This is a genomic window from Microbacterium sp. NPDC064978 (genome assembly GCF_044543605.1).
GTDB lineage: Bacteria > Actinomycetota > Actinomycetes > Actinomycetales > Microbacteriaceae > Microbacterium > Microbacterium meiriae.
Genome location: NZ_JBITWF010000002.1, coordinates 54,775 through 166,366, shown reverse-complemented (window position 1 = coordinate 166,366; position 111,592 = coordinate 54,775). Strand labels below are relative to the sequence as shown.

105 protein-coding genes and 5 tRNA genes (1 of these 110 cut by a window edge) are annotated in these 111,592 nt (G+C 70.3%); 64 read left to right on the top strand and 46 right to left on the bottom strand.

Annotated features, from left to right (window positions below; genetic code table 11):
* The first annotated feature begins 16 nt into the window (after nt 1-16).
* From ACIGJI_RS07770 to ACIGJI_RS07725, 10 genes are all read left to right on the top strand, one after another.
* The gene (locus ACIGJI_RS07770) at nt 17-349 is read left to right on the top strand and encodes a hypothetical protein (protein WP_187663168.1); all 333 of its coding nucleotides are present in this window, start codon (nt 17-19) and stop codon (nt 347-349) included.
* On the top strand, nt 346-1,917 hold the full coding sequence (locus ACIGJI_RS07765; RefSeq protein WP_363444812.1) for a hypothetical protein: 1,572 nt from the start codon (nt 346-348) through the stop codon (nt 1,915-1,917). The genes ACIGJI_RS07770 and ACIGJI_RS07765 overlap by 4 nt, the downstream gene beginning before the upstream one ends.
* Nucleotides 1,914-2,372, top strand: coding sequence for a hypothetical protein (locus tag ACIGJI_RS07760; protein WP_232089166.1), 459 nt, complete (start codon nt 1,914-1,916; stop codon nt 2,370-2,372). The genes ACIGJI_RS07765 and ACIGJI_RS07760 overlap by 4 nt, the downstream gene beginning before the upstream one ends.
* Before the next feature lie 64 nt (nt 2,373-2,436).
* The gene (locus ACIGJI_RS07755) at nt 2,437-3,801 is read left to right on the top strand and encodes a hypothetical protein (protein WP_363444810.1); all 1,365 of its coding nucleotides are present in this window, start codon (nt 2,437-2,439) and stop codon (nt 3,799-3,801) included.
* A gap of 50 nt (nt 3,802-3,851) precedes the next feature.
* A complete protein-coding gene (locus ACIGJI_RS07750; RefSeq protein ID WP_363444808.1) occupies nt 3,852-5,039 on the top strand; it encodes an FHA domain-containing protein in 1,188 nt (395 codons plus the stop codon).
* Nucleotides 5,036-9,013, top strand: coding sequence for a type VII secretion protein EccCa (eccCa, locus tag ACIGJI_RS07745; protein ID WP_366244173.1), 3,978 nt, complete (start codon nt 5,036-5,038; stop codon nt 9,011-9,013). Before ACIGJI_RS07750 ends, eccCa begins: the two co-directional genes overlap by 4 nt.
* A gap of 19 nt (nt 9,014-9,032) precedes the next feature.
* Nucleotides 9,033-9,335, top strand: a complete 303-nt coding sequence (locus ACIGJI_RS07740) for an SAV_915 family protein (protein ID WP_363444804.1) — start codon at nt 9,033-9,035, stop codon at nt 9,333-9,335.
* On the top strand, nt 9,332-9,628 hold the full coding sequence (locus tag ACIGJI_RS07735; protein WP_062635420.1) for a hypothetical protein: 297 nt from the start codon (nt 9,332-9,334) through the stop codon (nt 9,626-9,628). Before ACIGJI_RS07740 ends, ACIGJI_RS07735 begins: the two co-directional genes overlap by 4 nt.
* Nucleotides 9,628-10,839, top strand: a complete 1,212-nt coding sequence (locus tag ACIGJI_RS07730) for a hypothetical protein (protein ID WP_187663174.1) — start codon at nt 9,628-9,630, stop codon at nt 10,837-10,839. The genes ACIGJI_RS07735 and ACIGJI_RS07730 overlap by 1 nt, the downstream gene beginning before the upstream one ends.
* A complete protein-coding gene (locus ACIGJI_RS07725; RefSeq protein ID WP_259952731.1) occupies nt 10,836-11,597 on the top strand; it encodes a hypothetical protein in 762 nt (253 codons plus the stop codon). The genes ACIGJI_RS07730 and ACIGJI_RS07725 overlap by 4 nt, the downstream gene beginning before the upstream one ends.
* A gap of 9 nt (nt 11,598-11,606) precedes the next feature.
* On the opposite strand, the gene ACIGJI_RS07720 is transcribed toward ACIGJI_RS07725, so the two are convergent.
* The gene (locus ACIGJI_RS07720; protein WP_363444802.1) at nt 11,607-12,083 is read right to left on the bottom strand and encodes a dehydrogenase; all 477 of its coding nucleotides are present in this window, start codon (nt 12,081-12,083) and stop codon (nt 11,607-11,609) included.
* A 53-nt stretch (nt 12,084-12,136) separates the two neighbouring features.
* Nucleotides 12,137-13,126 (bottom strand): malate dehydrogenase, encoded by a 990-nt coding sequence (locus ACIGJI_RS07715; protein ID WP_363444800.1) that lies wholly within the window; start codon nt 13,124-13,126, stop codon nt 12,137-12,139.
* Nucleotides 13,127-13,177: 51 nt separating this feature from the next.
* Here ACIGJI_RS07715 and ACIGJI_RS07710 point away from each other — a divergent pair, with 51 nt between their 5' ends.
* Together ACIGJI_RS07710 and pip are read left to right on the top strand one after the other, a co-directional pair.
* Entirely contained in the window at nt 13,178-14,059 is an 882-nt protein-coding gene (locus ACIGJI_RS07710; RefSeq protein WP_363444798.1) for a neutral zinc metallopeptidase, read from the top strand.
* Between the two features lie 70 nt (nt 14,060-14,129).
* Nucleotides 14,130-15,101 (top strand): prolyl aminopeptidase, encoded by a 972-nt coding sequence (gene pip, locus ACIGJI_RS07705; RefSeq protein WP_363444796.1) that lies wholly within the window; start codon nt 14,130-14,132, stop codon nt 15,099-15,101.
* 9 nt (nt 15,102-15,110) lie between these two features.
* Here pip and ACIGJI_RS07700 read toward each other — a convergent pair whose 3' ends face one another.
* From ACIGJI_RS07700 to ACIGJI_RS07680, 5 genes are all read right to left on the bottom strand, one after another.
* On the bottom strand, nt 15,111-16,874 hold the full coding sequence (locus ACIGJI_RS07700; RefSeq protein ID WP_363444794.1) for an aldehyde dehydrogenase family protein: 1,764 nt from the start codon (nt 16,872-16,874) through the stop codon (nt 15,111-15,113).
* Between the two features lie 67 nt (nt 16,875-16,941).
* Nucleotides 16,942-17,205 (bottom strand): glutaredoxin domain-containing protein, encoded by a 264-nt coding sequence (locus ACIGJI_RS07695; RefSeq protein ID WP_071327714.1) that lies wholly within the window; start codon nt 17,203-17,205, stop codon nt 16,942-16,944.
* Between the two features lie 9 nt (nt 17,206-17,214).
* The gene (locus ACIGJI_RS07690; protein WP_363444792.1) at nt 17,215-18,120 is read right to left on the bottom strand and encodes an alpha/beta hydrolase; all 906 of its coding nucleotides are present in this window, start codon (nt 18,118-18,120) and stop codon (nt 17,215-17,217) included.
* Nucleotides 18,117-19,094 (bottom strand): cation transporter, encoded by a 978-nt coding sequence (locus ACIGJI_RS07685; protein WP_363444790.1) that lies wholly within the window; start codon nt 19,092-19,094, stop codon nt 18,117-18,119. Before ACIGJI_RS07685 ends, ACIGJI_RS07690 begins: the two co-directional genes overlap by 4 nt.
* Entirely contained in the window at nt 19,091-19,591 is a 501-nt protein-coding gene (locus tag ACIGJI_RS07680) for a hypothetical protein (protein ID WP_363444788.1), read from the bottom strand. Before ACIGJI_RS07680 ends, ACIGJI_RS07685 begins: the two co-directional genes overlap by 4 nt.
* A 107-nt stretch (nt 19,592-19,698) precedes the next feature.
* On the opposite strand from ACIGJI_RS07680, the gene ACIGJI_RS07675 reads away from it, so the two are divergent.
* Nucleotides 19,699-20,091 carry an SIP domain-containing protein gene (locus ACIGJI_RS07675; RefSeq protein WP_363444786.1) on the top strand — a complete coding sequence of 131 codons (393 nt, stop codon included), beginning with the start codon at nt 19,699-19,701 and terminating at the stop codon, nt 20,089-20,091.
* Nucleotides 20,092-20,103: 12 nt separating this feature from the next.
* On the opposite strand, the gene ACIGJI_RS07670 is transcribed toward ACIGJI_RS07675, so the two are convergent.
* A complete protein-coding gene (locus ACIGJI_RS07670; RefSeq protein ID WP_187663183.1) occupies nt 20,104-20,559 on the bottom strand; it encodes an adenylyltransferase/cytidyltransferase family protein in 456 nt (151 codons plus the stop codon).
* A 166-nt stretch (nt 20,560-20,725) separates the two neighbouring features.
* Between ACIGJI_RS07670 and ACIGJI_RS07665 the strand changes: the two genes are divergently transcribed.
* Nucleotides 20,726-21,904: a glycosyltransferase gene (locus ACIGJI_RS07665; protein WP_363444784.1), complete on the top strand. Its 1,179-nt coding sequence runs from the start codon at nt 20,726-20,728 to the stop codon at nt 21,902-21,904.
* Here ACIGJI_RS07665 and ACIGJI_RS07660 read toward each other — a convergent pair.
* From ACIGJI_RS07660 to rfbA, 3 genes are read right to left on the bottom strand one after another with little or no spacing between them, the layout of a single operon-like run.
* Nucleotides 21,901-23,319, bottom strand: a complete 1,419-nt coding sequence (locus ACIGJI_RS07660) for a bifunctional dTDP-4-dehydrorhamnose 3,5-epimerase family protein/NAD(P)-dependent oxidoreductase (protein ID WP_363444782.1) — start codon at nt 23,317-23,319, stop codon at nt 21,901-21,903. The genes ACIGJI_RS07665 and ACIGJI_RS07660 overlap by 4 nt on opposite strands.
* The gene (gene rfbB, locus ACIGJI_RS07655; protein ID WP_187663185.1) at nt 23,319-24,317 is read right to left on the bottom strand and encodes a dTDP-glucose 4,6-dehydratase; all 999 of its coding nucleotides are present in this window, start codon (nt 24,315-24,317) and stop codon (nt 23,319-23,321) included. Before rfbB ends, ACIGJI_RS07660 begins: the two co-directional genes overlap by 1 nt.
* A complete protein-coding gene (gene rfbA / locus ACIGJI_RS07650; RefSeq protein WP_187663186.1) occupies nt 24,314-25,186 on the bottom strand; it encodes a glucose-1-phosphate thymidylyltransferase RfbA in 873 nt (290 codons plus the stop codon). Before rfbA ends, rfbB begins: the two co-directional genes overlap by 4 nt.
* 152 nt (nt 25,187-25,338) lie before the next feature.
* On the opposite strand from rfbA, the gene ACIGJI_RS07645 reads away from it, so the two are divergent.
* Nucleotides 25,339-26,358 carry a glycosyltransferase family 4 protein gene (locus ACIGJI_RS07645; RefSeq protein ID WP_363444780.1) on the top strand — a complete coding sequence of 340 codons (1,020 nt, stop codon included), beginning with the start codon at nt 25,339-25,341 and terminating at the stop codon, nt 26,356-26,358.
* Between the two features lie 9 nt (nt 26,359-26,367).
* On the opposite strand, the gene ACIGJI_RS07640 is transcribed toward ACIGJI_RS07645, so the two are convergent.
* A complete protein-coding gene (locus ACIGJI_RS07640; RefSeq protein WP_363444778.1) occupies nt 26,368-27,708 on the bottom strand; it encodes a hypothetical protein in 1,341 nt (446 codons plus the stop codon).
* Between the two features lie 43 nt (nt 27,709-27,751).
* Nucleotides 27,752-29,749 (bottom strand): glycosyltransferase, encoded by a 1,998-nt coding sequence (locus tag ACIGJI_RS07635; protein WP_232089169.1) that lies wholly within the window; start codon nt 29,747-29,749, stop codon nt 27,752-27,754.
* A 187-nt stretch (nt 29,750-29,936) separates the two neighbouring features.
* Here ACIGJI_RS07635 and ACIGJI_RS07630 point away from each other — a divergent pair, with 187 nt between their 5' ends.
* From ACIGJI_RS07630 to ACIGJI_RS07590, 9 genes are all read left to right on the top strand, one after another.
* Complete coding sequence (locus tag ACIGJI_RS07630) at nt 29,937-30,890, top strand: glycosyltransferase family 2 protein (RefSeq protein WP_363444776.1); 954 nt, start codon at nt 29,937-29,939, stop codon at nt 30,888-30,890.
* Nucleotides 30,881-31,600: a CDP-alcohol phosphatidyltransferase family protein gene (locus ACIGJI_RS07625; protein WP_363444774.1), complete on the top strand. Its 720-nt coding sequence runs from the start codon at nt 30,881-30,883 to the stop codon at nt 31,598-31,600. Before ACIGJI_RS07630 ends, ACIGJI_RS07625 begins: the two co-directional genes overlap by 10 nt.
* On the top strand, nt 31,597-32,214 hold the full coding sequence (locus ACIGJI_RS07620) for a hypothetical protein (RefSeq protein ID WP_363444772.1): 618 nt from the start codon (nt 31,597-31,599) through the stop codon (nt 32,212-32,214). Before ACIGJI_RS07625 ends, ACIGJI_RS07620 begins: the two co-directional genes overlap by 4 nt.
* Before the next feature lie 196 nt (nt 32,215-32,410).
* A complete protein-coding gene (locus ACIGJI_RS07615; protein ID WP_187663191.1) occupies nt 32,411-32,944 on the top strand; it encodes a DUF4352 domain-containing protein in 534 nt (177 codons plus the stop codon).
* A gap of 75 nt (nt 32,945-33,019) precedes the next feature.
* Nucleotides 33,020-37,747: a PKD domain-containing protein gene (locus ACIGJI_RS07610; RefSeq protein ID WP_363444770.1), complete on the top strand. Its 4,728-nt coding sequence runs from the start codon at nt 33,020-33,022 to the stop codon at nt 37,745-37,747.
* Nucleotides 37,748-37,758: 11 nt separating this feature from the next.
* Nucleotides 37,759-39,066 (top strand): hypothetical protein, encoded by a 1,308-nt coding sequence (locus tag ACIGJI_RS07605; RefSeq protein WP_187663192.1) that lies wholly within the window; start codon nt 37,759-37,761, stop codon nt 39,064-39,066.
* A gap of 55 nt (nt 39,067-39,121) precedes the next feature.
* A complete protein-coding gene (locus ACIGJI_RS07600) occupies nt 39,122-40,474 on the top strand; it encodes a polysaccharide biosynthesis tyrosine autokinase (protein WP_187663193.1) in 1,353 nt (450 codons plus the stop codon).
* 184 nt (nt 40,475-40,658) lie between these two features.
* On the top strand, nt 40,659-43,283 hold the full coding sequence (locus ACIGJI_RS07595) for a right-handed parallel beta-helix repeat-containing protein (RefSeq protein WP_232089171.1): 2,625 nt from the start codon (nt 40,659-40,661) through the stop codon (nt 43,281-43,283).
* Nucleotides 43,284-43,293: 10 nt separating this feature from the next.
* A complete protein-coding gene (locus tag ACIGJI_RS07590; protein ID WP_363444767.1) occupies nt 43,294-44,604 on the top strand; it encodes a hypothetical protein in 1,311 nt (436 codons plus the stop codon).
* Nucleotides 44,605-44,649: 45 nt separating this feature from the next.
* Here the strand turns inward: ACIGJI_RS07590 and ACIGJI_RS07585 are convergent, their stop codons facing one another.
* Genes ACIGJI_RS07585 through ACIGJI_RS07575 form a run of 3 tightly spaced genes read right to left on the bottom strand, consistent with a single transcriptional unit; the run spans nt 44,650 to nt 48,507 of the window.
* Nucleotides 44,650-45,786 carry a glycosyltransferase gene (locus tag ACIGJI_RS07585; protein ID WP_363444765.1) on the bottom strand — a complete coding sequence of 379 codons (1,137 nt, stop codon included), beginning with the start codon at nt 45,784-45,786 and terminating at the stop codon, nt 44,650-44,652.
* A complete protein-coding gene (locus tag ACIGJI_RS07580) occupies nt 45,783-46,976 on the bottom strand; it encodes a DUF1972 domain-containing protein (RefSeq protein WP_280564739.1) in 1,194 nt (397 codons plus the stop codon). Before ACIGJI_RS07580 ends, ACIGJI_RS07585 begins: the two co-directional genes overlap by 4 nt.
* 4 nt (nt 46,977-46,980) lie before the next feature.
* A complete protein-coding gene (locus ACIGJI_RS07575) occupies nt 46,981-48,507 on the bottom strand; it encodes a sugar transferase (protein ID WP_363444764.1) in 1,527 nt (508 codons plus the stop codon).
* Nucleotides 48,508-48,820: 313 nt separating this feature from the next.
* Here ACIGJI_RS07575 and ACIGJI_RS07570 point away from each other — a divergent pair, with 313 nt between their 5' ends.
* Complete coding sequence (locus tag ACIGJI_RS07570) at nt 48,821-50,104, top strand: low temperature requirement protein A (RefSeq protein WP_396667022.1); 1,284 nt, start codon at nt 48,821-48,823, stop codon at nt 50,102-50,104.
* On the opposite strand, the gene ACIGJI_RS07565 is transcribed toward ACIGJI_RS07570, so the two are convergent.
* Nucleotides 50,022-50,636, bottom strand: a complete 615-nt coding sequence (locus ACIGJI_RS07565) for a TetR/AcrR family transcriptional regulator (RefSeq protein ID WP_187663198.1) — start codon at nt 50,634-50,636, stop codon at nt 50,022-50,024. The two genes, ACIGJI_RS07570 and ACIGJI_RS07565, sit on opposite strands and share 83 nt — an antisense overlap.
* Nucleotides 50,637-51,003: 367 nt before the next feature.
* Here ACIGJI_RS07565 and ACIGJI_RS07560 point away from each other — a divergent pair, with 367 nt between their 5' ends.
* The 3 genes from ACIGJI_RS07560 (at nt 51,004) to ACIGJI_RS07550 (ending at nt 53,653) form a co-directional block, all read left to right on the top strand.
* A complete protein-coding gene (locus ACIGJI_RS07560; RefSeq protein WP_280564743.1) occupies nt 51,004-51,960 on the top strand; it encodes an intradiol ring-cleavage dioxygenase in 957 nt (318 codons plus the stop codon).
* Between the two features lie 195 nt (nt 51,961-52,155).
* Nucleotides 52,156-52,434: a hypothetical protein gene (locus ACIGJI_RS07555; protein ID WP_187663200.1), complete on the top strand. Its 279-nt coding sequence runs from the start codon at nt 52,156-52,158 to the stop codon at nt 52,432-52,434.
* A gap of 106 nt (nt 52,435-52,540) precedes the next feature.
* Nucleotides 52,541-53,653: a fatty acid desaturase family protein gene (locus ACIGJI_RS07550; protein WP_396667024.1), complete on the top strand. Its 1,113-nt coding sequence runs from the start codon at nt 52,541-52,543 to the stop codon at nt 53,651-53,653.
* 64 nt (nt 53,654-53,717) lie between these two features.
* Here the strand turns inward: ACIGJI_RS07550 and ACIGJI_RS07545 are convergent, their stop codons facing one another.
* From ACIGJI_RS07545 to ACIGJI_RS07535, 3 genes are all read right to left on the bottom strand, one after another.
* Complete coding sequence (locus tag ACIGJI_RS07545; protein ID WP_363444762.1) at nt 53,718-55,115, bottom strand: cell division initiation protein; 1,398 nt, start codon at nt 55,113-55,115, stop codon at nt 53,718-53,720.
* A gap of 108 nt (nt 55,116-55,223) precedes the next feature.
* Entirely contained in the window at nt 55,224-55,841 is a 618-nt protein-coding gene (locus ACIGJI_RS07540; RefSeq protein ID WP_363444760.1) for a hypothetical protein, read from the bottom strand.
* 36 nt (nt 55,842-55,877) lie between these two features.
* A complete protein-coding gene (locus ACIGJI_RS07535) occupies nt 55,878-56,183 on the bottom strand; it encodes a hypothetical protein (RefSeq protein WP_280564750.1) in 306 nt (101 codons plus the stop codon).
* Nucleotides 56,184-56,349: 166 nt separating this feature from the next.
* On the opposite strand from ACIGJI_RS07535, the gene ACIGJI_RS07530 reads away from it, so the two are divergent.
* Nucleotides 56,350-57,675: a VCBS repeat domain-containing M23 family metallopeptidase gene (locus ACIGJI_RS07530; protein ID WP_363444758.1), complete on the top strand. Its 1,326-nt coding sequence runs from the start codon at nt 56,350-56,352 to the stop codon at nt 57,673-57,675.
* 43 nt (nt 57,676-57,718) lie between these two features.
* Complete coding sequence (locus tag ACIGJI_RS07525) at nt 57,719-58,564, top strand: transposase (RefSeq protein WP_363444756.1); 846 nt, start codon at nt 57,719-57,721, stop codon at nt 58,562-58,564.
* Nucleotides 58,565-58,567: 3 nt separating this feature from the next.
* Here ACIGJI_RS07525 and ACIGJI_RS07520 read toward each other — a convergent pair whose 3' ends face one another.
* Nucleotides 58,568-59,005 carry a hypothetical protein gene (locus tag ACIGJI_RS07520; RefSeq protein WP_363444754.1) on the bottom strand — a complete coding sequence of 146 codons (438 nt, stop codon included), beginning with the start codon at nt 59,003-59,005 and terminating at the stop codon, nt 58,568-58,570.
* Between the two features lie 107 nt (nt 59,006-59,112).
* Here ACIGJI_RS07520 and ACIGJI_RS07515 point away from each other — a divergent pair, with 107 nt between their 5' ends.
* The 4 genes from ACIGJI_RS07515 to ACIGJI_RS07500 all read left to right on the top strand — a co-directional run bounded on the left by ACIGJI_RS07515 (nt 59,113) and on the right by ACIGJI_RS07500 (nt 62,185).
* Nucleotides 59,113-59,856 (top strand): phosphotransferase, encoded by a 744-nt coding sequence (locus ACIGJI_RS07515; RefSeq protein ID WP_363444752.1) that lies wholly within the window; start codon nt 59,113-59,115, stop codon nt 59,854-59,856.
* A gap of 35 nt (nt 59,857-59,891) precedes the next feature.
* Complete coding sequence (locus ACIGJI_RS07510; RefSeq protein ID WP_363444750.1) at nt 59,892-60,947, top strand: alpha/beta hydrolase; 1,056 nt, start codon at nt 59,892-59,894, stop codon at nt 60,945-60,947.
* 117 nt (nt 60,948-61,064) lie between these two features.
* A complete protein-coding gene (locus tag ACIGJI_RS07505) occupies nt 61,065-61,646 on the top strand; it encodes a hypothetical protein (RefSeq protein ID WP_363444748.1) in 582 nt (193 codons plus the stop codon).
* Nucleotides 61,646-62,185 (top strand): RNA polymerase sigma factor, encoded by a 540-nt coding sequence (locus ACIGJI_RS07500; RefSeq protein ID WP_363444746.1) that lies wholly within the window; start codon nt 61,646-61,648, stop codon nt 62,183-62,185. The genes ACIGJI_RS07505 and ACIGJI_RS07500 overlap by 1 nt, the downstream gene beginning before the upstream one ends.
* A 62-nt stretch (nt 62,186-62,247) precedes the next feature.
* Here the strand turns inward: ACIGJI_RS07500 and ACIGJI_RS07495 are convergent, their stop codons facing one another.
* The 5 genes from ACIGJI_RS07495 to ACIGJI_RS07475 form a co-directional block, all read right to left on the bottom strand.
* On the bottom strand, nt 62,248-62,577 hold the full coding sequence (locus ACIGJI_RS07495) for a hypothetical protein (protein ID WP_363444744.1): 330 nt from the start codon (nt 62,575-62,577) through the stop codon (nt 62,248-62,250).
* A 53-nt stretch (nt 62,578-62,630) separates the two neighbouring features.
* Entirely contained in the window at nt 62,631-62,819 is a 189-nt protein-coding gene (locus ACIGJI_RS07490; RefSeq protein ID WP_363444742.1) for a hypothetical protein, read from the bottom strand.
* A gap of 208 nt (nt 62,820-63,027) precedes the next feature.
* On the bottom strand, nt 63,028-63,600 hold the full coding sequence (locus ACIGJI_RS07485) for a PIN domain-containing protein (RefSeq protein WP_363444740.1): 573 nt from the start codon (nt 63,598-63,600) through the stop codon (nt 63,028-63,030).
* A gap of 2 nt (nt 63,601-63,602) precedes the next feature.
* Nucleotides 63,603-64,109: an excisionase family DNA-binding protein gene (locus ACIGJI_RS07480; RefSeq protein ID WP_363444738.1), complete on the bottom strand. Its 507-nt coding sequence runs from the start codon at nt 64,107-64,109 to the stop codon at nt 63,603-63,605.
* A gap of 117 nt (nt 64,110-64,226) precedes the next feature.
* On the bottom strand, nt 64,227-64,904 hold the full coding sequence (locus tag ACIGJI_RS07475) for a DUF4839 domain-containing protein (RefSeq protein ID WP_363444736.1): 678 nt from the start codon (nt 64,902-64,904) through the stop codon (nt 64,227-64,229).
* A gap of 238 nt (nt 64,905-65,142) precedes the next feature.
* On the opposite strand from ACIGJI_RS07475, the gene ACIGJI_RS07470 reads away from it, so the two are divergent.
* Nucleotides 65,143-65,823, top strand: coding sequence for an SHOCT domain-containing protein (locus ACIGJI_RS07470; RefSeq protein ID WP_363444734.1), 681 nt, complete (start codon nt 65,143-65,145; stop codon nt 65,821-65,823).
* Between the two features lie 293 nt (nt 65,824-66,116).
* On the opposite strand, the gene ACIGJI_RS07465 is transcribed toward ACIGJI_RS07470, so the two are convergent.
* The 4 genes from ACIGJI_RS07465 to ACIGJI_RS07450 all read right to left on the bottom strand — a co-directional run bounded on the left by ACIGJI_RS07465 (nt 66,117) and on the right by ACIGJI_RS07450 (nt 66,837).
* On the bottom strand, nt 66,117-66,434 hold the full coding sequence (locus tag ACIGJI_RS07465) for a GIY-YIG nuclease family protein (protein ID WP_363444732.1): 318 nt from the start codon (nt 66,432-66,434) through the stop codon (nt 66,117-66,119).
* An 84-nt stretch (nt 66,435-66,518) separates the two neighbouring features.
* A tRNA-Phe gene (locus tag ACIGJI_RS07460) sits at nt 66,519-66,591 on the bottom strand.
* A 68-nt stretch (nt 66,592-66,659) separates the two neighbouring features.
* Nucleotides 66,660-66,733 (bottom strand) — tRNA-Asp (locus tag ACIGJI_RS07455).
* 31 nt (nt 66,734-66,764) lie between these two features.
* A tRNA-Glu gene (locus tag ACIGJI_RS07450) sits at nt 66,765-66,837 on the bottom strand.
* Nucleotides 66,838-67,048: 211 nt separating this feature from the next.
* Between ACIGJI_RS07450 and ACIGJI_RS07445 the strand changes: the two genes are divergently transcribed.
* Entirely contained in the window at nt 67,049-68,398 is a 1,350-nt protein-coding gene (locus tag ACIGJI_RS07445; protein WP_315638139.1) for a peptidoglycan DD-metalloendopeptidase family protein, read from the top strand.
* A 148-nt stretch (nt 68,399-68,546) separates the two neighbouring features.
* On the opposite strand, the gene ACIGJI_RS07440 is transcribed toward ACIGJI_RS07445, so the two are convergent.
* Nucleotides 68,547-69,038 (bottom strand): inorganic diphosphatase, encoded by a 492-nt coding sequence (locus ACIGJI_RS07440; RefSeq protein ID WP_017204665.1) that lies wholly within the window; start codon nt 69,036-69,038, stop codon nt 68,547-68,549.
* 101 nt (nt 69,039-69,139) lie between these two features.
* On the opposite strand from ACIGJI_RS07440, the gene tilS reads away from it, so the two are divergent.
* Nucleotides 69,140-70,132 carry a tRNA lysidine(34) synthetase TilS gene (gene tilS, locus ACIGJI_RS07435; RefSeq protein WP_363444730.1) on the top strand — a complete coding sequence of 331 codons (993 nt, stop codon included), beginning with the start codon at nt 69,140-69,142 and terminating at the stop codon, nt 70,130-70,132.
* A gap of 26 nt (nt 70,133-70,158) precedes the next feature.
* Here tilS and ACIGJI_RS07430 read toward each other — a convergent pair whose 3' ends face one another.
* Nucleotides 70,159-70,749, bottom strand: coding sequence for a DUF937 domain-containing protein (locus tag ACIGJI_RS07430; protein ID WP_363444728.1), 591 nt, complete (start codon nt 70,747-70,749; stop codon nt 70,159-70,161).
* Between the two features lie 121 nt (nt 70,750-70,870).
* Between ACIGJI_RS07430 and hpt the strand changes: the two genes are divergently transcribed.
* The 10 genes from hpt to ACIGJI_RS07380 all read left to right on the top strand — a co-directional run bounded on the left by hpt (nt 70,871) and on the right by ACIGJI_RS07380 (nt 79,749).
* Nucleotides 70,871-71,422 (top strand): hypoxanthine phosphoribosyltransferase, encoded by a 552-nt coding sequence (hpt, locus tag ACIGJI_RS07425; protein ID WP_187663213.1) that lies wholly within the window; start codon nt 70,871-70,873, stop codon nt 71,420-71,422.
* A gap of 202 nt (nt 71,423-71,624) precedes the next feature.
* Nucleotides 71,625-73,625, top strand: a complete 2,001-nt coding sequence (gene ftsH / locus ACIGJI_RS07420) for an ATP-dependent zinc metalloprotease FtsH (RefSeq protein WP_187663214.1) — start codon at nt 71,625-71,627, stop codon at nt 73,623-73,625.
* Nucleotide 73,626: 1 nt separating this feature from the next.
* Nucleotides 73,627-74,238 (top strand): GTP cyclohydrolase I, encoded by a 612-nt coding sequence (gene folE, locus ACIGJI_RS07415; protein ID WP_187663215.1) that lies wholly within the window; start codon nt 73,627-73,629, stop codon nt 74,236-74,238.
* Nucleotides 74,235-75,044 carry a dihydropteroate synthase gene (gene folP / locus ACIGJI_RS07410; protein ID WP_259953601.1) on the top strand — a complete coding sequence of 270 codons (810 nt, stop codon included), beginning with the start codon at nt 74,235-74,237 and terminating at the stop codon, nt 75,042-75,044. The genes folE and folP overlap by 4 nt, the downstream gene beginning before the upstream one ends.
* Before the next feature lie 34 nt (nt 75,045-75,078).
* Nucleotides 75,079-75,474, top strand: a complete 396-nt coding sequence (gene folB / locus ACIGJI_RS07405) for a dihydroneopterin aldolase (RefSeq protein WP_259953603.1) — start codon at nt 75,079-75,081, stop codon at nt 75,472-75,474.
* Nucleotides 75,471-76,007 carry a 2-amino-4-hydroxy-6-hydroxymethyldihydropteridine diphosphokinase gene (gene folK / locus ACIGJI_RS07400; RefSeq protein WP_363444725.1) on the top strand — a complete coding sequence of 179 codons (537 nt, stop codon included), beginning with the start codon at nt 75,471-75,473 and terminating at the stop codon, nt 76,005-76,007. Before folB ends, folK begins: the two co-directional genes overlap by 4 nt.
* Entirely contained in the window at nt 76,004-76,486 is a 483-nt protein-coding gene (locus tag ACIGJI_RS07395; protein ID WP_259953606.1) for a DUF3180 domain-containing protein, read from the top strand. Before folK ends, ACIGJI_RS07395 begins: the two co-directional genes overlap by 4 nt.
* On the top strand, nt 76,437-77,018 hold the full coding sequence (locus tag ACIGJI_RS07390) for a PH domain-containing protein (protein WP_187663220.1): 582 nt from the start codon (nt 76,437-76,439) through the stop codon (nt 77,016-77,018). The genes ACIGJI_RS07395 and ACIGJI_RS07390 overlap by 50 nt, the downstream gene beginning before the upstream one ends.
* The gene (locus tag ACIGJI_RS07385; protein WP_363444722.1) at nt 77,015-79,054 is read left to right on the top strand and encodes a PH domain-containing protein; all 2,040 of its coding nucleotides are present in this window, start codon (nt 77,015-77,017) and stop codon (nt 79,052-79,054) included. Before ACIGJI_RS07390 ends, ACIGJI_RS07385 begins: the two co-directional genes overlap by 4 nt.
* 2 nt (nt 79,055-79,056) lie before the next feature.
* Complete coding sequence (locus ACIGJI_RS07380; protein WP_259953614.1) at nt 79,057-79,749, top strand: DUF2520 domain-containing protein; 693 nt, start codon at nt 79,057-79,059, stop codon at nt 79,747-79,749.
* Nucleotides 79,750-79,775: 26 nt separating this feature from the next.
* On the opposite strand, the gene ACIGJI_RS07375 is transcribed toward ACIGJI_RS07380, so the two are convergent.
* Nucleotides 79,776-81,626 (bottom strand): DUF2207 family protein, encoded by a 1,851-nt coding sequence (locus ACIGJI_RS07375; protein ID WP_363444720.1) that lies wholly within the window; start codon nt 81,624-81,626, stop codon nt 79,776-79,778.
* A gap of 121 nt (nt 81,627-81,747) precedes the next feature.
* Here ACIGJI_RS07375 and lysS point away from each other — a divergent pair, with 121 nt between their 5' ends.
* Nucleotides 81,748-83,280 (top strand): lysine--tRNA ligase, encoded by a 1,533-nt coding sequence (gene lysS / locus ACIGJI_RS07370; protein ID WP_187663223.1) that lies wholly within the window; start codon nt 81,748-81,750, stop codon nt 83,278-83,280.
* Nucleotides 83,281-83,291: 11 nt separating this feature from the next.
* Here lysS and ACIGJI_RS07365 read toward each other — a convergent pair whose 3' ends face one another.
* Nucleotides 83,292-84,407, bottom strand: a complete 1,116-nt coding sequence (locus ACIGJI_RS07365; protein ID WP_363444718.1) for a DUF4192 family protein — start codon at nt 84,405-84,407, stop codon at nt 83,292-83,294.
* Nucleotides 84,408-84,519: 112 nt separating this feature from the next.
* Between ACIGJI_RS07365 and ACIGJI_RS07360 the strand changes: the two genes are divergently transcribed.
* From ACIGJI_RS07360 to ACIGJI_RS07350, 3 genes are all read left to right on the top strand, one after another.
* The gene (locus ACIGJI_RS07360; RefSeq protein WP_167627854.1) at nt 84,520-84,693 is read left to right on the top strand and encodes a hypothetical protein; all 174 of its coding nucleotides are present in this window, start codon (nt 84,520-84,522) and stop codon (nt 84,691-84,693) included.
* Between the two features lie 86 nt (nt 84,694-84,779).
* Nucleotides 84,780-86,240, top strand: coding sequence for a cardiolipin synthase (gene cls / locus ACIGJI_RS07355; protein ID WP_363444716.1), 1,461 nt, complete (start codon nt 84,780-84,782; stop codon nt 86,238-86,240).
* A gap of 57 nt (nt 86,241-86,297) precedes the next feature.
* Nucleotides 86,298-87,044 (top strand): hypothetical protein, encoded by a 747-nt coding sequence (locus ACIGJI_RS07350; protein ID WP_363444714.1) that lies wholly within the window; start codon nt 86,298-86,300, stop codon nt 87,042-87,044.
* A 15-nt stretch (nt 87,045-87,059) separates the two neighbouring features.
* On the opposite strand, the gene ACIGJI_RS07345 is transcribed toward ACIGJI_RS07350, so the two are convergent.
* Nucleotides 87,060-88,058 (bottom strand): diacylglycerol kinase family protein, encoded by a 999-nt coding sequence (locus ACIGJI_RS07345; protein ID WP_363444712.1) that lies wholly within the window; start codon nt 88,056-88,058, stop codon nt 87,060-87,062.
* 57 nt (nt 88,059-88,115) lie between these two features.
* Between ACIGJI_RS07345 and serS the strand changes: the two genes are divergently transcribed.
* The 4 genes from serS to ACIGJI_RS07325 all read left to right on the top strand — a co-directional run bounded on the left by serS (nt 88,116) and on the right by ACIGJI_RS07325 (nt 91,673).
* The gene (gene serS / locus ACIGJI_RS07340; RefSeq protein WP_363444710.1) at nt 88,116-89,420 is read left to right on the top strand and encodes a serine--tRNA ligase; all 1,305 of its coding nucleotides are present in this window, start codon (nt 88,116-88,118) and stop codon (nt 89,418-89,420) included.
* Nucleotides 89,417-90,238, top strand: coding sequence for an HAD family hydrolase (locus tag ACIGJI_RS07335; RefSeq protein ID WP_187663229.1), 822 nt, complete (start codon nt 89,417-89,419; stop codon nt 90,236-90,238). Before serS ends, ACIGJI_RS07335 begins: the two co-directional genes overlap by 4 nt.
* Before the next feature lie 42 nt (nt 90,239-90,280).
* Nucleotides 90,281-90,365: transfer RNA gene (locus ACIGJI_RS07330), tRNA-Ser, on the top strand.
* A gap of 48 nt (nt 90,366-90,413) precedes the next feature.
* Nucleotides 90,414-91,673, top strand: coding sequence for an LCP family protein (locus tag ACIGJI_RS07325; RefSeq protein WP_187663230.1), 1,260 nt, complete (start codon nt 90,414-90,416; stop codon nt 91,671-91,673).
* A gap of 7 nt (nt 91,674-91,680) precedes the next feature.
* Here the strand turns inward: ACIGJI_RS07325 and ACIGJI_RS07320 are convergent, their stop codons facing one another.
* Genes ACIGJI_RS07320 through ACIGJI_RS07280 form a run of 9 tightly spaced genes read right to left on the bottom strand, consistent with a single transcriptional unit; the run spans nt 91,681 to nt 102,319 of the window.
* A complete protein-coding gene (locus tag ACIGJI_RS07320) occupies nt 91,681-93,123 on the bottom strand; it encodes a rhamnulokinase family protein (protein WP_363444707.1) in 1,443 nt (480 codons plus the stop codon).
* A complete protein-coding gene (locus ACIGJI_RS07315; RefSeq protein ID WP_363444705.1) occupies nt 93,120-95,156 on the bottom strand; it encodes a bifunctional aldolase/short-chain dehydrogenase in 2,037 nt (678 codons plus the stop codon). Before ACIGJI_RS07315 ends, ACIGJI_RS07320 begins: the two co-directional genes overlap by 4 nt.
* 47 nt (nt 95,157-95,203) lie before the next feature.
* The gene (locus tag ACIGJI_RS07310; protein ID WP_363444702.1) at nt 95,204-96,052 is read right to left on the bottom strand and encodes an alpha/beta hydrolase fold domain-containing protein; all 849 of its coding nucleotides are present in this window, start codon (nt 96,050-96,052) and stop codon (nt 95,204-95,206) included.
* 4 nt (nt 96,053-96,056) lie between these two features.
* A complete protein-coding gene (gene rhaI, locus ACIGJI_RS07305; protein WP_187663234.1) occupies nt 96,057-97,223 on the bottom strand; it encodes an L-rhamnose isomerase in 1,167 nt (388 codons plus the stop codon).
* Nucleotides 97,220-97,600, bottom strand: coding sequence for an L-rhamnose mutarotase (locus ACIGJI_RS07300; protein ID WP_101847416.1), 381 nt, complete (start codon nt 97,598-97,600; stop codon nt 97,220-97,222). Before ACIGJI_RS07300 ends, rhaI begins: the two co-directional genes overlap by 4 nt.
* Before the next feature lie 57 nt (nt 97,601-97,657).
* Complete coding sequence (gene rhaS / locus ACIGJI_RS07295) at nt 97,658-98,689, bottom strand: rhamnose ABC transporter substrate-binding protein (RefSeq protein ID WP_187663236.1); 1,032 nt, start codon at nt 98,687-98,689, stop codon at nt 97,658-97,660.
* Entirely contained in the window at nt 98,686-99,789 is a 1,104-nt protein-coding gene (locus ACIGJI_RS07290; RefSeq protein ID WP_363444697.1) for an ABC transporter permease, read from the bottom strand. Before ACIGJI_RS07290 ends, rhaS begins: the two co-directional genes overlap by 4 nt.
* Nucleotides 99,786-100,805, bottom strand: a complete 1,020-nt coding sequence (locus tag ACIGJI_RS07285; protein WP_363444694.1) for an ABC transporter permease — start codon at nt 100,803-100,805, stop codon at nt 99,786-99,788. The genes ACIGJI_RS07290 and ACIGJI_RS07285 overlap by 4 nt, the downstream gene beginning before the upstream one ends.
* Nucleotides 100,802-102,319, bottom strand: a complete 1,518-nt coding sequence (locus ACIGJI_RS07280; protein WP_363444691.1) for a sugar ABC transporter ATP-binding protein — start codon at nt 102,317-102,319, stop codon at nt 100,802-100,804. Before ACIGJI_RS07280 ends, ACIGJI_RS07285 begins: the two co-directional genes overlap by 4 nt.
* A 148-nt stretch (nt 102,320-102,467) precedes the next feature.
* Between ACIGJI_RS07280 and ACIGJI_RS07275 the strand changes: the two genes are divergently transcribed.
* Nucleotides 102,468-103,472 (top strand): LacI family DNA-binding transcriptional regulator, encoded by a 1,005-nt coding sequence (locus ACIGJI_RS07275; RefSeq protein WP_363444688.1) that lies wholly within the window; start codon nt 102,468-102,470, stop codon nt 103,470-103,472.
* A 6-nt stretch (nt 103,473-103,478) separates the two neighbouring features.
* Here the strand turns inward: ACIGJI_RS07275 and ACIGJI_RS07270 are convergent, their stop codons facing one another.
* Nucleotides 103,479-104,186, bottom strand: a complete 708-nt coding sequence (locus tag ACIGJI_RS07270) for a potassium channel family protein (protein WP_315637191.1) — start codon at nt 104,184-104,186, stop codon at nt 103,479-103,481.
* Between the two features lie 162 nt (nt 104,187-104,348).
* Between ACIGJI_RS07270 and ACIGJI_RS07265 the strand changes: the two genes are divergently transcribed.
* Nucleotides 104,349-104,437: transfer RNA gene (locus tag ACIGJI_RS07265), tRNA-Ser, on the top strand.
* A 73-nt stretch (nt 104,438-104,510) separates the two neighbouring features.
* On the opposite strand, the gene ACIGJI_RS07260 is transcribed toward ACIGJI_RS07265, so the two are convergent.
* Complete coding sequence (locus tag ACIGJI_RS07260; protein WP_363444684.1) at nt 104,511-104,996, bottom strand: MarR family winged helix-turn-helix transcriptional regulator; 486 nt, start codon at nt 104,994-104,996, stop codon at nt 104,511-104,513.
* A gap of 116 nt (nt 104,997-105,112) precedes the next feature.
* Between ACIGJI_RS07260 and ACIGJI_RS07255 the strand changes: the two genes are divergently transcribed.
* The 7 genes from ACIGJI_RS07255 to ACIGJI_RS07225 form a co-directional block, all read left to right on the top strand.
* Nucleotides 105,113-105,904: an SDR family oxidoreductase gene (locus ACIGJI_RS07255; RefSeq protein WP_363444681.1), complete on the top strand. Its 792-nt coding sequence runs from the start codon at nt 105,113-105,115 to the stop codon at nt 105,902-105,904.
* A 50-nt stretch (nt 105,905-105,954) separates the two neighbouring features.
* Nucleotides 105,955-107,574 carry a sodium-dependent transporter gene (locus ACIGJI_RS07250; protein WP_280569294.1) on the top strand — a complete coding sequence of 540 codons (1,620 nt, stop codon included), beginning with the start codon at nt 105,955-105,957 and terminating at the stop codon, nt 107,572-107,574.
* A complete protein-coding gene (locus tag ACIGJI_RS07245) occupies nt 107,571-107,705 on the top strand; it encodes a methionine/alanine import family NSS transporter small subunit (protein ID WP_187663244.1) in 135 nt (44 codons plus the stop codon). The genes ACIGJI_RS07250 and ACIGJI_RS07245 overlap by 4 nt, the downstream gene beginning before the upstream one ends.
* A gap of 83 nt (nt 107,706-107,788) precedes the next feature.
* Nucleotides 107,789-108,652, top strand: coding sequence for an AraC family transcriptional regulator (locus ACIGJI_RS07240; RefSeq protein WP_363444678.1), 864 nt, complete (start codon nt 107,789-107,791; stop codon nt 108,650-108,652).
* A gap of 88 nt (nt 108,653-108,740) precedes the next feature.
* Nucleotides 108,741-109,376 carry a GyrI-like domain-containing protein gene (locus ACIGJI_RS07235; RefSeq protein WP_363444675.1) on the top strand — a complete coding sequence of 212 codons (636 nt, stop codon included), beginning with the start codon at nt 108,741-108,743 and terminating at the stop codon, nt 109,374-109,376.
* Nucleotides 109,377-109,446: 70 nt separating this feature from the next.
* A complete protein-coding gene (locus ACIGJI_RS07230; RefSeq protein WP_363444672.1) occupies nt 109,447-110,250 on the top strand; it encodes a DUF1206 domain-containing protein in 804 nt (267 codons plus the stop codon).
* Nucleotides 110,251-110,393: 143 nt separating this feature from the next.
* On the top strand, nt 110,394-111,592 hold the 5' portion of the coding sequence (locus tag ACIGJI_RS07225) for a SufS family cysteine desulfurase (protein WP_363444669.1). The gene runs 109 nt beyond the window's last position; 1,199 of the gene's 1,308 nt are visible here — the first part of the coding sequence; it begins with the start codon at nt 110,394-110,396; its stop codon lies beyond the right edge, outside the window.

Below are 111,592 nucleotides of genomic sequence, written 5' to 3'. Positions count from 1 at the left end.
TGTCGGGAGGATGGAAATGACCACGGGAGCGGCGAACCAGCAGATCGTCGTCGACGCGGATCTGCTGCAGGCTCATGTGCGGGCGCTCTCGGATGCCGCGGACATCCTGCGCGGCGCCGCGGCGAACGCGGCCGGCGGCGTGGGCGGAGAGGCGTTCGGGGCCCTGTGCACCCCCCTGCTCGGCCCGGCGGTGTCGGCACTCGCAGAGGCATCCCGGTCGACGCTCGCGACGGCGAGCGCGCTCTCGGCACTGACGTCTGCGGCTCTCGCAGCCACTGTCGGACAGTTCCGCGAGGTGGAGGAGACCGCCGTGACGACGTTCCGCGCGATCGAAGGACAGGCCCTGTGACCGCGGTCGCCGCGATCAGCGGCCAGGTGCGATCCGGGTCCTGGGCAGCGGGCGCTGCGGGCTACACGTCGGCGCAGGCCGATTGTGCGAGCATCCCCGGCATCGCCGGTCTGCTGATCCAGTACATCCAGCCCCTCCGCGAGTGGTTCGACGATCTGCTCGGCGACCCGGGCACCGTCGGCGCCTTCGCGGCGCGCTGGGAGGACGCGGAGCGCGCGCTCGGCAGGACGCACGCGATGCTCAGCGACGCTGATCGTCGGCTGGTCGACCTGGACGGCCGCACGGTCAGGGCGTTGCGCGAGCGCTTCTCCGATGTGCTCTCCGTGAGCGAGGACGGCGTGCAGTGGACGGGCGCGACTGCGAGCGCCGTGCGTGCGGTCTCGCACATCATCGAGTCCACCCGCGTGCTGATCTGCGACTTCCTCGGCCGTCTCAGCCGATTCGCCGAGGACCTCTTCGGATGGTCGGTGAACCCGCTGTCGAAGCTCAAGGACCTCGAGCGGTTCGCGAACTCCGCCGCGGAGTTCGTCACGGTCGGCGGCGCGCTCGTGAAGAACCTCATCAGCGCCGTCGTCTCACTCGCGGAGCTGCTGTACAAGCTCGTCCCGCTGGTCGGCGACGCGCTGCAGCGGCTCCGCGGAGTGATCGCCGACATGATGCCCGTGCTCGGGGGGCTGTTCGGCGGCCCGCTCGGAGTCCTCGGCGGCAATGTGCTGGACGACTTCCTCGACACGGACGTGAACGTGCGGGAGATCGACCCGGATGACCTGAGCGGGAGGGCGCTCCTCGCGTGGATCGAGGCGCACGAAGTCAGCAACCTGCGCTCCCTCTCGGATCTCGTCGCGGTGAACACGACGACGGACGCCATGGGCGGTCAGGACGCGACGGTCATCGACATCAAGCAGGTGCGGGCGGCGGACGGTTCGACCCACTGGGTGGTGTCGCTGCCCTCGACGCAGCCGTGGGAGTTCGACGGGCCGCACGGTGCGATGAACGACCGCGACAGCAACCTGGCTCTCATGATGGACAACCCGGTCTTCCGTGGACAGTATGAGCGCGCGGTCCTGCAGGCGATGAAGGAAGCGGGGATTCCCGCCGGCGCTGATGTCGTCCTGACCGGTTTCAGCCAGGGAGGCATCATGGCGGCCAACCTCGCTGCCGACCCGACCTTCCCTTACAAGCCGCTCGCGGTGGTGACGAACGGTTCACCCGTCGACAACTTCGCGGTGCCGCCGCACGTCCCCGTCTATGCGTTCCAACACGCATCGGACGTCGTGCCGATGACCGATGGAAGCGCGGTGGCGGTGCCCGGACTACCCGGGCTGGCCCCCATCGACGTCCCGCACACGCCGATCACGGTTCTGCCGCCGAACATGCATCAGATCACGCTCCCCGACCCGCCAGGAAAGCACCTTTTCGATGCGCACGACAATGATGCGTACGCGGAATCCGTCGCCGCGTGGGAACGACACTATCGGTCTGAGAACGATGGCGAAGACCCCTGGGATCTCGCCGGACTCGGGGGGCAGGTCATCGACCACCAGGTGTATTCGGGGGTGGAGCATTGAGGCGTCATCGCGCTCTTGCTGCCGCCGCGCTTCTCGCAGGGGCGGTCTCTTCCCTTACCGGTTGCTCGCTCGTAGCTGGCGATCTGGCGGACGACGAGGTCGAGGAGATCCCGGCGGCGCTGTTGGCCTCCGATGTCGGAGTCACCGAGGCGTTTGCAGAGAAGGCGACGAGCGGACTCTCCTTCGAGCTGTCGGTCGGCGTCTATCTCGATGATGCGGAGTTCACCGAGTCGGACCTCGCGTCGGTTCTTCAGATCATCATCGATGAGAACGATCTGCCGACCGATGACATCGAGCTTGCGGTCCGTGACGTCGACGGTGCGGCCATCGACCTCGAATCGATGATGGAGCGGCTGGTCCCGGGAGTCGTCGACACGTCTGTGTATGGGCACGTCACGCTCACGACCGACGGCGCACGCGAGATCATCGACGCCGTCGGAGCGGGGGCATCGTGATCCCCCGAAGTGCCTGCGGCGGCGCCGCGCGGCGAGAGCCTCGCGCAGTGGATAGGGTGCAGGTGTGTCAGTCGAGATCGTAGAGCGGCGTCGGATCGTCCTCCAGAGCGAAGATCATCGCATCGACCTCTCCCTGCCGCTCGACGAGACGCTGGAGGACGCCCTCACCCTGAGCGGGATCCCCGACGCGGACCGGTTCGTCACGATCGGCCCCGGGGGATACGAGATCCCCGGCGACACCGAGTGCGAAGACCTCGTCGACGGTGGCCTCTATGCGTTGATCGACCGCACGGCTCTGGCTCCGCAGGCGCGCCCGGCGGAGAAGGCGACGGACCAGACGCGCGCCGACCACGGCGCACGGTGGTGGCTGCTGGCCGTGAGCGGGATGCTGCTCGTCGCGGTCTTCGCCCAGGGCGCCGTCGATCCGCTGATCCGGCTTCTCGTCGCCCTCCTCGTCGCGGCCGGTGCGATCGGTGGCGCTGTCGCGTGGGCGCGACGAGACTCCGCGGCGGGAGTGCGCGGCATCCTCGGGGTGCTCGCGCCGGTGCTGCTGTCGTTCGCAGCCGGCGTTCTCCTCATCCCGGCCGGGCTGGAGGACGCGTCGCACCTGTCGACCGCCGCCGGGTTCCTCGCGGCGGGTGTCACCACCGCGATCATCGCCGTGACGGCCAGGGCTCGCCCGATGCGCGCCGCGGCCGGGACGGCGACGGTGCTGCTCGTGGGCCTCGCCGCCGTCTGGGGCCTGGCCCTGCTCCTGCGGTGGGGGGAGGCGGAGGCCGCCGCCGTCTCGCTCGGCCTCGTTCCGCTGGGCCTGCGTGCCCTCCCGAGCAGCCTCGTCAACCTGCCCGAAGGCTACTTCATCGACTACAAGCACTTCATGACCAGCCGGTGGACCGTGCGCGGAGCCATCCCCGAGTCGGTCGGGCTGCTGCGTCCGGAGCGCATCACCGCCGTGGTCGACGATTCCTCCGCGCGCCTCATCGCGGGCACCGCCGTGCTGAGCATCGTGGCCGCGGCGATGGCTCCTGTCGCGTTCCTGCGGCCCTGGCCCGATGACGCGTTCGTGGTATCCGGCGGCATCGCTCTCCTCTGCTGCCTCGCGCTCGCCCTGCTGCTCACGCCGCGGCACACCACCTCGCGCCTCCTCCGGTGGTTCCCCCGTGCCGCGGCCGCCGTGGTCTGCCACGTCGCCGGCATCCAGGTCGCGGCGGCCCTCGGGAGCGGCTTCCACCTGCTCGGAGCGGCCCTGCTGTTCCTCGTCGGGTTGGCGGCGGTGGCCGTCGTCATCCCGGTGTCCAAGGGCGCGAAGTCGCTGGTGTGGTCGCGGGTCGGAGACGCGTTCGAGTGGCTCGCCGTCGCGCTCGCCCTACCGTCGGCCCTGCTCTACGCGAATGCGCTCTCCCTGGTTCGTGGAATGATGGCCGGATGAGCGGGAACGGCCCATCACAGTCCTGGCCGAGCGGGGGTCCGATCCCGCCGATGGCGCCCGGCGGAGACCGTCCAGGGGAGATCCCCGCGCTGCCGCCCGCCCTGATCGCGGCGCCCCCGGGCGTCGACGGCACGCCGCTCCGCCAGACGCCCGCACCGCCCACGCCGATCGCCTCGTCGCGACGCACCGTCCCTCGGCCGGCCGAGGGACTCGGCCCCGCCTTCCGCGGAGCCCCGGCGGGCACGATCCAGCGGATCGCGGCCTTCACGCTCGACGCGGCCGCCGTGTTCCTCGCGTCCGCCGTCGTCCTCGTGCTGACCCAGAGCGTGCTGCTCGCGGGCCTCACCGTCTTCGAGCTCGCCCTGTTCCTCTGGGTGCTGGAGGCGCGGACCGGCCTCACCCTCGGCAACGCCGTGCTGCGCCTGCGCAGTGCCCGCGCCGACCGGCCGTGGTCGCCGGGGATCGGGCGCCAGTTCGTCCGCGGCATCATCACCGGTGCCGGCTTCCTCGTGGCCGTCGGCAGCTGGGTCGTCGTCGCCTCCAGCGCCTGGGATCGCGGCGGCAGACGGCAGTCCTGGGCCGACCGCGTGGCCGGCACCGTCGTGGTCGCCGTGCCCGCCAAGGCGGCCGTCGAGGCTCCGCCGACTCCCGCCGCGGTGGAGGCCGCTCCGCTCGCTCCGCCGCAGGTCGTGCCGCTGGTGGCGTCGCCGTCTGTCGTGGACGAGGATTCCCAGCCCACCGACGCCCGCGCGGCCTCCCGCCGCACCGAGGCTCCGGAACCGGCGGCACCCGGATCGGACCGGCCGCTCTTCACCGTCGCCCCGGCGCCCGGGTCGCAGGCGGGTGCCGAGGCCCCGGCCCCTGCCCCCGAGACCGGGGCGCTGCTGCTCATCTTCGACACGGGTCAGCGGGTGCAGCTCGCCCTCCCCGTGGCCGCGAACCTCGGGCGCGGCCCCGTCGCCAGCGCCCACGACGACCGCCTCATCGTCGTCACCGACCCCGACGCGTCGGTCTCGAAGACCCATCTGCGCATCGAGCACTCCCGCGGCCGCACCTGGGTCACCGACTTCGGTTCCACGAACGGCTCCGACGTCCGCAGCGACGACGGCCAGACGACCGAGCTGGTCGCGGGCGAGCGCGTGCTCCTCGACGACGCCGACCGTGTCCGCATGGGCAACCGCAGCTTCACCATCAGCCTTCTGCTGGGCACCGATAGCAGCGCCGGAGAGAGAGCATGACAGGACCCCGTCTCGCCCCGCCCCGTGTCCCCTCCGGGAGGCTCCCGGTCCAGGCCCCGCCGGAGCTGCAGCCGAACGACGGCGGCATCGGGATCCTCGGGTCGCTGCTGCCCATGCTCGGCAGCGTCGGCGCGATCGTCATGGTCACCATGTCGAACCAGTCCGTCACGGGTCTGCTCACCGGTGGCATGTTCCTGCTGTCCTCGCTCGGCTTCGTCGCCGTCAACGGCTGGCGGCAGCGCTCCCAGCGGCAGGCGGCCACGCTCGGTGCCCGCCGCGAGTATCTGGCGTACCTGACCGAGTTGCGGCAGACCGTCCGCGTCGCCGCCCGACAGCAGCGCCGCTCCGCGAACTGGCACCTGCCCGCCCCGTCGACCCTGCCGTACCTCGCGGAGGAGCGCACCCGCGTCTGGGAGCGCGGCGTCAACGACCCCGACTTCCTGTCGGTCCGCGTGGGCGTCACCGATCAGCCGCTGTGCGTCACGCTCGAAGCCCCGGAGCTCCCGCCACTGGCGCAGCTCGACCCCGTCGCCGCCTCGGCCGCGCACCGCTTCATGCTGACGCACGAGGTTCAGAAGAACCTCCCGCTCGGCGTCACCCTCCGCGACTACGCCCGCATCGAGATCACCGGCGACGAGGACGAGACCCGCGCGCTGGCGAGAGCCATGCTGCGGCATGCGGCCACCATGCACGACCCCGACGTGCTGCAGATCGTCATCGCCGCGGACACCGGCGTGCTCCCGCAATGGGAGTGGGCGAAGTGGCTGCCACACACGCACTCACGCACCGTGCGGGACGGCCTCGGCGCCGCCCGCATGATCGGCTCGCAGCTGTCCGAGCTCGAGGACATGCTGCCGCCCGAGGTGCGTGAGCGCTCGCGCTTCGCCCGCGACGGCTCCGGACCGAAGACGCCGCATGTGGTCATCGTCACGGACGGCGCCACGACGTCGTTCAACGACGCCCTCGTCACCGGTGACGGCGTGCAGGGCGTGACCGTGATCGACCTCCCCGCCCGCTGGAGCGACCTCGACGACCCGAACGCCCTGCGCATCGCGTTCGAGACCGGCGGTGCGAGCACACGCGCCGAGCTCGTCAGCCTGCAGGTGCCCGCACGGCCGTTCGAGGCCGATGCGATCACCATCGTCGAGGCGGAGGCGACCGCCCGTCGGCTCATCGCCCTGTACTCGGGCGGCACCGCGATCGCCAGCAAGAAGAGCGCGACCGGCCAGGCCGAGCTCGTCGAGCTCGTCGGCCTGCCCGACGTGCGCGACCTCGACCTCGACGCCGCGTGGGCACCGCGCCTGGAGCGCGATCGGCTCCGCGTGCCGATCGGCCAGACCGAGGACGGCAGCCCGCTCATCCTCGACATCAAGGAATCGGCGCAGCAGGGTATGGGCCCGCACGGCCTCATCATCGGCGCCACCGGCTCCGGGAAGTCGGAGGTGCTCCGCACGCTGGTGCTGGCCCTCGCGATGACCCATTCGCCGGAGCAGCTCAACTTCGTGCTCGTCGACTTCAAGGGTGGTGCGACGTTCGCCGGTATGGCCGACATGCCGCACGTCTCGGCGATCATCACGAACCTCGGTGAGGAGATCTCCCTCGTCGACCGCATGCAGGACGCGCTCCAGGGCGAGATGGTGCGCCGACAGGAGCTGCTGCGGGCCACCGGCCCGTTCGCCAACGTGGCCGACTACGAGAAGGCGCGTCGCGGCGGACGCACCGATCTGGCGCCGCTGCCTGCCCTGCTCATCGTCGCCGACGAGTTCTCCGAGCTCCTGTCGGCGAAGCCGGAGTTCGTCGACACGTTCGTCAACATCGGCCGCCTCGGCCGCTCGCTGCAGGTCCACCTGCTGCTGTCCTCCCAGCGGCTCGAGGAGGGAAAGCTGCGCGGCCTCGACACGCACCTCTCGTACCGCATCGGTCTTCGGACGTTCTCGGCGGCCGAGTCCCGCACGGTCCTCGGCGTGCCGGACGCCTATCACCTGCCCACCCAGCCGGGCGCCGGCATCCTGAAGTCCGACACCGAGACGATGACGCAGTTCCGTGCCGCGTACGTGTCTGGCCCCCCGCCGCGTCGTCGCCGGCGGGCGTCGTCCGGCGGCTCCGGCCAGAGCACCGGCTCGACGGCGGTCGAGCTGTTCACCGCCGCGCCGGTGTGGCGGGCGGAGGCACCCGTCGACGAGCCGGAGGTCATGGTCGACGCCGAACCGGAGGAGAAGCGCAACACCTTCGAGATCGCGGTCGAGTCCATGAAGGGACGCGGCCCCGCGGCCCACCAGGTGTGGCTGCCGCCGCTGGTGACGCCGGCCACCCTCGACCAGCTCTTCGGCGACCTCGTCGAGGACCCGTCGCTCGGGCTCGTCTCCCCGCGCTGGCGGGGTGCGGGGGCGCTCACGGTCCCGCTCGGCATCGTCGACGTGCCGCTGGAGCAGCGCCGCGAGAACCTTGCAATCTCCCTCGGCGGCGCGGCCGGCCACATGGCGATCGTCGGCGCGCCGCTGAGCGGCAAGAGCACGCTCGCGAGGACGACGGTGGCTGCCCTGGCTCTCACCCACACGCCCCAGGAGGTGCAGTTCTTCGTCATCGACTTCGGCGGCGGCAGCTTCACCGGCCTGCAGGACTTCACGCACATCAGCGGCGTCGCGACCCGCTCCGAGCCGGACGTGGTCCGCCGTACGGTCGCCGAGGTCACCAGCCTGCTGAACGCCCGCGAGGTGTACTTCCGGCAGCACGGCATCGACTCGATCGACGCGTACCGTCAGCGCCGTTCGCAGGGTCTCACCGACGACGGCTATGGCGACATCTTCCTCATCGTCGACGGCTGGGGCACGCTGCGCGCCGAGTTCGAGATGCTGGAGCCGCAGATCCAGGCGATCGCCGCGCGGGGTCTCACCTACGGCGTCCACGTCGTGATCACGGCGGCGCGTTGGATGGAGATCCGGGCGAACATCAAGGACCTCATCGGCACCCGCATCGAGCTGCGCCTGGGCGACCCGACCGACTCCGAGGTCAACCGCAAGGCGGCGGAGAACGTCACGGCCATCCCCGGCCGCGGCCTCAACGACCGCGGCCTGCAGATGCTCACGGCGCTGCCCCGCGTCGACGGGGTGGACGACGCGTCGAGCCTCGCCGACGGGATCGACGACCTCGTGGCACGGGTCGCGGCGGCGTGGCACGGACCGGCGGGGCCCAAGCTGCGGCTGCTGCCCTCGCGCATCAGCCATGCCGATCTGCGCGCCGTGGCGGCCGCGCAGTCGCCGGACGGCACGGAGCCCCGCGAACTCCTGCTGGGCATCGATGAGGCGAACCTCGCCCCGTTCTCGATCGATCCGGTCGCCGAGCCGCTGCTGTACCTGTACGGCGACGCGGACTCCGGCAAGTCGTCGATGCTCCGCGGCGTCGTGCACGAGATCACGCGCCTGTACGGGCCGACCGAGGCGAAGATCTTCGTCGTCGACTACCGTCGTGCCCTCCTGGGCGAGATCCCGCAGGAGTACCTCGGCGCCTACCTCACGTCGCACGAGATGACGGAGGGCGGGATGAACGAGCTCGCCCAGTTCTTCCGCAGCCGCATCCCGGGACCCGACGTCACGCCCGACCAGCTCCGCAGCCGGTCGTGGTGGAAGGGCGCGGAAGGGTTCGTCCTCATCGACGACTACGATCTCGTGGCGACCTCGCAGGGCAACCCGGTCGCGGTCCTCGCGCCGCTCCTCGCGCAGGCGGCCGACCTCGGCCTCCACGTGATCCTCACCCGCCGCACCGGCGGAGCGAGCCGCGCCGCGTACGATCCCATCATCCAGCGCATGACCGACCTGGGTGCGACCGGCATCCTGCTCTCGGGCAGCCCCGAGGAGGGCCAGCTCATCGGCAAGGTGAAGGCAGTTCCCGCGATCCCCGGCCGTGCGCAGATCGTCAGCCGCGATCGGGGCCTCGTCTCCGCGCAGCTGCTGTGGGTGCCGCCGAGCTACGAGTGACAACCGAGGAGAGACCGAGATGACCTTCGAACCGACGCCGGCCGCAGTGCCGATGGTCCCACCCGTGCTGTACCTGCCCCTGAGCGTGACGTCGACGCCGGAGGAGCAGCTCGTCGAGATCCGGGAGCTGAAGGACGGGCGGCGTGCGCTGCTCGCCTACACCGCCCTGGACCGGCTGCTGGAGCTCGCCGGCGAGCGGCAGCCCTGGGTCCTGGTGCGCACCGAGGAGCTCGGTCAGATCAAGGAGGCGCAGCCCTACGACGTCGTCATCTTCGACCTCGACGTGCCCGCGTCCTACCGCCGGAACGGAGCCATCGCATGAGCCGCATCGCGATGGACCCGGAGGTGATGGCCGTCCATGCGGACATGCACGAGGAGGCGGTCGAGCTCATCGAGACGAAGCTCTCCGGCATTCCGACGGCCGTCGACGGCGGACTCGCCTCCGACACGGTCGCCGCCATCATGCAGCGGGTGGGGGAGGGCGTCGACGCCCTGTACCGGATCAACGGCACCCTGGGAGAGATCGTCCGCGCCATCGCCGACGACGCGGAGACGAACGAGCAGGACGTGATCGACCAGCTCGACCCGGTCGCGGCCATCGTCGAGGACCTCTGATGACGATCGACACGACCACATACGGCGACGCCGACCAGGTGCAGGCGGCCGCGGACTGGCTCGACCCCGACCTGAAGGACGCCGCGGACGTCTCCTCCAACGTCACGACCTTCATCCCGACCGGCGTGCGCGGGCACTGGTTCGGCGAGTCGGCGGACGACTACGTCACGATCCTCTCGCGCACGACCGACGCCGCGAAGGAGATCAAGGACCTCGCCCGTGACGCCGCCGAGAAGCTCCGGTCGTACGCCGGGCAGCTGCGGCGCATGAAGGAGGACTTCGCGACGCACCGCGACAATGCGCGGGCGGCGGGGCTTCCGGTCAACGGCATGATCATCGGCCGGCCGGTGTCCCTGATCCCGGTGTGCCCCACGTCGAGGGACGACCCCTACTGGGACGAGTGGCAGGAGCACCTCGACCGCATCGAGCTGTACAACGAGATCGCGGCCGACGTCGGCTCCTGGTGGGGCGAGCTCGAAGTCTGGATCAGCGAGAACCTCGACGGCTTCCTCGGGACCATGCCGAGCCAGTCCACGGCGGACAGGATCCTGTCCGGTCTGCGTGAGGCGAGCGGCGAGGTCCCGAAGATCTACCTCGAGGGCCAGGGCCTGGCGTGGGCGGAGACGGCGGCCGAGCTCACCTCCCACGCGGAGGATCTGCGTCTCGGAGCATCGGACTTCGTTCGCGAGCTGCGCTCCGGCAATCCCGCCGTCAAGGCCGCTGCCGAGGCCGCCAACCCCACCGGCATGCGGTGGGCGGCGGACGAGGCTGAGGATCTGGCCCGCGGACTCTCTCGCGCGAGTCGGGCGGTGCCGTTCATCGGCTGGGGCGTCGACGCCTGGAATCTGGGCTCGGCGATGTCGTCGGGCGACGACCCCTCGTCCACCGCGGTGGAGATCATCGGCGGTGCGGCGGGTGGCGCGGCTGCGGCTGCCGGTGTCGCCGCGCTCGCGGCGGCCGGTGTCGTCACGCTCCCGGTCTGGGGCACGGCGGTGGTCGTCGGCGGGGCCGCGGTGGCGGTCGGCGCCGGTGCGGTGTGGGCTTACGAGAACTGGGTCCCGCAGGACGTCCGGGAGTCGATCGACGCCGGCATGGCGGATGCGTGGGACGCCACGACGGACTTCGCGGAGGACGCCTGGGAGAACACGACCGACTTCGTGGGCGACGCCGGGCACAACATCGGCAAGGCGTGGAAGGGACTGTTCGGGTGACAGGTCAGCAGCAGTCGACCTCTCCGGAGACGATCTGGGTACCCGGTCATCCGGGGTGGGACGGGCAGCAGCGCGCGACCACGGCGCTCACGGTGTTCGGCGTCGTGTTCGCCATCGTGGTCCTGCTGTTCAGCCTGATCCTGTTCGCCGATCCGGCTCCGGCGATGAAGGCACTGGGGATCGGTGTGCTCGCGGCCGTCGCCGTCGGCGTCTGGCTGATGGTGGCCCACGCCCGCGTCTCACGGGTCCGAGTCGTCCGGCCGGTCGTCGACGGTCCGGCGATCGCGTTCGGCGGGGCCGCGGGGATCGTCTGGCCGCTGCGCGCCCTCGCGCCGGTGGGGGCCCTGCTCCTCGCGGCGTGGGCATGGAGCATCTTCACGGTGCCCGCGGACCGACTGCCGCTCCTCACCCTGCTCCTCCTCCCGGTGGTCGCGCTGATCATGACGATCGCCGGCATCCGGTCGTGGTTCCGGGCTCCCTCCGCCCATCGCCTGACGCTGCGCCCCGACGGGCTGCAGCTCCGGATCCCGCGCAACAACGTGGCCGTGGCATGGGAGGAGGTCGTCAGCGCCGGCGTGGAAGGCAACCGCGTGGTACTGCGGACGTCGACCGCTCAGCAGTCCTCGTGGGCGGCGGCCGATCTCGCCAGCGACCCGGTGCTCCTGGCCGAACTCGTCACCTTCTACGCGAACCGTCCCGACGTCCGTGCCGAGATCGGCGCGGGCACGCTCGCCCGTCTGCGGTCCGGGGACTTCTAGCGGCGCCTCTCAGCGCGCGCCGGCGGCGTCGGCGAGATGACGCGCCTCGTGGCCGAGGACCTTCACGATGATCCCGTGTTGCCGGAGCTCGGCGACCGTGCGGGCGCCCTCCTCGGCGTCGAGCCCCAGGGCCCGGATGTTCGCCACCACGACCACGTCTCCGGTCCGGAGCGTCGAGATGAGCCGCGCGAGGCGGTCGTTCCAGCTCTCCAGGATGTCCGGCGCCGGGTGACGGAAGCCCTCGATGGGCACGCCGAAACGGGTGAGGTCGGCGCGCTGCTCGACGACCGACGGCATGCCCTCACGAGCGACGACGAGGCCGACCAGGCGGGAGCCCGCGGGACGCGCGGTCCAGAAGTTGCGGTTCTGCTGCAGCTCCGTGAAGCACTTCGGGCACTTTGCTGCGTCGTGCGGGAGGTGGAGCGGGCTCGTCAGCGCATCGTCGAGAGACGGCGTCGTGCCCGCCGGGTCCATCGTGTCGCTCATCCCGTACCTCCGCCCTCTATTCTGCCCTGCCGGGGCGTCCCGCGGCGACCGGATCAGAGCAGTCCGAGGGCACGGACCGCCTCCCGCTCCTCCACGAGCTCCGCGACCGAGGCGTCGATGCGCGTGCGGGCCCAGTCGTCGATCTCCAGGCCCTCCACGATGCGCCACTCGCCGTCGACGGACTGCACGGGGAACGAGGAGACGAGCCCCTCCGGAACGCCGTACTCTCCGCGCGAGACGACGGCGGCGGAGGTCCAGTCCTCGGTCCCGCGGACCCAGTCGCGCACATGGTCGATCGTCGCGCTCGCGGCGGAGGCGACGGAGGACGACCCGCGGACCTCGATGATCTCCGCGCCGCGCTTGGCGACCCGGGGGATGAACGTCCGGTCCAGCCACGCCGGGACGTCGCCGACGATCCGCTCCAGGGCGTCCTGCACGGGCTTCCCGCCGACGGTCGCGTGCGACACGTCGGGGAACTGCGTGGCCGAGTGGTTGCCCCAGATCGGTACCCGCCGCACCGTGTGCACGGGGGCGCCGAGCGTCTGGGCGAGCTGGGCCCGTGCCCGGTTCTCGTCCAGCCGCGTGAGTGCGGTGAAGCGGTCGGCGGGCACGCCGTCGGCCGCCGCCGAGGCGATCAGGGCGTTCGTGTTCGCGGGGTTGCCCACCACGGTCACGCGGACCCCGGGATCGGCGTTCGCGGCGATGGCGGCGCCCTGGGGCCCGAAGATGCCGCCGTTCGCGGCCAGCAGGTCACCGCGTTCCATGCCCGGACCGCGGGGGCGCGCGCCCACGAGCAGCGCGAGGTCGCAGCCGTCGAAGCCGACCGCGGGGTCGTCGGTCACCTCCACGTGCTCGAGCAGGTCGAACGCGCCGTCCTGCAGCTCCAGAGCGGCGCCCTCCGCAGCGCCGAGTCCCTGCGGGATCTCCAGCAGCCGCAGTCGCACCTTCTCATCCGGACCGAGCATGTCGCCGGCGGCGATGCGGAAGAGGAGCGCGTAGCCGATCTGTCCGCCCGCGCCGGTGATGGTGATCGTGGTGGCCATGCCACGAGCCTACGTCCGTCAGGGTGTCGGCGCGCGGAGTACCCTCGACGCATGACGTTCAATCCCGACGCCGACCTCTCCCGCAACACCACGCGCCGCCGCGGACGCACGGCGGCGATCGCGGGCGGTTCCGGCGTCGGCGTGCTCGCCCTCCTCGCCCTCATCGCCGGCCCCCTGCTGGGCATCGACCTGAGTGGACTCGTCGGTGGCGCGCCCGGGGGCGGGAGCGAACCCGCCGGTGGTTCGGCCATCGAGAACTGCGACACCGGTGCCGACGCGAACGCGAACGTCGACTGCCGCATGGCGGGGGCGCAGCTCGCGCTCGACGCCTTCTGGGAGGACAACGTGGAGGGGTACCAGGCTCCGCAGCTCATCGTCGTCGACGGAGCGACCTCCACGCAGTGCGGCACCGCCTCCAACGCGGTCGGCCCGTTCTACTGCCCGCCGGAGGAGACCGTCTACATCGACCCCACGTTCTTCCAGCTCATGCAGCAGCAGTTCGGGGCCTCGGCCGGGAACCTCGCGCAGCTCTACATCGTCGGGCACGAGTGGGGCCACCACATCCAGAACATCATCGGGACGATGGAGCGGTACCCGAACAACGGGACGGGTCCCGGCAGCAACGGCGTGCGCATGGAGCTGCAGGCCGACTGCTACGCCGGCGGCTGGCTCGGCCGCGCGACCGAGCAGACCGACGCCGACGGCGATCCGTACCTCGAGAAGCCGACGGAGGAGCAGATCCGCGACGCCCTGAACGCGGCGTCGACCGTCGGCGACGATCACATCCAGGAGCAGTCCGGGCAGGTGAACCCGGAGACCTGGACCCACGGCTCCAGCGAGCAGCGTCAGCGCTGGTTCGCGGAGGGATACCAGAACGGGCTCGATGCGTGCGGGCAGGTGTTCACCCTCCCCGCCGATCAGCTCGACCCGTAGGCCCGGTGGTCCCGCCGGTATCAGATAACGTGGACACGGCAGGACCGCACGACCGGTTGGGGGACCGAACATGACGAAGACCGAAGGGCTCTATCCGCCCATCGAGCCGTACGAGACCGGAGTGCTGCTCGTCGGCGACGGGCACCGCGTGGCCTGGGAGATCAGCGGCAACCCCGAGGGCAAGCCCGTCGTGTTCCTCCACGGAGGCCCCGGCAGCGGCACCTCCCCGTGGCAGCGCAAGTTCTTCGACCCCGACGCGTACCGGATCGTCCTGCTCGATCAGCGCGGGTGCGGCCGCAGCACGCCGTCCGCCGCGGAACCGGAGGCCGATCTCCGGCACATCACCACCGCGCACCTCATCGCCGACCTCGAGCTCCTGCGCAAGAACCTCGGCATCGAAACGTGGCAGGTGTTCGGCGGTTCCTGGGGCAGCGCCCTCGCGCTCGCCTACGCCCAGGCCCACCCGGATGTCGTCTCCGAGCTGATCCTGCGCGGCATCTTCACCCTGCGTCGCGCCGAGCTCGAATGGTTCTACGAGGGCGGGGCGGCGGCGCTGTTCCCCGACCTGTGGGAGGACTTCATCGCGCCGATCCCGGTCCTGGAGCGCTCGCGGATGATCGAGGCGTATCACCGGCGGCTGTTCGATCCGGACCCGGCGGTCCACGAACCGGCGGCCCTCGCGTGGGCGGCCTGGGAGGCGGCGACCGTCACCCTGCGCCCCGACCCGGAGCAGATCGCGGCGATGGCCGATCCCCGCCGTGCCGTCGCCTTCGCACGCATCGAGAACCACTTCTTCGTGCACCGCGGCTGGTGGGCCGAGGGACAGCTGCTCGCCGGGATCGACGCCATCCGGCACATCCCGACCGTGATCGTGCAGGGCCGCCACGACGTGGTCACGCCGATGATGACGGCGTGGGACCTGCACCGGGCTTGGCCGGAAGCCGACTTCCAGGTGGTCGACGATGCGGGCCATTCCGCCGCCGAACCCGGCATCCGCGCGGCTCTCCGCGCCGCGACCGATCGGTTCCGGCCCGAGGCCTGACGCGTCCCCTCAGGCGCGGAGCGCGCGCATCAGGGTCTTCACGAGGCCGACGGCGCCGCCGTCCGCGCGATGGCGGGTGAGACCCTCGCTCACGGCCGCGCCGGTGCGGGAGGAGACGAACCACGGCGGCTTCGGGAGGATGGTCAGGCGTCCGCCGCCGTTGGCCACGGGCAGCGAGCGCGGGAACGGTCGGAAGGGGCCGCGCAGCACGGAGCGCTCGACCCGATCCAGCAGCAGGGCATTGTGGACGACGCCGATGCCGCTGCCGACGTCGTCGATGGTGCCGCCGGGAAAAGCGCCCCAGGTGAGGGTCGGGGTGATGAACCCGAAGGCGGTCCACCCGTTGATCGCGATCGAGCCGTAGTGCAGGGCGGTGAGCGCCCGCTCGAACCCGCTGCCGAGTGCCTTCTCGGTGGCCGGGTCGATGAGCAGGTTCGCGCCGAGCGTGCCCTGCAGCTTCTCGTTCGCGTGGGCGACCGCGGCGTCGAGGAACTCCTGGCCGGTGCCCGGCAGGCTCACCACGCCGAGGACCGGGGCGAAGTACTCCGTGCTCTCCAGGGCGGCGGGGTCCTCATCGCCGTCGATCTCGACGAGGAGCCGGTCCCCGAGCACGAGCGCGTCCGGGTAGTCGTCCGTGGCGGCCTGCATGCGGGAGGGGGCGCCGGGGTACCAGATGGGGCGCTCCGGAGCGGTGGCGTAGGCGTGGCGCAGCGCGGCGCGGAAGTCGTCGGCCTGGTCCCAGTCGGCGGAGAGGATGACGACCTGCCCCGCGATGCAGTTGTGGCCGCTGTTCTGCAGCCGCATGGTCGCGATGTGCTCGGCCTGATACGCGAGGTCGGCGGCCGTCCACTTCCCGGGCACGACGATGATGGGGGAGACCCCGCCGAGCTCGGCGGTGATGGGCTTCTTCAGCAGCGGGCGGTTCTCGCGGCGGCGGCGCTTCGTCGCCGCCGCGCCCTCACCGGAGGACGGCCCCCAGACGATGGTGTCGAACGTCGCCGCCGAGCCGGTGATGTGCACGTGCGCGAGGCCCGGGTGCTGGGTGAGATACGCGCCGGCCGCCGGGCCCCCGCGCACGATCCGCAGCAGTCCGGGCTCGATGAGCGGGGCGAGCGCGCGCTTGTAGACGGGGACCAGGGCGTCCTGCGTGGGGTTCACCTTCAGCAGGGCGGTGCGGTTGTGGGCGAGCAGTTCGTACAGCACGTCCAGCACGGGGATGGAGGTCACGTTCCCGGCGCCGAGCACGAGGCCCACGCCGCCGGACACCGTCGGCGTGCGCTGGGCCAGACCCGCACCCGCCCTGGCGGCGTTCGGCGTGGTCCCCGGCTCGAGCCAGACCTCGCCGGTGAATCCGGACAGCAGGAACCGGTCGATGCCGGTGAGAGGGAAGGCATGCACGCGTGCCCGGCCACCGGGCGCCCGGTCGACCCGGATGCCGTCCAGTGGATTGGCCCCGTTCGCGATCCGGGTCAGCGTGGCGATCGAGGCGTCGAGCGCCCCGAGGACGCTGTACGGACCGCTCAGCCACTCCTCGCCGCGGAGCGGATGCCGCGCGTCCAGGCCCTTGGAGGCGGCGGCGGTCGTCGCCCAGTCCTCGGCCGTCGCGGCGACGCTCGTGCGGACCTGCCGGAGCAGCGTCGCGCGCTGCGCCACGGTGAGCGCGGCCCACACCGACGTCCCTGTCTGCAGGTCGGCGACGGCGGCGTCGAGCCGCTCCGCCTCGCCTTCCCCGAGAGCGGGAACGGCAGGCGCTGTCGTGGGCGCAGAAGTCATCGGCGTCTCCTTCGAACGGGCTTTCAGCTTAGGCGTCCGCGCGGAGATCCGCCGAGTGGCGAGACGATCAGATGAGCGAGAGCTCGCGCAGCTTCGACTCCACGTCGGCGTTCGACGGCTCGACGTGGTGCGAGGCGTCGGGGTAGACGACGACGGGGATGTTCGTGCGGCCGGAGATGTCCTTCGCGATGTCGGCGGCGTCGGGGTCGGCGACCAGGTCGACGTAGGTGTACGCGACGCCGAGCTCGTCGAGCTGCTTCTTCGTGCGGATGCAGTCGCGGCACCAGTCGGCGCCGAACATCGTGATGGTGTCGGAGGCGGGGTTGGTCATGCCTCCAGCCTACGTCCGTGGGGGAGGGGCGGCTCCGAAGAAGCCCGCCAGTGCGGCGGCGAGAGGTTCTGGCGCCTCCTCCGCCATGTGGTGCCCGCTGTCGATGCCGTGGCCGCGGACATCGTCGGCCCAGTCCCGCCAGATGCGGAGAGGGTCGCCGTAGAGCTCTTCGAGATCGTCGCGTTCCGACCAGAGCACGAGCGCGGGCATCGCGAGTCGGCGCCCGGCGGCGCGATCCGCCTCCTCGTGTGCGCGGTCGATCGTGAGACCGGCGCGGTAGTCCTCGAGCATCGCCCGGATGACCGACGGCTGCCGCACCGCGTGCAGGAACTCGGCATGGTTCGCCGCGCCCATCGTCGCCGGGTCGGCCTTGGGGGCGTACCAGGCCTCCGGGTCCGCGCCGATGACGCGCTCCGGGATGTCCGGCTGGGCGAAGAAGAACCAGTGCCACCACTGCACGGCGAAGGTCGCGTCGCAGCGGCGAAGGTGCTCCGAGATCGGCAGGCAGTCCAGCAGCGCGACCTGTTCCACGGTCGCCGGGTGATCGAGGGCGAGCCGGAGCGCGACGTAGCTGCCTCGGTCGTGCCCGACAAGGCGGAAGCGCTCGTGACCGAGTCTCTCGGCGACGGCGCGGATGTCTCGGGCGACGGCACGCTTGGAATGGGCCGAGTGATCGGAGGTGGGCGCCGGGCCGCGGGAGCGTCCATAGCCGCGCAGGTCGGGGCAGATCACGGTGAAGCCGCGCTCGACGAGCAGGGGAGCCACCCGATGCCACGTCGCCGAGGTGCGGGGGTGACCGTGCAGGAGCACCACGGGCGGTCCCGAGCCACCGTGACGGACGAGGATGTCCGCCTCGGAGGTCGGGATCCGAGTGGTCGTGAAGCCGGGGAACAGCGCCTCGTCGGCGGCGCTCATCGCCCGGGGTCCGCTTCGGCGGGCAGCTCCTCGACCGGGATGATCACGACGTCCTGCACCTTCCAGTCCAAGTCGGCGATGCCCTCGGACGCGGCGGTCAGGTCGGCCGTGCGGACGCCACGATGATGCGGCACCACGAACGCCTCGATGTGGAACACCTGGCCCTGATCCCGCATGCGCACGGCAGCCTGATCCACCCAGGGGCGGCTGCGCAGGTAGGAGACGACATCGCGGGCCAGCGGATGCGGCTCCGCGCTGTCGAAGGTGCGGGCCCGCTGATCCATGAGATCGACGATCGCCGTCTTCGTGTTGCGGAAGCCGTCCCAGATGATGCCGAGCGAGATGAAGAGCGCCGCGGCGCCGTCGAGCCACCAGATTCCCGCGCCCACACCGAGCACGCCGACGATCGAGGCGACCGTCGTCTGCCAGTCCGCCTTCGCCATGTCGGCGTCGGCGTAGAGCAGCTTGTTGTGCAGGACGGGAGCGAGCTTGGCCTTGGCCGGACCGTAGAAGAACACCGGTCCGACGATCACGACGGCCATGACGGCGACCATGAGCCAACCGAGCCAGATCGTCTGCCCGAACAGCTGCACCGTGCCGATGGTCGGGTGCTCCCCCCGGAGGAGTCCGGCGACGGCCTCGACGGCGAGGTTGAGGCCGACCGCGAGGAGCGCGACACCGGCGACGAGGTGCCCGACGCCCATCACGCGGTGCAGGCCGTAGGGGTGCTTCCGGGTGGGGCGGCGCCGCACGAACACCAGGGCGAGAAGGAACGCGAACTGCGGGATCAGGGACAGCATGTCCTCGATCCACGCCGTGCGCATCGCCTGGGACTCGCCCACGACGAGCGCGATCACGGTGATCGTGATCGAGGTGTAGACGATCGTGAAGATCTCCCAGCGCACGGCTTTCCGGGTCGCCTGCTGCTGTTCGTCGGGGAGCTCGGTACGCCCGAACCGCTTCGTCTCGGTCATCGATCGACCTCACCGTCGAGGTAGGTCTCGAGGGCCGAGAGGAAGGCGTTCTCGCCCAGGGGGACGAGCATCACGAGCTCCCGATCGCCCGCGCCCTCGATCCCGGGATAGCCGCGGGTCACGCCCGCCTTGTCGATCCACGGGGTGTCCGGGGTCAGGCCGCCGGCGACGAGATCGAGGTCGCCGGTCTCCAGCATGCCCACCAGGCTCTCCTCGGTCGCGACCGTCCAGGTGACGTGGGCGTCCAGGCTCGCGGCGAAGCCGTCGACGAGGGCGACGACCGGCCCGTGGGGCCGGCCGCCGTCTGTCTCGACCAGGCCGGGGTCGGGCGAGGTGCCGACCCGCAGCTCTCCGCCCGTGACTCGGTCCAGGGTGCCGTCCGGGTCTGCGGGGACCGTCGCTCCGCACCCGCTCAGGGCTGCGGCCACGATCAGGCCGACCAGGGCGCCGACCAGGTGGCGTCCGGCGGGCGTGCGTCGAATCCTCTCACTGCTCACGGACTCAGGATGACGCGTGGCGCCGTCCGGGTAAAGGTGTTGACGAGCGCCGTCGCGGAGGACTAGCGGCTCTTGATGGTAAGGGTAGCCTTACCTATAGTGGAGGCATGAGCAGCGCGTGCGAGCACCTCGAGGATCCGGACTGGGAAGCGATGGAGGGAGCCGTCCTCATCGCCGGGGACGCCGCCGATGTCGGAGCCATCGCTCGCGTCGCGTCCCGGCTCCCGTGGGATGCGCACGGCGTCATCCTCATCGAGGCGGCGGCCCGTATCCAGTTCCGGCACATCGACGTCCCCCAGGGGGTCTCGGTCCGCTGGCTCCTGCGCGCCGAGGGGCCGCGCGCCCATGCCCGCGGCGAGCGTCTCGCGAACGCCGTCTACGCGTGGTGCCTGGAGTGGACGTGCAGTGAGCCCCCGGAGCACTGGACGGTGTGGCTCGGCCCGCACACCCCGCCGCACGTGGCGCGGATGGCACGCAGCCTCCTCGGCGTCGCGAACTGACCGACGCCGGCTTCAGCGGGTCGCGCCGACCACCGACGCCGTGGCGTTCGCGGTGATCGCGTCGAGCGCGCGGCGGAGCGCCGAGCTCGACGTGTGCGCGGTGTACGGGAAGTAGACGACCTCGACGCCCACCTCCGCGAACTCGCTCTCCAGCCGCAGGCCCTTCTCGGTGCCGCGCCAGTCGTCGCCCTTGAAGAAGTGCGTGAAGCGCACGTCGCGCCAGGAGTCCATCTTCGACGGCGTCGTCTCGACGTAGACGTCGTCGACGAAGGAGATGTGCCGCACGATCTCGGCACGCTCGGCGGTCGGGATGACCGGCTCGATCCCCTTGACCTGACGCAGCATCTCGTCGCTCACCACACCGGCGATCAGGATGTCGCAGTGCTGTTTGGCGTGCCGCAGCAGATTGAGGTGCCCGACGTGAAACAGGTCGAAAGCTCCGACGGCATAGCCGATACGCGTCCCCATGATCTCCCCAGATCGATCATTCCCCAGTCGAACGGATCCCCACCCGTTCGTCGCGACTCCCACAGCCGCAGACGACACTCTAGCAGGAACATGTCCTGCGGCCCATAGGAACCCATGGAACGATGGATGCCGGAGCCGATGGGGCTGCGGAACGAAGGGGACCACGTTGGGGGCAGGGGTCACGGTCATCGTGCCGACGTACAACGAGCGCGACAACGTCGCCGAACTCGTGGAGCGGACGGCGGCGGCATTGGCGGGAAGGGACGCCGAGATCCTCTTCATCGACGACAGCACCGATGACACCGCGGCCGAGGTGGAGCGCCTCGCGGCCGACGCCCCGATCGCGGTCCGGGTGCTCCATCGCGCGGACAACGTCGGGGGCCTCGGCGGCGCGGTTGTCGTCGGCCTGGGGGCCGCGAACGGCGACGTCTGCATCGTGATGGACGGCGACCTCCAGCATCCGCCGGAGCTCCTGCCGACCCTGCTGGACCGGTACGCGGGCGGCGACGCGGACGTCGTCGCCGCCTCCCGCTACATCGGCGGCGGAGACACCAGCGGCCTCGGGACGGCCGTGCGCTTCGGCGTCTCCCGCGCCGCCACCTGGCTGACCCGCGCGATGTTCCCGCGGCGGCTCGCCCGGAGCACCGATCCGATGACCGGGTTCTTCCTCGTCGACCGGCGGCGACTCGATCTCGCCGCCCTGCGGCCGCAGGGCTTCAAGATCCTCCTGGAGATCCTCGCCCGCACCGATCTGCGGATCGCGGAGGTCCCGATGGAGTTCGGTGAACGCCGGCACGGCACCTCGAAGGCGAGCCTCCGGCAGGGGGCCACGTTCATCGCCCACCTGGCACGGCTGCGCTTCGGAAAGATGTCCCTGTTCGCCGCGATCGGCGTCCTCGGCGCCATCGCGAACCTCGCGATCATGTGGGCGCTGACCGCCGCGGGCGTGCCCTACGTGTGGGCGGCGATCATCGGCGCCGAGGTCACGATCGTGGGCAACTTCCTGCTGCAGGAGCGGTTCGTCTTCGCGGACATGCGCACCGGCGCCCGCAGCGCCGCGGCACGCTTCGCGGCCTCGTTCACGTTCAACAACGTCGAGGCGGCCCTGCGCATCCCGGTGATGGCGCTCATGGTCGAGACGTGGCACATCTCCAGCGTGCTCGCCACGGCGCTCTCGCTCGTCGTGGCGTTCTTCGCCCGCTTCCTCTTCCACTCGCTCGTCGTGTACGCGCCCCGTCGGCGACGGGAGGAGCGGGAGGCGGCGGGTGAGCCGGAGCCGGACACCGCGACCCTGCGCATCATCCGCGCCATCGACGCGGAGGCGATGAAGCCGGGCGAGCTCTAGGCGTCGTCGGCGGACAGGTAGTCCGCGAGGGCCGCATCCGCATCCCTCGGCGTCCAGCCGGTGGCCGTGATCCGGGCGAGGTCCAGGACGCTGTTGCGCGGACGCGGCGCGATCGGTCCGGCCTGGTCGGCGAAGTACTCCTCCGTCGTCACCGGGGTGACCGCGGCCGGGTCGTGCCCGGTCAGCCGGTAGACCGCGCGGGCGATGTCGGCCCAGGAGCGCGGTTCGCCGCCCCCGGTCACGTTGTAGAGCCCGAACGGCGCCGAGACGTCGAGCAGGTGCCGGATGGCCGCGGCGAGGTCCGCCGTGAAGGTGAGCCGCCCGATCTGGTCGCCGACGACCCGCGGCGCGATGCCCCGCTCCGCCAGCGAGGCCATCGTCCGCACGAAGTTGCGGCCGTCGCCGATCACCCAGGAGGTCCGCAGGATGTAGTGACGGGGCACGGTCGCGACGATCGCGTCCCCCGCCGCTTTCGTCTGCCCGTAGACACCGAGCGGCCGGACCTCGTCCGTCTCGGTGTAGGGGCCGTCCTTCGTGCCGTCGAACACGTAGTCGCTGGACACGTGCACGAGCGTGAGGCCGTTCTCGGTCGCGATGCGGGCGAGCGCGGACACGCCCGTGACGTTCGCCGCCCAGGCCTCGGCCCGCCCCTCCGCGGTCTCGGCGTGGTCGACGGCCGTGTAGGCGGCCGCGTTGAAGATCGTCCCGTAGTCGCGCCAGCGCCGTGCGACGGCCAGCTCGGGGTCACGGAGGTCGAGCGTCTCCCTGGTCGTGTACTCGACGTGCTCCGCGTCCCCGAGAGCCGCCCGCAACGCCAGGCCGAGCTGACCGGACGCCCCGACGACGAGGGTCTTCCGCGGGCCGATCGGGGTCACGTCGGCCAGTCGAGGATGCGCCCGGTCCTTCGGGGAGATCTCGACCTGGTCGAGCGGGATCGGCCACGCGATGGCCGCCGTCTCGTCGGCGAGATTGAGGAAGGAGTACGCCGCGTCCGGCGACCAGTGGTCGTTCACAAGGTAGGTGTAGGCGGTGTCCGCTTCGAGCGTCTGGTACGAATTGCCGACGCCGCGAGGCACGAGGATGGCGCGCGACGGGTCGATCTCCGCCGTGAAGACGCGCCCGAAGGTCTCGCCCGCCCGCAGATCGACCCAGGCGCCGAAGATCCGGCCGGTGGCGACGGAGACCCACTTGTCCCACGGTTCGGCATGGATGCCGCGGGTGGTGCCGATCGCGTCGTTGAACGAGATGTTGTTCTGCACGGGACCGAAGTCCGGAAGGCCGGCGGCGACCATCTTCTCGCGCTGCCAGTTCTCCTTGAACCAGCCGCGGGCATCACCGTGCACCGGGAGGTCGACGAGGAGCAGGCCGGGGATCGGCGTCTCGGTGATCGTGAGCGCCTTGCTGAACGCGGTCATCACTGCCCCCGGGCGGCGTAGAACGACTCCGTGGCGTCCTTGGCCGGCGCCCACCAGTCCTCGTTCGCGCGGTACCACTCGATGGTGGAGGCGAGGCCCGACTCGAAGTCGGAGAACCGCGGCGCCCAGCCGAGCTCGGTGCGCAGCTTCGTGGAGTCGATGGCGTAGCGCAGATCGTGACCGGCGCGGTCCGTGACGTGGTCGTAGGCGTCGGCGGGCTGGCCCATCTGCGTGAGGATCAGCTCGACGACGGACTTGTTGTCCTTCTCGCCGTCGGCGCCGATCAGGTACGTCTGGCCGATCTCGCCTTTCTCCAGGATCGTGAGGACGGCCGAGGAGTGGTCGTCGGCATGGATCCAGTCGCGCACGTTCTGTCCGGCGCCGTACAGCTTGGGTCGGATCCCGCGCAGCACGTTCGTGATCTGGCGCGGAATGAACTTCTCCACGTGCTGGTACGGGCCGTAGTTGTTCGAGCAGTTGGAGATCGTCGCCTGCACGCCGAACGAGCGCACCCAGGCGCGCACGAGCAGGTCGCTGCCGGCCTTCGTGGACGAGTACGGCGACGAGGGGTTGTACGGCGTCTGCTCCGTGAACCGTGCCGGGTCGTCGAGCTCGAGGTCTCCGTACACCTCGTCGGTGGAGATGTGGTGGAACCGGCGATCATGCCGACGGGCGGCCTCCAGCAGCGTGTACGTGCCGATGATGTTGGTGTCGAGGAACGGCCGCGGGTCGTGCAGCGAGTTGTCGTTGTGGGACTCGGCGGCATAGTGGACGACCGCGTCGGTCCGGGCGAACAGGCTGTCGACGAGCGCGGCGTCGGCGATGTCCCCCTCGACGAGTTCGACCCGGTCGGCGGGGAGACCCGCGAGCGAGGCGCGGTTGCCGGCGTAGGTGAGCTTGTCCAGCACGGTCACGTGCGCGTCCGTGTGCGCGACCACGTGGTGCACGAAGTTCGATCCGATGAAGCCGGCGCCGCCGGTCACGAGCAGGCGGGTCATCGAGCGCCCCTTTCGAGCAGTCCGAGCAGGTAGGTTCCGTAGCCCGACTTCACGAGGGCTTCCGCGCGCGTCCGAAGCGCCTCGTCGTCGAGGAAGCCCTGACGCCAGGCGACCTCCTCCGGCACGCCGATCTTCATCCCCGTGCGGCGCTCCATCGTGCGCACGTAGTCGGCGGCGTCGGTCATCTGGTCGAAGGTCCCGGTGTCCAGCCACGCTGTCCCGCGGGGGAGGACCTCGACCTGCAGCTTGCCCCGTTCGAGGTAGGCCCGGTTCACGTCCGTGATCTCGTACTCCCCGCGAGCGCTGGGCGCCAGGTTGCGAGCGATCTCGATGACGTCGTTGTCGTAGAAGTACAGGCCGGGCACCGCGTAATTGCTCTGCGGGGCGGCGGGCTTCTCCTCCAGGGAGACGGCCTGGCCGTCGGCGTCGAACGCCACGACTCCGTAGGCTTCCGGCTCCGCCACCCAGTACGCGAAGACCGCGCCACCGTCGATGTCCGCGAAGCGCTTGAGCTGCGTGCCGAGGCCCGGCCCGTAGAGCAGATTGTCGCCGAGGACCAGCGCGACGCTGTCGTCGCCGATGAAGTCCGCGCCGATGGTGAACGCCTGGGCGAGGCCGTCCGGCGACTCCTGCTGCGCGAAGGACAGGGAGACGCCGAACTGGGAGCCGTCTCCCAGCAGCCGCTCGAAGTGCGCGGCGTCGTGCGGCGTCGTGATGATGAGGATCTCCCGGATCCCGGCGAGCATCAGGGTCGACAGCGGGTAGTACACCATCGGCTTGTCGTAGACCGGGATCAGCTGCTTCGAGACCCCCAGCGTGATGGGGTGCAGCCGCGTGCCCGAGCCGCCCGCCAGAATGATGCCCTTCATATATGTCCCCCTCGTGAAACATCGATGCTCGTGGCGGCGTCACTGAGAGGACGGCCATCCCCTGCCGTCCGACGACCCCCACAGTCGTACGCTCGACTCTAGCGGAGAACTCGCCCTTTACACCGCCCGGGCCGAGGTCCATAGTGGGCCTCGTGGGATCCGAGGACAGCCCGGCGCTGTCCGTCACCTGGGCGCACCGTGCCGAGCAGTCGGCATCCGCCTGGGCGCGCGCACACGCCAGGGGAGAGGTTCCGAGCGTCTGGCCCTACGGGCTGGACGCTCTTCGCGACCACGCCGTCGTGGAGGTCGATGAGCTCCCCGACCCCGGCCGGATCGCACGGCTCCGCGCACGCGCCGGCGTCGGCCCGCGGCCCCGTGCCGGGTTCGCCATCGCGTGGGACGAGAACACCGCCTATCGTCTGCAGATCCTGCGGCCGCGGACGCGGTACGCCGCTGGCGTCATCTGGCTCACCGACATGGCGGCGGCCGGCGCTGCACCCGGTCGACTGGTGGCGATGCTGCGGGCGGCCACGGCGCTCTGGGTGCTGAGCGAGGCACAGGTTTTGCCCCTGCAACGGCTCCTCGGGGCCGACGCGCCCCGCATCTTCGTCGTGCCGTTCGGGATCGACCACGAGTTCTTCGGCGCGCGGCCGCCCGCCGCCCGACCCCGGATCGTCAGCGCCGGCAACGATCGCGACCGGGATCCCGCGACGCTGTACGCCGCGCTCGCCCTGGTCCTCGCTGCGCGCCCGGGAGTCGACGTCGTCGTGCAGTCGCCCTCCGCGCTGCCGCCTCCGGAGGGCGTCCGGCTCGTGCGTCGGCTGCCGCACACGGAGCTCCGCGATCTGTACGCGACGGCGAGCGTCGTGGTGACCGCGACCCGCCCCAACCTGCACGCGTCAGGGATGACGGTGGCGCTGGAGGCTCTGGCCACGGCCCGCCCCGTGGTGGTCTCGGACACTCCTGGCATGCGCGATTACGTCAGCGCCCGCACCGGTGTCCTCGTCCCGCCGGAGGAGCCGGAGGTGCTGGCGGAAGCATTGCTCGGAATGCTGGACGATCCCGACCGCGCCGCCGAGCTGGGTCGGCAGGGCCGGATCGAGGTCGAGCGCCGATTCACGACCGCGACGATGGTCGACGCCCTCGTCCGCGGTCTCCGAGCGGACGGCTGACGTCGACGCTCAGACCGAAGGGGGCACGTCGCTGATGATGTACTTCGTCTTGCCGCCCGTGTAGGGCAGGGAGTCGACGAAGTCGGTGCGCACCGGCACTTCGTTCGCGATCCGCTCCTGCAGTGCGGCGACCGCGCTCTCGATCTGCCTCCGCGCCTCCGCGCCGTCACCCTCCACGACGCGGATGGTGATCGAGTGATCGGCGAGCTGGTGGATCTGGAAGAGACGCACGGCTTCCGGGTGTGCGGCGAACATCCCCATGAGGCGGTGCGCGAGCACGGTACCGCTGGGGAGACGGATCATGTCCGTCGTCCGCCCCTGAGGCTGCTCCATGAGCGGGAGGGCACTGCCGCAGCGGCAGGGTTCCGATCGCAGGATGCCCTTGTCGCCGGTGCGATACCGGATCAGCGGGAAGACCCTGTTGCGCAGATCCGTGATGACGAGGTCACCCAGCTGGCCGGGGGCTGCGGGGGCCCCGTCCTCGTCCACCACCTCCACCCGGCGGACGTCGGCGAAGACGTGGAGACCGTCGCGATGAGCGCATTCCCCGGCGATCCATCCGAATTCGGAACCGCGATACTCGTCGTGGACGGGAGCGCCGAAGACCGACTCGAGCCGTGCGCGGGCGGAGGCCGTGAGCGGCGCCGCCGTCGTCGCGATCGCCTTCGGGATGGGGACGCTCAGCTTCCGGCGCTCCAGGAAATCGGCGAACTCCAGCATCGCTCCGACGTACCCCTCGATCAGGCGCGGTCGCGTCGCGGTGAGTCGTCGATGGAACGCTTCCATCGTCTGCTCCGAGATCAGACCGGCGTCGAGGTAGACCTGAGTGGTGGGCCACCAGGCGAGGTCGTTCTTGATGGTCGCCAGCCGCCCGAAGTTCCAGCGACCGACCCGGGCGAGGTCGTCGTACGGCTCGATCCCCCACCAGGAGTACATCCTCCAGCTCAGGGCCAGCGCCGGCACCCTGGCGTCGTGGAGGGTGGCGAGGGGCTCTCCCGTGCTGCCGCCCGTCAGAGCAGGTCGCGCACTGGCTTCCGTCGCCTCGGGCGTGCGCATCTCCGCCGCGTGCTGCTTGACGGTCGCCCGGTCGAGGATCGGCAACGACGCCCAGGCTTCCGGATCGGTCAGGGAATCCGGGCGGACGCCGAGCTCCCGGTAGCGGGCGCCGTAGAACGCGGAGGAGTCCATGGCGAACGCCGCGATGTCCCGAGCGAGCCTGTTCTGCATACCGGCGAACTCGGCCGGGGCCAAGCGCTCGTTCGAGAGGAGTTCACGGTGGAAGGCTCCCGCTCTCGCCCGTACGGTCGCGGCCTTGGCGCGGAAGAACGCGCCCTTCAGTGATGCGGACATGGATGGAGCCTCTCGTCATTGAGCGGGCGGGTGGGAGGGTGGGTCAGACGCGGTGGCGGCGCCGACGCTTGTGTGCGACGCCCTCGCGGAAGGCGTCCCGGTGGGCACGGCCGGCGTCCGCCCATTCGCGGCGGGAGAGGTCGGGTGCCCCGGTCAGCGTCGATGCCGCCCGCCAGGCCTCGACCACCGCTGCGGCGTCGAGGTCGCCGTCGTACAGGAGCACCCACTCGGCGCCCACTTCGCGCGCCAGCGCCTCATTCGCCTCGTTCCGCGGCACCAGCACGGGCCGTGCCATCGACAGGGCGGCGAGGACGCTGCCCGAGTTGTGCATGAAGCGGTAGGCCAGAACGATCAGCTCGGAGGAGGTGGCGAGCTGGACGAGCTCGGCATCGCTCAGGAAGTCGAGGTGCAGTTCGACGGCGGGGAGACCGGACGTCCGTTCACGGAGGTCGTCGCCGAGCTCGGGGGTGGAGGGGCGACCGCCGATCTTCAGGCTCAACGTCGGCTCGATCGTCACCGCCTCCGCATAGGCGTCGATGAACCCTTCGAGCCCTTTGTAACGACGCACCCCGCCGAACGATCCCAGCCGACCGGGCACACGCTCGGCGGAGGGGAACGCGGCGTACCAGTCGCGGTAGTGACCGTGCAGGATGAGGCTGTGCGGCGTGCCCGGAGGGAGCGGCGTCGTCTCGTTGATGACGATCCGATAGTCGGTGTGCCGATCGATGGACCGCAGCAGCCACAAGCGTGGCGCGTTGTCATCGGGAAGCTCGATGTTGTGGACCGTCCGCACCACGGCGATACGTCGAGACAGGCGGTGCCTGGCGACGAGGGCCGCCGTGAGGAGGAACTTGCCGGTGGACTTCCACCAGGTCGATCCGTGGAGCTTGGCCTCGGGCCAGTGCCAGTGGAAGGCGTCGTAGCGGCCGAAGAGGGCGGTCTTCCACGAGAACCGGAGATGCTCCAGGCCCTCCGTCGTCCCCAGGGCCTCGTCGAGCATCTTGTTGTACGGATTCGTCGTGGGGCGCGGGGCGCCGAGGGACTGCATCACGCGGATGCTCGACGCGGATTCGGTCATCGTGTTGTCCTCCGAGGGGCGACGGTATTCGTCGTAGCGGCGGCCGAGAGCGGCGGCGATGGTGCCGCGGCCGCGGTGGATCAGGCGGGTGCCGCGGGCGTGATGGGCGATGTTCGAGGTCGCGGCGCCGAAGGCTCGACGTGCTGCACCGACGACGATCCGGGCGATCCCACCGATCAGGGAGCGCACCCGGAGCAGACCGCGGCGCAGCCTCCCGCGGGTGAGCTGCAGGTCGATGCGGGTACCGGCATTGGCCGAGCTGAACGCCCGCTGCGCCGCCCACGCGCGGCTGAGGCGCGCGGCGACGACGAGGTCCTCGGTCTCGGACTCGTTGCACCAGACGATGCGGCCGCCTCGGCCGACGAGTTCGCGGGTGAAGAGCGTGTCCTCGCCGCCGCCGAGCCCGAGGGACGGGTCGAAGCGCACGCCGAAGCGGCGCACCGCTCGGAGGTCGAGCAGCAGGTTCCCCGCCGCGGCGACCGAGAGCACGGTCCCGGTCGGGCGGGGCGGACGACGGAACGTGCCGGAGGCGAGCAGCCAGGGATCGACGTCGTCGTCGAACACGGAGATGACGCGGCCCATGACGGCATCCGCGTCGAACGCGCGCCACGTGGTGATCAGCGCCGAGAGCCAGCCGGCACGGGGGACCTCGTCGTCGTCGATGAAGGCGAGCAGGTCGCGGTCGGCGCACTCGTCCAGCAGCCGGTTCCGCGCGGCCACGATGCCCGGCGTCGGCTCGACGACGTACCGGACGGGCAGGGCGGCGTTCGCGGCCACCTCGCGCGCGGAGCCCGCGGCGTCGTTGTCGACGACCAGCACCTCCACGTCCACGCCGAGGTCCGCACACTCCGCGATCCGGTCAGGGAGTGCGCGCAGCAGCGCCGCCAGCAGCTCCGGCCGTCGGTAGGTGGGTACGCCGATCGTCACGGCGATCGCGTCGCCCGTCCCCGGTCCCCTCGTCATCCGCCTCATCCCCATGGCAGTCGTGCGCCTGTCTCCCCGCGCCGGCTCATCGTACCGTGAACGACGGGTGCGCCGAGCCGCCTCTGGCGTATAGTCGGTGTCCTGGGAGTCGACGCCGGTCGCGACTCTGGGGAATTCGACCGGCGACCCGAGCGGACCGTGTGGGCGGATCCGGGGGGAGGATCGCGTGTCAATCGTGCACGGACGGCTGGCCGTCGTCGTCGTGAACTACGCCTCGGCGCGGCTGCTCGAGCGCAACCTGGTGCTCGTGGAGCGCGAGGCTCGTGCCGTCGACGAGGAGGCCCTGGTGGTCGTCGTCGACAACTGGGCCGGTGCCGCGGAGCGCGAGGCCGCCGTCGCGGTCGCGGAGGCGCACGGATGGACCCTCATCACCCCCGAGACGAACAGCGGATTCGGCGGCGGCGTCAACATCGGGGTCGCGCGGGCGCTCGCCGACGGCGCGACCGACGTCCTCGTGATCAACCCGGACGCGCACATCGACCGTGCGTCTCTGGCGCGCCTGGCCGCGGTCACCGCGGCCTCGCGCACGACCCTCGCCTCGCCGGTGATCACCGACTCCGAGGGACGCACCTGGTTCGCCGGCATCGACCTCCTGCTCGACGACGGCACGATGCGGGCGCGTCGCAAACGCCGGGCGGACGACGCGCGCCCCTACGAGCCGTGGCTGAGCGGTGCCTGCCTGTGGATCACCCGCGAGGTGTGGGCGCTCTCGGGCGGCTTCGACGACGAGTACTTCCTCTACTGGGAGGACGTCGACTTCTCGCGCCGGGTGGTCTCGGCCGGGGGGACGCTCGTGCTCGTCGAGGAGGCGACGGCCGTGCACGACGAGGGCGGCACGCAGCGCGCCGAACCCCAGCTCGCGAGGGCGAAGTCGGAGGGCTACTACTTCTACAACATCCGCAACCGGATGCTGTACGCGGTCCGGCACCTCGACGACGAGGCCGTGCACCGCTGGCGCCGGTCGATACCCCGTACCGCCCGCGAGGTGATCCTCCGCGGCGGCCGCCGACAGCTGCTGCATTCCGCCGCTCCGCTGCGCGCCTACGTCCGCGGGGTGCGCGAGGCCAGACGGATCGCGCGCCTGTCCGGCACGGAATCGAAGGGAACGTCATGGTCGTAGACGCCTACCGTCAGCTCGCCAGGGCGCAGAAGGGCCATGCCCGCGGCGCCCCCGCCTACTCGGTCTACGTGAACCGCAGGCTCGGACGCGTGCTCGCCGCGCTGGCGTTCCGGCTCGGCCTCACGCCGAACCAGGTGTCGATCATCAGCGCCGTCCATTCGTTCGCCGCCATCGGCCTCATCGCCTTCGCCCCGGTCACGGTGCCGCTCGGGCTGCTCATCGCGCTCCTCCTCGTCCTCGGCTATGCGTGGGACTCCGCGGACGGTCAGGTCGCGCGGCTCCGCGGCGGCGGGAGCCCGCAGGGCGAGTGGCTGGACCACTTCATCGACACGCTCAAGATCGCGTCGCTGCACCTCGCGGTGCTGATCGGCCTGTACCGGGTCCTTCCGGAGTCGCCGGCGCTGCTGCTGATCCCGATCGTGTTCAGCATCGTCGCCTCGACCACGTTCTCGGGCATGCTCCTGAACGACCTCCTCAAGGGCAAGCACGCCGTCGCGTCCACCCATGAACGCGGCGGAGGCACCCTGCGACGCTCGCTCATGCTGCTGCCGACCGACTTCGGGCTGGTCTGCCTCGTCTTCGTCCTCTGGGGCTGGACGCCGGGATTCCTCGTCGCGTACAGCGCGCTCTGCGCCGCCGCGGTCCTGTTCCTCGCGCTCGCCGCGGTGAAGTGGTTCCGCGAGATCGGAAGGCTCGGTGACCCGGCATGACCGGCGGCTCGATCCTCATCGTGTGCGCGGCCAACGTCTGCCGGTCGCCGCTGGCCGAGCTGGAGCTGCGGCGCCGGCTCGGGGAGGGCTCCTCGCTCTCGGTGCGCAGCGCCGGCGTGCGCGCCAACGACGGAGACCCGATCTGCGCCGACGTCGCGTCGCGGCATGCCGACGAGGACTGGCGGGCACGGGCGCAGGCGCATCGAGCCCGCGAGGTCACCCGGGAGATGCTGGCCGCAGCCGACCTCGTGCTGACCGCCTCGCGCGATCTCCGGGGGGAGCTGGTGCGGGCGGCGCCGGAGCACCGCGACCGGATGTTCACGCTGCGTGAGGCCGCGCACCTCGGCGTCGGGTTCGCGCCCGGCGGCTTCGATGTCATCGCCGACTACGTCGCTCACCTCGACCGGGCACGGACGCGTGCGGTGCCCCTCAGCGGCTCGCCGGGTCGCGGCGGCGGGCTCCGGCGTCTCCTCGGTCGTCGCTCCGTCGAGGACCCTGCCTCCATCGCGGATCGGCACGGGAGTCGGGGTCATGCCGGCACCCTCTCCGAGGTCGAGCAGGCCGTCGACGCGATCGGCGGGCAGCTCGGGAGACAGCGCCGACACTCCTCCTGACCGGAGGGTTGTGGTTTTCCACGGTCCGCACTACCATTAGCCGACGCCGTGTTCTGCATGGCTGGGGGGAAACCGGAGCCGAGGGGGCTCCGGCTGGGGATCTGGGTTCTGGGGAGCTGCAGTGTTCACTGTTTCAGCATGCCGTTCTGGGGACGGCTCATCACGCGCACGCCGTGCGCTTTTCATCGCGCCCGTCGTGGCGCTCGCGCTCGTGTTCGCCGGATGCACGGCGGCACCGGACACCGCGGCGTCGCCGGAGCCCGAGGGCACCAGCACGACCGACTGGACGCCGCCGGCCGATCCCGACGCCCAGGGGCCCACCGAGGCCCCCGCGCTGACCGAGGAGAGCGGTGCGCTGGACGCGGAGATCGCGCTGTCCACCGACATGGTCGTGACCGTCGACGACATCTCGACCACCGAGGTCACCCCCGAGACGCCGGGCGAGTATGCCGGCTCCGCCGTCGTGGTGACCGTGAAGGTCGCCAACGACTCGAAGCGGGCGCAGAGCATCGACTCCGCCGTCGTCAGCCTCGTCACGGACGACGGCGACGTCGGGGTGGCCACCACCGCGGGTCCGAACGAACCTCTCCATGGAGAGCTGGCCGCCGGCGACGAGGCCACGGGAACCTACGTCTTCATGCTCGACCCCACGAAGGGTCGCGCCGTGAAGATCAGCGTGAACTACGCCGCCGGCGAGCCGGTGGCGACCTTCGCGGGCGAGCTCTCCTGAGCCGTGGGCGCGACGACTTTCACCGCGTCTCGTACGTGACATTTTCGAAGAAGAAATCTGGGGCTGGGGAGCAACATGGGTAAGACATCCACTTCGAGGCGGGCGCTGAGCGCACTCGCGTCGGTCGTGACGGCGGCGCTGCTGATCACGGGCATGACCACGCTGGGGGCGACCGGGGCCGCGGCGGCGGATTCGCCGTCGACGCCGCCGCCGCTGCTGCAGCGGAACGACGACGTCGTGACGTCGGACCCGATTCCGACCGTGCAGATCGACAACGGCTACGTGTGGTCGCAGACCACGATCGGGTCGACCGTCTACGCGGTGGGCAAGTTCGACAACGCCAGGGCGCCGCTCGCCGTACCGGGGACCAGCCTCACCGCCCGGTCCAACGTCCTCGCATACGACATCAACACCGGTCAGCTGCTCTCGTTCGCACCGCAGGTGAACGGCGTGATCAAGGCCGTCGCCGCCTCGCCGGACGGCAGCCGCATCTACATCGGCGGCTCCTTCAACTCCGTCAACGGCCAGACGCGCTGGAACTTCGCCGCGCTGGACGCCGTGACCGGGCAGCTGGTGCCCGGGTTCTCGCCCTCGATCGGCGGCAGCGGCGTGTACGCCCTCGCCACCTCGGGCTCGAGCGTCTACGTCGGCGGTCTCTTCACGCAGGGCAACGCGACCCCGCGCAAGAACCTCGCAGCCTTCTCGGCGACGAACGGCGCGCTGCTCAGCTGGGCGCCGCAGACCGACCTCCAGGTCGACGCCATGGTGATGGACCCGGCGGGTCAGAACGTCATCGCGGCCGGCCGCTTCTCCCAGGTCAACGGCGACCTGACGATGCGCGGCACCGTCGCGCTCGACAAGACGACCGGCGCGGTGGACAGCGGATGGGCGCTGCCGCAGACGGTGAAGAACGGCTCGAACACGGGCGCGAACTCAGGCAAGGCGGGGATCTTCGGCCTCGCGGCCGACGCCAACGCCGTGTACGGCACCGGCTGGGTCTACGCGGATGCGGCCACCGGCAACCTCGAGGGCACCTTCGCGGCCGAGGCCGGAAGCGGCCAGGTCCGCTGGATCGCGGACTGCCTGGGCGACCACTACGGCGTCTACTCGACCGGCAAGACGGTCTACACCACCAGCCACACCCACGCCTGCAGCACCATGGGCATGCACCCCGAGCAGAACCCGCGCACGCACCGTTACTCGGAGGCGTACACCGCCGACGCCCGCGGTCTGCTGGGCAACCAGCCCGCCGCCGGAGGCACGTACAAGAACTGGGCCGGGACACCGGCGCCCTCGGCCTACGCCTGGACGCCGGACTGGGCCGTGGGCGTGACCACGGGCATGGGTCAGGCCGGACTCTCGATCACCGGTGCGGGGAACATGATCTCGATCGGCGGCGAGTTCCGCTCCGTGAACAACGGCCGCTTCGAGGGACTCGTGCGGTTCTCCACCAACCCGCCCGGCGGCGCGAAGGACGGCCCTCGGCTGTCGGGGGCGAACTGGACCGGCACGGCGCAGTCGTTCATCCCTGGACGCGCACGGATCTCGATCCCCGCGAACTGGGACCGTGACGACCTCACGCTGACCTACGAACTGCGTCGGACCGGCACCACCGCCCCGGTGGCCACCGCCACCGCCCGCGGCACCTGGTGGGACCGCCCCTCGGTGAACCTCGAGGACAAGACCGCAGCTCCCGGATCGACGCAGGAGTACACCGTCGTCGCGAAGGACAGCGCGGGCAACTCCGTATCCAGCCAGGCGATGAGCGTGACCATCGCGGCCGGTGCCGTGTCGAACTACGTCAACGCCGTCACGGCGGACGGCCCGCAGCTCTACTACCCGCTCGGCACCGCCGCGCAGGACTGGGCCGGGTCCAACACCCCCGTGTTCGGCACGGGCGTCACCGCCTCGACCTCCGGGGTGGAGAACACGGCGACGGGCGCCTCGACCTTCACCGGGACGAGCGCGGGACGCGTGGCCTCCGGGAGCAAGATCGCCGCGCCGTCCGAGTTCTCGACCGAGCTCTGGTTCAAGACCAACACCACCAGCGGCGGCAAGCTGATGGGCTACGGCGCCGCGGCGTCGGGTGAGTCGACCAGCTACGACCGTCATCTCTATATGACGAACAACGGGCGTCTCGTCTTCGGCACGTACAACGGCAGCACGCAGACCGTCCAGAACGACGCCGCGCTCAACGACAACGAGTGGCACCACGCCGTCGCGTCGCAGAGCGCGGAGGGGATGAAGCTCTACGTCGACGGCAAGCTCGTGTCGTCGCTCGCGGGGGCCACCACGGCGGAGAACTACACGGGATATTGGCGTATCGGCGGAGACAACCTCGCCGGATGGCCGTCCGAGCCGAGCTCCAAGTACTTCAAGGGGGCGCTGGATGAGGTCGCGGTCTACCCGTTCGCCCTCACGGCGACCCAGGTGAAGACGCACTACGGAATCGGCAAGGGCTTCCAGGCCCCGACCGCTGCCTTCACCGCCACGCCGACGGACCTCGCCGTCGCATTCGACGCGGAGGCTTCGGCGCCCGCGGGCTCGGCGACGATCGCCGGCTATCGGTGGGACTTCGGCGATGACTCGGCGACGGCCACCGGCAAGACGACGAGCCACACGTACGAGGCGTCCGGCACCTACACGGTGGCGCTGACCGTCACGGACAGCAACGGACTCGCCACCACGGCGGAGAAGCAGGTCGTGGTGAAGGCACCGAACGTCCTGCCGACGGCGGCCTTCGAGACGACGGCGAACGGGCTGTCGGTCTCGGCCGATGCGTCCGCCTCGACGGACTCCGACGGCTCCCTCGCCTCCTACGCATGGAACTGGGGGGACGGCACCACTTCGACCGGTCAGGTCGCGACGCACGTCTACGCCACGCCGGGCACCCGCACGGTGACCCTGACGGTGACCGACGACCGCGGCGGGAGCGCGTCGACCACACGACAGGTCGAGGCGACGCATGCCGACCCGGTCGCCGCCTTCACCGCGACCGCGTCGGGGCTGAGCGTCAACGTCTCGGCAGCCGGATCGAGTGCGTCCGACGGCGCGACGCTGTCCTACTCGTGGAACTGGGGCGACGGGTCTCCCGCCGGTTCCGGGGCCACGGCAGGCCACACGTACGCCGCGGCCGGCGCGCATGACATCACCCTCACCGTGACCGACAGCCTCGGCGCGTCCAAGGCCGTCACGAAGACCGTGACCGTGACCGCGCAGGTCTTCGCCGCGTCCGACGCGTTCGGTCGTGTCGTGTCCAGCGGCTGGGGCGCCGCCGACAAGGGCGGCACCTGGGCGCCGATGAGCGGCTCCGCCGCGGCGCTCTCCGTCGGCGACGGCGTGGGCAAGGTCAACCTGGCACCCGGTGACACCAGGGAGATGCTGCTGCAGGGCACGTCCCTTCTCGACACATCCGCGCGGATCACCTACACGCTCGCCTCCGGGCCCTCCTCCGGGGCGGCGTACGAAGGTCTGGGCGCACGGCGTTCCGGGTCCTCGGGCTACCGGGCTCTCGCCTGGCACCGTCCTGACGGCACCACCTGGCTCGTGATCCACCGCAACGGCACGGCGATCGCCAGCACCGCCGTCTCCGGTCTCTCCTGGAGCGCGGGCAGCTCGTTCTCGCTCCTGATGGAGACGACCGGGTCGTCCACCACGACCATCCGCGCCAAGCTGTGGGCGGCGGGGTCGGCGGAGCCCGCCAACTGGCAGCTCACCACGATGGACGCGACGCCGGCTCTGCAGGTCGCCGGTGCCCCGACGGTGTTCTCCTACCGGTCGGGCAGTGGCACCGGCACCAACCTCGCCAGCTTCGACGACTTCACGCTGAAGAACCTCGGCACGCCGGCGCCGGAGCCCGAGCCGCAGCCCGAACCGGAGCCCGCGAACGTCGCTCCCACCGCCGCGTTCACCGCGACCGCGACGAACCTCACGGTCGCCGTGGACGGCAGCGCCTCGACCGACTCCGACGGCACGATCGCCTCGTACGCGTGGGACTTCGGCGACGGGACGACCGGCACCGGTGCGACCACCAGCCGCACCTACACCGCGGCGGGGACCTACACCGTCACCCTCACGGTGAAGGACGACAAGGGCGCCACGCACACCACCAGCAAGCCGGTGACCGTGACGGCGCCTCCGGTCGACCCGCAGCCCGAACCCGAACCCGAACCCGAGCCGCAGCCGGCTCCGGTGGCGGACGACGGCTTCGACCGCACCGCGGGGCCCGGCTGGGGCACCGCCACGGTCGGCGGGGTGTGGACGATCGCCGGCGGTTCGCAGGCGGCGGCGACCGTCGCCGACGGCCAGGCGAAGCTGAACCTCATCGCCGGCGACACCCGGCATGCGACGCTCAACACCACGTCCGTCGCCGATGCGGTGCTCGAGACGCAGTTCCGGGTCGATCAGGCCCCGGCCGCGGGTGGCGCCTACGTCGGCGTGATCGCGCGGCAGTCAGCGGCCGGGAAGTACTTCGTCCGCGCCTGGCTGCGTCCTGACGGCACGGTCTGGCTCGTCGTGCACCGCGAAGGGACCGTCCTGCGCACGCAGGCCGTGCCCGGACTGGTGTGGGCCGCGAACACCTCGTACAACCTCGAGGTGTCCGTGACGGGGACGACGTCGGCGACCCTCTCCGCCAAGTTCTGGCCGACGGAGACGACGAAGCCGGCAGCCTGGCAGATCACCACGACCGACGCGGCACCCCTGGGTGCGGGTGCGGTGGGACTGAGCGGCAACCGCTCCGGCAGCGCGACCGCGCCGCTCGGCGTGTCGTTCGATTCGTTCCGCGTCACCGCACCGCAGTAAGATCCTGACGCATGGCCACTGCTGTCCCGATCGCGCTCCTCGCCTTCGGTGGAATCGCGGCAGTGGCCATCGTCGTGTTCGCACTCCGGCTGCTCCCGCGTACCGCCTTCGTCGTGTGGGCGGTCGTGCTGTTCTTCGTGCCTCTCTGGGTGGGGGTGAACATCAGCTTCTACTGGGCGGCGATCACCCTGCTCACCGTCCTGCTGATCATCGTGAACTGGTCGGTGGTGCCGTTGCGGGCGGCCGATGCCTGGGTCGCCGCGTTCGTCCTCGTCGTCGTCGGGTTGTACGGGTTCGGCACGGTCGACCTCGCCTCGCTCGTGGCATCGCTTCTCGAGTGGGTGATCCCCTACATCTGGGGGCGCGTGGTGCTCGCTCGCGTGACGACCGAGTGGATCACCTCGACGATCGCGGTCGTGGCGATCGTGGCCGCCGCTCTCGCGGTCGTCGAGTTCCTCACCTCCTTCAACCCCTTCGTCCTCATTCCCGGGTCCGGCGTGGTGTACGACACATGGAGCCCGCTGCAGGAGCGCGGCGGGGTGCTGCGTGCGGAGGGGGCGTGGGGGCACTCGATCGCGCTCGGCGCCGCGCTGGCGATGTCCTCCGCGTTCGTCGTGGCGACGCGATGGCGACTGTTCCCGAAGATCACCGGCATCGTGCTCATCGCCACCGCCACGGTCTTCACGTTCAGTCGGGCGGGCCTGCTCACACTGGTGTTGACACTCGTCCTGTCCACCTTCCTCATCGTCGGGGTCTCGACGCGCTTCCGGGTGACGGTGGCCGTCGCCGGGGTGATCGGCACCGCGATCGTCATCCCCGTCATCGATTCCGTCTTCGGTGCCGCGGGGGACGAGGCCGGAGGCAGCGCCGACTACCGCACGGACCTGCTGGTCCTCCTGGAACAGGTGCAGCTGTTCGGGAACCCCGGCGACTGGCATTCCCTCGTCTCCGGCGACTACTACCTCGGATACTTCGCCCGGTCGGTGGACAACGCCCTCGTGCTCACGCTCCTCCGGTACGGGTACGTGCCGACCCTGCTCATCATGGCGGCCGTCGTCTGCGCGGCGCTGATGGCCGTGCGGCGCTCGACGCGGAGTCCCGCCGCCCTCGCCGTCGTCGGACAGCTCCCGAGTCTGGTCGTCGTCGCCCTCATCACGCAGTACAGCATGTTCCTGTGGTTCTGCGTCGGGCTCGCGGTGACCTGGGCGCGCGACGCCGGAACGCGATCCACCACCGCGGAAGAGGCCTTCCTGCGAGATCTCGGGACGGCGTCACCGCCGGCGACGACCGGACCCGCTCCACAGGTGCGGCAGACGTGAACGGGCCGTGCAGATGGCTCCTCTAGAATCGAGACCTCAGGGGGAATGGGGAGTCATGGCCGAGAGCCGGGTCAGCCTGCGTGTCATCGCGGGCTCGCTGCGCAAGTTCTGGTGGTTGATCGTGCTGTGCGGCGTCGTGGGCGCCGCGGGGTCGTACGGATACGCGTCGCTGCAGACGCCGTTGTTCCAGGCGACGACCTCGCTGTACTTCGCGCTGAACCAGGGCACGAGCGCCTCGGACCTCAACCAGGGCTCGGTGTACACCCAGAGCCAGATGCTGTCGTTCGCCCAGCTGGCGACGAGCTCGCGCGTGCTCGATCCGGTTATCGAGGAGCTCGAGCTCGACACGACGCCCCGCGCGCTCGCGAGGGACATCGAGGTGACCATCCCGCAGAGCACCGTCACCCTGCGGATCACCGGCATCACGGACGACCCGGAAGCTGCGGCCGAGCTCGCGAACGCCGTCGCCGAGCAGCTCATCACGGTCGTCAAGGACGTCGCTCCGAAGGATCCGCAGGGCGAGTCCACCATCACCGCCGAGGTCATCGACGACGCCGTCGTCCCCGAGTTCCAGTTCACTCCGAGCAAGCCCAGGGACGCGGCCCTCGGCGGTTTCCTCGGAGGCGTGCTCGGCCTTGCGGCCGCCGTGCTCATCGGTGTGCTGGACACCCGTGTCCGCAACGAGGAGGCGCTGACGCAGGCCGGCGGGGATCCCGTGCTCGGCGTCGTCTCCAAGTCGCCGCTGCTGGAGGCGCGGGGAATCGCCGTCGCCCAGGAGCCGCTCGGCCACACCTCGGAGGAGTTCCGCCGCATCCGGTCGGCGCTCGCGTACGCGAACGTGTCGTCCCGGGTGAAGGTGCTGCTGGTGACCTCCGGTATGCCCGCCGAGGGCAAGTCGACCGTATCGGTGAATCTCGCGATGACCCTCGCCGCGCTCCGTAATTCCGTCCTGCTCATCGACGCCGACATGCGCCGCCCGCGTGCCCACGAGCACGCCGGCATCGACGGTTCGGTCGGACTCACGAGCGTCCTGCTCGACGAGGTGGAGTTCGAGGTGGCCAAGCACCGCGTCGCGGACACCACGCTGGACATCCTCCCCGCCGGGACGATCCCGCCGAACCCCGCCGAGCTGCTCACGTCGGCGCGCATGGCACAGCTTCTCGACTTCGCCGCGGCGGACTACGACTACGTCGTGATCGACTCGCCCCCGACGCTGAGCGTCGCGGACGCCAACCTCCTGGCCACCCAGACGGACGGTGTCATCCTCGTCGTCGACGCCACCAAGACGCGGCGGGCGGCACTGGCGAAGAGCATCAAATCGCTGGAATCGGGCGGCGCCCGCATCCTCGGCACGGTCCTCAACCGTGCGCGTCCGGACCGGCATCGCAGCGAGTACTACAGCGAGTGAGCGACCCGCCGTCCTCCCGGGGGAGGCGTGCAGCATATCGGCGGAAGGGCTCGAATCGTTTGCCATCGTCCAGACGGGCGGTTATTCTTCATGGGTTGCGAGGGGGGCTCGCACTTTGTCGCCGGGGTTGAAACTGCGGCGAAGCGTGGGTGATCGTGTATTCCACCCCAGAAACGGTGACATCGTGTCCTTTCCGTTCCCTGTTCGTCTCTCATCGCCAGCGGCGCCACGGCGTCGCCATCGCCTGCTCGCGGGTGCCCTGGGCGTCACCGTCGCGCTCTCCGGAGTGCTGATCGCCGCACCGGCCTCCGCGGCGGTCGCCGCCGCCTCGCCTTCGGCCCGACCGGCGGCAGCGTCTGCGGGTCCCCTCCTCTCCGACCCGATGAACCGCACCGTCGCCTCCGGCTGGGGCGCCTCTCCCGTCGGGGCCTGGCGTGTCGTCGAGGGTGCGTCGAGCGTCGGGAACGGGCAGGCGATGCTCGCCAGCCGGAAGCCCGGGATCACGGCGCGGGCGACCGTGGCCGGGGTGACCGCGGCGGATGTGTCGAGCCGCTACACGGTGACGGTCCCTGCCCTCCCCGTCGGCGGTCCGCTCTACCTGGCCCAGGCCGTCCGCATCGTCGGCAAGGACTCCTACGGTGTGCGTCTCCGCGTGCACCCCGACGGCTCCGCCTACGTGTCCGTGGTCCGGATGACCGACCTCACCACTGTGCAGAACCTGAGCGAGCGACGACTCCCCTTCCCGGTGACGACGGGCATGTCGCTGCGCGTCGCCCTCGACGTGACCGGGACCAGTCCGGTGACGCTCGCGGCCAAGGCCTGGGCGGCAGATGGGGACGAGCCGTCCGCGTGGCAGGTGACGCACGCCGATTCCTCGGCCACGCGGATCACGGCCGCGGGTGGTTACGGCTTCGCGCTGTACACGTCCTCCGGAGCGAAGGCCGCCGTCCCGCTCGCGATCGACGACGTGCTCGCAGCCGCGCCCGCGCCGGTGGCGACTCCCACTCCGACGCCGACGCCGACGCCCGCCCCCGCGCCGAACCCGGCTCCTGCGCCGAACCCGGTTCCGGTTCCCCCGGTGACGCCGACCACCCCGGTGACACCCGCTCCACCTGCCACCCCGGCCGGTGTCCGCGGGAAGCCGGGCGCCGCCGCCCCGGGGTCGCTGTCGTACCCGGCACCCGCCACCGCGATCTACGCGGCGCCGGGCGGATCGGACGGCGCTGCCGGTACGAAGAACTCGCCGGTGCGCACGATCGCGGCCGCGCTGCGGCTGGTACCGAACGGCGGCACCATCGTGCTCCGCGGTGGCACCTACCACGAGGAGATCGTCGTGCCGCCGCAGAAGCGCGTCACGATCCAGCCCGCTCCGAACGAGGCGGTCTGGATGGACGGCGCGAAGACCGTCACCGGCTGGAAGCCCGCAGGCAAGACCTGGACGGTCGACGGCTGGGGGACCGCGCTCGACTCGAGCCCCACATACACGAAGGGAGCGCCCGACAACACCCAGCCGGAGTGGCGCTTCGTCGATCCCGCGCACCCGATGGCCGCGCATCCGGACCAGGTGTGGGTCGCGGGCGTGCAGCTGCGGGAGGTCGCCTCCGCCGCGCAGGTCGTCGCCGGGACCTTCTTCGTCGACGATCGGGCGAAGCGGCTCGTGATCGGCACCGACCCGACGGGCAAGCCCGTGGAGGCGAGCGTGCTCACCCAGGCGCTCTCGATCCGGTCCGCCGGATCCGAGGTGCGCGGCATCGGCATCCGCCGGTACGCCACCAGCGTGCCCCAGATGGGGACCGTCATCGCCGCAGCGAGCGACATCACGCTCGCCGACGTGACGATCCGCGACAACTCGACGACCGGATTCTACTCCTGGGCGCCGAGGACGACGTTGACGCGCGTCTCGTTGATCGGCAACGGTCTCCTCGGTGGCGGCGCCTCCCAGGCCGACGGCTTGAAGGTGAAGCAGATGCTCTCCGTCGGGAACAACGCCGAGCGCTTCAACCACTCCCCGGTGTCCGGCGCGTTCAAGGTCACCCGGACGCGCGGAGTGACCGTCACCGACAGCGCGTTCACGGGGAACGCCGGTCGTGGTCCGTGGTTCGACGAATCGGTCATCGACATCGTCTTCACGGGTAACGACGTGATCGGCAACACCGGTCACGGTGTCATGGTCGAGCTCTCGGAGCGGGCGGTCGTCGCCGACAACATCATCGCCCGCAACGGCGACTTCGGGCTGTTCGTCCTGAACTCCGGCAACGTGAAGATCTGGAACAACACCTTCGTCGGCAACGCCAACCGGAACGTCAGCATCGGTCAGGACGGTCGCCGAGCCTCCGACCCGAACGCGGCGGGCCACGATCCGCGCACGCGCTTCGCACCGCTGGCGCCGTGGATCGTGCGCAACACCGTGATGTCCAACAACGTCATGGCGGAGAGCGCGGGCAACTGCCTGGTCTGCGTACAGGACTACTCGACCACCTTCACCGGTGCGCAGATGATGTCGAGCGTGAACGGCAACCTCTACCACCGCACCGCCCCCGGCACGCCCCGATGGTTCTCGGCCTGGTCGAAGGGATCCGTCTCGCGGGATCCGGCGGTGGCAGACACCCTCGCGGCGTTCACCGCGGCGACGGGTCAGGACCGCCGCTCGCAGTTCGTGCAGGGAGCCTCCGTGGTGTCCGCCACGTACGTGCTGGCGCCCGCGCAGGCGCAGCGTCAGGCCGCAGTGGCGGTCCCCGTGCCGGCGGATATCGCCTCGGTATCGCGACTCCCCGGCAACAGCGCGACGCTGGGAGCCCTGCCGCGGTGACGATCTAGGTATGGGTTCTCTTCTCGCTGTCGGCGCCCGCGCGCTGACGATGGTCATCGCGCTGGTCTGCGGCGTTCTCACGACGCGGATGATCATCGGAGACGCGGGCGTCGGCAGCTTCGCCCTCTACACGCTGCTCACGACGATCCCGTCGCTGCTGACCTTCACCGATCTCGGTAGCGGCGCCGTGCTCGTGAACGCCGTGGCCACGAGCGACGACGTGAGGACGGACGAGAAGCTCCGCTATCAGCTCACGTCGGTCGGCCGGGTGCTGCTGATGTTCGCGGCCTCCGCCATGGCGATCAACACCGTGCTCCTGGCCACCGGTGCCTGGGAGATCGTGTTCGGCGATGCCGGAGGAGAGCCGGGGGCGTCGCTGGCCGCCTTCTTCTGCGTGACGATCTTCTGTCTCGGTATCCCGCTGGGCATCTGGGCGCGGATCATGCTCGGGCAGCGCAAGAACCACATCGTGATCCTGCTGCAGGGCCTCATCTCGCCGCTCACGCTGGCCGGGGTGTGGCTGCTGCTGACGTTCGGTGGCGAGAATCTGCATTCCTACGCGGCGATCGCGTCCTTCGCGGCCTCGCTGATCGTCTCGACCCTCGGCGTCCTCATCACCGCTCGGACCACGTCTCCGTTGATCCCCGAGGCTGCGCGCATGGTTCTGCGCCCGCGACGGTTCCCTGGCGTACGGGTGATGGACGTGGGATGGCCGATGCTGGCTCAGATGGTGACGTATCCGATCGCGGTGGGGTCGCAGCGGTACGTGATCGCCCAGCTCGGCGGTCCGACCGACGTCGCCGAGTACGGTGTGGCCGGGCAGGTCTTCTTCGCGCTCAACGGTCTGGTGATGGCCGGTGGGCTCGCGCTCTGGCCGCATTTCGCTCGCATGCGACACCAGGGCGATCTCCGCCGCGGACCATTCCTGCTCTCCGGACTGTTCGCCGTGGCCGTCGCCCTCGCGACGGTGGTGGTGTGGCTCGTCGGGCCGTGGCTGTTCGGGTTCATCACGCAGGGAGAGCTGGAGGTCCGGCCGACCACGATCTTCGCGTTCGGCCTCATGATCATGCTCACGGCGGCTGTCTACCCGCTCGGGATGTTCATCATGGACAAGCCCGGGATCCGATTCCAGGTGATCCCCACCCTCAGCATGGCCGCGGTCGGGGTCACCCTGGCGTTCGTCCTCACACCGATCCTCGGTATCGCCGGTCCGCTCCTCGGTGTCGCCTTCGCGCTTCTGGTCTGTCAGCTGATCCCGTTCTCGATCTACATCGTGCGTCATCGGGCGCGGCTCACGGCCGAGGCTGCCGTCTCGGCGTGAGCCCAGGTCGCGCGCGCCCGGCGCCGTGCGGATACCGGCGGGTCGTCAGTCGAGGACGCCGGCGGTGACGCCGGCGCGGTAGACCGCAGGTGCGTGCCGACGCAGGGCTTCGTCGCGGCTCTCGGCCACACTGCCCACGAGGTCGTCCCACCGTGCGCACACGTCGTCGAGTGCGGCGGCGATCGCCGGAGCATCGTCGGGTGCGACCAGCTGCGCGGTGGCATAGCCGCCCGCGGCCTCGCGCAGACCGCTGCTGTCGCTCGCGATGACGGGGCGGAGCCCCAGCACGCCCTCGACTGCAGTGTTCCCGAACGGCTCGTCCACCCGGGAGGGCACGAGCAGCACGTCGGCTTCCGCGAGGAACGGCCAGATGTCGGCGTGGAAACCCGCGAAGGTGACGGAGACCCCGGTCTCTGCGGCACGGGCGCGCAGTTCGCGCTCGTACCATTCGTATCCCTCGAAGACCGCCCCGAGGAGCGTGACCTCGACGGGCCGCCCCTCCGCCTGCACTGCCGCCGCGGCGTCGATGACGAGGTCGGGACCCTTCCGAGGCGAGAGCCGCCCGACGTACAGCACGCGGAGGGCGCCGTCGATCCGGGGCCGCGGCGGCGCGGGGTGCGGGGGCGACGCGACGCCGTTGGCGACGATCCGGGTGCGGTCGGCGAGAGCGGGCAGCGCGCGCCGGATGGTGTCGAGGCTGAAGCGGCTGTTCACGAGGGTGCGGACGGAGGCGAGGTGCGGCATGTAGAGCAGGCGGTTCACCAGCGTGCTCCCGGAGGCCTCCGCCTCGTGCACGTGACTGACCGCGCGAGTGCCGCGGAGTCGGGCCACGAGGGGCCATTGCGGAATGATGATGGTCGACACGTAGACGGCGTCGGGGCGCACGCGTCCGATCAGACGCCATGCGGCGCCGAGGCCCCGGAACATGTCGCGGAACAGGCGGGGCAGACCGCGCGGGGTGAGCAGCACCTTGCGCAGGACGAGCATCGGCAGGATGACGACCTCTGCTCCGGCGGCGCGCAGCGGCGGGACGAGCAGACCCGAGCTCGGAAGGGCGACCACCACACGGGCTCCGGCCTCCACGAGACCGATCGCGCTCTCGAGGAGCATGCGGTCCGACCCGAACATCTCGGCACCGGGATGCACGAGAAGGACGGTCTTGCGCTTCACGCCGGTGGTCATCGTGTCGCGTCCGCGGGGGCGGGGGCCCAGTCGGCGCTCCGTCGGCGCGCACGCCGGGCGGACGCGTGGACGCTGGAGCCTTCGGACAGACGGCGGGCGAGGTCTTCGTACTCGTCCGCGACGTCGTCCCAGCGGAAGCGCGTGCGGGCGATCTCCTGCACCGCGGCTGCATGCGCGTCGCGGGTCGTGGGGTCGGCTTCGGCGGCCGCGACGTGGGTCGCGACGTCATCCGCGTCGGCGAAGAACCAGCCGTTGCCGCCGAGGACCTCCCGGTTGAAGGGCACCTCGTAGCCGATCACCGCGGTGCCCGCACCCATGGCGCGCAGGAGCGACGGGTTGGTGCCACCGACGGAGTGGCCGTGCAGGTAGGTGGCGGCGTGGGCGTAGAGCCCGTCGAGGAGCTCCTGGTCGTAGACGCCGCCCACGAGGCGGATCCGCTCGTCGCCCTCGGCGGCGTTCCGGATCTCCTGGATGTATCCGGCGGCGTACGGCGCGGAGCCGACGACCACGAGCGGCAGTCGCGCGGCGCTGGCGCGGTATCCGCGGACGATCTCGAGCACGTGGTTCTCCGGCTCGAACCGAGCGACGACGAGGTGGTAGCCGTTCGGAGTGAGGTCCATCTCGGCCAGGCGGTGCGTCGGCGGCTGATCGAGGATCGGCGCGCCGTATCGGATGAGCTCCGTGGGCACGTCGAACTGGTGGCGGTAGTAGTCGGAGATGCCGGGGGCGTCGGCGATGAGCGCGTCCGCGGTGCGGACGCCGAACTGCTCGGCCCAGCGATAGTACGCCTTGCCGCGGGGACCCCACTTCGACCGGCGCCACTCCAGACCGTCCATGTGCAGGGCGACGGGCGCCCGGCGCAGCCGGAGCAGCGGGAGGAACGGCGAGTTCGCGGCGTTGAAGACGAAGGTCGCGTCGGGGCGGCGGTGGAAGAGCAGATGCAGGGCCGACAGCCCGGTGTGGCTGAGGGTCTCGATCTGCTTCACCGGGACCGCGGGGAGGTGCACCACGCGCATGCCGAGGTACTCCTTCTCGCGGTGCTCGGAGCCGCGGGTGTACACGACGACGTCGTGGCCACGGTCGGCGAGCCGTCGCCCCACCTCTTCGATGGCCGTCTCGAATCCGCCGTAGGCCGCAGGCACGCCGCGGGTCCCCACCATCGCGATCGTGAGGGGTGTCGTAGTGCTCATCCGCTCAGTATGCCCCGCTCGGCTGCGCCATGACCTTCGCGGTGCGCCACATGATCTGCAGATCGTTCATGACGGACCAGTTCTCCACGTAGCGCAGGTCGAGCCGCACGCTCTCGTCCCACGTCAGGTCGCTGCGTCCGGAGACCTGCCACAGACCCGTGATCCCGGGCTTGATGTACAGGCGGCGGAACACGGTGCCGTCGTAAGCGGTGACCTCGCTGGGCAGCGGCGGCCGCGGACCGACGACGCTCATGTCGCCGACCAGCACGTTCCAGAACTGCGGGAGCTCATCCAGCGACAGCTTGCGCAGCACCTTCCCGACGCGGGTCACGCGGGGGTCGTCCTTCATCTTGAAGAGGAGGCCGGCGCCCTCGTTGTGGTCCTTCAGCGCCGCGAGCTGCTTCTCGGCGTCGGTGCGCATGGAACGGAACTTGACCATCTTGAACGTACGGCCGTCCCGGCCGACACGCTCCTGGAAGAAGAACACGGGCCCCGGAGAGTCGAGCTTGATGAGAGCGCTGAGCACAGGTGTGAGCAGCGCGATCGGAATCAGCGCGATGGCGGCCACCAGTACGTCGAGGGCGCGCTTCAGCAGGTGGACGCCGCCCTCGTAGGTCGGGATCTTCACCTGGATCAGCGGCAGGCCGTCGACCTGGCGGAGCGAGATGCGAGGACCCGCGACGTCCGTCAGGCGGCTCGAGAGGACGAGCTCGGCGGCCGTGCCTTCGAGCTGCCAGCTGAGCTGCTTGACGAAGTCGGGGGACCCCTCGGGGCGGCTCGCCACGATGATGGTGTCCGCCCCGAGCTGTGCCGCCGCGGGGGCGACGGTGTCCAGATCGCCCACGACCGGGTAGATGCTCTCCCCGATCCTGAGCGCGCCGGCATTGCGATCCAGCAACGTCGTCCCCACGACGTGGTAGCCGTTCTCCCCGCCCTTCTGCAGGGAGTCGATCACATACTCGACGTCCTCGGTGGCGCCGACCACCAGTGTCCTCGACGCGAACCGTCCGGACAGGCGCTGCCGCTGCAGCCAGCGACGCCAGGCCCAGCGGGCGAAGAGGAGACCGAGCATGCCGACCGGGAGCGCGATGAAGAACAGCGGCTGCAGCCCTTCCCACTCCAGGAGCACGCCCGCAATGGCGGTGATGCCGAAGGCGAGACCCGCCGCGTGCGCGACGCGACGGTACTCCGTGGCCCCAGACCCGAAGATGGCGGCGGCTCGGCTGTTGAGCGCCGACAGCATCAGGTACCAGGCGAGACCCAGCAATGCGGCGTTGCGCACGGCCTCGATCACCGTGACGCCGGTGAGCAGCTGGACCGCCGCCGTCAGTGCGACGGCGATCAGGATGACAGCCGCATCCGTGATCCGCAGCCGCATCCGATAGCGACGCTCCCACTGCAGGCGTCGTTCGAGCGTCGCCGAGACACGCGGCGTGCTCGCCGCATGCGTCACCGACGCGGTCGCCCGCGGAGCCGTGATCGGCGTGAAACCCGTACGAGCGATGCTCAGAGCATCCTCGACGGAAGTCATGCCGAGGCCCCTTGAGCCGTGAATGTACGCAGATAACCCCAGTGCGCCATCGTTTCCCCAGTTTTCCCCAGACCATGAACCCCACGTTCACGGACACGTCTGCGTCCCGACCCCTCGGGTCCTGCTGAAGCTTCGCGATCCCACATCGAGAAGGTGTCCTCGTCGTCCCAAACCGACGAGGCGTGCAGCAGGCACTGCAGACGGTCATCACTGTAGCGGATTCGGCCGCCTGACGGAAGCGCTTCCCGAGGGTGAGTGAAAACCCGTTCCGGAATACCGCATGCGAGGGTGCACCCGGAGCTAGTCTGTCGCGGTGACCGCGCACCCGACATCGAGTCCTCGCTTCCGTCTGCAGCCCATGCGGCCGCGCGACCCCGGACAGCCGCATCGGGCCGCGAGTCCGCTGGAGCTCTTCTTCGACCTCGTCTTCGTGGTGGCGGTGAGCATCGCCTCGGCGCAGCTGCATCACGCGCTGAGCCACGGCGACTTCCTCCACGGGATCACCTCCTACGCGATGCTCTTCTTCGCGATCTGGTGGGCGTGGATGAACTTCACCTGGTTCGCGACCTCGTTCGACACGGACGACTGGCCGTACCGGATCGCCACGTTCGTCCAGATGGCGGGCGTCCTCATCCTCGCCGCCGGGATCCCCGGGGCCTTCGAGGAGGGCGACTTCACGCTCCCCGTGGTGGGCTACGTCGTCATGCGGATCGCGGTGGTGGCGCAGTGGCTGCGCGCCTCGCGGAACGAGGGCCCGCTCCGGCGCGTCGCTCTGCGGTACGCCCTCGGCATCGCCGTCGTGCAGGTGCTGTGGCTTCTGTTCCTGCTGATCCCGTCCGGCCCCATGCAACTCGCGGCCTTCGTCGTCTTCGCGCTCATCGAGATCGCGGTCCCGGTGTTCGCCGAGCGCCGGCACCAGACACCCTGGCATCCGCACCACATCACGGAGCGCTACGGTCTGTTCACTCTCATCGTGCTCGGCGAGAGCCTCCTCGCCTCCGCCAACGCGATCATCGACGCGCTGGACGAGGTGGAGGCCCTGGGTCCGCTCCTGGCCATCTCGGCCCTCGCCTTCGTCGTGACGGCGGCGTTGTGGTGGATCTACTTCTGGCCGCCCCACCACCGGGCCATCACCACTCTCGGCCGTTCGCTGCGCTACGGCTACACGCACTACTTCGTCTTCGCGGCGGCCGCGGCCTTCTCCGCCGGCATCGAGGTGGAGCTGGACGTGATGACGGGGGAGAGCCATCTCGCTCCCGTGGCGGCCACCTTCACGGTGTCCATCCCGATCGCGGTGTTCCTCATCGGGATCTGGTGGGTCGCCATCCGCGACAATGCCGACCGCGTCGTCAACACGGTCATCCCCGTGGGGGGCGCTGCTCGTCCTGCTCGACCCGTTCGTGCCCGTGCCGGTGGCGCTGACGGCAGCGGTCATGGTGGGGATCGTGGCGGTGCTGGTGATGCGGCCGCCGATTCCCCGCGGCGCCGCGGCGACGGACGCCTGAGCGCCGCGGTCAGACGCTGGCGGCGAACAGGTCCAGGCATTCGACGCGCAGGCGCGCGATCGCCTCGGTGTCACCGCGGAGGTGACGGATGAGGGCGTGCTGCATCATGCCGTCCGTCAGCGCATACGCGAAGAGCGGCGTGAAGCGGCAGGGCCGACCGCGCAGCTCGGAGTAGCGCTCGACCACGCGCCAGATGGCCTCCTGCAGGTCCGCCTCGACCTCCGCGATCGTGTCGCCGAAGCCGGACTCGAACAGCGATTGATTGCGGAGGTCGTACCAGAGCCGGTGCAGGCGGGCGTCGTCGTGCACGCTCCTGGCGAGTTCCTCCGCGGCGCCGGCCGCCAGGTCCTCCGCGGTCTCCGCCTCCTCCATGACGGCGAGGTAGCGGTCACCGAGCCCGCCCTTGGAGATCCGCACGGCCTCCGCGATGAGGTCGTTCTTGTCGGTGAAGTAGTAGTGCAGGGCTCCGTGCGAGAGCTCCGAATGCTGGGCGATCTCGCGGAGTCCCGTCCTGGCGAACCCGCGCTCGGCGATCGCCTCCAGCGCCGCTTCGGCCAGCGCTCGCCGGCGGATCGCGAACTTGTCCACCCCTGCGCGTTCCGCCCGCTTGGTCGCCGTCGTCATGCTGTGCCCCCGGTCTCGTCCCCTTCGGGATCGGTGCGGGCAATGCTATGGCATTCTCGCGGATCTGGACAGACGTCCAGGAAAAACTTGACAGGTGCCAAGCTGCGTGTTGCACTGGATGCGCCACGGCCGCGCATGTCCCCTGCATGCCGGCCGTCTTCGTGGCCGCGCGAGCGATTCCCCCATCGCCCCGGCCCTGCGTTGTCCGCCGAGTTCTTCGAGCGCCAGCGCTGCAGAGCGGAGCGATGTCCCCGCATCCTCCGCTCTGCTCCCGCTTCTAGGCTCCTCATCGGTCGCGCATAGCTCCCTGATTGTTCACTCGTCGAGCATCGGGGGCAACGCCGCCCACGCTCGAGAGGAGCACATCATGAGCCGAATCCCCGAACCGACGTCGACGCCGCAGGGGCCCATGTACGAAGGACGACCGCTGGATCGCGCGGACGAAGAGGTGGTCGACCAGGGCGTCGCCTTCGATCTCCGGACGCTGATGAGCCGCCGCGGGCTCCTGATCGGCGGCGGCCTCGGCCTCGGCGCCGTCGTCCTCGCCGCCTGCGCTCCGACAGCCACCGGCTCGTCGTCGACGACCGCCACGCCCACGCCCAGCGCCGGCGCCACCGCATCGGACTCCGCGATCACGGAGATCCCGGATGAGACCGCCGGCCCCTACCCGGGCGACGGCTCGAACGGTCCCGACGTCCTCGACGAGGCGGGGATCATCCGCCAGGACATCCGCTCGTCCATCGACGGCGGTGCCACCGCGGACGGGGTCCCGCTCTCGTTCGAGTTGCAGATCCTCGACCTCGCGAACGGAGGGGTGCCGTTCGCGGGCGTCGCCGTGTACGCCTGGCACTGCAACGCCCAGGGGGAGTACTCGCTCTACTCGTCGGGGCTCGAGGACGTCTCCTATCTCCGAGGGGTGCAGGTCGCTGACGGCGACGGCAGGGTCTCCTTCACGTCCGTGTTCCCCGGGTGCTATTCGGGGCGGTGGCCCCACATCCACTTCGAGGTCTACCCGGACGCGGCATCGATCACCGAAGCATCGAACGCGATCGCGACATCCCAGCTCGCGCTGCCCGAAGACGCCTGCGGAGCGGTCTACGCGGAGACGGCATACGCCGGATCGGCGGACAACCTGGCACGGATCACGCTGACCTCCGACAACGTCTTCAGCGACGACGGCGGGGCATCGCAACTCGCGACGACGACGGGGAGCGTCGCCGGCGGCTACACGGCGACGCTCGTGATCGGCGTCGACACCACGACCGCCCCGAGCGCCGGTTCCGCACCGGGCGGGAGCGGGAGCGGACGCCCGCCGGGAAGTTGAGGTCGTCGGAGCGTGGTTCCGTGGATCTGCTAGACTGATCGTGCAACGTGTGCGTTTCGCCCCCTCTCGGCCGCCTCGTCGCCACTGATCAGGGCCATCCACGGACCACGCACATCGACGCGCGCGGAATCCGCCCTCGGTCTCTTCACGTGCGGAGCGCGACAGCGCGCCCGCCCCACAGCAATGAGCATGAGCATGAGCACCACCACCATCCCTCCGTCCACCCCTCTCACCTGGAAGCAGGCCGACGTCGACGTGCACGTCGCCACCCGGAACGGCGAATTCGCCGGATTCGTCGAGTTCGACGGATCCGCGCACCGACTGCGCGACGAGCGTGGCACCGATCTCGGATCCTTCCCCTCCCTCGACGACGCCTTCCGTGCGCTCGCCGAGGCGAACGAGCCGAAGCGCGCCGCGGCGTCGCCGACTCGCCCGCGCCCCCGCCGTCGGCGCATGCGGCGGGCGCGAGCCTGACTCGTATGCCGGCTCGCGTATGCGGGCGCGGTTAGTGTGGCCACAGCGATCGGCATCCGCCCTTGGCTACCTCAGCTCAAGGGCTCCCGATCGGCAGGAGAGCATCATCTCCCTTTCACCCTCCCCGTCCGTCACCGCCACTCTGGGGCCCGTCCGTCAGACCTATGCCGGCAACGCGGACTTCCCGCCGCTCGCCCGGGCCTACCGGGACGTGCAGCAGGTCGTGAAGGAGACCGGGCTCCTGCAGCGGACGCCCGTGTTCTACTCGCTCGTCGGCGCCGCGCTGGTCGTCGCCTTCGCCGGTTGCGTCGCCGGATTCCTGCTCCTCGGTGACAGCTGGTTCCAGCTGCTCATCGCCGCCGCCCTGGGCATCGTCTTCACGCAGGTCGCGTTCCTCGCCCATGAGGCCGCGCACCGCCAGATCCTCTCCACAGGACCGGCGAACTTCCGCCTGGCCCGCGTGCTCGCCGGCATCATCGGCATGAGCTACCACTGGTGGGATTCCAAGCACACCCGCCACCACGGCAACCCGAACCAGGTCGGCAAGGACCCTGACATCCAGGTCGACACCATCTCCTTCCTGGAGGAGGATGCGGCACAGTCGCGTGGCATCGTCCGGCTCATCACGCGGAAGCAGGGCTGGCTCTTCTTCCCCCTTCTGACGCTGGAGGGGCTCAACCTGCACTTCCTGGGTCTGAAGCACCTGATGACGCGCAAGAACGTGAAGGGTCGCTGGATCGAGCTCGGACTCATCGTGCTGCGGTTCGCCGTCCTCCTCGTGCCGCTGTTCCTCCTGCTGCCCGTCGGCATGGCCTTCGCGTTCCTGGGTGTGCAGCTCGCGGTCTTCGGCGTCTACATGGGCGCATCCTTCGCCCCCAACCACAAGGGCATGCCGGTCATCGCGCCGGACGCCAAGCTCGACTTCTTCTCGAAGCAGGTGCGCACGTCGCGCAACATCCGCGGCGGATGGTGGGTCACCGGGCTCATGGGCGGCCTCAATCACCAGGTGGAGCACCACCTCTTCCCGAACATGTCGCGGCTGCACCTGTCGAAGGCTCGCGGCATCGTGCGCGACTACTGCGCCGCCAACGGCATCCCGTACACGGAGACGAGTCTCGGGCGCTCGTACGCGATCGTCATCGCCTACCTGAACCGGGTGGGCCTGGCGGCGCGCGACCCGTTCGACTGCCCCGCGGCGGCACAGCTCCGTCGCGCCTGACGCACACGGAGACGACGAAGGGGCGAGCAGACAGCTGCTCGCCCCTTCGTCGTATCCGCGCGGATCAGCGCTTCGAGTCGTCCGTCTCGACGACGTCGATCGTGATCTTCTCCAGCGGACGGTCGTCGTCGAGCTCGTCGTCGAGGACCTCGTCTCCGCGGAAGCTCTCGACGGACGCCTCGACGTCGTCCTCGTTCTCGTCGTCCTCGTCGATCGTGGCCTCGGTCACCGCGATCTCCGTGGGGAGGCTGTCGTCGCTGAAGATGCCGTCGGGCCGGATGAGCTCGCGCACCTCGGCCATGAAGCTGGTGAGCTGCTGCTGCTGCCACCGCAGCTGACGGGCTCGGTCCTCGGCGTCGCGGAGGACGGTGGAGGTGTGGCCGGTCACCGCATCGACGATCTTCTGCGACTTCACGCGGGCACGCTCGAGGATGTCCCGCGCACGGACCTGTGCGTCGGCCTCGATCGCCTGCGCCTGCGAGCGCATGAGCTTCTCGTAGCCGTCGGCCTTCGCGGAGATGCGCTGGGCGTGCTCCAGCGAGGCCGTCACCTGCTCGTTGGCGTCGGTCGTGATGCGCTCGGCGTGGGCGACGGCCTGGTTGTGGAGGACCAGGAACTCCTGCTGCGCGTCGTCCTGCCGGCGGGTGAGGGTCTCCTCGAACTCCAGCACGCGGGCGTTCATCTCGCGTACCTCGCGCTCGGCGTCGGCCCGCAGCTGGGTGGTCTCGCGCGTGACGAGGGAACGCAGCGCGGCGGCCCCCTTCTCGGCCTCGGTGCGGATCGCCGTGGCCTCCTGCGACGCCTGGCTGACCTTCTCCGCGGCGTGTGCGGCCTCGCGCTCGATGCGCGCCTCATGGGCCGTGTACTCGGTCTCCATCTTCAGTCGCACCTGGTCGGCGTCGCGCTGAGCCTGGGAGATGATGCGCTCGGCATCCGCCTCGGCCTCGGCGCGCTGCGCGGCGACTTCTTCGCGGGCAGAGGTCATCAGGCGGTCGGCCTGCACGGCGGCGTTCTGGATGAGGACGTTCGCCTGCTCCTCGGCCACCCGCAGGATCGCCTCGAACTGCTGGCGAGACGGCGCTTCCTCACCGTCGGCCTGCGGCATGTCGACGAGCTCGGAGGTGAGCGTCGCCACCTGCTGCTCCGCGTCCGAGGCCTTGGCGTTCGCCGCGGCGAGCTCGGCCTCGAGGGCCTCCCGTGCCTCTCGCTCCTCGGCCTTGACCGCTTCGACCGACTCGGCCTCGCGGGCCTTCGCCTCGGCCACCTCATCGGCCGCCTGCTGGAGCTGGGCCCGCATCGATGCGAGCGCGGCGTCGACCTCGCCCTTGTCGTAGCCGCGGAATCCGATGGTGAATGCGGCCGAGGTTGAGGACGACGTGTCGCGGGGATTCGTCTCGATCAGCTGATCGAAGAAGTCCGGCGACCGCTCGTCGTCGCGGGGAGTGCCCGAGGATTCGCTCATGGGTTCAAGCCTTTCTGGCGTGTCCGCGACACGAAGCGGACTTCGTTTCCGTGGACGGGATCGCAAGCACGGAGGAGGAGGCCTCCGGCATGCGCCACGATCGGGTCGTCATCCGAGTCCCTGCGGGGCGCGGCGCGCGTCTAGCCTAATTGCGTCGCCTGAGAATCGTGACCCCCATCTGCGGGGGCCGGTGAACGCTGATCGGGCCTGGCGGAACCAGCGCGCGTTGCGGTCGTCGAGCACCGGGCCCCGCTCGAACACGGAGACGGGTCCGTCGGCCACCTTGATCTGACGGGTAGCGGCCTCCGCGGCCACCAGGGCCCGCAGCTCCCGCCACAGCGGCGCGGTCTGCGGGAAGCCGAGGTACTCGCGGAAGGTCTCGACGCGCAACAGCGTTCCCTCGGGACTCGGAACCAGTCGCGCGACCGTGTCGTCCGGTTCCACGAAGCGGATGCCCAATACGTCGTCGGGGAGCAGAGAGAAGGTCGTGCCGCGGTCCGCGATGACCGTGCGCACGATCTCGGCCGCGGCTGCGGGGGAGTCGCGGACGACCAGCGTGGCGCCGAGATCGGCGAGGATCTCCTCCGTGCGGGCGGCGGTGTACCGATCGCCCGCACGCTGTCCCGCGGACGACGCGCTGCGCCGCACCCACCCCCGCAGGAACGCCGCTCCGACGATGAGGCCGAGGATGATCACGAAGAGAGCCGGGATCACTGCGCTGTCCACGGGCAGCGCCCCTTCCGTACCGGACGTCGGAGCGCGTCAGCGCGGGTCGGTGAGGTGGTCCAGGTGAAGATCGCCGGAGGCGTTGAGAGCCTGCACGATCTGCTGGATGCGGTGCGGGTCCACCGTCGGCGGCTCCGCGTCGTCGAAGCCGAACTGCAGGGGGATGGCGGGGTGGATCCACACGCTCGCCCGCCGGTCGATGCCGCCCTCGAGAGGCCGCCACGTCATCATGAAGCTCTCCTGTCGGCGCAGCTTCGTGGCGATGACGATCTTCAGATGCGCGAGCGTCTCATCGTCGATGAGGATCGGATCCGAGTGCCCGTCGTACCGGAGTCTTCCCATGATGCTGACGGTACACCCCTCCGGGGTCTCACCCCGTCCGGGGCGCGAGAGCAGCGGAACGGGAGCGAAGGGGGTGGCGTTCGCGTCGCCGGACGCCCGCCCTTGGTACGGTGACCGCGGAGGACACCACGTCCCCTGGGGCCGCCGAGCAAGAGAGAACTTCGAGATGAAGCGCACGTCCCGCTTGCGTCTTGGTCGCATCGGGATCGTCGCCGTGCTCGCGATCGTGCTGGGATCCCTGGTGCCGGCCCTCACCACGACCGGCTCCGCGGTCGCCGCTTCCGACGGCTACATGGTCTATCCGGCCTCGGGCAACATCCAGTCGAAGGTCGGAGACGGCTGCCTCGGCAACTATCGCGCGCACGACGGCATCGACATCTCCCGGAACGGCGGGACACCGATCCTGGCGGCGTACGACGGTGTGATCAAGAGCCGCACGTCGAACGGCGGCTACGGCAACTACGTCGATGTGCAGCACCCGGGCGGCTACGTCACCCGGTACGCCCACATGGCGGCATCCGGCTGGTACGCACCGGGCACGAAGGTCCTGCGCGGGCAGCAGATCGGTGTCGTCGGGAACACCGGCAACTCCGCCGCCTACCACCTGCACTTCGAGGTGTGGCTGAACGGCAAGGTCTACTCCCAGATCAACCAGGGTTTCACCTGCCTGTCGAACGTCACGCGAGGTGGGACGATCCCGCTGTTCTTCCCCGGTCTCGGAGCCAGCGATTCGGCGGGGATCGACACCGCTGACTTCACCGGTAACGGAAAGGCCGATCTTCTCGTCGTCGCGGGCAACGGGGACCTCCGGCTGCGGGCGGGGAACGGGCGCAGCGGCCTCGCCGGCCCGACCACGCTGTTCGGAGGCGGGTGGGGGAACTCCCGACGGCACATCACCCACTCGGACTTCAACGGAGACGGCCATGCGGACATCCTCGTGGCGCGCTCCGACGGCGCCCTGGAGTTCTACGCCGGGAACGGTGCCGGCGGCTTCCGCGCAGCGACCACCCCGGGAGCCGGGTGGTACGGAATGCGTCACGTCACATCCGGTGCGGATTTCACCGGGGATGGACGGCAGGACGTCATCGGGGTGTCCCCGACCGGGACCCTCGTGATCTTCCCCGGCAACGGGGCGGGCGGCTTCCGCACTCCGAACGTCACCGTGGGCAACGGCTGGGAGGGTTTCCACTACCTCGTCGCCGGAGACTTCGACGGCGACGGACGGGGTGACCTCATCGGGGTCGCCGGTGATGGCGTGCTGAGGCTCTACACCGGCGCGTCGGGCCTGCGTACCTGGCGTCAGGCCGGGACTGGGTGGCAGGAGATCACCGAGGTCACCGGCGGCGCGGACTACAACGGGGACGGCCGCGCAGACCTCGTCGCGCGCACGGCCGCAGGACAGCTCTATCTCTATCCGGGAAACGGCGCCGGAGGGTTCGGTACCAGGATCCTCATGGCCTCGGATGCGGCGGACTACCTCGCGATCGAATAGCCCCGTCGCGTGAACGTCCCCCGCCGACGCGTATCGTGGGCGCATGGCCGCTCCGACCCTCGATGACATCGCGGCGGCGCTCTACGCCGGGCCGCCCGAGGAGTTCACGGCCGCCCGGAATGCGCGGGCGAAAGACCTCGACGATCGCGCGCTCGCCGCGGAGGTGAAGGCGCTGCGCAAGCCGGCAGTGGCTGCTTGGGTCGTCAACGTCTTCGCGCAGGAGCGTGCCGCGCAGCTCGGGGAGGCCCTGGCGCTGGCGGCGGAGCTGCGCGAGGCGCAGGCGGATCTGGACGCTGCGGCGTTGGCGAAGCTCGGCCGGGAGCGGCGCGCGCTGACCCGGCGGCTCGCCGAGACCGCCGCGGACCTCGCGGGCTCCCGCGGAGAACGAGTGACGGCGGCGACGCGGGATGCGGTCGAGCAGACGATCTCCGCGGCGTTCTTCGACCCGGACGCGGCGGCCGCCGTGGCGTCCGGACGTCTCGTGCGGACGTTGGAACCTTCGGGCACGGCGGACGACATCCGCGACGCGGTGGCCGGAACGCTCCCCGCACTGCAGCCCCAACCCCCGCGTCCACCGGACGAACTGCAGGAGCGCCGGAAGCGCCGGGACGCGGAACGTCAGGTGGCTGCCGCGGAGAAGGACCTCGCGGCGGCGGAGCGCGCCCTCGCGAAGGAGGACGAGGCGGTGCAGGCGCTGCACGACCGCGCCGAGGAGCTGGCCGACGGGATCGCCGAGCTGGAAGCGCAGCTGGAGCAGCTGCGTCAGGAGGCCGACCGCGTCGACCGCGACCGTCCCGCCGCGGAGAAGAGGCGCACCGCGGCCGTGGAGAAGAAGAACACCGCTGCCGAGGCCGTGCAGGCGGCGCGCGAGGCCCTCGACGACTTCTGAGCGTCAGCGTCGGGCGGCGGTCTTCTCCTCGTCGGAGTTCGGCGTCCATCCGAACCAGCCGTCGTCGGACGGGATGACGCTCCAGTCGCCGCAGACGAAGACGGTGCTCGCCTCGTACGCGGAGGGGGCGTCGTCCAGAGTCCAGGTCGGGGCGGAGGTCCGCTGCGTCTCCACGCAGTCCTCCGGCAGTTTGGCCGTGCTCGCCAACAGGAGGACGGCGTCGTCGGCGTCCTCGATCGTCGACGTCCGGAGCGTGAGCGTGGTCGCGTCGTCCGGAACCCAGTCCGCATCGACCGGCGCGTCCGCGCGGAAGGCGTCGACGTCATCGAACGTCCTGGTCGACTGCTTGTGCACGAGACCCTCCACGGCGGCGCATCCGCCGAGCAGTAGGGTGCCACCGAGGAGCAGGGCGGCAGCGGGGAGGAGGGTGCGTCGTGTCATGATTCCACTCTGCTCACGGGCGCGGCGAACGGCGTCCGTCGGGGGAGGTATCCCTCGTCATCATCGGGAGTGATCTCTCCCGGAGGTGCCTCCGATAGCCTCGGAGGATGCGGGAGGAAGTCCTCGAGGGCGGCAACGCGAGCGGACCCGTCGTGCGGGTCGGGGACACCGTCCGGAAGGCGTGGACGGCCGCGACTCCGCACGTGATCGCCTATGTGCAGGCGATGCGGGACCGCGGAGTGGATGCGCCCGAGCCGCGCGGTAGAGACACGCAGGGGCGGCAGATCATCGAGTTCGTCCCCGGCACGCTCGCGATGGACTCCGCACCGCTCTCCGCCGCCGAGCTGGGCCGCGTGGGCGGGATGGTCCGGCGGATCCATGACGTGTCGGCGCGCCATGTCCCCGCCACCGATGCGGTCTGGGAACCTCCCCTGTCAGCGCCGGCGCAGGAGCTCATCTGCCACAACGACCTGGCGCCGTGGAACCTGATGCTCGGCGACCGCTGGGTCTTCATCGACTGGGACGGCGCCGCCCCGAGCACCCGGTCCTGGGACCTCGCCTTCTCCGCGCAGACGTTCGCGCTTCCGGATCCGGCCCGCGACCCGCAGCGCTCCGCCGACGACCTGGCGGCCTTCGTCGACGGATACGGTGCCGACGAGGAGCTGCGCGCGGAGCTTCCGGACATGATGCGCCAGCGCACGCAGGCGATGCTCGATCTGCTGCGCTCGTCCGCGGAGGCGGGACGCGAGCCGTGGGGGACGATGTACCGCACGGGTCACGGGGCGCACTGGAAGGCGGTGCTCGACTACGTCACCGCGCATCGGGATATGTGGCAGCGCGCGCTCGGGTGACGTTCCGCCGGTGTGATTCTCCTATGGTGATCGACATGAGTGACGACCTCGGCCGCGCAGTGATCGCGGATCTCTGCCGGATCCCGAACCCGGAGTCGATCGACAGGACGGCGTACGTCGACCTCGGCGGTGTCTCCCAGTTCGTCTCGATCCGCGGGCGCAGCACACGGAACCCCGTGCTCGTCGTCTGCCATGGCGGCCCGGCCCTGCCGTCGCTGCCCTCGTCGTGGATCTGGCAACGAGGCGTGGAGGAGTACTTCACGGTCGTCAACTACGACCAGCGCGCGAGCGGCAAGTCCGCGAGCGCGGTGGCTGCGGATCTGGACCTCAGTGTCGACCGGTACGTCGACGATCTCGCGGAGCTGATCGCGTGGCTCCAGCGGGAGCTCGGCGTGCAGAAGGTCGGAGTCCTCGGGCACAGCTGGGGGACGGTCCTCGGTCTCACTCTGGCCCAGCGGCGCCCCGACCTGCTGTGGGCGTATATCGGCGTCGGGCAGGTCATCTCCGGTCCCGAGAACGAGGTGGAGAGCTTCCGCCACGCGATGCGGAGTGCTGTCGCGGACCGGAACGAGCAGGCGATCTCGGAGTTGCAGGCACTGGGGGAGTACCCGGGCGAGCAACCGCTGACCGTCGAGCGCATCGTGACCTGCCGGAGATGGGCGCAGTACTACGGCGGCCTCTCGGCGTATCGCTCCGACTTCGCGTACTTCACCGAGTCCCAGGAGCTGTCCCCGTATTACACGGACGCCGACCTGGAGCTCATCGGCATCGGGCAGCGGGCGACCATGCCCGAGGTGCTGCCGGCCCTGCTCGGCTTCGACGCCCGCGACCAGACCGCGTTCGAGGTGCCGATCCTCCAGTTCCTCGGACGGCACGACTGGACGACGCCCACCGGACCGGTGGCCCGCTGGCTGGAGACCGTGACGGCGCCCGCGACGCACGTCGTCTGGTTCGAGAACTCCGCACACCTGTGCATGTTCGAGGAGCCCGGGAAATTCCTCGTGAGCCTCGTGACCCACGCGCTGCCGCATGCGGTCGCCGCGGGGAACGCGAGGGGGGACGGCTCGACGGACTCACCCGTGCCGACGTAGGTCTGCGGGCCACCCGTCCCGTTCTCCCCTCTCTCCGAACCCAGATTCTGCATCGTCGATGCAACACTTCGGCCAGGACCGGACATGAGTGGTAGTGAACGGATCATCGGAGGAACCATGGACGACACACAGCTCAACCGGCTGCTCACTCCGCACGACAAGTGGGCGGAGTCGCAGGGACTCCTTGACGCGACGTTGGAACGAGTCGTGAGGAACGCGGCAGAGCAGCATGCGCGTCCGCCGCGTCGTCGCCGCGGTGTACGCATCGCCGTCGTGGTCGGCGCCCTCCTGGGCGTGGGGATTCTCGCGACAGCAGCCGCCGTCTACGTTGCCCCGAACTTCACTCCGGACGCCGTCATCCCGATCACGTACGTCACCGACGAGGGCAACGCCGTCGAATGCACGTACTCGCTCGCCGTCACCTCCTGGGACGGCACGAACGTCACCGAGGCCAAACAGTGGATCGCATCCCACGACTGGACGGGCGTCGGCCAGCGGGGATACGACCTCGGCGAGGAGCACCCCCTCTCCGTGGGCGACCCCGACGTGGATCCGACACTCAGCCGAGAGGACCTGGACCAGGCGACTGTTTCCACCGGCATCGTGACCGCGGTTATCGAGGAGATCCCGGCGGAGATGCTCGACGGCGTCGGGGTCGGTACAGCAGGAACGTCGACGTGCACCTGGGTGCGGCACTGATGTCGGGCCGTCCCGACGAGTCCGTCGAAGCTCTGGCCTCGATGCTCAGCGATGAGACGCTGGACCTGCCGCGTCTGATCGAGGAGAGCAAGCGAGCGCTCTTCGCGTACTTCGCACGAAGGGTCGTCTCCACTGACGACGCTGCCGATCTCACCGGTGAGGTGCTGCTCACGATGTGGCGCAAGGTCGACGCAATGCCACGAGCGCCCGTCGAAGCACTGATGTGGGCGTTCGGGATAGCCCGCAACGTGCTCGCCAACCACCGACGTACCGTATCTCGCCGGATGAAACTCAGCGACAGGCTCAGAGGCGAAGCGCTCGTCAGCGGCGATGCTCGTCCCGTGCGCGACGACGTGTGGGACGCGCTCCAAGCACTTCCAGCGGGGGACCGGGAGATCATCCAACTCGTCCACTGGGACGGTTTCTCCCTGGGGGAAGCCGCGACGATCCTCGGGAAGAAGTCGGCGACGGTCCGCAGCAGATACGCGCGTGCGCGAGCAAGGCTTCGGGCCGACCTCACCGTGGAGTCCGACCTCTAGAGGATGCGCCGTACCCCACGACGTGCGGCGATGGGGACCGCAGGGGCGATCCTCCTCAGGGGTCAGAGATGGACTGGGCCGGGGGAGGGGACGGCTGTCGGCAGGCCGCCATCGAGGATCCGCTCGACCATGCTGATAGCGCGATCGCTGAGACCGTCGCCCGGGTAGAAGTCCTCGTAGTGAGCCTCCGCCGCCTCCAACGTGGTGATGCCGCAGAGGGTGAGCAACTGACGAATGTCGTCCACGTCGCGTCCTGGTCGGTTGGCGCGGAGCTTCATGGCGAGAAGCGCGCCCTTCGAGGCGACCTGGATGATGACGTCATCTCGGTCGTAGATCGTCTCCCACTCGACAGTTCGACGCCCGAACGTCGGCACGGAATCCGCGTGCTCCACAGCGAAGTTGAACCAGCCGGCGCTCGACCCTCGCTGATAACGGCATCGAGGTCTCAGACGCTCGTCAGCGCGTCTTGCCAGACAAGGACACCACGGTCGAGGAACTCCGTGGGCACGTCGTCGGGCGCCGGGATCGGATCCGCCGGATCGACGTCCAGGGTTCGGGGTACCTGGACCCTCCTGTTCGGGCCGTCGACCCACGCCGGGGTGGGGAGCCCCTCCTCGCTGAGGCGAAGATCCACGAGCGCTGCCAGGGCGGCATCCCAGACGCGGTCACCGGTCGGCTCGGGTTCCGCGAGGCCGAGAACCCCGCGTACGAGGCCGTGCTCGGCGTTGAGGTTGTCGCTCAGCTGGATGAACTCGCGAAGCGCGCTGTGCTTGTCGCCCGCTCGCAGGTACCCACGTGCCGATCCTGGTCCCGCCGTTTAACGCCGCTCATGGCGACCTCTCTTAGGGGTCGCCATGCAGCTCGGTAGCGACCCGCTGCGCGAAGTTCCGCGCGCCGCTGCGAGCGAGCCGATCAAGCAGCTGGCTGATCTCCACCGGCGGCCGCCGCATTGCGGCAGACTGCTCGGTCACGATTCGGCATGCGGCGGCCGGCGAGAGATCGAACTGGTCCAGGAGGAACTCGTCGGTTCGGATCGCTTCAAGCCCCAACGGCGCGAGCGCCGAGTCCGGGAAGTGCTTCGTATTCTCGGTGACGATGACATCTGCCCGCCCGAGCAGTGCTGCTGCGACGACGTGGGCATCATCGGGGTCGGGCAGCGCGATGCCTGCGGTGAGCGGCTCCCAGCCTTCGACGAGAGCGTCGTCGAAGGCATCGTTCATCGATCGAAACCGGCTACGGAACCTGCTCGGATTGACATCCGGGTGGATGAGTTCGAGGGCGCTGAGCGCTTCGTCGAGAACCTTCTGCGACCAGAGCGGGCGGAACGCCCCGGCATCGGCCATGCGGAGCATCGTGTCGCATGGAGCGAGCGGCACGATCACGCACGCATCGAGGAACGCCGCGAACCGCGCCACCGCTACGACTGCTTCCGAGCCGCGGTCAGTGCCTCCCGGTACGCGTCCGCGTCGACGTCGAGCAGCCCGTCCTCGTCAGCCTGCCGGGTGAGCTCATCGAGGCGGGTACGGCGATCAGCGCGCTTGCGGTCGCGGTATGCGAGCACATCGTGCAGTCGAAGCCTGCGATGCCTGGACTCTCCGAGCCGCTCGAAGGGGAGCTCGTCCTCGTCGAGCAGCCGGAGCAGGGTGCTCCGACTGACACCGAGCAGAGATGCCGCCTGCTGGGTGGTCAGCTGACGATCGATGGGTTCGACGCTGACGGCTTCGCCCCGTTCCATTGCCGAGACGACTTGACGGAGTACGTCGTACGCCGCCATAGGAAGCGGGATCTGCTCGCCATCGGGACCAAGCAGCATCGCCGGCGCAGCGTGGTTCTCCAGGAATCGGGCGAGTTCGAGCATCTCGCTGAGATCCTGGGGCGGATCGACGACAAGCGGGTCCTTCGGGCGTGCGGCTGTGGTGGTCATACGGCTATTATCGCTCAATTCGTTCAAATCGTCCATATCGACCACGCTCGGTGAGGGCGAGACCGTGTCGTCTCCCATGCAGCGACCCACGAAGAACGTCTGAATTGCTGCAGCTCGTCAGCGCACGCGGGTCTCAACCGGCTCCAGCTGGAACAGCAGGTCATTGAACGATCCGACCCGAGCGATCACGTGCACGTTGGTGCCGACGCCGATCGTGTCGGGGACCTCTCCCATCAGGTGCAAGTCGTTCGTGATGTTGACGTCGCGGAACTGGAAGCTCGGGCCGCCGTTCGAGTGAGTCTCGCTGTAGTCGCCGCTCACGATGAGGATGTCGTAGCGGGTCGTGTAGCTCTCGTGCGGGTTCGTCGCCCCGATGGCGCCGTCGAACTCGATCAGCTGGCCGGCGTACTGCGTGGCGAAGGCATCGACGGTCGGACCGTCCTGGGGGCCCGTGAGCAGAGCCGCGAGGTCGGCGTTGTTCTCGACCGTCAGCGGAGCCTCCTCGGCGGGGGTCGTCGCGATAGGTTCCTCGGACTCCGCCGAAGGTTCGCCTTGCGGCGCAATAGCCTCAGAGGTGGGGGTGTCCGCCGGCGACGGGTTGTCACCCTTGTCGCCACTGGTAACGGCAGCCATGATCCCGATTAAGAGGCCGAGGATCACGAGCATGCCGCCGACGATCGCGAGCGGTTTCCACTGGAACGGAGGCTTGGGTCGTCGGAAGGCGAGCTCGGTGCGCAGCTTGCCGGTGGTCTGGGCGACGAGCTCCCAGCCGTCCTTCTCCCATTTGGCGATCATCAGCTTCTCGGTGCCACGTACAGTCTGAACGCTCGTGGTTTGGTACTTCACCGTGTCAGCGGCAGCTGTAGGGCGCGCATTAGCGTTCGTCATCGGGGGCTCCCTCCCAGATCCCGGGAGGACGGCTCACCGCCGGGTCACCGTGAGCCTATCGGGTGCTGTCCGCTTACAGACGAACGCGAGCACACGGATGGCCTCCGCTACTCTCAGCTGAGATGGACCCCACTAAGGAGAAGATATGGGCCTGTTCGACAAGGTGAAGGATGCCGCCTCTCAGGCGGCTCAGGCAGGCATGGACAAGGCGCGCGCCGCGGTTCCTGGTGCGTCGACGGCGGCGCCCGTGACCCCGGCTGAGCCTGCGATGACGACGACCGCAGAGCCGCGGCCGATCATCGAGCTGGAGAGCCACATCGACGGCCGGAATGCGAATGTGCGGCTCTGGGCGGACCGGCTCGAGTGGGAGCGCCCGCGCGGAGTCTCCGGCGGGAAGATCACCGCCGGAGTGCTGACCGGTGGCGTCTCGCTGCTGGCCACCGGCGTGAAGGGCGGCAAGGACGAGCACGACATGGTCCTGCTCAAGCACGTCACGAACGTCACCAGCCGCAAGGACGGGCTGAAGTACTATGCCGTCGACGTGCAGACATCTGCCGGTGCCGCGGTGAACACGATCACCTTCCGAGTCAGCAGGGACGAGGCGGCGCAGTTCCGCTCCGCGATCCTCGGCGCGATGCAGGAGCAGGAGGCGAGGGCCTCGTCCCCTGTGGTCGTTCAGGCGGCGGCGCCTGCCGCTCCCGCGCCGGCCGCCGCTGCGCCGGATCTCACCGCGCAGCTGCAGCAGCTCGCAGCGCTGCGGGATGCCGGCGTGCTGACCGAGGAGGAGTTCGCAGCGAAGAAGGCGGACATCCTCGCGAGGATCTGAGGCGCGAGCTGGAACGACAGGACCGTTCCGGGCGACGATGCCGTGGGCGGTTGTTCGTGGTGGGTGCGGTGGGTCGCCACACCATGCCGCCCCTCGGACGAGGCGCCCGCCGAGGGGGGAGTTATTCGGCAGACGCCTCGTCAGCTCGTGGCACCGTGATGCGCGGCCCCCGCTACGTCGTGCTTTGGCCCGAGCAGGTCAAGGATGCGCCTCGAAGCGGTGTCGCGAGATGCTCACCATCCGGAATCGAGGATCTGTGGCCGAAGGCCAATAGGTGGAGAAGTCTCGGCGCCTCATGACCTTATCGCCATCGTCGAGGGCGTAGTTGGCGAAGCGTTCGGGCGGGCGAGGCTGCGGGGCACGGCGTGAAGATCGAGCGTCTGGCGCAGGAGAGCGGCGAAGGAGCGCCTGACGGTCGACCCGCCGGCGCGGGGTGCGGACCTCGGGTTCGTGAGGAAGTGAGCGTTCAGATCACGGAACGCCAGGCTCTTCTCGGCCTTGCCGACGTAGAGCGGCGCATCCGACGACGGCTCGAGCAGGAGATCCTGCCACCCCTGGTCTTCGCCGTAGATGGCATAGAGTCCCGGAGCGGCATGAGGTGTCGGGCTCATCGAGCTTCAGCGCTGGCAAAGCAAAACCCCCGCCATGTAGAAGCTAGGCGAGGGTTTCTGGGCTGATTGTAATGATCAGCCGTGTGGCTCCGACCGGCATCGATCCGGTGACCTTTCGATTTTCAGTCGAACGCTCTACCAACTGAGCTACAGAGCCGCGCGGCGATGATGCTGCCGCGTCCTAGACGAAGAGCCCTCTCCGAAGAAAGAGCTCGTCGCACGGAGCGACCCTGACGGGACTTGAACCCGCGACCTCCGCCGTGACAGGGCGGCACGCTAACCAACTGCGCTACAGGGCCATACTGGTGTTTTCAATTGTATCGGATGGAGTGACCCCAACGGGATTCGAACCCGTGCTACCGCCGTGAAAGGGCGGCGTCCTAGGCCGCTAAACGATGGGGCCGAGTCAGTCCCGGGGGACTTCCTTGCCGACGCTCAAGCATAAGGGATCATTCGGGCAAATCGCGAATCGAGGCCGGAACCCGCTTCCCCCGGGCGTGTTCGAGCGGGACGATGGAGGGGCCGGGGATGCCGTTCGCGCCGTTCCAGGAGTCTGGTGCTGGTGTGAAAGTTGTTGTTACTGTGGCATCTGTGAAACCGGCGGAAGGGGCCGTGTGAACGAGAAGACCACGCAGGATGCGGCACTCGCGGCATCCGCGGACTGCGGGTGTGCGCCCACCCCGGCGGAGCGCCGTACCCTCTTCCGAGACGGGATCAGCCGCCGCGGCGCTCTCGGACTCGGCGCGCTCAGCGTCGTCGCCCTCAGCGCGTTCGGCATCTCGTCCGGTGTCACGGCCGCGCACGCCGCGTCGTATCCGAGCTGGGACGACGTGCAGAAGGCCAAGCAGAACGAGGCCTCCAAAGCCGCAGAGGTGAAGCGCATCGAGGGGCTGATCCAGTCGCTCACGCAGAAGGTCTCCGAGACGCAGGCCGCCGCCGAGGTCGCCTCGACCGAGTTCTACAACGCGCAGCAGGCCTACTTCGCCGCGATCGCGGAGGCCGACTCCCTGCAGGAGAAGGCCGACGCGCAGGCCGCCGTCGCCGACGAGTCCGCCCGCAAGGCCGGTCAGGTCGCCGCTCAGCTCTACCGCAACGGCGGTGACGACACCTCGCTGGAGCTGTTCTTCGCGGATTCCGCCGCCAACGCTGACGAGCTCCTCGCCCGCCTCGGCTCGATGGACAAGCTCCTCGAGTACAACAAGACCGTCTACAACGACGCGGTCGCCGCGCGGAACTCCGCACAATCCCTCAGCGATCAGGCCGTCGTCGCCCGTGACGAGCGCGACCGCCTGCAGAAGATCGCCGAAGAGAAGATGGTCGCGGCGCAGCAGGCCGCCGACGCCGCGCAGGCCGCGCTCGACGAGCAGTCCTCGAACCTCGCCACCATGCAGGCGCAGCTCGCCGCGCTGAAGGACACCACCGCGACCACCGTCGCCGGCTACCAGAAGGGCGTCGAGGAGCGCGAGAAGGAGCGCAAGCGCCGGGAAGCCGCCGAGGCCGCCGCGAACGCCGGCGGCAACAGCGGCGGCGGCGGGACGCCGGGGAGCGGCGGCTGGGTGCGTCCGCACGGCGGCTACCGCAGCTCCGGCTACGGCCCCCGCTCGCAGCAGTGCAACGCCAACGGCTGCTCGTCGAGCTGGCACTACGGCGTCGACCTCGCCAACGGCTGCGGCGCGGCGATCTACGCGGCGCACTCGGGCACGGTGGACGCGGCCTTCTACAACGGCGGGTACGGCAACTACGTCCGGATCCAGCACGGCGGCGGCATCGCCACCGGATACGCGCATATCAAGCCCGGCGGCTTCGCGGTCCGGAACGGCCAGTGGGTGCGCGCCGGCCAGGTCATCGCCTATGCGGGCAACACCGGCGGCTCCTTCGGCTGCCACCTGCACTTCGAGGTCTACATCAACGGCCGCTACACGAACCCCATCGACTTCATGGCGGGCAAGGGCATCTCCGTCTGACGGACGGTTGGACAGCGGAAGACCCCCGGATGCATGGCGTCCGGGGGTCTTCGCTTCGACAGGCTCAGCGACCCATATGAGGTCAGCGCCCCAGTGAAGGTCAGTCACCCATGAGGTCAGGGACCCAGGTGAGGTCGGCGATCTGGGGTCAGTGACCCTGCTCGCCGAAGCGGACGATGGCCTCGTCGAGGATGCGCTGCGCCTCGGCGGCGTTGCCCCACTCGTCGACCTTGACCCACTTGTTGGGCTCGAGGTCCTTGTAGTGCTCGAAGAAGTGTGCGATCTCCTTCTTCGTGTACTCGGCGATGTCGTCGATGTCCTGGATGTGGGCCCAGCGCGGGTCCTTGGAGAGCACGGCGACGAGCTTGTCGTCGCCACCGGCCTCGTCGCTCATCTTGAGCACGGCGACGGGGCGGACCTCGACGACGACGCCCGGGTAGATCGCGTGGTCGAGGAGCACCAGCACGTCGAGCGGGTCGCCGTCCTCGCCGAGCGTGTTGTCGAAGTAGCCGTAGTCGGCCGGGTAGCCGAAGGTCGTGTAGAGCACGCGGTCGAGGTGCACTCGCCCGGTCTCGTGGTCGACCTCATACTTCACGCGGCTGCCGCGCGGGATCTCGATGACGGCGTCGTGTGCGCCCATGCGTGTGCTCCTCAGGAAGATCGGTTGGATGCCGCCGACCAGCCTACTCGGGGGCCGCGGATCCGACCGTGACGGCCGAGGCCGTGCCCTAGCGTGGAGGGATGCCCTCCCTCGCTCCTGCCGTCGCCGAGATTCGCCTCGCCGTGCGCACCGCGCTCGCCGATCTGCCCGAGGGATCGACCATCGTCGTCGCGCTGTCGGGCGGTGCCGACTCACTCGCACTGGCGGCGGCGACCGCGTTCGAGGCCGCGAAACGCGGGGTGCGTGCGACCGCGGTGACAGTCGACCACGGTCTGCAGGAAGGGTCTGCCGAGGTCGCCGCCGAGACGGGACGCATCGCCGGACGACTCGGGCTCGAGGCGCTCGTCGTCCGTGTCGAGGTCGACGGCGACGGCGGTCCGGAAGCGGCCGCGCGGGATGCGCGCTACCGCGTGCTCCGGGACGCGGCGGGTGACATCGGCGCGCGGGCGGTCCTGCTCGGCCACACCCTCGACGACCAGGCCGAGACCGTCCTCCTCGGACTCGCCCGCGGCTCCGGGGCGACGAGCCTGCAGGGCATGGCACCGGATCGGGAGGACGACGACGGCCTCCGCTGGCTGCGTCCTCTGCTCGGGGTGCGACGCGAGACCACCCGCGCCTTCTGTGCCGCGACGGAGCTGCAGCCCTGGGAAGACCCGCACAACGTCGACGACCGCTACACGCGGGTACGGGTGCGTCGGCACGTGCTGCCGGTGCTGGAGGTCCAGCTCGGCCCGGGCATCGCCGAGGCGCTGGCCCGCACCGCCGAGCAGCTCCGGGAGGACGCGGAGGCGTTCGACGAGATGATCCACGAGACGATCGAGGACATCGTCGAGCATGCCGAGGCCGGGATCTCCGTGAGCGTCGCCGCGCTCGCCGCCAACCCGGCCGCGTTGCGCAACCGCATCATCCGTCTCGTGGTCGACAGCGAGTTCGGGACGAGTCTGAGCCGCGCGCAGACGATCGAGGTCGCCCGACTCGTGACCGACTGGTCGGGTCAAGGGCCGATCGACCTGCCGGGGTGCGCCGCCGTGCGCCAGGGCGGCCGGATCGTGTTCACCGCTGCGACCCGCTGAATCGCGGGCCGCAGCGGCGTCACGTCCTACTTCTTGCCGCCGAAGAGGCCGCCGAGGATCCCGCCGAGGTCGATGCCGCCGCCGGAGCCGCTCTTGCCGCCGCCGAGGAGGCCACCCAGCACGTCACCCAACCCGCCGCCGGAGCCCGAGTCGCCGCCGCCGAGGATGCCGCCGATGACGTCGCCGATCCCGCCGGAGCCCTCCGTGCCCGCATCCGCCTTCGCCGTCTTGTCCTTGGTCGCGTTGGCGATGAGACCCATCACGATCGGCGCGAGGATGGGGAGGAGCTTCCCGAAGTCGATGCCCGGGGTCGCCCTCGACTCCGTCAGCTCCTTCGTGACCTCCTTCTCCTTCCCGCCGAGGATGTGGGAGACGATCTTCTCGCCGTCCTCCTGGTCGATGTCGTCGACCGTCGCCGGGCTCGACGCGCCGCGGTGCTTGCCGAGGGCCTTCTCGATGGCCGCCGATCCTTCCGAGCTCTCCGCGTTCTTCGCGAGTCCGCCGAGGAGCACGGCGCCGCCCTGCTCGACCGCGACCTTGGCCTCGTCACGCGACACTCCGAGCTTCTGCGCGATGTCGTCGAGGGGCACCTGGCTGAGGATGTCGTGAGTCGCCATGGGGATCTCCTTCCGTCGGGGCGTGCGCCCGCGTCACCGTCAGAGTAGTGCGGTGTCGTCGCGCAGGGGAGGGTACGCGCCTGCGACCGGAGCACACCGCCGCGTCGCCTAAAATCGATCCATGCGCGCCGCGGAGATCCAGGACGACCTTGCACAGATCCTCGTCACCGAGGAGGAGATCAACGCCAAGCTCGAAGAGCTCGCGGCGCAGGTCGCGAAGGACTACGAGGGCAAGGACCTCCTCCTCGTCGGCGTGCTGAAGGGCGCGGTCATGGTCATGGCCGACTTCGCACGCGCACTGCCGTTCCACGCGCCGATGGACTGGATGGCGGTGTCGAGCTACGGCGCCAGTACGAAGTCGAGCGGTGTCGTGCAGATCCGGAAGGACCTCGACACCGACCTGCACGGCAAGCACGTGCTCATCGTCGAGGACATCATCGACTCCGGCCTCACGCTGAGCTGGCTGCTGGAGAACTTCGGGTCCCGCGGTGCGGAGTCGATCGAGGTGCTCGCGCTGCTGCGTAAGCCGGAGGCCGCGAAGGTCGAGATCGACTGCAAGTACGTCGGCTTCGACATCCCCGTGGAATTCGTCGTCGGCTACGGGCTCGACTACGCTGAGCGCTACCGCAACCTCCGCGACGTCGCCGTGCTGGCGCCCCACGTCTACAGCTGACGCTTCGACAGGCTCAGCGACCCACGCTTCGGCAGGCTCAGCGACCCACGCTTCGGCAGGCTCAGCGACCCACGCTTCGGCAGGCTCAGCGAGCCACGCTTCGACAGGCTCAGCGACCCACGCTTCGACAGCTGCGGGAGCGTTGCGCCGTGGGTGAACGCACAGCGGCCCCCTAGCACGGAGGCGATACGCTGATCCGACCATGGATGTGAAGAAGCTCACCCGCAATCCGCTGATCTACGTCGCTCTGATCGGCGTGCTGCTCTTCGGCGGATTCCTGCTGATCTCCAACCTCGGCGCGCCGAAGCAGATCACGACGCAGGAGGGGCTCGAGCTGCTCTCCGGCAAGACCGTGACCGAGGTCGTCACCACCGATGGCGATCAGCGCGTGGACATGACGCTGTCGAAGCCGTTCGAGGGCTCCGAGAACGTCCAGTTCTACTACGTCGAGGCCCGCGCCGACGAGGTGGTCTCCGCGATCGACGCGGCCGCTCCGAAGGACGGCTTCAACGACGCCGTGCCGCGCGCGACCTGGTTCGACGGCTTCCTCTCGCTGCTGCTTCCCCTCGTGCTGCTCGGCCTGCTGTTCTGGTGGCTCCTGTCGTCCATGCAGGGCGGCGGCGGCAAGGTCATGCAGTTCGGCAAGTCCAAGGCCAAGCTCGTCAACAAGGAGACCCCGACGGTCACCTTCGCGGACGTCGCCGGAGCAGACGAGGCCATCGAGGAACTCCACGAGATCAAGGAGTTCCTGCAGGATCCGGCGAAGTTCCAGGCCATCGGCGCCCGCATCCCGAAGGGCGTGCTGCTGTACGGCCCTCCCGGAACCGGAAAGACCCTCCTCGCCCGCGCCGTCGCCGGTGAGGCCGGCGCCCCGTTCTACTCGATCTCCGGTTCCGACTTCGTCGAGATGTTCGTCGGCGTCGGTGCCTCCCGCGTGCGCGACCTCTTCAGCCAGGCCAAGGAGAACGCTCCGGCCATCATCTTCATCGACGAGATCGACGCCGTCGGTCGCCACCGCGGCGCCGGCATGGGCGGCGGAAACGACGAGCGCGAGCAGACGCTGAACCAGATGCTCGTCGAGATGGACGGCTTCGACCCGAACGCGAACGTCATCGTGATCGCGGCCACCAACCGTCCCGACATCCTCGACCCCGCGCTCCTGCGCCCCGGACGTTTCGACCGCCAGATCGGCGTCGACGCCCCCGACCTCAAGGGTCGCCAGAAGATCCTCGAGGTGCACAGCAAGGGCAAGCCGCTGTCGAAGAACGTCGACCTCGAGGTCGTCGCCCGCAAGACCCCCGGCTTCACCGGCGCCGACCTGGCGAACGTGCTCAACGAGGCCGCGCTGCTCACGGCCCGCTCAAACGCGCAGCTCATCGACAACCGCGCCCTCGACGAGGCCATCGACCGTGTGATCGCGGGTCCGCAGCGTCGCACGCGCGTGATGAAGGACAAGGAGAAGCTCATCACGGCGTACCACGAGGGCGGACACGCACTCGCGGCGGCGGCGATGAACTACACGGATCCCGTGACGAAGATCACGATCCTGCCCCGCGGCAAGGCGCTCGGCTACACGATGGTGCTGCCGCTGGACGACAAGTACTCCGTGACCCGGAACGAGCTGCAGGATCAGCTCACCTACGCCATGGGCGGCCGCGTCGCCGAGGAGATCGTCTTCCACGACCCGACCACTGGTGCCTCGAACGACATCGAGAAGGCGACCTCGATCGCTCGCAAGATGGTCATCGAATACGGCATGACGACGCAGGTCGGCCCCGTCAAGCTCGGCACCGAGGGCGGCGACATGTTCGTCGCCCGCGACATGGGCCGCGGCCGCGAGTACTCGGAGAAGGTCGCCGAGCGCGTCGACGCCGAGGTGCGGGCGCTCATCGAGCAGGCGCACAACGAGGCGTACGCGGTGCTCAGCGAGAACCGCGACATCCTCGACCGTCTCGCTCTGGCCCTCCTCGAGGAGGAGACCCTGGACCACAACCGCATCGCCGAGATCTTCACCGAGGTGAAGAAGCTCCCGGAGCGTCCGCTGTGGCTGTCGAGTGAGGACCGCCCGGTCTCGGAGCGGCCGCCGATCGAGGTCCCGAAGAAGGACGTCTCGCTCGCCGCCTCCGTCGAGGCGCCGACGACCCCGCCGCGCCCGCAGCAGGGCTCCGCCGGAGCGGGCAGCCCTCGTCCCGCGACGGCGTGACGTGACCGTCGACAAGGGACGCGTCGAACGGCTCACCAGGGAACTCCTGGAGGCGATCGGCGAGGACCCCGATCGCCCGGGGATCAAGCAGACTCCCTCCCGGATGGCCGAGCTGTACGCGGAGTTCTTCGCCGGGGTGGGGGAGGATCCCGCCGAGCCGCTCGCGCACACGATCAGCGTGACCCGCGGGCCGGCGCCGGACACCCTGCCCTCCGGCGCGGTGCTCCTGCGCGACATCCGCTTCCGCTCGGTGTGCGAACACCACCTGCTGCCCTTCGCGGGGCATGCGCACATCGCCTACCTTCCGGGCGAGCAGGTCGTCGGTCTCGGTGCGCTCGTGCGCGTCGTCGAGATCCTCGCCGCGCGGCCGCAGGTGCAGGAGCGGCTGGGCGAGCAGATCGCCGACACGATCGCCGAGAACCTCGATGCCCGTGGCGTGCTCGTCGTGCTCGATGCCAGCCACGGCTGCGTGACGATGCGGGGTGGACGGCAGACCGAGGCCTCGACGCTGACCATCGCGGCGCGCGGGGTCTACACCGATCCGGTGGCACGTGCGGAACTGGTGACCCTGATCGGCATGACCGTGCCAGGGGGCGGGACGTCGCGCGCATGACCGGGATCTGGGGCATCGTCAACGTCACGCCCGACTCGTTCAGCGACGGCGGGCGCTACCTCGACGCGGACCGGGCGGTCGCCCACGGCCTTCGCCTGCGAGCCGAAGGGGCGTCCGTCCTCGACGTCGGGGGAGAGTCGACCCGGCCGGGGGCGGAGCGCGTCGGGGTGGAGGAGGAGCAGCGCCGCGTCCTTCCCGTCGTCGAGCAGCTCGCGGCGGCCGGCGTCGTCGTCAGCATCGACACCCTCAACGCGTCGACCGCGGCGGCGGCCGTCCGTGCGGGGGCGCGCATCGTCAACGACGTCTCCGGCGGGCTCGCCGACCCCGACATGCGCGCCGCGGTGGCGGAGTCGGGAGCCGACTTCGCGATCGGGCACTGGCGGGGCTTCTCCGCCGACATGTACGCGAACGCCGACTATCGCCGTGTCGCCCGGGAGGTGGCCGGCGAGCTGCGCGAGCGGATCGGGGAGGCGGCGGCCGCCGGCATCGCGCCGTCCCGCGTGATCGTCGACCCGGGTATCGGGTTCGCCAAGGCGGGCGGCCAGAACTGGGATGTGCTGCGGGGCCTCGACGAGATCGTGGGCCTCGGCTTCCGCGTGCTGGTCGGGACGTCGCGCAAGCGCTTCCTCGCCGACGTGCTGCAGTCGGCGGCGCCGGGCAGTGACGGCGTCTCCGAGGAGCGCCGGGACCTCGCCACCGCGGTGACGAGTGCGCTCGCCATGCGCGCCGGCGCCTGGGCGGTGCGCGTGCACGACGTCGCGGGGACCCGCGACGCCCTTGCGATCACCCGCGCCTGGGAAGGCTGAGTGCGGAGTCGGAGCGTCACCGTACCCTAGAGGCATGGACTTCCTCGACGAGATCGTGCTGACAGGGCTGACTGTGTTCGGCCACCACGGCGTCTACCCGCACGAGCGGGAGAACGGGCAGGAGTTCACGGTCGACCTCCGGCTGCGGCTCTCCCTCGAACAGGCCGCCGCCTCCGACGACGTGGCCGACACGGTCCACTACGGCGAGCTCGCGGAGCGCGTGGCCGCGGTCGTGTCGGGTGAGCCGGTGAACCTCATCGAGACCCTGGCCGAGCGGATCGCGGACGTCGCCCTCGGCGACCGCCGCGTGCAGCAGGTGACCGTGACGGTGCACAAGCCGCAGGCGCCGATCCCGCTGACCTTCGGTGATGTGGCCGTGACGGTGCATCGGACGCGGGCGCCGGAGTCGCTGGAGGACATCACGACATGAGCCGCAACCTCACGCGCCCGCCGGAGGTGCCGGGCCCCCGGCCGCCACGCCCGGAGACGGTGGCGGTCGTGGCGCTCGGCGCCAACCTCGGCGACCGCGAGGACACGATCCGCGCTGCGGCGGCACGAATCGGGCGTCTTCCGCTCGTCTCCGACGTGCGCCTGTCGCGCCTGTTCGAGACGGTGGCGCTCTGCGTGGACGGCCCCGATCCCGACGCCCCCGGCTACGTGAACGCAGTGGCTCTGGTGACCACGCGCCTCGCTCCGGAGATCCTCCTCGGCATGCTGCACGCCATCGAGGACGAGAACGGTCGCGTCCGCGGCGAGCGGTGGGGTGACCGCACTCTGGACCTCGACCTCATCGCCTACGGCGACGTCGTCTCGGACGACCCCCGGATCCAGTTGCCCCATCCGCGGGCGGCGGAGCGGCTGTTCGTCCTGGAGCCCTGGCTCGACGTCGCCCCCGACGCCGAGCTCGCGGGGCGCCGCGTCGCTGATCTGGCGGCGGACCTCCGCGCGCGAGGCGAGGGATGAAGCGCACCTCTGCCGGGCTGCTCGCCGTCCTCGCGCTCGTCGGCGCCGGTGCCGGGTTCATCCTCGACCAGATGCTCACGGCGACCGGTCGAGCCACGTTCACGCCGTCCCTGTTCCTCCCGGTGCTGCTCGTCCTCATAGCCGGCGCATCGCTCGGGGTGGCCTGGCCGGTGCGGCGCAGCGTCCGGTCCGGGGTGCGCATCGACCCGTTCCGTGCCCTGCGGGCCGCGACCCTCGCCCGGGCGTCCAGCCTGCTGGGCGCGATCCTGGCCGGCTTCGGCGCCGGGCTGCTGGCCTTCCTCCTCACGCGCCCCATCGATCCCCCGATAGGGTCGACTGTGGCCATGGTGGCGCTGATCGCGAGTGCGGTCGTGCTCGTCGTCGCCGCTCTCGTCGCCGAACAGTTCTGCACCCTGCCGAAGGATCCTGATGACTCAGAACCCAGAGACCGCGCCCCTGAACCCGGCGGAGGGCACTGACCTCGACGCCCTCGACCAGGGCACGTACACGCGGCTGCGCACGGCACGCAACGAGGCCCGCCTCGAGCTCGACGGCACCTGGCACCAGATCTCGCCGCGCTACGTCGTGTCGCAGATCGTGCAGAACGTCATCTTCCTGGCCATCGTCGTGGCCGCCGCGATCGTGCTGAACATCGTGCTCGAGCAGGACTGGGTGTGGATCCCGGCCGGGGTCATCATCCTCATCACGCTCGTGACGCTGATCATCCTCCCGCGACAGGCGCGGGCGATCGGCTACATGCTGCGGGCGGACGACATCGTGTTCCGCAAGGGCATCCTGTGGCAGCGCATGATCGCGGTGCCGTACGGGCGCATGCAGCTCGTCGACATCACCCAGGGGCCGCTCGACCGGGCGTTCGGCATCTCCCAGCTCAAGATGGTCACCGCGGCGGCGACCACCGGTGTGCAGATCCCCGGCCTCACCCAGGCGGCGGCCGAGGCGCTGCGCGACACGCTGATCCAGGTCGCCGAGACCCGCCGGACCGGCCTGTGAGCGAGTCGCAGCTTCCCACCGCCGCGCCGGGGCAGACCTCCGCGGGCACGCCGTCGACGCACCTCGCGGACGGCGAATGGCATCGGATGCATCCGCTGACGCCGCTGTTCAAGGGCGGCCTGGCGCTCATCATCGTGGGCGGCATCGTGATCGCGAACATGCGCGACCGGGTCATCGCCTGGCTCGTCGGGCAGTTCGCGCCGGAGGAGGCGCACTACGACGACTACACCGGGGGCGACCCGGTGGACTGGGTGCTCGCGAACAACTTCGCGCTGATCGCGCTGCTGGGTGTCCTGGCGCTCGTCGTGGTGCTCGTGGCGGTCTTCTGGTTCGTCTGGCGCTTCCAACAGTTCCGCATCACCGGCGACCACGTCGAGGTGCGCAAGGGCATCATCTTCCGCTCCCATCGCCGCGCGCCCCTCGACCGCGTGCAGGGCGTGAACCTCACGCGGCCGTTCCCCGCACGCATCATCGGCCTCGCGAAGCTCGAGGTCGTGGGCGCGGGCACGGATGCGAACGTCGCGCTGGAGTACCTGGCGACCCCGCGGGCCGAGGGGGTGCGCGCCGAGATCCTCCGACTCGCCTCGGGCGCGCGCGCCGCACGGCACGCCGCCCTCGACCCCCAGGGCGCAGCGACGCCCGACGGGTCCGCTCCGACCTCCGCGCGCGCACAGCTCGTCGGCTCGATGAACGAGGGCGTCAACGGCTTGCTCGCCGGAGTGGACCTGCAGGACGTCGTGCCCGAGAGCGTCGTCAAGATCCCCGCCGGCCGACTGATCGGCTCGCAGCTCATCTCCGGGCTGCTGTGGCTGGTGTTCTTCGGCGTGATCTTCGCCATCGCGATCGGCAGCACCCTCATCGGCGTCCTCATCGACGGGGATCCCGACGGCGGGATCGTCCTCCTCGGCATCGGTCTCGGCATGGGCGTCCCGATGCTCATCGCGGTCGTCGGTATCACCTGGGCGCAGATCTCGAAGTCGCTGCGGTACTCCATCGCGCCCACCCCCGACGGCGTGCGCATCACCTACGGACTGCTCACCACCGTCACCGAGACCCTCCCGCCCGGCCGTATCTTCGCGGTCGAGGTGTCGCAGTCCCTGCTCTGGCGGCCGTTCGGCTGGTGGACCATCAAGATCAACCGGATGAGCGGCAAGAGCGCCGCCCAGCAGTCGTCGAGCAGCGGTCAGCAGTTCAACGTCGTGCTGCCCGTCGGCAAGCGCGCGGACGTCGAGCGCGTGCTGTCCCTCGTGCTGCCCGACGTTCCGGCGGAGAGCATCCCCGCGCTGTGGGATCAGGGCGTCGTCGGTCCGGCCGAGAACGACCCCTACCGGACGATGCCGCGCCGGGCGTGGTGGCGGCGGCCGGTCTCCTGGAAGCGCCACGGATACGCGCTGACGACGGACGGACTGCTGCTGCGCCGCGGCATCGTGTGGCGCAAGCTCGCGGTCTTCCCGCTCGCGCGTCTCCAGGGTGTGTCGCTCAGTCAGGGGCCGATCGACCGGGCTCAGGCGGTCTCCGGAGCCCAGGTGCACACCGTGCCTGGACCGATCACCGGCCTCCTGTCGGGTCTCGAGCGGGCAGATGCCCTCGCACTGCTCGACGAGGTCAGCATCGCCGCCGCCGAAGCGGCATCCCGCGACCACACCCACCGGTGGAGCGAGCACGCCGCGGCTCCCGTCGCGCCGCCCGCTCCGCCGCAGTTCGGCGGTCCTGCCGCTCCGATGCCTCCCGCGCCTCCCGTGTTCGGCGGCCCGGCATCAGCCCCGTCCGTGGCACCCGCGCCCCCGGTGGCGCCGCCCTCCGCATCCCCGGGCTCGGCGGCCCCACCTGCTCCGCCGGTGCGGACTCCTGCGGTGACGCCGCCGCCGGCGCCTCCGGTGACCGCGCCCCCGGTCGCACCGCCTCCGGCCCCTCCCGTCACGGCGCCCCCGGTCGCACCCCCACCTGCTCCGCCGGCGCCGCAGACGACCGCGCCTTCGGCCCCGCCGGCGCCGACCGCGCCGCCGGCGCGAACCGACGCGCCGCGCGAGGAGTGAGCGTGGTGCGCGACGGCCGTCTCGGCGTCGGCATCATCGGCGCGGGGCGGGTCGGACCGGTCATCGGCGCGGCGCTGGCCGGGGCCGGGCACGCGATCGTCGGGATCACCAGCGGGTCGGACGATGAGCGTGCGTCGGCGGTGCTCCCCGGCGTCCCGGTGCTGGAGACGCAGGAGGTGGTGCGGCGGTCCGAACTGGTGATCCTCGCGGTCCCTTCCGCTGAGCTGTCGGCCCTGGTCTCGGGCATCGCCGAGCTCGGCGGGTGGCAGATCGGCCAGCTCGTCCTCCACACCGATCCGGCACAGGGCATCGAGGTCCTGCGTCCGGCGGCGGAGCGCGGCGCCATCCCGTTGGCGGTGCATCCGGCGATCACGTTCACCGGGACCTCGATCGATCTCCGGCAGTTGCAGGCAGGATTCGCGGCGGTCACCGCTCCCGCCGCCGTGCTTCCGATCGCCCAGGCGCTGGCCGTCGAGATGGGGTGCGAACCGGTCGTCATCGCGGAGGCCGACCGTGCCGCCTATGCCGACGCGATCGCCACGGCCACGGAGTTCTCCCGTTCGATCATCGGACAGTCGACCTCGCGGCTCCGGGAGATCGGGGTCGAGAATCCGGGCGGCTTCCTGTCGGCCTTGGTGCAGTCGACCGTCGAGCGGGCGTTGCGCGACGCCTCGGACCCGCCACCTCTCGTCTGATCACGCGCCCGCGCCGTGACCCCGGCTCAGCGTCCGCCGGAGAAGCCGCCGCCACCGCCGCCCCCGGAGAAGCCTCCGCCGAACGAGCCGCCGGTGCTGGACGACGTGCCGGTGGACGGGGCCGAGTAGGTCGCGGCCGCCGTGGAGGAGCTCATGAACGCCACGAGCGACGTGCGGAGAGCGAAGGACGTGGGGTCGCCGATCCACGTCGGGCCGTACGCCTCCCGGCTGTACGCCGTCTCGAGCACCCGGCCCCACTCGTCCTCCATGCCGAACAGCATCGCGTAGGGGAGGAGGCGCTCGTACACATGGATGACGTCCGCGCCCTCCTCCGTGCGCCGTTCCGCGCCGGTGTAGGACTGCAGCATCCGCAACCGATCCTCCTCCGCGACGCGGATGAACTCGCGCACCCCCTGCAGGTGCTCGTACGCCTGCGCTCCCTCCGGAGTCAGGACCGTGTGCCGAGAGAAGGTGAAGAAGCTCGAAGCCGCGACGAGCAGCGTCCCGACGGAGATGGCCAGAAGCGCGGGTCCCGCCGACAGGCGACCGGATGCCACGGCGACGATGGCGACGACGAGACCCACCACGGCGACGGCGATGGCCACGGACTGCAGGATGACGGCAGCGCGGCTCCGCGCCCTGGTCGTCAAGCCCCGGCGGGAGGCCTCCTCCTGGCCCTTCGTCGTCAGCGCGGTCATCCGCGTCGCGAAGGCCTCGCTCTCGGCCGGCAGGTCCACGACGCCGTCCGCATCCGCGTGGAGGAAGAGCGCGTCGAGCGCAGCCTGGTCGAGGGGACTCGGCGCGCTGCCCTGGGGCTGTCGTCGCAGCCGGGGCGCTTCGTCCGACGCCCCTTCCTCGATGCGCAGCGTGCAGCGGACGGCGAGGTGGACGATCTCCGCCGGGACGACGTTCTTCGCGCCGGGGATGAGCGCCGCGGCGAGCAGGGGCGGCTGGTCATCGGGGACGTCGTACTGCGCGACGATGATCCCGGTGGCGCGGCGTCGACGTCGGTCGGCGGCCACGGTCGCCGCCCAGCCGGCCGCCGCGAGACCCACGGCGCCGACGGCGGCGACCACCGGCCCGACATCGGCGACGGGGTCGGGGGTCCGCGCGGATGGCTGGACCACCGTGCCGGGGTCGAAGCCGACGGCTACCGTCACCCCGTCCGCCGCCGGCAGCGGTGCGGCCTCGACGCGGAAAGTCGTGGCCTCTCCGTCTGCGACCGGTCCCTCGAGGTCGCAGGGCTCCGTGGAACCGGAAGGACCGATGTAGCACTTCGTCGCCCCGGTGAGATGGGTGCTCAGGGCGGCATCGAATCGGATGTCTGCCCGGAACGCCTCGATCGGCTGCGTGCTGTCGAGGGGGAGGAGGTCCCAGTAGAACTCGTCCGCGGCGCGGGAACCGGACGCGTCGGGTGCGCTCCCGACGATGACGTCGCGCATCTCGTATTCGATGACATAGGTGGTGAGGCCATGGACGAAGTCGTCGTCCCCGGTGAGGACGAAGAGGGTCCCGTCGTCCTCCTCGGTCTCGTACGGGACCGCGGTCCCGTCCTCGTCGGTGACCGCGATGACCCGGGTGTCGATGCCGGCGCCCTTGTACGTCGTCGCCAGGCCCCGCACGATGCCGCGGTTCTGGTCGGCGTCGGGGAAGCGGGCGACCACCGTCTCCGTCACCTGCATGCGCGCCCGGCCATCGTCGTCGAGTCCGACGTCGTAGACCGCATCCCAGGATGCGTACGAGAAGTCGTCGACATCGGCGGCCGCAGCGACCGTCGTCGCCGGGCGTTCCACGGCCATGGCGACCGAGGGGGCGAGGACCGGGATGACGGCGAGGGCGAGGACGGCGCTGGCGCGGAGGATCCGGGTGGGGGCCATGGTTCGAGGCTACCGAGCCCCGCGCCGCGGGAAGAACGCCCGCCGTCGGTCTCCGCCCGACCGGCCGGAGTCCGCCGCGCCATCTCGGTAAACTGGGTACGACTTCCAAGGAGCCCCGCACATGACTGACGCGCCCGCCGCGCCCGAAACGGCCTCGGCCGCCTCTTCCGCCGAAGAGGACATCCACGAGCAGAAGGCCGTCCGCCTCGCCAAGCGCGAGCGCCTGATCGAGAAGCGCGCGGACGCGGGCGGCGGGGCGTTCCCGGTCGCCGTGCCGGTGACGCACAGCATCCCCGCCCTGCGGGCGGAGTACGGCGACCTCGAGCCCGGAGCCGAGACCGGTGTGATCGTCGGCGTCGCCGGCCGCGTGGTCTTCAGCCGCAACACCGGCAAGCTCTGCTTCGCCACCCTCCAGGCCGGGGACGGCACCCGGATCCAGGCGATGGTCTCGCTGGCCAACGTCGGCGAGGAGTCGCTCGCCGAGTGGAAGGAGTTCGTCGACCTCGGGGACCACGTCTTCGTGCACGGCGAGGTCATCTCCAGCCGCCGCGGTGAGCTGTCGATCATGGCGGATGATTGGGCCATCGCCTCGAAGGCGATCCTGCCGCTCCCCAACGCCTACGCCGAGCTCAGCGAAGAGGGCCGGGTACGGAGCCGCTACCTCGACCTCATCGTGCGGGAACAGGCGCGGACGACCGTGCGCGCACGCGCCGCGGTGAACGCCAGCCTGCGGTCCACGTTCGCCGCGCACGGCTACCTCGAGGTGGAGACTCCCATGTTGCAGGTGCAGCATGGCGGCGCATCCGCCCGACCCTTCATCACCCACTCCAACGCCTTCGACACCGAGCTCTACCTCCGCATCGCGCCGGAGCTCTACCTGAAGCGCGCGGTCGTGGGCGGTATCGAGCGCGTGTTCGAGATCAACCGGAACTTCCGCAACGAGGGCGCCGACTCGACCCACAGCCCGGAATTCGCGATGCTCGAGGCCTACCAGGCCTACGGCGACTACAACCAGATGGCGGCGCTCACCCAGGAGCTCGTCCAGCAGGCGGCGGTCGCCGTCGCCGGGTCGACCACGGTGACCTGGGCGGACGGCACCGAGTACGACCTGGGCGGCGAGTGGGACCGCATCTCGATGTACGAGTCGCTGTCGGCCGCCTCCGGCCGCACCGTCACGCCGACGGACGCCGTCGAGGACCTGATCGCCTTCGCCGAGGCCAACGGCGTCGACGTGCCGCCCCAGGCCACGCACGGGAAGCTCGTCGAGGAGCTCTGGGAGCACTTCGTGAAGGGTGACCTCGTGCGGCCGACCTTCGTCATGGACTTCCCCGTCGACACGTCGCCTCTCGTGCGCGAGCACCGGTCCGTCGAGGGCGTCGTGGAGAAGTGGGACCTCTACATCCGTGGCTTCGAGCTGGCGACCGGCTACTCCGAGCTCGTCGACCCGGTCATCCAGCGGGAACGGTTCGAGGAGCAGGCGAAGCTCGCCGCGCGCGGTGATGTCGAGGCCATGCCGATCGACCAGGAGTTCCTGCGGGCGCTGGAGCACGGCATGCCGCCGTCCGGGGGTATGGGCATGGGCATCGATCGCCTGCTGATGGCGATCACCGGCCTCGGCATCCGCGAGACGATCCTCTTCCCGCTGGTCAAGTAGCCGCGAGCCGCTCACTCTCCACGCCGCCCGCGGAAGGCCCACTCGGGCAGCACGGCACCGCACATCATGGTGTCCAGGAGCAGGGCGAGGCTGTAGTCCGGATCGATCTCCCTGGCCATGTCGAGGTAGCGTCCCGCGTGCGTGGCGCGGCCGAGCGCCCAGGAGAGCCAGGCGGCGACCGTGAGCGGTCCGGGACGCGCTTCTCGTGGCGCCAGGGCGGTGGCGTGTCGGACGGCGTGCAGCGCGGTGCGAAGGCGCTCGCCGTCCGGCGCCGGGCCGCGACCGAGGAACACCCGTCCGATGTCGTCGGGTACCGGAGCGCCGGAGGCTGCGAAAGCCAGCTGCGCCTCCATGGTGCGGATCCCGCGGCGGTGATCGGTGGCCCACTGGGCGATGGCCGCGTCGCGCACCGGCGGGCGCCCGAGGCACCACACGAGCGCTGCGGCGGCCAGAGGCTGCAGGGGTTCACGGGCGAGGGCGACGGCTTCGAGGAAGGCGGGGATGTCGTCGAGGAGGGCGTACGCCGCAATCACCTCCGCGTCCGCCGGATCGGGGGCCCCGGCAGGCCCGGACGGGAGCGCGCCGTCGAGCCCGCGCAGCACGCGCGCGACCTGCTGCTCCTCTGCGGCGGGAACCGGCGGGAGTCCCGCGCCGGAGAACTGGTCGCCGGAGACGTCGCCGAGCGCGGAGGCGTCCGGCGGGGGAACGATGTCCGACAGCGGATGGAGCGGAGGCTCGGCGTCGTCGTAGCGGGCCCATCCTTCGGGCGTCACGCACAGGGCCTCGACGGCGCGCAGGCCCGCTCCCTCGGCGCAGCCCAGCAGTGTGTCGACCATCACGGCGTGCGGCAGGACCAGGCCGTCAGGCGTGCGCTGCGGGGGCTCGTCGGTGTACACCACGACGGCCACCGCGTCGGTGCCAGGGACACGGACGACGAGCTCGACCGCCGCTGCGGCGTAGTGCAGGACCGGGACGGCGGCGTCAGGGAGGTCGAGGCGCATCGCCCCGTCGCTGCGGGTGCCGTGGAACGGGAGGAGGGCGATGCTCTCGCGCGGCGTGAAGCCGGCGAGTGCGGGCACGATACTGAGGAACTGGGCGGAGTCGGAGGCGCGGAGCACGGTTGTCATGAGGAGAGGTTCGCGTGCCTTCGCGCCCGTCGGACCGGTGATGGACCCATGTGGATGAGAATCCTGAGAAGCGCCGCCTGTGCACGATCAGTCGCTCGCGTACGATGGAGGCATGGACAACTTCTGGCTCGCCGCGGCATGGTCGCTCCTGCCGACGGTCGGCGTCAGCATCGTCTTCTTCGTCGTGCTCCGCGGCATCCTGCGGTTCGACCGCACGGAACGGAAGGTCCATGCGCAGATCGAGGCCGAGGAACGCGCCGCGCGCGGGCTGCCTCCGCGGGCCTGAGTCCGACCCATCCGCTACTGTGAAGCGAGCGCGCCGGGTCCGGTGCGCCCCGGGGTGACGATCCCCGGTGTGGGTGAGGGGGCGTGATGACCGCGGAGTCCTGGGGCTGGTGGGTCGCCGCCGTGGTCCTGGTGCTCGACATCATCATCCGCGTCACCGCCGTCATCGTCATCCCGCGCAACCGCCGCCCCACCGCGGCGATGGCCTGGCTCCTCGCCGTGTTCTTCATCCCGGTGGTCGGCGTCTTCCTGTTCCTGCTGATCGGGAACCCCCGCCTGCCGCGCGCGCGGCGCCGGAAGCAGGAACAGATCAACGAGTACATCGCCGAGACGAGCGAGCACCTGCACTTCGGGACGCTGCGACCCAACGCCCCCGCATGGTTCGGTCCCATCGTGCAGATGAACCAGCGCCTCGGTGCCCTGCCGCTCTCCGGGGACAACGGCGCGCACCTCATCTCGGACTACCAGGAGTCGCTCGACGAGATGGCCGAGGCCATCCGCACCGCGCAGGATTACGTGCACGTGGAGTTCTACATCTTGCAGTCCGACGACTCGACGGACAACTTCTTCCGCGCCCTCGAGGAGGTCGCCGCGCGGGGCGTGGCGGTGCGCGTGCTCCTGGACCACTGGGCGAACCGCGGCAAGCCCCGCTATCGCCAGACCATCGCGCGTCTGAACGAGATGGGCGCCGAGTGGCACCTGATGCTGCCCGTGCAGCCGCTCAAGGGCAAGATGCAGCGGCCGGATCTGCGCAACCACCGCAAGCTCCTCGTCGTGGACGGCAACATCGCCTTCCTGGGGTCTCAGAACATCACGGATTCCACCTACAACCTGCCGAAGAACATCCGGCGCGGTCTGCACTGGGTCGACCTGATGGTCAGGCTCGACGGACCCGTCGTGCTGAGCGTCAACGCGATCTTCCTCAGCGACTGGTACAGCGAGACCGATGAGGTGCTCGAAGAGATCGACATCTCCCACGCCAACATCGGCTCCGGGGACCTGGACTGCCAGGTCGTGCCGTCCGGCCCCGGCTTCGAGGTCGAGAACAACCTGCGGCTGTTCCTCGCGCTCCTCTACGCGGCGAAGAAACAGATCATGATCGTCAGCCCGTACTTCGTGCCCGACGAGGCCCTGCTGCTGGCGGTCACCGCGGCCGTGGACCGCGGGGTCGAGGTGCAGCTGTTCGTCTCGGAGGAGGGCGATCAAGCGATGGTCTACCACGCGCAGCGCAGCTACTACGAAGCGCTGCTGCGGGCCGGCGTGCGGATCTGGATGTACCGGAAGCCGTACATCCTCCACACGAAGAGCCTCACCATCGACGACGAGGTCGCCGTCATCGGCTCGAGCAACATGGACATGCGCTCATTCGGCCTGAACCTCGAGGTCTCGATGCTCGTGCGCGGCGAGGAGTTCGTCGCCGAGATGCGCGAGGTGGAGGACAAGTACCGGTCGCTGAGCAGGGAGCTGACCCTCGAGGAATGGATGCAGCAGCCCCTGCGCTCCACCGTGCTCGACAACCTCGCGCGGCTCACCTCCGCACTGCAGTGAGCGGGCATTCCGTCAACCCCCGTTTCGGGCGGAGGAACCCGCCGCTACCCTGAGGGCATGACTCCCCGCAGGCTCGTGATCGCCGTGTCCTCCGCGCTCGCCGCGGCCCTCGTCCTCGCCGGCTGCACGGTGGGCCCGGGCGGCACCGCACCGCACACCACGTCGGATCCCTCCAGCGGCCCCGGGAACGCCGGGAGCAGCGACGAGCAGGACGACATGGACGCGACGCTCCTCGACGACGGGCGGATGTTCGCCATCGTGAGCTGGGGATCCTCGACGTGCCTGCCTCAGGTCGACGAGATCACCGCCGAGGGGCAGCGGGTCTCGGTCACCCTCGTCGAACCTGAAGGCGATGGCGCGACGGAGCAGGCGTGCACGGCGGACCTCGCGCCGCGGGCGAGCGTCGGCGCTCTGCCCGAGGGCGTGGACCCGACGAAGGACATCACCCTCGTGGTGACCTACGGCGACCTGCTCGACGAGATCGATGTCGATGCCGACCCCGAGGCCACGGCGACGCCGGGCTCGGCGACCGAGTACCAGCCGTCGGCCGGCTGGTTCGACGACGGCGGGCTCGTCCTGTTGACCTGGGGGTCCTCCAGCTGTGCTCCGGTCGTCGAATCCGCCGAGGCCGACGGATCCACGGGGACCGTGACCTTCGTCACCGACGAGAACCAGGTCTGCACCATGGACATGGCGCCCCGGGCCACGGTGGTCGAATTCCCCGAGGATGACGTCGACGACGACGGTCCGTTCCAGCTGACGCTCGTCGGCGGCGGCCTCGACGGCACGGTCGAGGTGCGCTGAGTCCGCAGCCCCTGGTCAGAGGATGTGCACCGGGTGCCCGGTGGGCAGCGCCAGCAGGAGCGCATCGGGGTCCGCCCGGCAGGTGACGTGCACGGCCTCCCCGAACTCGTCGCCGTCGAGCTCGATCGGCGTGGGGCCGGGTGCGGCGGCCTCGGCGCGGGCGCCGCGGAAGTAGTGGACGGACGCGTCCGTGCCGCGGCGATCGAGCACGAAGCGTCCGGCGCGGAAGCGGCGCAGCACGGAGTTGTCCCACCAGATCTTCCGCCAGACGCCCAGCCAGCCGAGCACGCCGGTGGGCTGGATGACCGCGACGTCGAGGGTGGCATCCGTGATGGAGGCGTCCGGGATGAGGGAGATGCCCGCGGGGAGGGTGCCGCAGTTCGCGAACAGGATGCTGTGCACCTTCGTGGAGTGCAGGCGTCCCGTGCCGATCTGGTACACGGCGCGGAAGGGCTTCGCGCGCGGAAGGGACCGGGCCGCGCCGTCGACGTACGCGATCCAGCCGACGGACTTCTTCAGGTCGGCTCGGGTGTTGGCGATCATGTCGGCGTCGAGACCGATGCCGGCGAGCACGACGAAGGCGTGCTCCTCCTCGCTGCCGTCCTCCCTGGTCATCCGTGCCCACCCGATGTCGATCGGATGGTGGAAGTCGCCCAGCGCGGCGCGGATCATCTCCGCAGGGTCGGTCAGCGGGAGGCCGAGGTTCCGCGCGAGGAGATTCCCGGTGCCGCTCGGGAGGATCGCGAGTGGGACACCGGTGCGGGCGATGGCTTCGGCGACCGCCCGCACCGTGCCGTCGCCGCCGGCCACGAGCACGACGTCCACCCCGCGTGCGAGCGCTTCCGCCGTCGCCCCCTGCCCCGCGTCCTCGATGGTCGTCGGATAGAAAGCGGGGTGATCCCACCCCGCTTCGCGGGAGAGGTCGCGGACCTGAGCGCGCAGGCGCTTCCCGTCCACTTTCACCGGGTTGTACACGAGCGCCGCCTGCTTCAGGACGGGGGGACTCGTGGTCATGGCGCTACTCTAGACCGCCCGCCCGGGCCCTCCCCTCGCACCTCGTAGACTTGCGGGATGATCGACCTCGCACTCCTCCGCGACAACCCGGAGATCGTCCGCCGTTCGCAGGCTGCCCGTGGCAACGACCAGAGCACCGTCGACGTCGCACTCGAGGCCGACCGATCGCGCCGCGCCGCGCTCGCCGCATTCGAGGAGCTGCGCGCCGAGCAGAACGCGTTCGGCAAGCAGGTCGCGAAGGCACCCAAGGAGGAGAAGGCCGCCCTGGTCGCGCAGGCCAAGGACCTCGCCGACCGGGTCAAGCAGGCGCAGCACGCGGCGAACGAGGCGGCCGAGGCCGCCGCCACGGCACTGGCGCGGATCGAGAACGTCGTCATCGACGGTGTCCCCGCCGGCGGTGAGGAGGACTTCGTCGAATTGCGCCGCGTGGGCGAGGTCCCGGCGTTCGACTTCGAGCCGCGCGACCACCTCGAGCTCGGTGAGATGCTCGGCGCCATCGACATGGAGCGCGGGGCCAAGGTCTCCGGAGCGCGCTTCTACTTCCTCCGCGGGATCGGCGCCCGGCTCGAGATCGCACTCATGAACCTCGCTCTCGACAAGGCGCTGCAGAACGGCTTCGTCCCGCTCATCACGCCCACCCTCGTGCGCCCTGAGATCATGCAGGGCACCGGCTTCCTCGGCGAGCACGCCGATGAGGTCTACCACCTCGACAAGGACGACGACCTCTACCTGGTCGGCACGAGCGAGGTCGCCCTCGCCGGGTACCACAAGGACGAGATCGTCGATCTCGCGCGCGGTGCCCTCCGCTACGCCGGATGGTCGACCTGCTACCGCCGTGAGGCCGGCTCGCACGGCAAGGACACCCGCGGGATCATCCGCGTGCACCAGTTCAACAAGCTGGAGATGTTCGTCTACACCACAGCCGAGGACGCGGAGGCCGAGCATCTGCGTCTCGTCGCCCTTCAGGAGGAGATGCTGACCTCGCTGGGTCTGGCCTACCGCGTGATCGACGTCGCCGCGGGAGACCTCGGGTCGAGCGCAGCCCGCAAGTACGACATCGAGGCGTGGGTGCCCACCCAGGGCGCATTCCGCGAGTTGACGTCCACCTCGAACTGCACGACCTTCCAGGCGCGTCGTCTCGACGTGCGATACCGCCCGACCGCGGAGGACGGTGGCACGGCGCCGAAGACCCAGCATGTCGCGACCCTCAACGGCACGCTCGCGACCACGCGCTGGATCGTCGCCCTGCTCGAGACGCATCAGCAGGCGGACGGCTCGGTACGGGTCCCCGAGGTCCTGCGCCCCTACCTCGGCGGACTCGAGGTGATCCGCCCGCTCGCCGACGAGCAGGGCACCCGGTGACGGCGCCCTGGCTGGTCGGCCTCGACGTCGACGGGACCATCCTCCTCCAGGACGAGACGATGAGCCCCGGGGTGCCCGAGGCCATCACCCGAGTCCGCGAAGCGGGGCACGTGGTCACCATCGCCACCGGCCGCAGCTGGATGGCGACCCGCCGCTATGTGGAGGAGCTCGGCCTCACCGCCGACTATGTGGTGTGTTCCAACGGTGCCGTGACGATGCGCCGAGACGGGGATGACTGGGAGCGCTGGCACGTCGAGACCTTCGACCCGACACCCGTGCTGGCCCTGTTGCGGGATCGGCTTCCGGACGCCCGGTACATGGTCGAGCTCGGGTCTGGCCAGCGCCTGTTCACCGAGCAGCTGGACGACTGGACTCTCGACGGCGGACGCCAGGTCGACTTCGAGGAGCTCGGAGCCCTTCCCGTCTCCCGAATCGTCGTCGTCTCGCCCGGACACGACGAGGACGACTTCCATCGTCTCGTCGCCGACGCCGGCCTCAACGAGGTCTCCTATGCGATCGGGTGGACGGCCTGGCTGGACATCGCTCCGCAGGGCGTCGACAAGGGCACGGCCCTGGAGCGTGTGCGGGACGAACTCGGTCTCGACGCTGCGCGGGTGCTCGTCGCCGGGGACGGACGCAACGACATCGGCATGTTCGGCTGGGCCCGCAGCGGCGGCGGACGCGCGGTGGCCATGGGACAGGCGCCGGTCGAGGTGAAGGACGCCGCGGGGGAGATCACCGCCGACGTCGAGCGGGGAGGGCTCGCCGCCGCCCTGAACACGCTTCCAGCGCCCGCCCAGGTCGACGCCGGAGAATAGAACTCGGCTAGACTCGCGCCTGGTCGACAGAAGTTTCTGTCGGGAGGGTTGTCCGAGCGGCCGATGGAGCTGGTCTTGAAAACCAGTGGGCAGAGATGTCTCGTGGGTTCGAATCCCACACCCTCCGCTTCCTGAGCGCGGTACCCCCGCCGTCGCTGAATCCGAAAGGGCCCGAGTGAGCGAGAACACCCGACGCCGCCGCACCGTCGCGCGACATGGTCAGCTGCGCTCGCCCGGTCCCGTCAGCCAGCTCCTCCGGCTTCTCGCGATCAGCATGGCGGTGGTGCTCGTCAGCGGCATCGGCGTCGCGGCCTACTTCTACCTCGACTTCTCCAGCACCGTCTCCGCGAACGCCGTCGATCTCGACGGGCAGGAAGACCTGCCGCCGGACATCGGGGCCTACAAGGGTGGGTTCAACCTCGTCCTCGCCGGAGTCGACACCTGCGAGGACGACTACAAGCAGTACTTCGGCGACCGGTGCACCGGCGGCGATGCCGAGGGCACGCTCAACGACGTGAACCTGCTCGTGCACGTGTCCGAGGAGCCGCGGCGGATCACCGTCGTCAGCTTCCCGCGTGACCTCATGATCCCGATCCCGTCGTGCGAGGACGAGGACGGCAACGCCACGGCCGCGATGAGCAAGCAGCCGCTCAACGTTGCGTACACCGACGGCGGGCTGAACTGCGTCGTCCGTACGATCTCGGCACTCACGGACCAGGAGGTGCAGTTCGCCGCCTCCGTGACGTTCGGTGGTGTCATCGAGATCACCAACGCGATCGGCGGGGTCGACGTCTGCCTCGCGAACCCGATCCGGGACCGCTACACGGGTCTGGACATGGCGGCCGGCACGCACACCGTCCAGGGCCTCGAGGCTCTGCAGTTCCTCCGCACCCGGCACGGCGTCGGCGACGGCAGCGACCTGGGCCGCATCGGCAACCAGCAGCAGTACATGTCCAGTCTCGCCCGCAAGCTCATCAGCGGCGAGGTGCTGGGCAACGTGCCGGTCATGCTGAAGCTCGCCAACACCGGCATCCAGAACCTGGAGACGAGCACGTCGCTCGCCGACCCGATGATGATCGTGCAGATCGCGCTGGCCGTGAAGTCGGTGCCGTTCGAGGACATCGTGTTCGTGCAGTATCCGACCCTGGAGGACTGGGACGACCCGAACAAGGTCGTGCCGAACGAGGAGGCCGCCGCCGCCCTCTGGGACGCGATCGAGGCCAACGCCCAGTTGCAGATCACGCACGAGAACACCAGCAACGATGGCGTCGTCGTGGAGGAACCGACGACTCCGACCGAGCCCACGGAGCCCACCACGCCGACACAGGGGGCGACGCCGACCCCCACGACGGCTCCGGACGTCGTGGCGCTTCCCGATTCCATCAAGGGCAACTCCGCCGCGCAGCAGACGTGCTCGAACGGCAACGTGCGCTGAGCGGGACTCAGGAGCTCCGCGGGCGATAGGCCGCCGGCGGATGCGTCGCGGCGACGAGGGCGCGAAGCTCCGAGAGCTCGGCCGGCGCCGCGCCCAGAGCCCGCGCCTGGACGAGGACGTTGCCGAGGGCTGTCGCCTCGACAGGCCCTGCCAGGACGGGAAGCCCGGTGCGGTCCGCCGTCGCCTGACACAGCAGCCGGTTGAGAGACCCGCCGCCGACGAGGTGGACGACGTCGAGAGACTGCCCGGAGAGCCGGCCCGCCGTGCGGACCGCGTCGGCGAACGCGGCGGCGATGCTCTCCACGACGAGCCGGACGAACGCCGGACGATCGGTGGGCGCGACGGCACCGTGTGCGTGCAGGAGGCCAGCGATACGCGTCGGCATGTCCCCGGGGGCCGACAGCGAGGGGTCGTTCGCGTCGAACACGGCGGAGGGCGGCGCCGTGGCGGCCGCCTGGTCGAGAAGCCCGGACAGGTCGATGGCCTTGCCGTCTTCGCTCTCCCACGCGCGCACGGTCTCGCTGAGGAGCCAGAGACCGGTCACGTTGTGGAGGACGCGGAACCGATCGTCCACACCGCGTTCGTTGGTGAAGTTCGCTTCCCTGGCCGCGTCCGTGAGGATCGGCTGAGCGTGCTCCACACCGACCAGCCCCCAGGTGCCGCAGGAGATGTACGCGGCGCGGGGCGATGTCATCGGAACGGCGGCCACCGCCGACGCGGTGTCGTGCGAACCGACCGCGATCACCGGCAGATCGGCGCCGATGCGCTCTGCCACCTCCGGGCGCAGCCGGCCGATGACCGTGCCGGGATCGACGAGGTCCGGCAGGAGGGAGGCGTCGATCCCGAGACGGGTCGCGAGCGCCACATCCCAGGTGCCGGACTCCACGTCCAGCAGGCCTGTCGTCGAGGCGTTGGTCCGTTCGGCGACGCGGGCACCGGTGAGGAGGAAGGCGAGGAGGTCCGGGATGAGGAGCGCGGTATCGGCGTCGTGCCGGAGCTCGTCCGCCCGGAGTTGGTAGAGCGTGTTGAACGGGAGGAACTGCAGGCCGTTGCGGGCGTGGAGTTCCTCGAACGGGACCAGGGCGTGGACCTCGTCCACGCCGCCGGCGGTGCGGTCGTCGCGGTAGTGGAACGGCTCGGCGAGCAGCTCACCGGCACGCAGGAGGCCGTAGTCGACCGCCCACGAGTCGATCCCGATGGACTCGATCTGCGGTTCCCGGCGCACCGCTTCCGCGAGGCCGTCGAGGACATGGGCGACGAGGGCGTCGAAGTCCCAGTGCAGACCGTCGGTACGGGTCACCGGTCCGTTCGGGAACCGCGACACGGGCTCGAGCTCCAGGACGCCCGGCCCCACTCGGCCGATCATCACCCGGCCGCTCGTGGCGCCGAGATCCACCGCCGCGACCGCACGGACGTGCCGTACGGTCGCGGGCGAGCGGTCGTCGGTCATCGCAGGAACGCCGCGGCGACGCCGGAGTCGACGGGGATGTGCAGACCGGTGGTGCGGCTCAGCTCCGGGCCGGTCAGCACATAGACGGCGTCCGCGACGTTCTCCGGCACGACTTCGCGCTTGAGGATCGTGCGGTCGGCGTAGAACTGGCCGAGGTCCTCCTCCTTGACGCCGTACGTGGCCGCCCGGTTCGCTCCCCAGCCGGAGGCGAAGATCCCGGACCCGCGGACCACGCCGTCGGGGTTGATGCCGTTGACCCGGATGCCGTGCGCGCCGAGCTCCACGGCGAGCAGCCGCACCTGGTGCGCCTGGTCGGCCTTCGTCGCCGAGTACGCGATGTTGTTCGGGCCGGCGAAGACGGAGTTCTTGGAGGAGATGTAGATGATGTCGCCGCCGAGTCCCTGGTCGATGAGCACGCGCGCGGCGGTCTTCGAGACGAGGAACGAGCCCTTCGCCATCACGTCGTGCTGGAGATCCCAGTCCTTCTCGGTCGTCTCCAGCAGAGGCCTCGACAGCGACAGGCCGGCGTTGTTCACCACGAGGTCGATGCCGCCGAACGCGAGCACCGCCTGGTCGATCGCGGCCTGCACCGCATCGGCGTCGGCGACGTTCGCGGCCACGCCGATCGCCACGTCGTCGTTCCCGAGCTCGGCGGCCGCGGCCCTGGCCTTGTCCAGGTCCAGGTCGGCGACGACCACGCAGGCGCCCTCCGCGGCGAGGCGGGTCGCGATGGCCTTGCCGATCCCGCTCGCGGCACCGGTGACGAGGGCGATGCGGCCCTGGTGGGACTTCGGCTTCGGCATGCGCTGCAGCTTCGCCTCCTCCAGTGCCCAGTACTCGATGCGGAACTTCTCGGCGTCGGAGATGGGGGAGTACGTGGACAGCGCCTCGGCACCGCGCATGACGTTGATGGCGTTCACGTAGAACTCGCCGGCGACCCGAGCGGTCTGCTTGTTCGCCCCGTAGGAGAACATGCCGACGCCGGGCACGAGGACGATCAGCGGATCCGCGCCGCGGATCGCCGGCGACTCGGCCGTGGCGTGGGCGTCGTAGTAGGCCTGGTAGTCGGCGCGGTAGGCGGCGTGGAGCTCCCGCAGCCGTGCTGTCTGCTCCTCCACGGTCGCCGTGACAGGGAGGTCGAGGAGGAGCGGCTTGACCTTGGTGCGCAGGAAGTGATCGGGGCAGCTCGTGCCGAGGGCGGCGAGCGCCGGGGCCTTCTCGGAGGCGAGGAAGTCGAGGACCACGTCGCTGTCGGTGAAGTGACCGACCATCGGCTTGTCCGTCGACGCGAGCCCGCGGATGGTTCCGGCGAGGGCGGCCGCCCGCGCGCGGCGCTCCGGCTCCGGCAGGGCTTCGAAGCCCGAGCGCGTGCCGCCGAACGGTTCGGGGGACCCGTGCTCCGCGATGTAGGCGGCGGCGGTGTCGATGATCCAGAGGGAGTTCGCCTCCGCCTCCTCGGAGGAATCGCCCCAGGCGGTGATGCCGTGTCCGCCGAGGATCGTGCCGATGGCCTGCGGGTTCGCCGCCTTGATCTCCGCGATGTCCAGCCCCAGCTGGAAGCCCGGGCGGCGCCACGGCACCCAGACGACCCGGTCGCCGAAGATCGCTCTCGTGAGCTCCTCACCGTCGGCGGCGGTGGCGATCGCGATGCCCGAGTCGGGATGGAGGTGGTCCACGTGCGGGGCGTCGACCAGGCCGTGCATCGCGGTGTCGATCGAGGGGGCGGCGCCGCCCTTGCCGTGGAGGCAGTAGTCGAAGGCGGCGACCATCTCGTCCTCCCGCTCGACGCCCGGATAGACGTCGACGAGCGCGCGCATGCGGTCGAGGCGGAGGACGGCCAGGCCGTTCTCGGTCAGCGTGCCGAGGTCCCCGCCCGACCCCTTGACCCAGAGGAGCTCGACCGGCTGCCCGGTCACGGGGTCGATCTCGGTGCCCTTGGCGGACGTGTTGCCGCCGGCGTAGTTCGTGTTCTTGGGGTCGGCGCCCAGGCGGTTGCTCCGCGCGAGCAGTTCGGCGGCGGTGGGGTTCGTCATGCGAGTCCTCGGTTCGTGAGTGAAAATACCCGGTCGGCGCCGGAGAGTCAGGGGAGTTGCAGGATCCGAGCCGCGAACCGATCGATCGTCGCGGCGAACGCGGATTCCTCGGGGCGATTGAGATGGCCGTGGGTGGTGCCCGGCTCGACAGCGACGGCGACCTCGACGCCGGCGGCGGTGAGGGCTCGGGCGAATGTCTCGCCGGACACGCGGAGCTCGTCGGTCTCGTCGTTGACCATGATGGTGGGCGGGAAGGAGACGAGCGCCGCGGATGCTGCGGTGCCGGGGATGGCATAGACGTCCGCCGTCTCGGGGTCGCCGCCGAGGTAATTCTCATACATGCCACGCACGAAGTCGGGGGTGAACACGTCGGCGGAAGGATCTCCGTCGAGCAGGGCGCGCAGCTTTGGGTCGGGCGCGGCCTGCACCGCTTGCAACGTCGGGTAGGCGAGGACGGCGAGAGCCGGCACGACGCCGCCCTCGTGGGCGAGGCGGAGCGCCGCGCCGGTCGCAAGGTTGCCACCTGCGCTGGCTCCGCCGATCGCCCATCCTCGCGTGGCGACGTCCGACGTGGCGGCCCAGCGGAACGCGGAGACCATCTCGTCGTGCGGGACGGGGTAGTGCACGCCGCCGCGTTCGGGCGCGCCGAGGCGCGCGGTCCACTCGGGGGTGATCGGGGCGAGAGCGTAGTCCACGCTCACGACCGCGATTCCCCGATCTACGAACGCCCGTGCGACGGCGTCGGCTTCCGGCATGTCAATGTCGCCGCCCGCGAATCCGCCGCCGTGCGCCCAGACCAGGCCGTGGCCGCTCGGCGACTTCGAGGAGTAGACGCGCACACGCAGCGGACCGTGCGGGCCGTCGAGGACGTGGTCGCGGATGTCGTGCGCGGTCATCGGCTCAGGCCCCCCAGCCGGCCTGCACGCCGCCCACGCGCTCCTCCGCGATCCGCTGCCCGTACCCGGAGGCCGCGTAGGCCGCCATCGGGTCGGCGGGGAGACCCCGTCCCTCTCGCCATTCGGCCAGCGCCGGACGGACGTCGGTGGAGAAGGCGTCCATGAAGACGGCGTGCGCCGTCAGCACGTCCCCGCTGCGCTGAGCGGTCGTCAGGGCTTCGCGGTCGACGAGCAGCGCACGCGCTGTCATCTCCTGCACGTTCAGCACGGAGCGGATCTGTCCGGGGATCTTGTCCTCGATGTTGTGGCACTGGTCCAGCATGAACGCGACGTCGGGGTTGTTCAGCCCTCCGCCCCGGATCACCTCGAACAGGATCCGGAACAGCTGGAACGGGTCGGCGGCACCCACGATGAGGTCGTCGTCCGCGTAGAAGCGGGAGTTGAAGTCGAACGAGCCGAGCTTTCCGAGGCGCAGCAGCTGCATGACGATGAACTCGATGTTGGTGCCCGGCGCGTGGTGACCGGTGTCGAGGCAGACCATCGCCTTGTCACCGAGGGCGGTCACCTGCACGTAGGACGTCCCCCAGTCCGGCACGTCGGTGTGGTAGAACGCCGGCTCGAAGAACTTGTACTCGAGCACGAGGCGCTGGTGGTCGCCGAGGCGCGCGTAGATCTGCTGCAGAGAATCGTGCAGCCGATCCTGCCGCCCGCGCAGATCCGCTTGCCCGGGATAGTTCGACCCCTCCGCGAGCCAGATCTTCAGGTCGCGGCTGCCGGTCGCGTCCATGACGTCGATGCAGGCCAGGTGGTGATCGATGGCCTTGCGGCGGACGGCCGCATCCTCGTGGGTGAGGGCGCCGAACTTGTAGTCATCGTCCTGGAAGGTGTTGGAGTTCACCGTGCCGAGGGAGACGCCGTGGTCCTCGGCGTGACGTCGCAGGTCGTCGAACGAGTCGACGAGGTCCCACGGGATGTGCAGCGCCACGGTCGGGGCGAGCCCGGTGTGGGCGTGGACCTGCGCGGCGTCCGCGATCTTCTCGTACGGGTCGCGGGGCGTGCCGGGAGTGCTGAACACCTTGAACCGGGTCCCGGAGTTGCCGAACGCCCAGCTGGGCAGCTCGATGCTCTGCTTCTCGAGCGCGGCGAGGATGTCGGGGGTGAGGATGCTCACGATGCACGGCCTTCGTTGTCGGTGGCGGGTGTGGCGCTCTCGCCGGCGGCGGCGAGCTGGTCTTCGAGGTGGAACACCTCGGTGAGAGGGGTGGCGGCCTGATCGGGACGGCCGTCGAGGTCGAGGAAGAAGGGGGCCATCTCGGCTTCCCAGCGTGCGGCGACGGGGGAGGCGGCGAGGTAGGCCTGCCCGGCCGCATCGTCATCGGTCTCGTAGTAGCCGAAGAGCACGCCGCCGGCACCGAGGAAGAGACTGTAGTCGCGCCGGCCGGCGGCCGCGATCTCGCGGAGCATCTCGGGACGCACCGGCGTGTGGCGGGCGAGGTACTCGGACAGCAGCTCGGGCTTCACCTGGAGCTGGAAGGCGACGCGGGTCATGCGATTCCTCTCGGAGGTCCGGCCGGCGCCCGCGGTCAGCGCCGGCCGGAGGGCGACTCAGAAGTCGAAGTCGCCGATGTTGTCGGCGTCGAACACGAACGGGTCGCCCAGCAGGACGACGCCGTCGGCGCCGACGGTGTACTCGCCGAGGTCGCCGGCCTCGAAGGTGTCGCCTTCCTCGCCGGTGATGTCACCCGCGATCAGGGCCTGCGCGGCGTAGGCGGCCAGGTAGCCGAGGTCGGCCGGGTTCCACAGCGCGAAGGCGGTGACGGTGCCGTCCTCCACGTACTCGCGCATCTGGTTGGGCGTGCCGAGGCCGGTCAGCGCGACCTGGCCCTTGAAGTCGGACGTCGACAGGTAGCGCGCCGCGGCGGCGATGCCGACCGTGGTGGGCGAGACGATGCCCTTGAGGTCGGGGTGGGTCTGCAGCAGCGCGGCCGTCTTGTCGAACGACGTCTGGTCGTCATCGTCGCCGTAGACCGTCTCCACGATCGTGATGTCGGGGTACTCGCTGGCGACGTACTCCTCCATCAGCTCGATCCAGGCGTTCTGGTTCGTGGCGTTGGCGGAGGCGGAGAGGATGGCGATCTCCCCGGCGCCGCCGATCTGCTCGGCGATGAGGTCGATCTGCACCTTCGCGATGCCTTCGGAGTCGGCCTGGTTGATGAACAGGTCGCGGCAGTCGGTGTTGGTGTCGGAGTCGAAGGTGACGACCTTGACGCCGGCGTCCCTGGCCTCGTTCAACGCGTCGCAGATGGCCTGCGGGTCGTTGGCCGAGACGACGAGGGCGCCGACTCCCTGCTGCGTGGCCGTGTTGATGTAGCTGACCTGAGCGTCGGGCGTGGCCTCGGCCGGGCCGACCTCGGAGAACGTGCCGCCGAACTCCTCGACGGCCTTCTTGCCGCCCTCGCTGGACGTGTCGAAGTACGGGTTGCCGAGGTTCTTGGGCAGGAAGGTGATCGAGGCGTCCGACCCGTCGCCGCCGCCGTCTCCTCCGCCGTCGGTGGAGCCGGCGCAGCCGGTCAGTGCGACCGCCGCAGCCACCGCGAGGGCGGCGAAGGCGGTGACACGCTTGCGTGCAAACGTCATTGTTCGTTCCTTTCGTCGGGAGATGCCGCGGATGCGGCGTCCATCGGTGCCTTCGTCGCTGTGGCGGCACCGGCGGGGGGTCTGCCCGGTCGGCGGCGTGCCTTCTGCAGCCAGGCCAGGAAGCTTGCGGCCACCACCGAGATCACGAGGAGCGTGCCGGTGATGATGTTGATGACGTCGGAGGTGACGTTCACCAGGCGGAGTGCACTCGCGAGCGCCCCGATGAGGAAGGCGGCGGCGATGACGCCGTAGATCTTGCCGCGACCGCCGAACACCGACACGCCGCCGAGCACGACGGCCGCGATGACCTGGAGCTCGAGGCCGGTGGCGTTGTCGCCGCGGGCGCTGCCGTAGCGGAGCGTGTAGAAGATGCCGGCGAACGCGGCGACCGCCCCGGACAGCACGCACAGGATGAGCTTCGTGCGCTCGACGTGCACACCGGAGAAGTGGGCCGCGTCCTTCGACAGACCGATCGCGTACACCCCGCGGCCGAACGGCGTGAAGTGCAGCAGGACCGAGAAGACCGCGACGAGCACGAGGAATGGGATCGTGATGACGGGGATGGGGGTCCCGGCGATCTTCGCCTTGGCGAGAGCCGTCCAGAACTCCGGGAAGTCGGTGACGGCCGCCGTGCCGAGCAGCCCGACGGCGAGGCCGCGGAAGAGCGCGAGTGTGCCGATCGTGACGGCGAGCGAGGGCAGGCCGACGACTGTCACGAGGAAGCCGTTGAACGCTCCGCCGACCACGCCCACGACGAGGGCGGCGAGGGCCGCGAGCTCGAAAGGGATCCCCGCCTGCACCAGCGCGCCGGTGACGACGCTGGACAGTCCGACCATGCTGCCCACCGAGAGGTCGATCTCGCCGGTGATCATGATGAGGGTCATCGGCAGGGCGATCAGCAGGATCGGGGCGATGTCGAGCAGCAGGTAGGTCAGCGTGATGGGCTGTCCGAACCCGCGGATGCTGGACGCCGAGACGATCGCGACGAGCAGGAGCAGACCCACGATCGCGGCCTCGCGGGTGAGCAGGAGGCGACGCCACAGGGGCTTGTCGTAGTCGCGGATGACGCGGGTGGTCGCGGTGGCGGTCGCGGTGGTCATGATTCGTCCCTCGCCTCGATGAGACGCCGTCTCTGCCGTACCGCGAGCACGCGGTCGAGCACGATGGCGCCGATGATGAGCAGGCCGACGACGGCACGCTGCCAGAAGTCGGGGATGCCGAGGATCGGCAGCGCCCGGTTGATGGTCAGCAGGAGGACGGCGCCGATCGCCGCGCCCCACACCGAGCCGATGCCGCCGGTGATCGCGACGCCGCCGATGACGGCCGCGCCCACCGCGTCCAGCTCCCATCCCGCTCCCGCCTGGGAGTTGATGGTGCCGTAGCGGGCCGCGTAGAAGACGCCGGCGAGTCCGGCGAGGGCCCCCGACAGGACGAAAGCGGTGAGCACGCGGCGGGTGACACGCAGGCCGTACAGCTCGGCCGCCGCCGGGTCGGAGCCGATCGCGTAGAACTCCCGGCCGCCACGGGTGTTCTTCATGTACCAGGCGGCGACGGCGAGCACGAGGACCGCGACGATCGCGAGGATCGGGATGCCGAGGAGCTGGCCCGTGCCCAGGGCCAGGAAGTCGCGCGGCATGTCGGACGCGTTCACGCGGTCGCTGCCGGTCCACAGCACGTTGATGCCGCGGTAGGCGTAGAGGGTGCCGAGGGTGATGACCATCGCCGGCACCTTGGCGTACGCGACGAGGGCGCCGTTGATGAGGCCGAGGAGGGCGCCGAGCACCACGACGGCGACCACGACCAGCACGATCGGGATGCCCGGGATGTCGATGAAGAGTCGTCCGGTCAGGTAGGCGGTCAGACCCATCACGGACCCCACGGACAGGTCGACGTTGCGCGTGATGAGGACGATGGCCTGTCCCACCGCGACGAGCACGAGGATCGAGGGCGTCAGCAGCAGGTCGCGCCAGCCGTCGGCGCTGAACAAGAACTTGGGGTTGTTGAGGGTCGCGGCGGTCACCACGAGCACGAGGGCCAGGAGGATGCCGAACTCGCGGGCTCTGCCGAGACCGGAGATGCGCTTGGTGAGCGCGGAGACGGGGATGGCGGTGGTCACGAGCTGAGCTCCGATGCGTGCGTCGCGGCGAACATGACGTTCTCGGAGGTGGCCTCCGAGCGGGGGATCTCGGCCGTGATGCGACCCTCGCGCATCACGAGCACGCGGTCGGCCATGCCGAGGACCTCGGGCAGCTCGGACGAGATCATCAGGATCCCCATGCCCTGATCGGCGAGCTGGGACAGCAGACGGTGCACCTCGGACTTGGTGCCGACGTCGATGCCGCGGGTGGGCTCGTCGATGAGGAGCACCTGCGGCTGCGTCGCGAGCCACTTCGCGAGCACGACCTTCTGCTGGTTGCCGCCGGAGAGCGTGGCGGCGACGGTGTCGAGCGCGTGCGTCTTCACCTCCAGCCGCGAGGCCCACTCCCGGGCGGCACGGTTCTCCATCGCCGTGGTGAGCAGGCCGAGGCGGGCGAGGCGCCGACGGATCGCGAGGGTGATGTTGCCGCCGACGCCGGCTTCGATGACGAGGCCCTGCTTGCGGCGATCCTCGGGGACGAGGGCGAGCCCGGCGCGCATGGCGTCCACCGGGCGCCGGGCGCGGATACGGCGCCCCTTCATGTGCACGCTGCCCTCGCGGTACCCGTCCACGCCGAAGACGGCGCGGGCGACCTCGCTGCGTCCGGCGCCGACGAGGCCGGCCAGTCCGACGATCTCGCCGGCGCGGACGGAGAAGGAGATGTCGTGGAAGAGGCCGGGGCTGGTCAGCCCCTCGACCTCGAGCAACGGTTCGCCGATCGTCGCCTCCTGCTTCGGGAACAGCTCGGACACCTCGCGACCCACCATCTGATGGACGAGCTCGTCCACGGTGGTCTCGGCGATGGCGGAGGTCGCGATGTACGCGCCGTCCCGCATGACCGTCACGGTGTCGCAGAGCGCGAACACCTCGTCGAACCGGTGCGAGATGAAGATGAGGCCGCGGCCCTCGGCGCGCAGGCTCCGGGCGATCGCGAACAGACGCTCCACCTCGACGCCGGACAGTGCCGCGGTGGGCTCGTCCATGATGAGCAGCGTGGCGTCGAGGGAGACGGCCTTGGCGATCTCGATGACCTGCTGGTCCGCGATCGACAGGCCCTCGGCGGGACGGTCGGGGTCGATCGTGACGCCGAGGCGGGTGAAGAGGCGCTCGACCTCGTGGCGCATGGCCTTGCGATCGATCCGTCCGAACCGCCCGACCGGCTGGCGGCCCATGAAGATGTTCTCGGTGACGGAGAGGTCGGGGAAGAGTGTCGGCTCCTGGTAGATCACCGCGACGCCGGCGGCCTTCGACTGCGCGGTCGAGGTGAAGTCGACGTCCTCGCCGCGGAGGCGGAAGACTCCGCCGTCGCGCTGGTAGAGACCGGCGACGATCTTCACGAGGGTCGACTTGCCGGCACCGTTCTCGCCGACGAGCGCATGGATGGAACCGGGGTGGACGGCGATGGTGCCGGAGCGCAGGGCGATCACCGACCCGAAGGCCTTCTGGACGTCGGCGAGCTCGAGCACGGGCGCCGTCGTGGGTGAGGACATCATTTCTCTCTCCATTGAGGGAATGAATCGTTTCAAACCCTGATGGAGTTGAGACTAGGGGCTGTGTTGACGCGTGTCAATACGGCGTGAGAGTCTGAGGCGATCCCCGCGGATGAGTCGTTTCAGCGGCGGGAACCGAAGGGAGGGCGCGATGGCCGTCAGTGTGCGGGAGGTCGCCGAGGACGCGGGTGTCTCCGTCGGGACCGTGTCGAACGTGCTCAATCGGCCGGAGAAGGTGGCCGCGGAGACCGTCGCTCGCGTACAGGCGTCCATCGACCGTCTCGGGTTCGTGCGCAACGACGCGGCGCGGCAGCTCCGTGCCGGGCGCAGCCGCACGATCGGGCTCGTCGTGCTCGACATCCGGAACCCGTTCTTCGCCGAGGTGATCCGCGGGGCCGAGGAGCGCGCCGACCAGCACGGGCTCTCCGTCCTCGTCGCGAACAGCGACGAGAAGCAGGAGCGCGAGGCGATGCACCTGGACCTCTTCGAGGAGCAGCGGGTGACGGGTGTGCTCGTCACCCCGGTGGCAGAGTCACTGCCGCGGCTGGTGCGGATGCATGAGCGCGGTACGCACGCCGTCCTCGTCGACCGGGAATCGCAGGATGAGCGGTTCGCCTCCGTCGCCGTCGACGACGTCGAGGGCGGGCGCATCGCGACGGAGCACCTGCTCGCGGTCGGCCGTCGCCGGATCGCCTTCGTCGGCGGCCCGGTCGCGCTGCGCCAGGTCTCCGATCGCCTGAGCGGCGCGCAGGCCGCGGCGGCTGCGGCAGGGGTCGGGCTGGAGTTCATCGCGACCTCCGCGCTCACCGTCGAGGAGGGGCGGCGCGCCGGTGCGCAGATTCTCGACCGTGCCGCGGGGGACCGGCCGGACGCCGTCTTCGCGGCGAACGATCTCCTGGCCCTCGGCCTCCTGCAGAGCCTGGTGATGACCGGCGATGCCGGGGTCCCCGAGGACATCGCGCTCGTCGGCTACGACGACATCGACTTCGCCGCGGCCGCCGTGATCCCGCTCAGCTCGGTGCGGCAGCCGGCCGCGCTCATCGGCTCCACCGCGGTCGACCTGCTGCTGCGGGGCCAGGACGACGTGGCGCCCGCGCCGGAGCACGTGCTGTTCCGGCCGGAGCTCGTCGCCCGCCGCTCGACCACCGGGGAGTGACCGCGGTCAGGCCGGCGTCGGCGTGGAGCGCTGGGCGCTGGCGCCCCGCATGATGCGCGCCACGGCGGTGATGAGGAAGAGCTGCCCGGTGATCCCCTCGGCGATGGCCACCGCCTGCACGCCCGATCCGACGGGGACGAGGTTGCCGTAGCCCGTCGTCGTCAGGGCGGTGAACGAGAAGAAGAGCTGATTGCCGAGCGAATCGCTCGCCGCATCGCCGAACAGTGGGGTCGGCAGCAGCAGCGACAGCAGGTTGTAGACGAAGGCGAAGAACATGCCCACGAGGATGTAGGCCGTCACGGCGGCCAGGAGGGCCTCGACGTCGAGTCCTCGTCGGGTGACCTGGTGCGCGATGATGGCCCACGGCGCGACCAGCAGCGCGATCATGGAGGCGGCGGAGAGGGCGACGGCGAGGGCGGGACTGTCCGTGGCGAAGAACGCCGCGAGGAGGGCAGCGAGCCCGGCGGCCGAGAGCACGACCCACGACACCCGCTGCACGAGGGCGCGGGCCCTGGTCACGCGGAACACGATCGCGACCGTGACCAGCATCGCCAGGAACGCCCAGGGGCTGGGAACCGTGCCGGGCTGGGCCGCGCACAGTCCGTACGAGACGATGAGGAGGGCGAGCACCGCGGCATAGCCGAGGGCACCGCGCCTCGGGTCGGCCGGGGCGGCGAATCCCGCGCGGACGTGCGCTCCCGATGGCTCGGACATGGCGTCTCCTCTCGCGTCCGCGGGGCCGGACCCTCGCAGCGTGCGGCCAGTATCGCAGGGCATCCGGCCGCGTCCCGGGAGCATCCGAGACCGGCGGTTCGTGACCACGCGCCGGACCCGTTATGATGGTGGGGTGCATCCGTGCTCTCGAGCCGGATGCCTGGAGACGTCGCATAGTCCGGCCTAGTGCACCACCCTGCTAAGGTGGAGTCCCCTCACGGGGACCAGGGGTTCAAATCCCCTCGTCTCCGCACGGAGAAGCCCCGACGAGTCCGCTCGCCGGGGCTTTCGTGTTCCCGGACGCGGGCGGGCCCGACGTCCGCGTCACGCCCCCGGCATCCAGGTCGGGTCGGGGGAGAGTGCGGCGGAGATCTTCCGGCTGGCCGCGCCGAGCTGCCGCGCCTGCGCCGGTGTGAGGGCATCGAAGACGACGCGGCGGATGAGGGCCTGGTGGGCGGGAGTCGACTCCTCGACCTTCCGATGGCCGGCGTCGGTGAGGATGCCGAGGGTGAAGCGCCCGTCCTCCGCGTCGACTTCGCGTCGGACCCAGCCCTTCGCCTCCAGGCGAGTGATGGCGCGGGAGAGTCGGGACAGCGTGCTGTTCGCGTAGCCGGCGAGGACGCTGAGGCGGAGGGTGCGCTCCGGCGCCGAATCGAGGGCGAAGAGGATCCCGTGCTCGAAGTGGGTGAGCCCGCTGTCCCGCTGCAACTGCGCGTCGAGGGCCGCCGGGAGCCGTTCGAGGAGCGTCGCGAGTGCCGACCAGACGTCCATCTCTTCGGCGTTCAAGGGGGCGGGGGAGAGCGGCGACATTCCTCCACCGTAGCGGTTGAGCTATGCTCTTCGCTTGCTTGGGAAAGTGAACAGAGGGTAATATGACTTGCTCAGGCAAGTGACGCGGGAAGTCCGCTGAAGCGAGAGGGAGATGGATGGAACTGGGGTTGCGCGGCAAGAGGGCGTTCATCAGCGGGTCGAGCCAGGGGATCGGATTTGCGGTCGCGTCCGCTCTCGCTGCCGAGGGGGTCGATGTCGTGATCAACGGTCGTGACGAGCGACGCGTCGACGCCGCGGTCGCCGCCGTGGCCCTCGCGCATCCCGGTGCGGCCGTCTCCGGGATCGCCGCGGACTTCACCGACCCCGACCAGGTGGTCGCATTGACGGGGAAGCTCGGTCGGGTGGACATCCTCGTCAACAACGTCGGTCTCTTCGGACTCGCCGACTTCGCGGACATCACCGACGAGGACTGGGCGCGCTACTTCGAGGTGAACGTGATGAGCGGAGTGCGCCTCTCCCGGGCTCTCCTGCCGGGGATGCGGGAACGGGGCTGGGGACGCATCGTCTTCGTCAGCAGCGAGTCCGGCGTGAACGTCCCGGCCGACATGGTGCACTACGGCGTGACGAAGGCGGCGATGATCGCCCTGGGCAACGGGTTGGCCAAGCTCACCCGCGGCACCGGCGTGACGGTCAACACCGTCCTGGGTGGCCCGACCTACTCGGAGGGCGTCGCGGCGAGCGTCGCCGCCGTCGCAGCAGCCCAGTCCGTCTCCGTGGACGTGATGAAAGAGGCGATCATCGGACAGAACACGACCACACTCCTGGAGCGCTTCCTCGATCCGACCGAGGTCGCGGACCTCGTCGTCTACCTCTCCAGCGTCCGGGCCTCCGCGACGAACGGCGCCGCGCTGCGGGCGGATGGGGGCGTGCTGACGGCGATGCTCTGACCCGAGCGCGTCACTCGCCGGGGCCCATGGCTTCCGGTATCCTCGCGGGCATGCCTAGACCCACCCAGACGCCGCAGCGCGAGGCCTTCGGCTCGCGGAACGTGTTCATCCTCTCGGCGATCGGCTCGGCCGTGGGTCTCGGGAACATCTGGCGCTTCCCGTACGTCGCCTACGAGGGCGGCGGCGGTGCGTTCCTCATCCCGTATCTGTGTGCGCTGCTGACGGCCGGCATCCCGCTGCTGTTCCTGGACTACGCGATCGGCCACCGGTTCCGGGGCTCCGCGCCGCTCGCGTTCCGACGCCTGCACCGGGCCGCCGAACCGCTGGGGTGGTGGCAGGTGCTGATCTGCGTCGTCATCGCGGTGTACTACGCCGTGATCGTCGCCTGGGCCGGCATGTACACCTGGTTCTCGGCCCAGCTCACCTGGGGAGCGGGCAACGAGAACGACTTCTTCTTCGTCGACTTCCTGCAGTCGGCCGATGTCGCGGAGGTCGGTCTGTCCGGGGAGTTCGTGCCGCAGGTGGGCCTGCCGCTGATCGCGGTGTGGCTGATCGTCATCGTCATCATGGCCCTCGGCGTCAAGCGCGGCATCGGGCGCGCCAACATGATCCTGATGCCGCTGCTCACCCTCATGTTCGCCGTGCTCGTGGTGCAGGCCCTCTTCCTCCCCGGCGCCCTGGACGGTCTCAACGCCTTCTTCACGCCGAACTGGGAGGCACTCGCCGACCCGGCCGTGTGGGCCTCCGCCTACGGGCACATCTTCTTCTCGCTGTCCGTCGCTTTCGGCATCATGGTGACCTACGCCTCGTACCTGAAGCGCAAGACCGACCTCACCGGCTCGGGCCTCGTGGTCGCGTTCGCCAACTCCGGCTTCGAGATCCTCGCCGGCATCGGCGTGTTCGCGGCCCTCGGGTTCATGGCGCAGGCGCAGGGCACGGATGTCTCCGGCGTCGCGACCTCGGGCATCGGCCTCGCCTTCGTCGCGTTCCCGACGATCGTGTCCCAGGCGACCGGCGGGTCGATCATCGGCGTGCTGTTCTTCGGCGCCCTCGTCTTCGCGGGGATCACCTCGATGATCTCGATCCTGGAGGTGATCGTCGCGGCGCTGCAGGACAAGCTCGGCTGGGCGCGGGTGCGCACCACCCTCGTCGTCTCGATCCCGCTGGCGATCATCTCCGCCGCGCTGTTCTCCACCACCACCGCGCTGTCGGTGCTCGACACCACCGATGCGTTCGTCAACGCCTTCGGCATCATGGCGGTCGCCCTCGTCGCGGTGATCGTCGTGGCCTGGGTGCTGCACAAGCTGCCGCAGCTGCAGGAGCACCTGAACCGCCGTTCGAGCTTCCGCGTCGGCCTCCTCTGGCGCCTGCTCGTGGGCGTGCTGGCCCCGCTCGTGCTCGGGTACCTGCTGATCACCGAACTCCTGACGAAGATCGCCGAGCCGTACAGCGGCTACCCCGGCTGGTTCCTCGGCGTGTTCGGCTGGGGCATGGTCATCGCGTTGGTGGTCGGCGGAGTACTGCTGTCGCTGGTGCCGTGGAGCAGGCGCTCCCGCGCCAAGGACGACGTCGGCTACGACGACTTCCTGGACCAGGAGGAGTACGCCGCCGATCCGGAGACGACGAGCATCGCCGTCCCGGCTGCGCAGACGAAGGGAGCGGGGGCATGACCACCACTGCGATCGTCATGATGATCATCGCCATGGTCACGGTGTGGGGCGGCCTCATCGCCGCCGTCGTGAACCTCGCTCGGCACCCCGAGGTGGAGGACGCCGAGCCGGCGGTGCCGACCGAGCTCTGAGCTCCGACCCGATCGCATCGGACCGGGACGATCGGGTGCCGGGAGGGCTGCGGCGACACGATGGTGGGGAAAGGAGGACCCCCGTGATCGGCACGCTCAACGCCCTGGTCGACCTCGTCGACGCGGACAGCGGTCAGGAGATCGACGTCGCCGCGTTCGCCCGCGCGCACGGCACCACCGAGTACCACCTGCGCCGGATGTTCTCGGCGCTCGCCGGGGTGCCGTTGACCGAATACGTGCGGCGTCGTCGGATGACGCTCGCGGGTGCGGAGCTCGCCGCCGGTGCACCGAGTCTGCTCGATGTCGCCGTTCGGCACGGCTACGGCTCGACCGAGGCGTTCGCCCGGGCGTTCCGCGCCGTGCACGGCATCGGGCCGGCGGACGCGCGTCGGCGCGGGGGTCCTCTCCACACACAACCTACGCTCCGGTTCCGCCTGAGTGTCGAAGGGAGCACCCCGATGGATGTCACCATCACCCACCGCCCCGCGTTCGCCCTCGTCGGTCATGCCGCGGAGGTCCCGCTCATCCACGTCGGCGTCAATCCGCACATCCAGGCGCACATCGCCGCCATCCCGCCGGAGGAGCACGCCCGCCTCAAGGCGCTCGGCAACGAGGAGCCCGCGGGCATCCTCGCCGTGACCGCCGACATCGACCCGGACGCCCCGGAGGGGACGCCGTTGACCTACCTGCACGGGGTGGCCGTGCGCGACGACACCGCAGTCCCCGACGACCTCGACGCTCTGCGCGTGGCGGAGGGTGCCTGGGCCGTGTTCGGCGCGAGCGGCCCGTTCCCGGAGACCCTGCAGAACCTGTGGGCGGCGACGGCCACCGAGTGGTTCCCGTCGAACCCGTGGCGGCTGCGACCCGGGCCCTCGATCGTCCGCTATCGCGAGTTCACCGGCGACACGGCCTCCTGCGAGCTCTGGCTCCCCGTCGAGCAGAGCTGACCGTGCATCGGGTCGGGCCCGAGCGGCTCGACCCGATGTCGGTGCCCTGGGGCACACTGACCGCACGACGACGAAGCGGGGGCAGGCCATGACGCCGACCGATCCGAAGAAGACGCTCGATGCGTACCAGGCGAAACGGGGGACCTTCCGGATCCTCGACGTGCCGCCACTGACCTATCTGATGGTCGACGGCGCCGGCGATCCGAACACCGCGCCGGCGTTCTTCGACGCGGTCGCGGCCCTCTACCCGCTGGCGTACACGCTCAAGTTCGCCAGCCGTGCCGAGCTCGGCGTCGATCAGGTCGTGATGCCCCTGGAAGGCCTGTGGCACGCGCCGGACATGGCGTCCTTCACCACCCGACGCGACAAGTCGACCTGGCTCTGGACGCTGATGATCATGGTCGGCGACCACGTCACTCCCGTCCTCTTCGACCGTGCCGTCGAGACGGTCGCGGCGAAGAGCGCGAAGAAGGGGGAGGAGCTCCCGGCGCTGGCCGCGGTCCGGCGGGAGGTGCTAGACGAGGGGCTATGCGTGCAGACGCTGCACGTCGGACCGTTCGACGATGAGGGCCCCGTGCTGGAGGAGCTGCACGAGCGGTTCGTCCCGGAGAACGGGTTGCGGATGCGCGGTCGGCACCACGAGATCTACCTCAGCGACCGTCGCCGGACGGCCCCGGAGAAGCTGCGTACCATCCTGCGGCAGCCGGTGGAGCGGATCACCTGAGCACTTCCGCACCGCGCGTGCGGAAAGCAACCCCCTGATTCCGACCGCCCGCGGCGGATACTCTTCGAGCATGAGCACCGTCAAGCATGCGGCGCGCGTGGCGAAGGACTCCACCGCGTTCCGGCGGACCGCCCGCGCGGGTTTCGTCGTCCTCGGCGTCATCCACATCATCATCGGCGCGATCGCCATCACGATCGCCGCGGGCGGGTCGGGTGACGCCGACCAGGACGGCGCGATGGAGCAGGTGCGCAACAACCCGGTCGGGGGACTGCTGCTGCTCGCGATCGCCGTGGGCCTCCTCGCGCTCGCCGTGTGGCAGGTGGGGAGCGGGTTCCTCGCCGCCGACCCCGCCGAGACGAAGAAGTGGGGCAAGCGTCTCAAGCTCTTCGGCATCTCCGGCACGTACCTCGTGATCGCCGGACTGGCGCTCATCTACGCCGTGGGCGGCCGGGCGGAATCCTCCGACGCCTCGAAGACCCTGAGCCAGGTGGTCCTGTCCGCGCCCGGCGGGGTGGCGCTGCTCGTGGTGATCGGTCTCAGCGTCATCGGTGTCGGCATCGGCTTCATCGTCGGCGGGGTCATGCGCTCCTTCCGCAAGCTCATCGACGTGCCGACCGGAGCCGCCCGAGCCGGAGTGATGGCCCTCGGCATCGTGGGCTACATCGGCAAGGGCATCGCGGTGGGAGTCACCGGCGTGCTGTTCGTGGTGGCCGCTGTGACGCAGGATCCGGAGCGCGCCGCGGGGCTCGACGCCGCCCTGCACAGTCTCCTCACCCTGCCGTTCGGCCGCCTCATCCTCGGTGCGGTCGGCGTCGGCTTCGCCCTGTACGGCGCCTTCTGCATCGCGCGAGCCCGTCTCGCTCGCATGTCCTAGTCCTTCCGCCCGGGCACGACTTCGGAGATCGTCGCCGACGCGCCGCTCGGTAGTCGCACGGCCCGGGGTGTCTCGTCCCGTCTCCGAAGCTGTGCCCGCCCGGAGCCGGACCCGGGCCACGCGGAAGATGGGAGACTGGAACGATGAGCGCTTCTCCCGGAGTCGACGTGATCACCCCGCTGACCGAGACCGAGGTGCAGCGGATCCGCGAGGACTTCCCGATCCTGCACACCCGCGTGCACGGCCACCCCCTGGCGTACCTCGACTCGGGCGCGACGTCGCAGCGTCCGGAGTCCGTGCTCGACGCCGAACGACGCTTCGCCACCACCATGAACGCGGCCGTCCACCGCGGCGCCCACACGCTCGCGGCAGAGGCGACCGAGCTGTTCGAGGATGCCCGCAGCACTCTCGCTCGTTTCGTGGGCGCCGACGACGACGAGATCGTCTGGACCTCGAACGCCACCGAGGCCGTCAATCTCGTCGCCTACTCCCTCTCCCATGCCTCGCTCGGCCGGGGCGGTGCCGCCGCTGCAGGCCTCCGGCTCCGCGAGGGGGACGAGATCGTCACCACCGAGATGGAGCACCACGCCAACCTCATCCCCTGGCAGGAGCTCGCTGCGCGCACCGGGGCCACGCTCCGGGTCATCCCGCTCGACGACGACGGGGCCCTCCGTCTGGATGCGGCCGCGGAGCTCATCTCGGAGCGCACGAAGCTCGTGGCCTTCACCCACGTGTCGAACGTGTTGGGCGTGATCAACCCCGTCGAGACCCTCGTCGCGCTGGCCAGGGAGGTCGGCGCCCTCACGCTGCTCGATGCCTGCCAGTCGGCTCCGCATCTGCCGCTGGACCTCCACGCGCTCGGGGTCGATCTCGCCGTCCTCTCCGGCCACAAGATGCTCGGGCCCACCGGCGTCGGCGCCCTGTACGGCCGGCGCGAGGTCCTCACCGCGATGCCCCCGTTCCTCACCGGCGGCTCGATGATCACGACGGTCACGACGACCGAGGCCGAATACCTGCCTCCACCGCAGCGCTTCGAAGCGGGCACGCAGCGGGTGTCCCAGGCGATCGCGCTCGCCGCCGCGGTCGACTACCTCTCCGCGGTGGGGATGGATCGCATCGCCGCGCACGAGGCCGCGTTCGGGCAGCGACTCGTCGACGGGCTCGGGGCGATCGACGGCGTGCGGGTCCTGGGTGCGGGCATCGAGCTGCCGCGCGTGGGGCTCGCAAGCTTCGACGTCGCCGGGATCCACTCGCACGACGTCGGGCAGTTCCTCGACGACCAGGGCATCGCCGTGCGCGTCGGGCACCACTGCGCGCAGCCGCTGCACCGCCGGCTCGGTGT

Excerpts from the sequence above, each read along its gene's own strand:
- ACIGJI_RS07770 (WP_187663168.1), top strand. The coding sequence starts at position 17 with ATGACCACGGGAGCGGCGAACCAGCAGATCGTCGTCGACGCGGATCTG.
- ACIGJI_RS07750 (WP_363444808.1), top strand. The coding sequence starts at position 3,852 with ATGGCGCCCGGCGGAGACCGTCCAGGGGAGATCCCCGCGCTGCCGCCC.
- eccCa (WP_366244173.1), top strand. The coding sequence starts at position 5,036 with ATGACAGGACCCCGTCTCGCCCCGCCCCGTGTCCCCTCCGGGAGGCTC.
- ACIGJI_RS07740 (WP_363444804.1), top strand. The coding sequence starts at position 9,033 with ATGACCTTCGAACCGACGCCGGCCGCAGTGCCGATGGTCCCACCCGTG.
- ACIGJI_RS07735 (WP_062635420.1), top strand. The coding sequence starts at position 9,332 with ATGAGCCGCATCGCGATGGACCCGGAGGTGATGGCCGTCCATGCGGAC.
- ACIGJI_RS07730 (WP_187663174.1), top strand. The coding sequence starts at position 9,628 with ATGACGATCGACACGACCACATACGGCGACGCCGACCAGGTGCAGGCG.
- ACIGJI_RS07720 (WP_363444802.1), bottom strand. The coding sequence starts at position 12,083 with ATGAGCGACACGATGGACCCGGCGGGCACGACGCCGTCTCTCGACGAT.
- ACIGJI_RS07715 (WP_363444800.1), bottom strand. The coding sequence starts at position 13,126 with ATGGCCACCACGATCACCATCACCGGCGCGGGCGGACAGATCGGCTAC.
- ACIGJI_RS07710 (WP_363444798.1), top strand. The coding sequence starts at position 13,178 with ATGACGTTCAATCCCGACGCCGACCTCTCCCGCAACACCACGCGCCGC.
- pip (WP_363444796.1), top strand. The coding sequence starts at position 14,130 with ATGACGAAGACCGAAGGGCTCTATCCGCCCATCGAGCCGTACGAGACC.
- ACIGJI_RS07700 (WP_363444794.1), bottom strand. The coding sequence starts at position 16,874 with ATGACTTCTGCGCCCACGACAGCGCCTGCCGTTCCCGCTCTCGGGGAA.
- ACIGJI_RS07695 (WP_071327714.1), bottom strand. The coding sequence starts at position 17,205 with ATGACCAACCCCGCCTCCGACACCATCACGATGTTCGGCGCCGACTGG.
- ACIGJI_RS07690 (WP_363444792.1), bottom strand. The coding sequence starts at position 18,120 with ATGAGCGCCGCCGACGAGGCGCTGTTCCCCGGCTTCACGACCACTCGG.
- ACIGJI_RS07685 (WP_363444790.1), bottom strand. The coding sequence starts at position 19,094 with ATGACCGAGACGAAGCGGTTCGGGCGTACCGAGCTCCCCGACGAACAG.
- ACIGJI_RS07675 (WP_363444786.1), top strand. The coding sequence starts at position 19,699 with ATGAGCAGCGCGTGCGAGCACCTCGAGGATCCGGACTGGGAAGCGATG.
- ACIGJI_RS07670 (WP_187663183.1), bottom strand. The coding sequence starts at position 20,559 with ATGGGGACGCGTATCGGCTATGCCGTCGGAGCTTTCGACCTGTTTCAC.
- ACIGJI_RS07660 (WP_363444782.1), bottom strand. The coding sequence starts at position 23,319 with ATGACCGCGTTCAGCAAGGCGCTCACGATCACCGAGACGCCGATCCCC.
- rfbB (WP_187663185.1), bottom strand. The coding sequence starts at position 24,317 with ATGACCCGCCTGCTCGTGACCGGCGGCGCCGGCTTCATCGGATCGAAC.
- rfbA (WP_187663186.1), bottom strand. The coding sequence starts at position 25,186 with ATGAAGGGCATCATTCTGGCGGGCGGCTCGGGCACGCGGCTGCACCCC.
- ACIGJI_RS07640 (WP_363444778.1), bottom strand. The coding sequence starts at position 27,708 with ATGTCCGCATCACTGAAGGGCGCGTTCTTCCGCGCCAAGGCCGCGACC.
- ACIGJI_RS07635 (WP_232089169.1), bottom strand. The coding sequence starts at position 29,749 with ATGACGAGGGGACCGGGGACGGGCGACGCGATCGCCGTGACGATCGGC.
- ACIGJI_RS07625 (WP_363444774.1), top strand. The coding sequence starts at position 30,881 with ATGGTCGTAGACGCCTACCGTCAGCTCGCCAGGGCGCAGAAGGGCCAT.
- ACIGJI_RS07620 (WP_363444772.1), top strand. The coding sequence starts at position 31,597 with ATGACCGGCGGCTCGATCCTCATCGTGTGCGCGGCCAACGTCTGCCGG.
- ACIGJI_RS07610 (WP_363444770.1), top strand. The coding sequence starts at position 33,020 with ATGGGTAAGACATCCACTTCGAGGCGGGCGCTGAGCGCACTCGCGTCG.
- ACIGJI_RS07605 (WP_187663192.1), top strand. The coding sequence starts at position 37,759 with ATGGCCACTGCTGTCCCGATCGCGCTCCTCGCCTTCGGTGGAATCGCG.
- ACIGJI_RS07600 (WP_187663193.1), top strand. The coding sequence starts at position 39,122 with ATGGCCGAGAGCCGGGTCAGCCTGCGTGTCATCGCGGGCTCGCTGCGC.
- ACIGJI_RS07590 (WP_363444767.1), top strand. The coding sequence starts at position 43,294 with ATGGGTTCTCTTCTCGCTGTCGGCGCCCGCGCGCTGACGATGGTCATC.
- ACIGJI_RS07585 (WP_363444765.1), bottom strand. The coding sequence starts at position 45,786 with ATGACCACCGGCGTGAAGCGCAAGACCGTCCTTCTCGTGCATCCCGGT.
- ACIGJI_RS07580 (WP_280564739.1), bottom strand. The coding sequence starts at position 46,976 with ATGAGCACTACGACACCCCTCACGATCGCGATGGTGGGGACCCGCGGC.
- ACIGJI_RS07575 (WP_363444764.1), bottom strand. The coding sequence starts at position 48,507 with ATGACTTCCGTCGAGGATGCTCTGAGCATCGCTCGTACGGGTTTCACG.
- ACIGJI_RS07565 (WP_187663198.1), bottom strand. The coding sequence starts at position 50,636 with ATGACGACGGCGACCAAGCGGGCGGAACGCGCAGGGGTGGACAAGTTC.
- ACIGJI_RS07560 (WP_280564743.1), top strand. The coding sequence starts at position 51,004 with ATGAGCCGAATCCCCGAACCGACGTCGACGCCGCAGGGGCCCATGTAC.
- ACIGJI_RS07555 (WP_187663200.1), top strand. The coding sequence starts at position 52,156 with ATGAGCACCACCACCATCCCTCCGTCCACCCCTCTCACCTGGAAGCAG.
- ACIGJI_RS07545 (WP_363444762.1), bottom strand. The coding sequence starts at position 55,115 with ATGAGCGAATCCTCGGGCACTCCCCGCGACGACGAGCGGTCGCCGGAC.
- ACIGJI_RS07535 (WP_280564750.1), bottom strand. The coding sequence starts at position 56,183 with ATGGGAAGACTCCGGTACGACGGGCACTCGGATCCGATCCTCATCGAC.
- ACIGJI_RS07530 (WP_363444758.1), top strand. The coding sequence starts at position 56,350 with ATGAAGCGCACGTCCCGCTTGCGTCTTGGTCGCATCGGGATCGTCGCC.
- ACIGJI_RS07525 (WP_363444756.1), top strand. The coding sequence starts at position 57,719 with ATGGCCGCTCCGACCCTCGATGACATCGCGGCGGCGCTCTACGCCGGG.
- ACIGJI_RS07520 (WP_363444754.1), bottom strand. The coding sequence starts at position 59,005 with ATGACACGACGCACCCTCCTCCCCGCTGCCGCCCTGCTCCTCGGTGGC.
- ACIGJI_RS07515 (WP_363444752.1), top strand. The coding sequence starts at position 59,113 with ATGCGGGAGGAAGTCCTCGAGGGCGGCAACGCGAGCGGACCCGTCGTG.
- ACIGJI_RS07510 (WP_363444750.1), top strand. The coding sequence starts at position 59,892 with ATGAGTGACGACCTCGGCCGCGCAGTGATCGCGGATCTCTGCCGGATC.
- ACIGJI_RS07505 (WP_363444748.1), top strand. The coding sequence starts at position 61,065 with ATGGACGACACACAGCTCAACCGGCTGCTCACTCCGCACGACAAGTGG.
- ACIGJI_RS07500 (WP_363444746.1), top strand. The coding sequence starts at position 61,646 with ATGTCGGGCCGTCCCGACGAGTCCGTCGAAGCTCTGGCCTCGATGCTC.
- ACIGJI_RS07480 (WP_363444738.1), bottom strand. The coding sequence starts at position 64,109 with ATGACCACCACAGCCGCACGCCCGAAGGACCCGCTTGTCGTCGATCCG.
- ACIGJI_RS07475 (WP_363444736.1), bottom strand. The coding sequence starts at position 64,904 with ATGATCGCCAAATGGGAGAAGGACGGCTGGGAGCTCGTCGCCCAGACC.
- ACIGJI_RS07470 (WP_363444734.1), top strand. The coding sequence starts at position 65,143 with ATGGGCCTGTTCGACAAGGTGAAGGATGCCGCCTCTCAGGCGGCTCAG.
- ACIGJI_RS07465 (WP_363444732.1), bottom strand. The coding sequence starts at position 66,434 with ATGAGCCCGACACCTCATGCCGCTCCGGGACTCTATGCCATCTACGGC.
- ACIGJI_RS07440 (WP_017204665.1), bottom strand. The coding sequence starts at position 69,038 with ATGGGCGCACACGACGCCGTCATCGAGATCCCGCGCGGCAGCCGCGTG.
- tilS (WP_363444730.1), top strand. The coding sequence starts at position 69,140 with ATGCCCTCCCTCGCTCCTGCCGTCGCCGAGATTCGCCTCGCCGTGCGC.
- ACIGJI_RS07430 (WP_363444728.1), bottom strand. The coding sequence starts at position 70,749 with ATGGCGACTCACGACATCCTCAGCCAGGTGCCCCTCGACGACATCGCG.
- hpt (WP_187663213.1), top strand. The coding sequence starts at position 70,871 with ATGCGCGCCGCGGAGATCCAGGACGACCTTGCACAGATCCTCGTCACC.
- ftsH (WP_187663214.1), top strand. The coding sequence starts at position 71,625 with ATGGATGTGAAGAAGCTCACCCGCAATCCGCTGATCTACGTCGCTCTG.
- folP (WP_259953601.1), top strand. The coding sequence starts at position 74,235 with ATGACCGGGATCTGGGGCATCGTCAACGTCACGCCCGACTCGTTCAGC.
- folB (WP_259953603.1), top strand. The coding sequence starts at position 75,079 with ATGGACTTCCTCGACGAGATCGTGCTGACAGGGCTGACTGTGTTCGGC.
- folK (WP_363444725.1), top strand. The coding sequence starts at position 75,471 with ATGAGCCGCAACCTCACGCGCCCGCCGGAGGTGCCGGGCCCCCGGCCG.
- ACIGJI_RS07395 (WP_259953606.1), top strand. The coding sequence starts at position 76,004 with ATGAAGCGCACCTCTGCCGGGCTGCTCGCCGTCCTCGCGCTCGTCGGC.
- ACIGJI_RS07390 (WP_187663220.1), top strand. The coding sequence starts at position 76,437 with ATGACTCAGAACCCAGAGACCGCGCCCCTGAACCCGGCGGAGGGCACT.
- ACIGJI_RS07375 (WP_363444720.1), bottom strand. The coding sequence starts at position 81,626 with ATGGCCCCCACCCGGATCCTCCGCGCCAGCGCCGTCCTCGCCCTCGCC.
- lysS (WP_187663223.1), top strand. The coding sequence starts at position 81,748 with ATGACTGACGCGCCCGCCGCGCCCGAAACGGCCTCGGCCGCCTCTTCC.
- ACIGJI_RS07365 (WP_363444718.1), bottom strand. The coding sequence starts at position 84,407 with ATGACAACCGTGCTCCGCGCCTCCGACTCCGCCCAGTTCCTCAGTATC.
- ACIGJI_RS07360 (WP_167627854.1), top strand. The coding sequence starts at position 84,520 with ATGGACAACTTCTGGCTCGCCGCGGCATGGTCGCTCCTGCCGACGGTC.
- cls (WP_363444716.1), top strand. The coding sequence starts at position 84,780 with ATGACCGCGGAGTCCTGGGGCTGGTGGGTCGCCGCCGTGGTCCTGGTG.
- ACIGJI_RS07350 (WP_363444714.1), top strand. The coding sequence starts at position 86,298 with ATGACTCCCCGCAGGCTCGTGATCGCCGTGTCCTCCGCGCTCGCCGCG.
- ACIGJI_RS07345 (WP_363444712.1), bottom strand. The coding sequence starts at position 88,058 with ATGACCACGAGTCCCCCCGTCCTGAAGCAGGCGGCGCTCGTGTACAAC.
- serS (WP_363444710.1), top strand. The coding sequence starts at position 88,116 with ATGATCGACCTCGCACTCCTCCGCGACAACCCGGAGATCGTCCGCCGT.
- ACIGJI_RS07320 (WP_363444707.1), bottom strand. The coding sequence starts at position 93,123 with ATGACCGACGACCGCTCGCCCGCGACCGTACGGCACGTCCGTGCGGTC.
- ACIGJI_RS07315 (WP_363444705.1), bottom strand. The coding sequence starts at position 95,156 with ATGACGAACCCCACCGCCGCCGAACTGCTCGCGCGGAGCAACCGCCTG.
- ACIGJI_RS07310 (WP_363444702.1), bottom strand. The coding sequence starts at position 96,052 with ATGACCGCGCACGACATCCGCGACCACGTCCTCGACGGCCCGCACGGT.
- ACIGJI_RS07300 (WP_101847416.1), bottom strand. The coding sequence starts at position 97,600 with ATGACCCGCGTCGCCTTCCAGCTCCAGGTGAAGCCCGAGCTGCTGTCC.
- rhaS (WP_187663236.1), bottom strand. The coding sequence starts at position 98,689 with ATGACGTTTGCACGCAAGCGTGTCACCGCCTTCGCCGCCCTCGCGGTG.
- ACIGJI_RS07290 (WP_363444697.1), bottom strand. The coding sequence starts at position 99,789 with ATGACCACCGCGACCGCCACCGCGACCACCCGCGTCATCCGCGACTAC.
- ACIGJI_RS07280 (WP_363444691.1), bottom strand. The coding sequence starts at position 102,319 with ATGATGTCCTCACCCACGACGGCGCCCGTGCTCGAGCTCGCCGACGTC.
- ACIGJI_RS07275 (WP_363444688.1), top strand. The coding sequence starts at position 102,468 with ATGGCCGTCAGTGTGCGGGAGGTCGCCGAGGACGCGGGTGTCTCCGTC.
- ACIGJI_RS07270 (WP_315637191.1), bottom strand. The coding sequence starts at position 104,186 with ATGTCCGAGCCATCGGGAGCGCACGTCCGCGCGGGATTCGCCGCCCCG.
- ACIGJI_RS07260 (WP_363444684.1), bottom strand. The coding sequence starts at position 104,996 with ATGTCGCCGCTCTCCCCCGCCCCCTTGAACGCCGAAGAGATGGACGTC.
- ACIGJI_RS07255 (WP_363444681.1), top strand. The coding sequence starts at position 105,113 with ATGGAACTGGGGTTGCGCGGCAAGAGGGCGTTCATCAGCGGGTCGAGC.
- ACIGJI_RS07250 (WP_280569294.1), top strand. The coding sequence starts at position 105,955 with ATGCCTAGACCCACCCAGACGCCGCAGCGCGAGGCCTTCGGCTCGCGG.
- ACIGJI_RS07245 (WP_187663244.1), top strand. The coding sequence starts at position 107,571 with ATGACCACCACTGCGATCGTCATGATGATCATCGCCATGGTCACGGTG.
- ACIGJI_RS07235 (WP_363444675.1), top strand. The coding sequence starts at position 108,741 with ATGACGCCGACCGATCCGAAGAAGACGCTCGATGCGTACCAGGCGAAA.
- ACIGJI_RS07230 (WP_363444672.1), top strand. The coding sequence starts at position 109,447 with ATGAGCACCGTCAAGCATGCGGCGCGCGTGGCGAAGGACTCCACCGCG.